This is a genomic window from Flavobacterium sp. 9R (assembly GCF_902506345.1).
Classification (GTDB): Bacteria; Bacteroidota; Bacteroidia; order Flavobacteriales; family Flavobacteriaceae; genus Flavobacterium.
The window spans coordinates 1,861,545-1,976,238 of sequence record NZ_LR733413.1 but is presented as its reverse complement, the minus strand read 5'-3'; the positions used below and the strand labels follow the sequence as shown (position 1 = coordinate 1,976,238).

Sequence of the window (114,694 nt, the reverse complement as noted above, 5' to 3'; positions counted from 1 at the left end):
ATGAAATGCTTAAGGCTTCTCAAACAATGGGCTTTGGTAAGGATTGGAAAAAAGCTTTAGAAAAAGTTAAGCAATCTTATGTGGCGCCAGGACAATGGCAAGAAGATGTTAATCATTTGGCGAATGAAGCCGTTCAGTTTATCGAAGATAGAAATTTAATCACAGTTCCGCCATTAGCCAAAGAAACTTGGCGTATGACGATGCTCTCAGCCGAAGCACAAAAAATTAGTCCTTTCTTTTTAGGTGGCGAAGTGATTCAAATTGCTTATCCAACTGCGGGTATGGAATATGATGATAAAATGATGAGTATGCGAGGTAATAATCCTTATTTTTCTAGAGCTACGGTACAACATGAATTAATTCCTGGGCATCATTTACAGATTTTTATGATGGATCGCTACAAACCCTACAGGACGCTTTTTCAAACTCCTTTTTGGATTGAAGGTTGGGCATTGTATTGGGAATTTAATTTATGGGATAAACAATTTCCTAGAACTCCAGAAGAAAAAATAGGGATGCTTTTCTGGAGAATGCACCGTTGTGCTCGAATCATTTTCTCTTTGAATTATCATTTAGAAAAAATGACACCACAACAATGTATCGATTTTTTGGTTGACAAAGTAGGACACGAAAGAGCCAATGCTGCTGCTGAGGTACGTCGTTCCTTTATGGGAGGGTATGGGCCACTTTACCAAATTGCTTATATGACCGGAGGTCTACAATTTTACAGTTTAAGAAAACAATTAGTGGATTCTGGTAAAATGTCTGAAAAAGAATTTCATGATACGATTTTACAGAACAATGCAATGCCAGTAGAAATTGTTAAAGCCATTTTAACGGGTGAAGAGTTAAAAAAAGAAGCGTCTCCTAAATGGAAATTTTTAGACTAAATTAATTGATAAAAAATAAGCCGTCTCAAATGAGACGGCTTATTCACTGGGATCAAAAAAATTATTTTTTAGGAGCTGGTTTGTCAGTTTTGGCATCCATCATCTCCATTAGTTTCATACCTAGTAAGCCGCTGATTCCACCTTCAGAACCATTTGTTCCTGAAATTAAGACATCAGGAATTACTTTGATATTTCCTTTTCCAATTTCTTCGGTAATTTTATATTTAGTAAAGTTATCACCGCCCATAGCTGATACCTGTAATTGATACGCTTCAGCTGTAGATTGACCAATAGCCTTGATTTTTTCAGCTTCTGCTAAACCAGTTTTAGAAATTTTTTCAGCCTCTGCGCTAGCATTTAATCGAGTCGCTTCTGCTTGTGCACCAGCTCTTGCTTTAGTAGCTTCTGCTTCTGCGTTGGCACGCATTTTAGTAGCCTCAGCTTCTGCATTTACATTAAGTTTCAAACTTGTAGCGTCTCCCTCTGCTTTTTTAACTGTCGCATCAGCAGTTCTTTGAGCAATTTCAACACTTTGAGAGGCTTTTACGATTTCTTTTTGCATATCAGCAATAGCTGTTTCCTTTTCAACACCTTGACGTTGTTCTTGCGCCATTCTTTGGGTTTGATAGGTTTTTTGTTCCTCTTCCGCAATTTTTCTATCAGTCAACGTTTTCATTAAAGAATCTGGAGGAACGATATCACCAATTAAGGTGTCGACAGCATTTACGTTGTATTCATCCAATACTGCTTTGATATGATTTTTAGCTGATTCTTGACGCTCTTTACGAGTACTTAAGAATGAAATTACATCGCTATCTTGCGCTGAGTTTCTAAAATAGTTACCGATAGTTGGTTCCAAAACTTGCGACACTAAGTTGGTCATACTACCAAAACGTGCAATAACTTTTGGTGCTTCGTTCGCGGGAACGTGAATAATTTGTGCTACATCCAAATTAAAAGGGAAACCATCTTTTGAACGAACGGTAATTGTTGATAGATTCTTATCAAGGTCGTGTGATTCACTTCTTGCATTTGCCCAGTTTAGTACTAGGTTTGTTGTTGGAACAGGCTCAAGTTTTGTAGTGTATTTATTCAAAGCATATTTACCTGGACCAAACGGTTCCATCCAAACACCACGTTGCCCTTTTGATACAATATTACCGTGTTTAAAGGTGTCTCCCGTAACATCTTTTCCGTCTTCACCGATATATGAAATGACAACTCCAACATAACCAATTGGCACATCTGTCATAGGGTTTTGTTCTATTTGTATTGCCCAAGTATTGATGTAGTAGGAACCTGCCAGCATTACTTGAGGTTGCAAACCACGATTTCCACCTTGTTCTAAGAAATAGTCAAAATCTTGAAAATTATTATGACCATCTACATATTTACCTGCAATTTGTCCTTGTGGAATTGGATCACCATCTAATGCGGTTACAATTCCAACCATATTTTCAAAAATCTTTATTTGTTCGGCGATTACAATTTCGAACAAAAAGGTATTGATACGATAAGATCCAGTGGTTATAAAAGCGGATTGTCTTCCTTTTTGTCCACCATTAGTTAAGAAAGCAGTAGCGTCTTGAAAGTTGTCGCTATCTACTTTTCTTGCAAGGATGCGTCCCGTTGGAATTTCTTTACCATCTTTACTCAACACTAATCCAATTTTTCCTTCAGGGATAATAGTAAATGGGGTCATATCTACTGAAAATTGCCAAATCCACATTCCCCAATACAAACCTGGAGCTAGTGTTTGAGCTTGAAAACCTGCTTCACCTTTAGTGGCTATAATTCTTCCGTCAGGCAATGATTTATCCGCACCAAAGAGTACGAATTTTTTTGTTACTAATCCAATTTTGTCCTCGGGAACGATAACCATTCCAAAGAAAACTCTTAAAACAAATTTGTAAAGAACGATGGATAAAACAAGTAAAAATACCCACCAAAAATCTAGAATTGCAGTCATTATGAAATATTTTTTTGATTATTACTATGTTTGATTTTTATAGATAATGACTATAGAAAAATACTGTAATTTCCTTTTTTAGTTTCTGAATTCAAATTGTATTATATAATTGAAATCCCTTTTTGAAGTTACAACAGCCCTGTGTTATTTTAGAATATCGTTATGGTATAAAATCTCTAATTATACGGAAACACTTATTAATTGTTACAAAAAAATAAGAAATATTTTAGAAAATAAAAAACCGAAGCATTGCTACCTCGGTTTTTTATATGAATACTGAAATTGACTAAATCAACCCCGCTCTTTTCAAAAGCGCATCCGCCTTTGGTTCTTGACCTCTAAAGCGTTTGTAGAGTTCCATTGGCAATTCGGTGCCGCCTTTCTAAAGGACGTTGTCTTTGAATTTTGTTGCCACTTCTTTATTGAAAATGCCTTTTTTCGGTTTTTCTAATATGAATCTTTCTCCATATTAGACGATGTTTTTTAATTTTTTTCAACTATTTTTTTTATGAATTGATTTCTTTCTGTTATGAATTTGGTTAAATGTTTTTTCAAAATTAAACTATCAAATATTTTTCCCAATATAGTTAATGGTACTTCGTATTGTATTTCATCTTTCATTGTTGTGCAGCCATTTACTTCTTCAAAAAAATGATTGTGTTGAAAAGATTTGAATCTTCCCTCAACCATTTCATCCCTAAAGTTCGAATACAAGTTCATTTCGGTAATTCTACTTTTATGTGTGAGATACAAACCGAAATGTTGGCCTCTCCAAGTTACCGTTTCATTTAAATTGATTAAACCTGATGTAACTCCAGCAATTGCCAATTCTTTAGTTTTGCTTGTTGATTGTTGATGTAAATCTATATTTCTGAAGGCATCAAAAACAAGCTCTTTCGGAGCGTTTATAATCGTGATTAAGGTGATAGTGGTCATTTTATGAAAGGTTTTTCAATGCTTTTTCTAAAGTACTGAATTCAAATTGAAAGCCATATTGTTGTAATCGTTTCGGAATCACATTACGACTTTTTAAAACTAGTTCACTTTCCGTTTTTATGATTATTGAGCCTATTTTTAATAGTAGCTCACTTATGGGGACAACAAATGGTACGCCTACAGATTTACTTAAAAGTGCCATAAAGTCTCTATTTGTAATGGGCTTTGGCGACACAATATTTACCACTCCAGTAATTTCGTTTTCGATGATAAAGTTTATTGCTCTTGCAAAATCGTCTTCGTGAATCCAGCTGATGAATTGGTTTCCTTTTCCTTGTTTTCCACCTAAACCAAACTTAGCTAAAGTCTTTAAAGGAACAAAAGCGCCTCCGTTTTTACCCAGAACTATTGATGTTCGCAAAGCCGTTTTTAAAGTATTAGGCGTTTCGGTTTTGAAGAATGCTTTTTCCCAAGACTGCGCCACATTCATTGAGAAGTCATTTCCAATTTCACCATTCATTTCATCCATTTCTTTGTCGAGTGAAAAACGATAGATGGTAGCAGTAGAAGAATTTAGCCAATGTTTAGGTGGATTTGCACATCGTGTAACAGCTTTGTTTAGAATCTTTGTACTTTCAATTCTAGACAACAAAATTTCTTTTTTATTTTTTTTAGTATAGCGACAATCTACCGATTTACCTGTAAGGTTTATTAAAACAGTTGCGTTTTCTAATTCCTTCTCCCAACCAGAAAATGTTTTTTTGGCATCCCAATTTACATATTTTATAGTATCCTTAATTTTTGATTCTCCTCTTGTCAAGATAATGATTTCTTCAAATTTATCTCTAAAATGGTTCGTCAAAACCTGTCCTAAAAATCCTGTTCCTGCTGCTATGATTAGTTTATTTGATTTCATTGGTATGAATTAAGATTGATAAATAGATGCATAAAAAGGGAGGTAAACACCAAATCCAAAATGTAGAGTAGAGGTATAACAGTAAAAAGAATAGAGTAACACCTAAAAAGTAAATTTTAATTAAAACATTTTTTGGATGTTCTTGCCAATACTTTATAGCTAGTAGTATTTGAATTGCTCCTGTTATCATAGTCGATAACAATGCCAATAGAAAGAGTCCATTTTCGAATAGTGCAAATAAAGAGATAAACAAGGGGATTCCTAATGCAATGATGTTTAAGTTTTTTATTGCTTTCATATTTTTATCAGTTAGAATGACTTTTACTATTGTAGTGCTTCTTTTGCTTTTCTTTTCCCTCTAAAGAAAAAATACAAATTCAAAAACAACATTAATCCCAAATAGATTGAAAACCCTCCAATTTTATAACTTAAGGCTTCAATTAAAGTTTGATAATCATTTTTATACTCACTAATAGTTAATATCATCAAAGCGAATCCAAGATTAAGTAGGTAAAAACCTGTCTCAAAAAGTTTGTTTGTTGCATTTGCAATTTCCTCTCTACCTCTGAAAATATCTAGCATATAGATTTTTCCATTTTTAAAAAGTGTTTTTGAAACGTAGTAAGTCAAGAATATTGCAACAGGTAAATAGATGCTGTAACCGATAAGGATTTTTGTCGTTTCCATAATGTTTGAATTTAATTGTTATTTGATTAATTTTTTAATGTATTTGGTAATTACCATAATGTTTGTGTAATGCAGTGCTGAAAGAATAAAAGCAATTATTGCAGTTTTTAAAGCTATAACTTCAATGAGTTGGTTTGTTGAAAGTATTCTTTCCCACGAAATTAAAGTCATTGCACAGTAACCAATATTCAAAAGATAATAGGCTAATAGTAGTATTTGATTTGTCTTTTGAGATAAAGTCCTATGTTTTGGGAGTAATTCAGCAACATAAATATTTCCGTTTTTATAGCAGATTTTGCCAACAATCAGAATTTTAAAAGCAGTTATAATGAGGTAAATAAAATACCCAATGATGTTGAGGTTCATAATTTTATTTTGTTTTAAACTTTCAGAAAAAAATGAAAGTTTGTGTTAAATTTTTTTTAGCTTTATTTCATAAACTTAACTACCAATTTGGTTAGCCAATTGTCTTTGTATTCAGTGATTTTATCCAAAACATTATCGGCTTTCAAAACAAAATCGTAGAGTTTTGTGGTTTGCTCAATAAATTGTATTTCTTCTGCTGTGTTATTGGATTGAATGGATGATACTTCTTTTAAAATTTTAAGTGCTGGTTTAATTTCACGCTTGCTTCTTTCTCTAGCAATTTTGACTGCTAACTCGTCTAAATCTTTTTCGGCTGTAAAAAATTCTCTTCTTTCACCAGCCTTGTATTCTTTATATACAATTCCCCAATCCATCAAAGCTCGTAAATTCATACTGGCATTGCCTCGTGAAATTTGTAATTCTTCCATTACTTCTTCCATCGAAACAGCCTCGCTTGAAACCATCAACAAAGCGTGAATTTGTGCCATTGTTTTGTTAATGCCCCATTGCGAGCCTAATGCCCCCCAAGTTTGTACGAACTTATTTTTTGCTTCTTTGAATTCCATAGTTCAAATGTATGTAAAAGTTTTTAAACTTTCAAAAATAAATGAAAGTTTATTTGAAATAAAAAATTCCGAAGTAGCAATACTTCGGAATTTTCTTTGAATTCTAAATTCTAATATCTGCAATCTTTTACAGCAACCCTGCTCTTTTCAAAAGCGCATCTGCTTTTGGTTCTTGTCCTCTAAAGCGTTTGTAGAGTTCCATTGGCAATTCGGTGCCGCCTTTCGAAAGTACGTTGTCTTTGAATTTTGTCGCCACTTCTTTATTGAAAATGCCTTTTTCTTGAAAATAAGCAAACGCATCGGCATCGAGCACTTCTGCCCATTTGTAGCTGTAATAACCAGAAGAATATCCTCCTGCAAAAATATGGGAGAAAGAAACCGACATACAATTCTCAGCTACATCAGGATATAAGGAGGTGCCTTCAAAAGCCGTTTTTTCAAACGCTTTGATGTTAGTAATCGCGCTTGGATTGTTACTATGAAAGGCCATATCTAAAATACCAAAACTCAATTGGCGAAGCGTAGCCATTCCTTCTTGGAAACTAGCGCTTTCTTTTATTTTATCTACATATTCTTGTGGAATAATTTCGCCCGTTTCATAATGTTTCGCAAATAATGCCAATGCTTCTGGTTCGTAGCACCAGTTTTCCATCACCTGACTTGGTAGTTCCACAAAATCCCAGTACACTGAGGTTCCTGATAAACTTGGATAAATAGTATTGGCCAACATACCGTGTAATCCGTGACCAAATTCGTGGAATAAAGTCGTTACTTCATTAAAAGTTAGTAATGAAGGTTTGGTGGCGGTTGGCTTGGTGAAATTGCAAACATTCGAAATGTGTGGTCTTTCGTTTATGCCGTCTTTGATGTATTGCGATTTGAAAGAAGTCATCCAAGCGCCGTTTCGTTTGCCTTTTCTTGGGAAAAAATCAGCGTAGAAAATAGCAACGAGTTCGCCAAATTCATCTTTCACTTCATACGTGGTTACTTCTTCGTGGTATTTATCGATGTCGAAAATTTCCGTGAAGGTCAATCCAAATAATTTATTGGCAATAGTAAAAGCACCGTTCAAAACATTTTCTAATTGAAAATAAGGTTTCAGCTTTTCGTCATCCAAATTGAATAATTTTTGCTTCAATTTTTCAGCATAATAAGCGCCATCCCATTTTTCTAATTGTTCAATGCCATCTAATTCTTTGGCGAAAGCAGATAATTCAGCAAACTCTTTTTCAGCGGCTGGTTTGGCTTTGGTCAACAAATCATTCAAAAACGATTTGACTTTGTCAGGATGTTGCGCCATTCTTTCTTCCAAGACAAAATGAGAATGCGTTTCATATCCCAATAAATTAGCTCTTTCGAAGCGTAACTTAGCAATTTTTAAGGCAATGGCTTGATTGTCGAATTCGTTATTTTGAAAGGCTTTTTTACCAGCAGCGATGGCGATTTCTTTTCGCAATTCACGATTGTCAGCATAGGTCACAAACGGAATATAACTTGGAAAATCCAAAGTAAAAATCCAACCCTCCAAATCCTTGCTTTTGGCCAATGCACTAGCTGCTTCAATAGCATCTTCTGGTAAACCTTTTAAATCGGCTTCATTAGTCAAATGCAATTGGTAGTTGTTGGTTTCGGCTAAAACATTTTCACTGAAAGTCAGTTTGAGTTTAGCCAATTCCGTATCGATTTCGCGTAATTTTAGTTTGTCTTCCTCCGAAAGTAAGGCACCATTTCGAGAAAAACTTTTGAATTTCTTGTCTAATAATGTTGCTTGTTCGGGGGATAAATTTAAGGTATCTTTTTGCTCGTAAACCGATTTTATTCTTTGGAATAAGGCTTCGTTTAAGGTAATATCGTTGCTGAATTCGGTCAACAAAGGCGAAACTTCTTGGGCTATTTTTTGCATCTCATCGCAAGTTTCGGCCGAATTCAAATTAAAAAAAATAGAAGATAAACGGTCCAAAGCGTTTCCTGAAAAATCCAAGGCCTCGATAGTATTTTCGAAAGTCGGAGCTGCTGGATTGTTGATGATGGCATCAATTTCTGCTTTTGCTGCAGCGATATTCTCGATAAATGCAGGTTGGTAATCCTCCAATTTTATCTGAGAAAAGGGTGCAGTATTGTATTTCGTTTTGAAGGTAGAGGTTAAAATTTCCATATTTTACCGAAGGGACAGGTCGCGACCTGTCCGTACTTTATATTTTATTATTATGATTTAAGATAGCGACCTGTCCGTACTTTTATTGATTATTAATTTAAAATAGCCGATTTGTTCGTCAGGTATCTATTTTTTCAATCCTTCAGCCGCTTTGTTTACGGCATCTTTCAATCCTTCTTTATAAAGGACGATTTTATCTAAAACGCATTTATCAGCACTACCGATGATTTGGGCTGCCAAAATTCCAGCGTTTTTAGCACCGTTTAAGGCAACAGTGGCAACTGGAACACCACCTGGCATTTGTAAAATTGACAATACAGAATCCCAACCGTCAATAGAATTACTTGATTTTACTGGAACTCCGATTACTGGAAGTGGCGACATAGAAGCTACCATTCCTGGTAAATGTGCAGCGCCTCCCGCTCCAGCAATAATCACTGAAATACCTCGTTTGTGAGCGTTTTGGCTAAAATCAAATAATTTTTCTGGTGTTCTGTGCGCCGAAACAATATCGACTTCTACTGCAATATCAAATCCGTTAAGGATATCGATGGCGTCTTGCATTACAGGCATATCTGATATACTGCCCATTATTACGGCTACTTTGCTCATTGTTTTATATTTAAAGATGAAATGATTGAAAAATTTAAAAAGGAATACTCCAATCTTTAAATCTTTCAATCTTTAAAATTTTTAATTATTGTGCAATCACTTTAATTGTATTTTTAACTTCCTCCGCAATTCTTCTTGCTTCAGCCATATTTTCATTCGCAATGGTCACGTGTCCCATTTTTCTGAAAGGACGAGTTTGCTTTTTACCATAAATGTGTGGTGTAACGCCATTCCAACCTAAAATCGTTTCGATGTTTTCGTAAACCACGTCTCCTGAATGACCTTCGGCACCTACCAAATTGACCATAATTCCAGCCACTTTACTATCGGTATTGCCTAAAGGTAAATCCAAAATGGCACGCAAATGATTTTCAAATTGTGAGGTATAACTCGCTTCAATGCTGTAATGACCTGAATTGTGCGGACGAGGCGCAACTTCATTCACTAGGATGTCATCGTCTTCGGTTTGAAACATTTCCACCGCCAAAAGGCCAACGTGGTTAAATTGTTGCGAAACATTTAGCGCAATTGCTCTGGCTTTTCCGGCTACTTTTTCATCGATTCTAGCAGGACAGATTACATATTCTACCTGATTGGCTTCGGGATGAAATTCCATTTCAACTACAGGATAGGTTTTGATTTCACCCGATGGATTGCGACAAACAATAACGGCCAATTCGTTTTTGAACGGAATCATCGTTTCGGCAATACATTCTACATTGGGTAACAAATCCAAATCCGAAGCTTTTCGCACCACTTTTACGCCGTTTCCGTCGTAACCAAATTCAGTACATTTCCACACAAAAGGCATCTCGACTTCACTTGATGCAACAGCTAATTGTAATGCTTCAAGATTTTCAAATCGAGTATAGGGAGCGGTGGGAATATTGTGTTGTGTATAAAAATCTTTTTGAACGCCTTTGTTTTGAATCAAACGCAAGGTTTTAGGCGAAGGATATACTTTTTTGCCTTCGTTTTCTAGTTTTTCTATGGCTTCTAGATTCACCAATTCTATTTCGAAAGTCAGCACATCGACTTGTTTTCCAAAATTATAAACGGTTTCAAAATCCATCAAATCGCCTTTGAAGAATCGGTTACAAGCTATTTTGCAAGGTGCTTCGTCGCTAGGATCGAGTACGTAAGTTTGTATGTCGAATTTTCGAGTGTCAAACAAAAGCATCTTACCTAATTGTCCGCCACCTAATATGCCTAATTTAAAATCAGAAGAAAAATAATTCATGGTTGTGTGTTTGTAAACGGCAAAGATACTTATAATGATTGAAACCGAAAATGCTATTTTATTTTCCTCAAAATGGCTCTCGAAACTGCCTTGTAGGCTGCGGATTGAGCAGGATAATCTTTTTCGATTATAATTTGTAACTCCTGATAAATCCAATCATTCGATTTTCCTTGTACAAATAGCGTGCGAATGCAATAGCATTTGGCGGCTACTTTAGTGTCAGAAATCAGCCAATCAAAGCAGCATTCTGTTATTTGCTCTAGTTGTTTTGGGCTTAGTTTTATGGTGTTCTTTTTAAAATGATTTTCAACCAATAACTGTATTACTTTGGCGACTGGACGAATCGCACTTTCATTGTTGAGTTGATTTAAATGCGAACAAAAAAAATCCAAATGCGGTTGCAGCCATTCTAGTTGACTATAAGTCACTTGTTCCAAAACCCAACAGGCTTTGTATGACTTTTCATCTTCAATAGCAAAGCAAAGGTGTAGTAATTCTTCAAAATGAGCGGGATGGTTCAAAACAAATTGTGCCGCCAGCACTCTTTTGTCTCGATAACCACTTACATAATCTAGATGGGACAACAGTTCAGCGCTCATATTGGATGGTTTTAATTTAAAAATACAAATTTAAAATCAATTGTTAAATGTCAAATCCGAATTCTGTATCTTTGCGCATTATTTTAAACCTAAAAATAATGATACAACTTCACGATAAACAATTTGTTCCGTTTATTTCTGCTAACGAAATTGATTTTGCTATTACCAAATTAGCGGCTCAAATTCAAGACGATTTTGCCGATGAAACTCCTGTTTTTGTTGGAGTTTTGAATGGGTCATTTATGGTGGTTTCAGATTTGATGAAAAAATACAAAAAACCTTGTGAAATCACCTTTATTAAGATGGCTTCTTATGAAGGAACTTCTTCAACAGAGAATGTAAAACAATTAATAGGTTTGAATCAAGACCTTTCAGGGAGGTCAGTTGTGATTCTTGAAGATATTGTAGACACCGGAAATACTTTGGTAGAGCTAAAAGAATTGTTCAAAAGTCAAAATGTAAAGCATTTCAAAATTGCCACGCTTTTCTTTAAGCCCGAAGCCTACAAGCAAGATATTAAAATTGATTATATCGGCATCCGAATTCCAAACAAATTCATCGTTGGCTACGGTCTAGATTATGATGGATTGGGAAGAAACCTATCCGAAGTATATCAGCTAAGCGAATAACTAAAATTTACTATAACTAATTAAAAGGTAATCTTTAACCATAAGGTTGCCACTTTTAAAATTACAAAAATGATTAACATTGTTTTATTTGGGAAACCAGGTGCAGGAAAAGGAACTCAAGCAGAATTCCTAAAAGAAAAATACCAATTAGTTCACATTTCTACAGGAGATGTATTTCGTTATAACCTGAAAAATGATACCGAGTTAGGAAAACAAGCTCGTGTTTTTATGGACGCAGGAGATTTAGTACCAGATGAATTAACTACCAAAATGCTAATTGACGAAGTAAACAAAAATTTGGATGCCAATGGAATTTTGTTCGATGGATACCCAAGAACTATCTCTCAAGCCGAAGCATTAGATGCCTTTTTGCCAACTATCGGTAGCCAAGTAACCGCTACTGTTGCACTAGAAGCTGATGACGAAGTACTAGTGGCACGTTTGCTTGAAAGAGGAAAAACGAGTGGTAGAGTAGACGACCAAGACGAAGAAAAAATCAGAAACCGTTACCAAGAATACAATGAAAAAACTGCTCCTTTGATGGATTATTATAAGGCGCAAAACAAATTTCACGCTGTAGATGGTATAGGAAGTATTCAAGAAATTACCGAAAGACTTACACAAGTTATCGATAATTTATAGAAGCATTTCCAGCTGTACGTTACAAGTCCTCCTCTTGTGGTTTGTTTTTGTAAAGCATCGCCCAAGCTTCTTTTAGTCGCTTAGCGCTACTTACAAAAACTAAACCACAATAGTCCGGGCTTTTCTCTTCCATCTGGGCTAAAAAGAAGTTTAACTAACAAACATAAAATTGGAAATACTGATTATCTTTTTTCTAATACTCTTAAATGGCGTTTTCTCTATGTCAGAAATCGCATTGATTTCAGCAAGGAAAAATAGATTAGAAACAGCAGCAAAAAAAGGAAATAAAAGTGCAAAAACAGCATTAGATTTAGCCAATTCTCCCAATAAGTTTTTGTCAACCGTACAAATAGGAATCACCCTAATTGGTATTTTGACAGGTATTTATTCTGGAGATAAAATCACCAAAGATGTAGAGCTTTTTATACAAAGCTATCAAGTTTTTCAACCCTATGCCCACTCCATTGCAGTAGGGATTGTGGTGGTCGTTCTTACCTTTTTCTCTTTAGTATTAGGCGAATTGTTGCCCAAAAGAATTGGTCTCAACCACCCAGAGTCTATTGCAAAGACTGTAGCGATGCCAATGAAATTTATTTCGATAATCACGGCTCCATTTATATGGTTACTTACATCTTCTACAGATGCTATTTTAGACCTTTTGCAAATCAAACCTACGGCAGACGGTAAAGTAACCGAGGAAGAAATCAAAGCCATTATCAAAGAAGGAACTGAAGGAGGCGAAGTACAAGAAATTGAACAAGATATTGTAGAGCGCGTTTTTCATATTGGTGACCGAAAAGTCAACTCCTTAATGACGCACCGTAAGTCTGTAGTTTTCTTGCCATTTAATGCCAACAAAGAACAAGTAAGGCAGTTAATGTTGAAAGAACTGCATTCCATTTATCCAGTTTATGGCGAGAATTTTGACGACATAGTAGGCGTGGTCAACTTAAAAAACATATTCTCTAATTTTGAAAATGATAGTTTCAATTTGGCGGATATTATGACCGAGGCACCTTTTATTATGGAACAAACTACCGCTTACACGGCTTTAGAGAATTTCAAAAAAACAGGTATCCATTACGCCTTTGTTTCTGATGAGTATGGTGATTTTCAAGGGGTGATTACCTTAAATGATATTTTAGAAGCTTTAGTAGGTGATGCTTCTGAGTTTTATAAAGATGATTTTCAATTAATAGAAAGAGAAGATGGCTCTTGGTTAGTTGATGGACATTATTCATTACACGATTTCTTAACCTTTTTTGAGTTAGATGAATTAATTAATGATTATGAAGTAACCACGGTGAGTGGTTTGATAATGACCGAATTGTCTCGTATTCCAAAACAAGGAGAAAAATTGATTTGGCAAAAGTTTGAGCTAGAAGTTATTGATATGGATGGGGTTAAGATAGATAAAGTAATGGTGAAAGCCTTAAATGGTTAATTTGGTTTAGGGTTTAAATGTTTAATGTTGTTGGTTCTCAGAACAAATTTAAACCTTTAGACTTTTAGACTTTTATACAAGAAAAAATGACAGAAGGAAATTTTGTAGATTACGTAAAAATATTTGTTTCATCGGGTAAAGGTGGAAAAGGTTCTACGCATTTGCACAGAGAGAAATTTATACAATACGGTGGGCCAGATGGTGGAGATGGAGGTCGAGGAGGACACATTTATCTAGTAGGTAATAAAGGACTTTGGACATTATTTCATCTAAAATTTGCACGTCACATCAAAGCGGGTCACGGTGGAGATGGTGGTGGCGATAGAAGTACGGGTGCTGATGGAGAAGATAAATATATTGAAGTTCCTTTGGGAACAGTGGTAAAAGATAAAGAAACTGGTGAAACACTCTTTGAAATTACCGAAGATGGTGAGAAACAAATTCTTTCTCGAGGAGGTAAAGGTGGATTAGGTAACTGGCATTTCCGTAGTTCGACCAACCAAACCCCAAGGTATGCGCAACCAGGTTTACCTGGTGTTGAAATGGATGTGATTCTTGAGCTGAAAGTTTTGGCGGACGTTGGTTTAGTAGGATTTCCAAATGCAGGAAAATCGACTTTATTGTCTGTGTTAACTTCTGCAAAACCAAAAATTGCGGATTATCCGTTTACGACTTTAAAACCCAATTTAGGAATTGTAGCCTATCGCGATTATCAGTCGTTTGTAATTGCTGATATTCCTGGTATTATAGAAGGTGCTGCTGAAGGAAAAGGGTTAGGGCATTATTTCTTGCGTCACATCGAGAGAAATTCTACGCTGTTGTTCTTGGTTCCAGTAGATACGCCAGATATCAAAGCGGAATACGATATTTTGGTTAACGAATTGACCAAATACAATCCAGAGATGTTAGACAAAGAACGTTTGTTGGTTATTTCTAAAATCGATATGCTCGATGACGAATTAAAAGCAGAACTAAAAGCAGAATTAGATGTTAAGTTCAAAGACGTTCCTTATATGTTCATTTCATCAGTCGCCCAACAAGGTTTGACCGAATTGAAAGATAAATTATGGAAAATGTTGAACGAATAATCTCTTTTCATTCAAATATAAAAGGTGTTCTTGAAAAAGAGCACCTTTTTTTGTTTTATAAAATTCATAAAATTAAGTTAATTAAGAGAATGTAAAATGTGATTTGGAATATCAAAAGTCGTTTAAAATGCGAAAATGACTTATATTCGCAATGCTAAAATAAATATTTACCTATATGAAAAAGATTGTCTTATTCTTGACCTTATGCCTTATGGCTTTTCCTGTAAAAGCAGATGAAGGAATGTGGTTCTTGATGTTCATCGAAAGATTAAACCATAGAGATATGGAAAAAATGGGCTTGCAATTGACAGCCGAAGAAATTTACAGTATCAACCACCACAGTTTGAAAGATGCAATTGTGCAATTCAATGGCGGATGTACTGCTGAAATTGTTTCAAAACAAGGTCTAGTTTTAACCAATCACCACTGCGGGTATGATGCGATTGCAGAATTGTCAACAGAACAAAATAACTATTTGAAAAACGGATTTTGGGCCAAAGACAAAAGTCAAGAGCTAAAACCAAAGTCGTTGTTCGTTCGTTTCTTTGTGCGTATGGATGATGTTTCTAAACGTATTTTATCAAAAGTAAATGATAAAATGACTGAAACTGAGCGTAACAAAGCGATTCAACAAGAAATGGCTTTGATTGAAAAAGAAAACAGTGAAGGCGGAAAATATACCGTTTCTGTTCGTCCTTTTTTTCAAGGAAATGAGTACTACTATTTTGTGTACCAAGACTACAAAGATGTTCGTTTGGTAGGAACTCCAACGGAGAGTTTAGGTAAATTTGGTGGAGACACTGACAACTGGGAATGGCCACGTCACACAGCCGATTTTTCTATGTTTAGAGTGTATGCGGATAAAGACGGTAATCCAGCAGAGTATTCTAAAGATAATGTGCCGTTGCAACCTAAGCATTATTTACCAATAAGCTTAAAAGGAGTGCAAGAAAACGATTATGCTATGATTTTAGGTTATCCTGGTCGTACTAACAGATGGATGCCAGCTAATGGAATTGATCAAAACGTGAAGTATGCTTATCCTGCTTGGGTAGAAGGCGCCAAAACAGGAATGGACAACATGAAAAAGTTTATGACTAAAGATGCTACTGTAAACTTACAATATGCTTCTAAATATGCGTCTACTGCTAACTATTGGAAAAACCGTCAAGGGATGATTGATGCTTTGACTAAAGCTAAAACGGCTCAAACCAAAACGAAAGAAGAAGCTAAATTTAACGCTTGGGCTAACAAAGCTGAAAACAAAGCGAAATACGGAGACGTTATTGCTACAATCAATAACTACTATGCGCAAACCAACTTAAAATCTCGTCACGATAACTATTTGACACAATTATTGCGTACTGCGACTTACGGAACTTTGCCTGCTAGTTTAGGAAATGGTTTAATCGCTTATGCTAAAGAAAACGAAGCAAAGAGAGCCGAAATGTTGCCAAGATTAACTTCAGCAATTGATGGCGCTTACGGAAGTTTGTACGCACCTCTTGAAAAAGAAGTATTGACAGCACAATTGAATTTGTATGCTGCAAAAGCTGCAGAATATGGTTTGGCACCAAAAGTGGCTGAAATGAAAGCGGCGAATAATGGTGATTTTACCAATGATGTACACAAGGCGGTAACTTCTAGTATTTTTACTTCGAAAGATGCAGTGCTAGCGTTTTTGAAAGAGCCTAAAGTTGAAACTATTACTAACGACCCTTTGTATGTTATTTCTAATGATTTGATGACCAAAATCAGAGCGAAATCGCCAGAACAAGCCAAAGCTGATGATGATTTTGCTATCGCTTTCCGTAAATTGGTGGAAGGTTTGAGAGAATCAAAATTGAATACGATTCAGTATCCAGATGCGAATTCTACTTTGCGTTTGACTTACGGAAAAGTTCGTGCTTTGCCTGCTGACAAACGTAACGATGCCAAAATTAACAATTACACCACTATGACAGGAATGGTAAACAAATACAAAGCGGGTGACGCTGAGTTTGATTTGCCTTCTCGTTTATTAGAGTTGAACAAAGCCAAAGATTTTGGTCAGTATGCTGACAAAGCAGGGTATATGCCAGTAAATTTCTTGACAGATACTGATATTACAGGAGGAAACTCAGGTTCTCCAGTATTGAACGGAAAGGGAGAGTTGATTGGTGTTGCTTTTGATGGTAACATTGAAGCAATGGCAGGTGATGTTATTTTTGATAAAAAATTGCAAAGAACCATCAACTTAGATATTCGTTTTGTGCTTTGGATTATTGACAAATATGCTGGAGCTCAAAATATTATTGATGAAATGACTATCGTAAAATAGTTCAAAATAAAATTGAAGGCAAGAAAGAATGTTGTGGCTCTCTAGCCCCGATAGCAGTGAAAATCCTCTAGACTCGTGACCAAACGAGTCTAGAGATTGTAGCGGATAGCGGGACGATGACAACCAGAGTGCCTATTTTTTCTGCTCCTAAAAACTTTAATAGATAAGACCGTCTTGATTAATTTCGAGGCGGTTTTGTTTTTGGGGATAGGTGTCAAACAAGAAGTCTAAAGTGTGTGGAATGACATTGGCCTCGATTTTGGGGTAATTCATAGGCAAGGTGAGCCAATTTTCTATAATCAAATCGAAATCTTGACCGACTTCGTAAATAACAGGAATGCCCATTTTTTTTAAAGCGGCAGCGTTGCATTCTTGCTCGTAATGTTTACGAATGGGGATGGAAAGGATTTTTTTGCGTAGGTACAACGCCTCCGAAGGTGTTTCAAATCCGCCACCAGTGATGATACCTTGGCATTTGATTACACTTTTGTTGAACAGCGCTTGGTCTACAGGATAATAAGTGATGTTTTTGACTCTATGCTTTGTTTTGACATCGCTCAAAAACCAATGAAAGTGCTCGTTGGGTAATTTATGGAAGGCTTTTTCTAAACACTCTTTTTGAAAAGAAGGAAGATAAACGGTAATGTGTCCGCCATTTTTAGGCTCAGCGTGTAAGATTTCATCTTTGATGATGGGTGGCAAAATGAAATCATCGTAACGCTCAAAATGTAGTCCTATGTTTTGAGGAGCAGGCGCATAATGTTTGAAAATTAATTCACCAATGGCATCTTTTCTTTCGGGTCGCGGGGTTAGTTTTGAGGTGAAACTGGCTTGATGACCAAAAGATACCGAGTGTTTTTTTTGTAATTTACAAGCCAATGAAGTGATGGAATCAAAATCATTGATGATGACATCGTATTGGTCTAATGGTAGCGAGCGAGCGTCTTTGTAGATTTGGTTAGGTTTTACTTTTTTGGCAATATTCCAATAATCTAGTCCGCCACATTGACTGTAATGAAGACTTAATCCATTGCTTCTGTATTTAATTGGAATGCTTGGATTTAAAGAAGCGTAAGTGCCGCTTAAGAGAAAGTCAACTTCGCCATATTTTTGCAGATAAGGGTAGAGTTGAATGGCTCTGCTAATGTGTCCGTTTCCTGTGGCTTGGATGGCGTAGAATATTTTCATTTTACAGATTAGGATAGGATTTTGACAACGATGTCGTTGTTTGTTTTTTCTTCGGAAGTGTCGGCATCTTTGTAATGTTCTTTAAGGTATTGGTAGATACTCCATTTTCCTTTTTTGTACTCTAAAGCGGTTAGATTTTCGACCCAATCACCACTGTTGAGATAAGTCACTTGTCCGTGTTCGTTTTCCATTATTTTCATTTGGGGTTTATGAATGTGCCCACAAACGACGTAACTGTAACCTTTTTCTATAGCGATTTCAGCAGCTGTAGTTTCAAAATTACTGATAAATGCTACCGCTTTTTTTACACTGTCTTTGATGGTTTTGGAGTAGCTTCTTTTTTCTTTACCGAACAATTCGCGAAACCAATTGATGCAACTATTGATTAGAATCAACAAATCATAACCTTTGCCACCCAATTTAGCGAGAATTTTGGCGTAGCCTCTGGTGGAGGAATCAAACACATCACCGTGAAAGAACCACGTTTTTTTGCCATCGATTTCTAAAATCAATTTGTCGACCAACTCAAAATTTCCTAAAACAAAATCCGAATATTTACGAAGGGCTTCATCGTGATTTCCTGTGATGTAGATGACTCTTGTGCCTAAATTGGAGAGTTTTATGATTTGTCTCAAAACATTCATATGCGCCACAGGAAAGTAACTTTTGCTGAAATTCCACATATCGATAATATCGCCATTGAGAATTAAGATTTGCGGTTGAATGGATTTGAGGTATTGTAGTAATTCTTTGGCTTGGCAACCATACGTGCCCAAGTGCACATCACTAATTACGACTAGAGGAATTTTTCGTTTACTTTTCATATGTGTGAATTATATTTTTAATGGACACATATGGTATGCTTCGCCAATTCGCTTCACTCGGGTCGATTTGTTTCTCTTTGGTGTTTGCTTAGGCAAACTTTTGGTTGTTATCGATTTCATATAAAGTTTTTACGAAAATAGGGTAGTAGTGTTAGGGGAATGTGATTTTAATTTTTTCTTTGTATTATTTATTTCGTCATAGTTTATCTTGAATGTAAATTATGCGTCTGTTTACTCTAAAATTTATTTATTTTTGAAGAATGAAAAAATCAGTACTGTTTTTTATTCTATTTCCTTTTTTTATGGTTTCACAATCTAATTTCGAGACAGCCGAAAAGTTATTTGAAGCCGGAAAGTACGCACAAGCAGTTCCTTTGTTTGAGTCGGTATTGAAAACAAATCCAAATGATTTGAAAGCTCTCGAATATCTTGGCGATATTGCAGGAAAACAAAAGCAATGGGATAAAGCGCTAGGCTATTACAATAAGTTGAAAAAAGTAAAACCAAATGAAGCCGACTATCATTACAAATGTGGTGGCGTTATGGGGATGAAAGCTAAAGAGGTGAATAAATTCAAGGCTTTGGGGATGATTGGTGATATCCGTTCCTCTTTTGAAAAGGCCATAACTCTCGAGCCTAAACACATTGATGCGAGATGGGCACTTATTGAACTCAATTTGCAATTGCCCGGAATTGTTGGTGGTAGTCAGTCGAAAGCAATACAGTATTCTAATGAGTTATTGAAAATTTCTCCTGTTGATGGTTATTTGTCACGTGGGCATATTGAGGAGTATTTTGACCGCTATTCGGCTGCTGAAATTCAATATAAAAAAGCGCACGAAATTGGCAATTCAAAAGTTACTTTTCAAAAATTATATCAATTATATTTGAAAAAATTAAACAACCCTAAGAAAGCGCAAGAACTAAAAGGGCAATTTGAAAAAAATTAATCAAATTTCAATTGGAATTTGGAACTTATAAATCTAGAATTTACTATGAAAACTCATTTTATAGCTATTGGCGGAAGTGCAATGCACAATTTGGCCTTGGCTCTTCACAACAAAGGATATCAAGTAACGGGTAGCGACGATGCTATTTTCGAACCTTCAAAATCTCGTTTGGATAAAAAAGGAATTTTGCCTGCTGAACTAGGTTGGTTTCCTGAAAAAATCACTGCTGATATTGAAGCCGTGATTCTAGGAATGCACGCTAAAGCTGATAATCCAGAATTATTAAAAGCTCAAGAATTAGGATTGAAAATTTATTCTTACCCTGAGTTTTTATACGAACAATCCAAAAACAAAACCCGTGTTGTAATAGGAGGGTCGCACGGAAAAACTACAATTACCTCAATGATTTTGCACGTGATGCACTATCATAACATAGAAGTTGATTATATGGTGGGCGCCCAATTGGAAGGCTTTGATACTATGGTGCATCTTACAGAAGAAAATGATTTTATGGTTTTGGAAGGGGATGAGTATTTGTCTTCACCAATTGATAGAAGACCAAAATTTCATTTGTACCAACCGAACATTGCTTTGATTTCTGGAATTGCTTGGGACCATATCAATGTTTTTCCGACCTATGAAAATTACGTGAATCAATTCGAGATTTTTATTGACAAAATCACCAATGGCGGGATTTTAGTGTATAATGCAGAAGATTCAGAAGTGAAAAGAGTGGCCGAAGCAGCTACGAATCCTATTCGAAAAATGGCATATACCACTCCAAATTATGAAGTAAAAGATGGTGTTACACTTTTAGAAACGCCAGAAGGCCCTATGCCAATTGAAGTCTTTGGAGCACATAATTTGAACAATCTCGCTGGAGCCAAATGGATTTGTCAAAATATGGGTGTAGATGAAGCTGATTTTTATGAAGCGATTGCTAGTTTTAAAGGAGCTTCGAAACGCTTAGAGAAAATAGCCGAAGGTAAAGGGAAAGTGGCTTATAAAGATTTTGCTCATTCGCCGAGTAAAGTAGCGGCAACTACAAAAGCGGTAAAAGAGCAATATCCTGATCGTACGTTGGTAGCTTGTTTGGAATTACACACTTACAGCAGTTTGAATGCTGAATTTTTAAAAGAATACGAAGGAGCGCTTGAATATGCTGATGTTGCCGTGGTTTTCTATTCTCCTGATGCCGTAAAAATTAAGCAACTCGAAGAAGTGACGTATGAACAAATAGCCAAAGCTTTCAATAGAGAAGACTTAATTATTTATACTAATCCAGCCGAATTCAAGACTTTTTTGTTTAATCAAAATTTAGAAAACTCAGCATTGCTATTAATGAGCTCTGGAAATTACGGAGGGTTGAATTTTGATGAGGTTAAAAATTTGATGTTGTAATATCGAGTCGATAAAATAATGATAAGGTGTCAGTTTTTGGCACCTTTTTTTATTTCTCGTATTGAAAGTGCCCCACTATTTTGTATTTGAATAAGCAATCTTCTAGGACTTGTCCGTACCCAACATTATGAACAAGTAAGGGGCGCAAGCCATCACTTGTTTTCTTATGAGTTACAATTCCTATGTGAGGAAGTTTTCCGTTAATCATCCAAGTGACAATGTCTCCGGTTTTGTAATCCTTAGCGTTATCGGATACTAATAGTTTTTTACCTTTTCTTTCAAAGAAAACTTCCAAATTTGGAACCCTTCTGTGGTCAATGTTGGTATCGGTTTTCTTCATTCCCCATTTTTTGAGATTAGGATATTTTGGAAAATTTGCTTTCATATCCTCGTGTACTTCTTTTTGTAAATCAATATTGAGTTTTCTGTAGGCTCTTATTACTACATCGGTACAAACGCCTTTGTTTTTGGGAACATCCCCATTTGGATATTTTATGGAACAATAAGTGGGGTCATATTTGATATTTGGATTTATAATTGCTAGCGCAGCTTCCGAAAGTTGTATTGAAAAGGGTCTTGTATTTGATGTAAAAGCTGGATTTGTAGTAGTAGCCGAAAAATAATTTAGTAGGAAAATTAAATAAATTGCTTTCATTTTTTTACTTTTATTATAAAACGATGTTTTTTTTAAACTAGTATAGTGTTCAATTTTAATTATTTAGCATTTGGAAGCAACTAATTTCCCTATTACCCATTGGTCTGAAGATGACAAGCCTCGCGAAAAAATGATGCTCAAAGGTAAAAGTGCTTTAAGCGATGCCGAATTAGTCGCCATTTTGATAGGTTCAGGAAGTAGAAATGAATCGGCAGTGGCACTCAGTAAACGTATTTTAGCTAGCGTCAATAATAATTTATCTTCTTTAGGAAAACAATCTTTAACTCAATTAATGGAATTTAAAGGGATTGGTGAAGCCAAAGCCATTACGATTGCAGCCGCTTTAGAATTAGGCCGACGAAGAAAAGAAGAAAACCCTCTCGAATTGGTAAAAGTAACTTCCAGTAAAGTGATGTATCAAGAAATGTATCCAATTATAGGGGAGTTAGCTCACGAAGAGTTTTGGGTAGTATATCTTAATAATGCGAATAAGATTATTTTTAAAGCACAACTCAGCAAAGGCGGAATTACAGGGACGATTGTTGATGTGCGATTAGTATTTAAAATAGCATTAGAGCAAAATGCGGTTGCAATTGTTTTGGCGCATAATCACCCGTCAGGAAAACTCCAAGCCAGCGAAGCCGATATTCAGGTAACTAAAAGAATTAAAAATGCTGGACTACAGTTGGATATTCCTGTTTTAGACCATATAATTGTCACTGAGCATAGTTATTTTAGCTTTGCTGATGAAGGAATTTTATAATTAACGTATTTAATATGGACATTTGTCTTATATTTGCAGACAAATGTCTTTTTTATGGAAGCAATTAAACTAAATTCACACACAGCTATTAATGCGATGGTTCGTTCTTTTGTTTCAAAGTTAGAACAAACTAGTGGCTACAAAGTTTTAAATAAAAAATTGACGTATGCCGATTTCTTAAAGAATAAAATGCTAATTGTTCACGCCATTCGCGAAGGGATTCCCTATGAATTTTTTAAATTGATTCAAGAACAAACTCCATTTAATGAAGAAGATTGGGCGCTTTTCTTAGGAATATCCACAAAATCTTTACAACGCAGTCGTGCCAAGGATAGTTTTGTTTTTAAACCTTTACAATCCGAAAAAATATTAGAACTTGCTGAAGTTACAACGGTTGGAAGAGCAATTTTCGATTCAGAAGAACAGTTTTACAGCTGGCTAACGCTTCCGTCTTATGCTTTAGGGAATCTAAAACCAATTGAGTTGTTGCGAGATTCTTACGGCAAAGAAATGGTTTTGCAAGAAATGATAAAAATCGACCAAGGTATTTTTGTGTAATGGAAGTTTTTCGACTAGCTAGAAAGAAATATCCAATAGAATTATCTGGAAAAGGCGCTTCAATGTGTGGTGCGAGATGGAATTCTAAAGGCACAGAAATCATTTATACAGCAGAAAGTAGAGCACTTGCTATGGCGGAAGTGGTAGTACATTTGTCATTAGCTACTTTACCAAATGATTTTGTAATGCTAACCATTGCTATTCCTGACACTATCGAAATCAGCGAAGTCAAAATTGCTGATTTACAATCGGATTGGAATGTGTTTCCTTCCTCTTTTCATACGGCTGTAATTGGAGACCGTTTTATTCAACAAAATGATTTTGCTATACTGAAAGTACCTTCGGCTGTAGTCAAAGGAGATTTTAATTTCTTAATTAATCCGTTTCATCAGGATTTTAAGCAAATTCAAATCATAGACCAAATTGATTTCCCTTTCGATAAACGAATATTCAAATAAGTTTTATGCTGTTAAAAAATATAACCGATGTCTTTTTTGATTTAGATCACACTCTTTGGGATTTTGACAAAAATTCTGAAATGGCTTTTGATGCTATTTTCAAAAAAAATCATCCTGATGTAGATACGACTTTATTTATAGAAAAATATATCCCAATTAATCAAGCTTGTTGGAAATTATATCAAAATGACCAAATTTCGCATAATCAATTGCGTTATGACCGTTTGAAATTGTCATTTGATGCTTTAGGATATGCCATTTCTGACGCAGCAATTCATCAAATGGCAATTGACTATATTGATTTGTTGCCTGAAAATAACTTTCTATTCGAAGGAACTATTGATATTTTAGAATACTTGCATAAGAAATATACTTTGCATATCATTACAAACGGTTTTGCTGCTGTTCAAGATAAAAAAGTTAGAAATTCTAATTTAGAAATTTATTTTAAAACCATCACCAATTCAGAAATGGCAAGAGTTAAGAAGCCGAACCCTATTATTTTTGAGCACGCACTCGAAGTGGCCAATACCAAAAAAGAGCAGAGTGTAATGATTGGTGATTGTCTCGATGCAGATGTAAATGGGGCTATAAATGCTGGTTTAACAGCTATATTTTTCAATCCAAATCAAGTTCCCGTAGACCCCAAAATCAAACAAGTGAAACATTTACTAGAGTTACAAAATTTCTTGTAACTTTAAACCAATTAGAAAGAGGCTTTTTCCTCTGTTTTTTTACTTTAAAAATAATGATAATGAAAGTACGTTTTTTATTCTTTTTCGCCCTTTTGACTAGTTTTTCATTTGCTCAATCGCTAAATGATTTTAGAGCGGTTATTGTTCCTTTGAAATTTGATTTTCAAAAAAAACAAAATGAATACCGTGTATCTACACTAACGAAGTATAATTTGAGTAAAGCTGGTTTTGAAGCGTTTTATGCAGAAGAGCCTAATTCCTACGACAAATGCAGTTTGTTGTATATTGACGTTATTAATGTAAAAGCTTTTTTGGCTACCAAGATGTATTTTGTGTTGAAAGATTGTAATGGAAAGGAAATTTTTAAATCAACTACAGGTTATACCAAAGAAAAAGACTATCAATTGGCGTATACAGAAGCGATAAACGAAGCTTTTAATTCGTTGTATGCAATGAATTATAAGTACACTCCAGGAGCAACACCTGTAGTTTCAACAAATGCAAATGTAGTTCCAACACCAAAGCCTGTTGCCGTTCCAGTCCCAGTTGTATCCAATGTTAGTGCGCCTGTTAGCACTGTAGTAGCAACTAATGTCGCAGCCAATACTACGGTCTATTACGCGCAGCCTACAGCCAATGGCTATCAATTAGTAGATACGACTCCAAAAGTTGTTATGAAATTATACAAAACCTCAAAAAGCGATTACTTTACGGCTGTTAGAGACGGCGTTCAAGGTGCTTTACTTTTAAAAGAGAACGATTGGTATTTTGAGTATTATCAAAATGACCAATTGATGTCTGAAAAAATTGCGATTAAGTTTTAGTTAATTTAGCGCGCTAATCCAACAAATAAATAAAAACGAGAATGCTTTGATTTATCATAGCATTCTCATTTTTTGTTTTATATACCTCTAACCTCTAACTTCATTAGTATCCATACTTATCTTTCCATCTATTTTTCAAAAACTCTCGAATACTGTTTTCTCTTGAGTTATTCCCGGGAACATAAATAGGCGTGTTGCTCAGCGCGTCAGGAAGGAATTCTTGCTCGGCAAAATTGTTAGCGTAATCGTGCGAATATTTGTATTCTTCGCCATAGCCCAACTCCTTCATTAATTTCGTTGGAGCGTTTCTTAAGTGCAAGGGTACCGGCAAATCTCCCGTTTGTTTTACGATTTGTTGTGCTGTGCCTATGGCCATATAAGAGGCATTACTTTTTGGGGAAGTTGCCAAATAAACCGCACACTGACTCAAAATGATACGGCTCTCAGGATAACCAATGGTAGCCACAGCCTGAAACGTATTATTAGCCATAATAAAGGCCGTGGGGTTAGCATTGCCAATGTCTTCACTTGCCAAAATTAACATACGTCTTGCTATGAATTTTACATCTTCGCCACCTTCAATCATTCGGGCCAACCAATATACAGCTCCATTGGGATCGCTCCCTCGAATCGATTTTATAAAAGCAGAAACAATGTCATAATGCTGTTCTCCTGTCTTGTCATACAACACCGTATTTTGTTGCACCAATTCCAAAACCCGCTCATTGGTAATAATAATCGGTTCCGAGGCCGACGCATTGACGACCAATTCAAATATGTTTAGCAGTTTTCTACCATCGCCTCCAGATAATCGCAGCAAAGCTTCGGTTTCTTTTAGCTCAATTTTTTTGCTAGCCAAAATGGCGTCCGCTTGCATCGCTCTTTCCAGCAGAGATTCTAAATCTTGTTTGGTAAAAGCATTCAAAATATACACTTGACAACGCGATAACAAAGCGGGAATCACCTCAAAACTTGGATTTTCAGTCGTAGCACCAATCAAAGTAATCCATCCTTTTTCCACCGCCGCCAAAAGTGAATCTTGTTGCGATTTACTAAACCGATGAATCTCATCAATAAACAAAATCGGATTTTTGGCTGTAAATAATCCGCCACTTTGTTTGGCTTTTTCAATCACATCCCGAATGTCTTTCACCCCAGAATTGATAGCACTCAATTCATAAAAAGGTCTTTTCGATTCCTGCGCAATAATCTGCGCCAACGTAGTTTTGCCAGTACCCGGAGGTCCCCACAATAGCAGCGAGGGAATGATTCCGTTCTTAATTTGTTGTGTCAACGAGCCGTTAGGGCCCACCAAATGCGTTTGACTAATATAATCCGTCAAGGCTTGTGGCCGAATGCGTTCTGCTAAAGGTGCTTCCATACCACAAAAATAAACATTTTTTATAGTTTTCAGGAGCCAATCCAGCTGTACATTACAAGTCCTCGCGCCGCGCTCTGTTTTTCTAGGCATAAAAGGAGCTTCCTTTGGTCGCTCTTTTCTACCAAGAAAAAACTAGAGCGCGGCACTCCGGGCTTTCCATTCCCATCTGGGCTAACCCTACCGCAACACATTAGGTATGACAATTTAGCATTTTCGCTATTTTGGATGTATTTTTGAGAGACCAATAGCATAGCATTTATCCTATGGAAGAAACCCATTTTCAATTTCGTAATCGCGTAGTCCTATTACCGCTACTTTTTTTATTGACGATATGGTTGGTCTACTGGCTTGAAGTTCGTTTCCATTTCGATTTTGACAAAAATGGGATTTATCCACGTACTTTCTCGGGTTTACAAGGTGTCCTTTTCAGTCCTTTCATCCATTCCGATTTATTGCATCTGTATAATAATTCCCTGCCATTACTCGTTTTGTTGACTGCGCTGTCTTATTTTTATCCTAAACAAACGCTAGCTGTTCTTTGCTTCGGAATAGTTTTGTCTGGTGTTATCACTTGGGTTATTGGTCGCCCTAATTATCATATTGGTGCTAGTGGACTCATTTATGTTTTGGTGAGTTTTATCTTCTTCAAAGGAATTCAAACCCAATATTATCGTTTGGTAGCACTTTCTTTAACTGTAGTTTTAGTTTATGGTGGTTTGATTTGGTATGTCTTTCCCGAAGTAGACAATACCATTTCTTGGGAAGGTCATTTGGCGGGTTTTATCACTGGATTTTTATTGTCCATCTTTTTCAAAGCCGAAGAGTATCAAAAAATCTATAAATACGAATGGGAACGCCCAGATTATGACCCATCGCAAGATAAATTTATGCAACGCTTTGACGAAAACGGCAATTTTGTAAATCTGCCAAAACCAGAGGTAGAGGAGGAGGTTGATTCCATAATGGCGTATTTTACTTCCAATTTACCCATTCATTACGATTGTGTTCCCACACAAAAAAAGGAACCAAAACAAGAGTCTTGATTCCTTTAATATTAAGTAATTCGTGATTATTTTGTCACAAATTGTATTCTATATCTAACTTCTCTGTCTTACTGCTTCATACAAAAATGCACCACAAGCAACTGAAACGTTTAATGAACCAATGGTCCCAAACATAGGCAATTTAGCTTTCTCGTCAATGATTTTTAAAACCGATGGATTAATGCCTCGGTCTTCAGCTCCCATTACAATAGCAGTTGGTCCAGAAAGCGTTACATCATACAAACTTTGTTCTGTTTTTTCAGTAGCTGCTACTGTGGTAATGCCGCTAGCTTGCAGTAAGAAAATAGCATCTTTTATATGATCTACTTTACAAATCGGGATATTAAAAACAGCTCCTGCCGAAGTTTTTACGGTATCTCCATTTACAGGCGCCGATCCTGATTTTTGAACGATTATTCCATTCACGCCAGTACATTCAGCAGTTCTAATGATGGCTCCAAAATTTCTAGCATCAGAAATTCCATCCAATACTAAGAATAATGGGTTTTTACCGTTTTCAAGAACTGTCTCGATCAAAGATTCTAAATCAAAAAATGAAATAGGAGAGATGGTTGCCACGGCACCTTGGTGATTATTTGGAGTAAGTCGGTTGAGTTTCTCAACAGGAACGTAAGAGAAATTAATGTTTTCTCTTTTCATTACCTTCATTAAATCTTTCATTAATTCGCCACTAGCTTCCTTTTGTATGTAAACTTTGTCTACTGTTGCCCCTGCTTGAATAGCTTCAATGATGGCTCTTATCCCAAATATTTGATGTTCTTTTTCCATTGCGCAAAGATATAAAAAAAAACCACCCCTAAAAAGGAGTGGTTTTATGGTTTGAATAATAATAAATATTAGTTAACCGGTGTTTTAGTCACAATTGATGGTACTGGATTTGGTGTGTTTGGATTAGCGTTTATCTCTACTTGAGGATATAAGAAACGTTGTGGAGTTCCTGCTTTTCCAGCTTTTAATTGAATTTGTGCTGCATTGTTAGTTCTTCTGAAGTCTGTAAAACTTTCATAGGTGCCCATCAAGTATACATATTTTTCTTGAAGAATTTCTCTTAATAATGCATTTTGATCAGTCAAAGCTGCTCCAGAATTGTTTTCCATTCCACCAGCTGCAAAATCTGCTGCGTCATATGGTTCGTATTTGAAAGTTTCACTTTCATAACCTGAATTGTCTATACCAATAGAATATCCAGTATTTAGTAAGTTTCTGTATGTGTTGTAAGATGTTAATCCAGTGGCAAAACCACTTCTAGCGTCTACTTCAGCAATGATTAACAACATTTCTCCATAAGAAACCATTGGCATATCAGAATCACTTCCAAATTTACCGTTTGTTCCACCGTAATCTCCACCATAAATATTTAAAGAGTATGGTGAAAAGTATTCTTGATTATAGCAGAATGCAAAACGTGCATGTTCGTCAGTTTTTGAATTCCCTCTATACAAAGCATTAGATGGATCAATTAAACGCGCACCATAACTATCGCCTGACATATAATCATCTCTATCGTAAACTAGAAAAGAATAAAAAGGATTAAAGTCTTGGTAGCTTGAGTTTCCAAATTGTGCTACTAAATCATCTGATGCGCTTGACATACCTAATAATGCATTTGCTTTTGCGCTAGTGTAATTTTTCACATGTAAGTAGTATCTTGCTTTTAATGAATAAGCTAATTTTATCCATTTTGAAGCACTTCCTGCATAGTAAATGTCTTTATCTGCAGGGATACCTTTACCAGTTGTAGCTTTTAAATTTACAATTGCTTTGTCTAAAAGGACTTGTAGGCTATTGTAAATGTCTACTTGTTTGTCATATTTTGGTGTTAAGTTATTCCCTGTGATATCCAATTCGCTATAAGGAGCATCTCCCCATAATGATGTGATAGTACCCATACAATGAGCTTCAATAACTTGAGCAGCTCCAACCAATCTAGGATTAAGCTCTTTTTCTGCTTTTAAAATTGTTATTTTAGCATTTGTAATACAATTTACGTACCCGTTATTCCAGCTGTCATCAAATGTTGAGGCTGTTGAAAGGTTCCAATCATTTAAAGCAACATATTGTCTGTTCTCTCCATTTGCTTGGTTTAACCAAATCATTACATCTCTAGTATTTGGAGTCGTATGAAAGAATTGGTCTGCCAGAAGAATTCCTTGAAATAAGTTTCTTGCGTCAGAATCTGTTAATAAATCTGGATCCACGTTAGAATCTGAAACATAATCCGTACAACTAAAAATTGTTGTAGCTATGAAACATAGACTTATTGATTTTATAAATAGTTTTTTCATTTTTTAAAATTTTAAGTTAACGCTAAATATTAATGATTTAGTGTTTGGAGCATTGAAGTATTGTAATCCACGTCCATTAGATCCACCAGTAAGGTTAGTTTCAGGGTCTTGACCTAAATCGTCCGCTTCAGTCCATAACCATAAGTTTCTTCCTGTACCAGTAAAAGTGATGGTATCAACACCTAAATTTTTCTTAGCTAAATTTAGACTGTAAGATAAAGAAAGTTCTCTCCATTTGATCCAAGATGCTGATTTAACAAACTGTTCTCCAACTGGTCCGAATCCACCTCCAAGCGAAGTGTACCAAGCTTGATCTAATAAAACTGGTCCTGCACCAAAGTCTCTTAGATTTCCTCTAACTGTTCCTGGAGCAATAGTTTGTCCATTATAATTTACTGTTGCTGTGGTTAAAGTAACTTCGTTTGCAGTTTCTAAAGTTTTACCGAAGTTATTTAAAGCTCCACTTGTTCCATCCCATAGTTGACCACCAATAGAGGCATCAAATAAAGTGCTTATTTTAAATCCTTTGTAGCTAAAAGAAGTTCCTAGTGCTCCTCTCCAATCTGGGTTAGGATCACCAATGATACCTTCTGATTCAGCTGCTGTTGGGAAGCCATTAGCATCTAGTATTAATGTACCATCAGCATCTCTGTCGAACTTACCGCCCCAAAGTACACCTAATGGTTGTCCTAAAACTGCACGAGAAGAAGATCCTGTAAATCCGTTAAGGAATAATGAACTAGTTCCGTCAAGTTTAGTCACTTTATTGCGGTTTGTACTCCAGTTTCCAAAAATATTCCATTTTAATTCTGAACTTGAAGGTAATAAGTTAGCATCAAACTCTACTTCAAAACCTTTGTTTTCAATAGTTGCAAAGTTTCCATAAAGAGTACTGTAAGTAGAACTTCCATTTAAAGGAACATTAACTAATAAATCTTTGGTTTCATTAGAGTAATAAGTAGCATTGATTGTAAGAGCTTTAAAGAATTGCAAATCAAGACCAACTTCCATTTCTGTTTTAATCTCTGGTTTTAAATTTTTATTTCCACCAGTTCCTGCTTGTTGGAATGATCCATTATAAGCTCCGGAATCATAAGCTGGCCCCCAACCTTCAGCTCCTGTTGCTGAAACGAAGTAAGTTGTTCCTGCATATGGTTGAGGTATAGACGCTATTTGACCATAAGTTGCTCTTAGCTTTCCATCTGTTAAAATGTTGTTTTCAAAACCATTAGTGAATTTATAGCCAAATTCAGCTGTTGGATAAAAATACACTTTCAAATTAGGATCATAGGTTGAGGAGGTTTCAAAACGACCGCCTAAAGTTAAGAATAAATAATTTTTGTAATCAAATGCAGTTGAAAAGTAAGCTCCACTTAATTTTGAATACGTTCTGTCTAAGAAAGTTGTTTTGTCTATCAATAAGGCATTATCGTAAGAAAACCCGTTTGAGTCGATAATGAAATTTTTATAAGAACCTCCTCTTTGATCATAATTGGTTTCAGAGAAGTTAATCCCTGTTAAATATGACAACCCAATATTCTCAGTGATTTTAGTATCACCTAATGCAATCAAGTCAGCATTGAATGATTGATAGTCTGTTACACTTTCAGAAGCGCTACCATTTCCTCCGTTTTCAGATGAATTCATTGGGAACATAGTGATTCTTTTATCGCTGTACCCATCTAAACCAAGTCTTGCTAGTACAGATATCCAAGAGCTAATGTTGTGTTTTAATTCAAATCCACCAATGTATCTGTTAACTGTATTTGGATTTTTTTGTACATCTGTTGTCCAAAGTGGGTTGTTGTAGCTTGGATTCAAATCTGTAGCAAACGTTCCAACATCTTGTCTGTAAGCTCTATGGCTATTTAGATGTGCAGTTCCATTTGCTTGGATGTTTGTTCCAATAAAATCTCTACTATCAAAATCAGCAGGTGAACGATAGAGTCCTAAATATAAACCTGATAAGTTAGATCCAGTTTGAATACGATTAGAGTTTACTGAAGAATATCCAAATTTGGTTTTGAAAGAGGTTTTGTCGCCAATTTTTGATTCAGAAGTAAAGTCGATGCTTGTTCTTTCATAATCAGAATTTCTGATAATACCTTGTTGGTTTGTGTTACCTAGTCCCAAATAGAAGTTTGTGTTTTCACCACCCCCACTTACACTAATGTGATTATCAAGAAGTAAACCGTCTCCGATTACTGCATCCATATTTGATTTTTGAAAATTTGCAGTGCTTCTTTTACCACCAGCAGCTATTGGATAGATTTTTCGTCCGTCATTAGTCAAGAAGTATTGTCCTGTTGTGTTAAAAACATCTGAACCTCCAGGTCTAGAAGATATTTTATCTCCATATGAATTAGCATTGTTTCTAGACCAAACTCCATTACTTCCTTGTCCAAATTTATCTTGAAGCTTCATTTCTACATTTACCTTGTCAAAAGAAACGGTAGAATTAATATCAATAGAGATTTTGCCTTTTTTACCTTTTTTAGTAGTAATCAATACAACTCCATTGGCTGCTCTATATCCCCATAAAGCTGCTGCAGATGCTCCTTTTAATACTTGAACATTTTCAATGTCATTAGGGTTAATATCATTTAAACGGCTTTGTTGTCCTACACCATCAACACCGCTTCCAATTTCATCATTAGATACAGGTGTTCCATCTATTACGAATAATGGTTGAGTTGAACCAGTAATTGAGTTTTGTCCTCTAATTTGGATGTATGCTCCAGATCCTGGGTCACCAGAGTTAGAAACGATTGCCACACCAGAAGCTTTAGCAGAAAGTCCTTTGATAACTGAAGTTTCTCCAGAATTTGCAATTACATCTCCTTTTACTTTTGAAAAAGAAGATGCTTTTTCACTTCTTTTTACTTCTATACCTAATGTGTTAATGACAACACTTTCGAGCTCCATAGCAGAGCTTACCATTTTCACATTAATGGTTGTTGATTTTGCAACAACTTCTTGAGTGTTCATGCCAACATAGCTAAATACTAATGTTTGACTTGGGTCTACTTTGATGATGAATTTACCATCAAAATCAGTTTGCGTTCCAGATTTTGTTCCTTTAACTAATACACTCACGCCTGGTATTGGCAATCCTGCATTGTCAGAAACTGTACCTGAAACAGATCTTTCTTGCGCAAATGTTAGTTGCGTCATTAGTGCTACTAAAAGCACTAAGAGTCCGTTGAACTTTAGTTTCATTATTTATATGTTTTGAATTAGTGGTCCAAAACTCATAATAATTTGTTAACATTCCTAATGATTTTTAGTTTTTTTTTAACATTGGTTTAAAATTTAACATTATAACATAAGTTAACTATACTGTTAAAAAAATTTATATCGTTATCGTGTTTAGACCCATTTGTTATAGAAAACTTTAAAATTCCGTTATTTGTTAGTATTCCTAAGCCAAAACCTAAAGTTTTTATACTGTTAATTTTTTGAACACTTGTTAAGGTACTTTGATCTTGATAAATTGCGTAATCAATTACTGAATGTAGGTATAAGTTTTTATTTATGAGAAATCTATATTCAGTAATGATGATTGATGCGAAATTTGCTTGTAAGCTGTTTTCTGTAAACCCACGGATGGAGTATAAACCGCCAAAACGAAACAATTCATTTGTTAAGTATGTGTTGCTTTTTAAATAATAGTTTTGGTTTTTTATAAAGATGCTGTTTTTTTTATTAATGTAGAAATGATGTGTAAGTTCGAGTTGTGTGAAAAATTGTTTTTCTTTTGTTTTGTTGTTGTTTGGGGCGGTGTTGTCTCTGTGACCGATACCAACTCTTAAATTCACTTTTGTTTTATCAGGGAAGAAAGTACTGTTTATGTCTGTTTTTAGGTAATCCATTCCTAAAGCCACGAATTGATTTTTGAAATCGCTTACTTTGTTATTACTGTTTTGTATATCACTTGATACTGTTGATTCTATTCCTGTGTAAATTTTTGTTTTAATATTGATGGGGTAAGTTATGTCAACGAGGGTTTTTGAGTTTTGAAAAGTACTATCTTGTTTGAAAATATTTAAATTGGCATTAAGTCCAATTGGTGTTCTAAATAAATAATCAAGTTTTAAACCTGTATTAAAAGTTTTTTGATCGTTACCGTCGCTTTTCCAGTAGATATAAAACTCTTCACCTTTCTTTAATAGGTTGTTTAATTGGATGTCTAAGTATCCGTTGAGTCTTGTTTTGTCTTGATTGTTGTTTCCGATGCCAATGTATCCGTCAAATGAATTTGCTGCTTTTTTTTCTATGTATACGTATGCAATTGTCGAGTCATTGCTAAAAAGTACTTCAGGGTCTTTGATTTGTCTTATAAAAGGATAGTTATTGAATTGATCTTTTAATGATTCAATGGTTTTTTGAATTAGTATTTTGTTTTTAAATTTTTTATTGATTTGTGATAAATGATTTTGTGGGAAGTAATTTTGTTTTTTTTCTGAATCATTATTTTTTATTACTATCTGATTGATTTTTCTCTGACTATTGGTTTTTATGCTTAGGTCTGCAATTAATATGTTGTTTTTTCTTTTTATGTCTACTAATTGCACTTTTGCTAACGGATAACCATTTGATTCTAGTTTTTTAATAAATTCTTCCAATAAAGTGTTGCTTTCGGAATATTTAATTCTTAAAGTATCTTTATTTGCGTCTTGATCGAATAATTGTTTTAGGTGTTGGTTTTTACCTATATATATATATATATATATATTATTTGTGCTTTTAATTCTATTTCTGTGTGAAATGTACTGTCATTTTTTTTCTCAACTACGCTTGGGTTATTTTCTATGTAGCCAATTTTTTCTAGTTTATGTGAAGTTAATTGGATTTCTTTTTTAATTGATGTTATGTTGTTGTGAACTCTGTTGTAGTTTAAAGAATCTATTATTTTTGTTTCCTTTTCGGTTTTTCCGGCTATTTTCAAAGTGAGCTTTTGACCAAAGCAAACTTGGAATGTGGTGGTAAAAAAGATGAGTAGAAGTAAATATCTCAATGTTATTAGTTTGAATTTAAAGTAACGCAAATATCTGCCGAATGTTATGGAATTCATAATCTAAAATGAGGATATTGAAAATTAATGAATTATGGTTTGTATAGTGAAAAATATTTTATACATTTGCAACCCCGTAAAAAGCGGGAATTTAATATAATAAGAAATTTTTAGTATTAATTATGCCAACAATTCAACAATTAGTAAGAACAGGAAGAACTCAGATAACTAAGAAGAGTAAATCGGTTGCTTTAGATTCTTGTCCTCAAAGAAGAGGGGTTTGTACGCGTGTTTACACTACTACACCAAAAAAACCAAACTCTGCAATGCGTAAAGTTGCGCGTGTACGTTTGACAAATGGTAATGAAGTGAATGCTTACATCCCTGGAGAAGGACACAATTTACAAGAGCACTCGATAGTATTAGTTAGGGGTGGAAGGGTAAAAGATTTACCAGGAGTTAGATATCACATCGTTCGTGGTGCGCTTGATACGTCAGGTGTTGCTGGAAGAACGCAAAGAAGATCTAAGTATGGTGCTAAACGCCCAAAAGAAGCAAAAAAGTAATTTAAAAAGTTAGAAGCTTGATTTTGGATACGGAGTTATAATAATTCTGTGTTTTTTATTGTGCTAATAATAAAAAAATTAAAAAAAAGACATGAGAAAAAGAGCGGCAAAGAAAAGACCACTTTTACCAGATCCAAGGTTTAATGATCAATTGGTAACGCGTTTTGTGAACAACTTAATGTGGGATGGTAAAAAATCTACAGCGTTTAAAGTATTTTATGATGCAATTGACATTATAGAGTCTAAAAAACAAAACGATGAAAAAACTTCATTAGAAATCTGGAAAGATGCTTTAACTAACGTTATGCCACACGTAGAAGTGCGTAGTCGTAGAGTTGGAGGAGCTACATTCCAAATTCCAATGCAAATTCGTCCAGACAGAAAAATATCTATGGCTATGAAATGGTTGATTCTTTATTCAAGAAGAAGAAACGAAAAATCAATGGCGCAAAGATTGGCTTCAGAATGTTTAGCTGCGGCTAAAGAAGAAGGAGCTGCTGTTAAGAAAAGAATGGATACTCACAAAATGGCAGAAGCTAACAAAGCTTTCTCTCACTTTAGATTTTAATTCATAAGAAATGGCTAGAGATCTTAAATTTACAAGAAATATTGGAATTGCTGCTCATATTGATGCTGGTAAAACAACAACAACTGAGCGTATATTATTCTATACTGGAAAATCACACAAAATTGGTGAAGTACACGATGGTGCTGCAACAATGGACTGGATGGCGCAAGAGCAAGAAAGAGGTATTACTATTACTTCTGCTGCTACAACTTGTGAATGGAATTTTCCAACTGAGCAAGGTAAAATTTTACCAGAATCTAAACCTTATCACTTCAACATTATCGATACTCCTGGTCACGTTGACTTTACAGTAGAGGTAAATCGTTCGTTGCGTGTACTAGATGGATTAGTTTTCTTGTTTAGTGCAGTTGATGGTGTTGAGCCACAATCTGAGACTAACTGGAGATTAGCAGATCAGTACCGTGTACCTCGTATGGGGTTTGTTAATAAAATGGACCGTCAAGGATCTAATTTCTTAGCAGTTTGTCAGCAAGTACGTGATATGTTGAAATCTAACGCGGTAGCGATTACTTTGCCAATTGGTGAAGAAAATGATTTCAAAGGAGTGGTTGATTTGGTTAAAAATCAAGCTATTGTTTGGCATGATGCTACTCAAGGTGCTACTTTTGATATTATCGATATCCCTGCGGATATGGTTGATGAAGTAAAAGAGTACAGAGATATTCTTATTGAAGCGGTTGCTGATTACGATGAAAACTTGCTTGATAAATACATGGAAGATCCTGATTCTATTACAGAAGAAGAGATTAACAATGCGTTAAGAGCTGCGACTATGGATATGGCTATCATTCCTATGATTGCTGGTTCATCTTTCAAAAATAAAGGAGTTCAATTTATGTTGGATGCAGTATGTAAATACTTGCCATCTCCAATGGATAAAGAAGGAATCTCTGGTATTCATCCAGATGATGCAGAATTGCTTGAAGAGGATCAAACTCAAATCTTGCGTAAGCCAGATGTAAAAGAGCCTTTCGCTGCGTTAGCGTTTAAAATTGCAACTGACCCATTCGTAGGTCGTTTAGCGTTCTTCCGTGCATACTCTGGAAGATTAGATGCTGGTTCTTATGTTTTGAATACACGTTCTGGTAACAAAGAGAGAATTTCTCGTATCTACCAAATGCATGCTAACAAGCAAAACCCAATCGAATATATCGAGGCAGGTGATATTGGGGCAGCTGTTGGATTTAAAGATATCAAAACTGGAGATACATTGTGTGATGAAAAACACCCAATTATTCTTGAGTCAATGAAATTCCCAGCACCAGTAATTGGTATTGCTATTGAGCCAAAAACTAAAGCTGACGTAGATAAAATGGGTATGGCTTTGGCTAAATTAGCTGAAGAAGATCCAACGTTTACTGTTAGAACTGATGAGGCTTCAGGGCAAACTATTATCTCAGGTATGGGTGAGTTGCACTTGGATATCCTTGTAGATCGTATGAAACGTGAATTCAAAGTTGAGGTAAATCAAGGTGAGCCTCAGGTTGAATATAAAGAAGCGTTTACTAAATCTGCACAACATAGAGAAACTTACAAAAAACAATCTGGTGGTCGTGGTAAATTCGGTGATATCGTATTTAGAGTTGAGCCTGCAGATGAAGTTGATGGAAAAGTTCCTGTTGGATTGCAGTTTGTTAATGAGGTAAAAGGAGGAAACGTTCCAAAAGAATATATTCCTTCTGTAGAAAAAGGTTTCCGTGAAGCTATGAAAACTGGTCCTTTAGCAGGTTATCAGGTGGATAGTTTGAAAGTGACTTTATTAGATGGATCTTTCCACCCTGTAGATTCTGATGCTCTTTCTTTTGAATTGGCAGCTAGAATGGGTTATAGAGAAGTTGCTAAAGCTGCTGGTGCTATCATTCTTGAGCCTATTATGAAAATGGAAGTTATTACGCCAGAAGAAAACATGGGAGATATCGTTGGTGATATTAACCGTCGTAGAGGTCAGGTAAATGACATGGGTGATAGAAATGGTGCAAAAACTATTAAGGCAGATGTTCCATTATCAGAAATGTTTGGATATGTTACAACTTTAAGAACTTTATCTTCAGGTCGTGCAACATCTACAATGGAATTTTCACACTACGCTGAAACACCTTCTAATATTTCAGAAGCAGTTATCAAAAAAGCAAAAGGAAACGCATAATCTTTAAGAAAATGAGTCAAAAAATCAGAATAAAATTGAAATCTTACGATCATATGTTGGTGGATAAATCTGCTGAAAAGATTGTGAAAACAGTAAAAACTACTGGTGCTGTGGTAACTGGTCCAATTCCATTGCCAACACACAAAAAATTATTTACAGTATTGCGTTCTCCGCACGTAAATAAGAAAGCAAGAGAGCAGTTTGAAGTAATGTCATATAAGAGATTAATTGATATTTATTCTTCTTCATCTAAAACAATTGATGCTTTAATGAAATTAGAATTGCCTAGTGGAGTTGAAGTTGAAATCAAAGTTTAAGTAGTTCTAGAGTATTTAAGAACGCTGTTTTTAGGCAAAAAAATATTTTTTGGATTGTGTGTAAATAAGTTATACCTTTGCACCCACAAAAAAAATAGAATTTGCTTAAAAGCTGCGTTCTATATTTATATTTAATAATTAATAATTAATATTTATGTCTGGGTTAATTGGTAGAAAAATCGGCATGACTAGTATTTTCGATGAAAACGGGAAAAATATTCCTTGTACGGTAATCGAAGCTGGACCATGCGTTGTTACCCAAGTCAGAACCAAAGAGGTTGACGGGTATGAAGCGTTGCAACTTGGTTTCGATGACAAAAACGAGAAACATTCCACGAAAGCGGCTTTAGGTCACTTTAAAAAAGCGGGAACTGTTGCTAAGAAAAAAGTCGTTGAATTTCAAGATTTTGCAACTGAACAAAAATTAGGAGATCTTATCGATGTTTCTATTTTTGAAGAAGGAGAATTTGTGGATGTACAAGGTGTGTCTAAAGGTAAAGGTTTTCAAGGGGTTGTGAAACGTCACGGTTTTGGTGGTGTTGGTCAAGCAACTCATGGTCAACATAACCGTTTAAGAGCGCCAGGTTCTGTAGGAGCTTCTTCTTATCCATCTAGAGTATTCAAAGGAATGCGTATGGCTGGAAGAATGGGAGGAGAAAATGTAAAAGTTCAAAACCTTAGAGTTTTAAAAGTAGTTTCTGATAAGAACTTACTAGTTATTAAAGGATGTGTTCCTGGGCATAACAACTCTTATGTAATCATTCAGAAGTAATGGAAGTAAAAGTATTAGATTTCAACGGAAAAGATACTGGAAGAAAAGTTCAACTTTCTGATTCAGTATTCGCAATTGAACCAAATAATCACGCAGTATACCTTGATGTTAAGCAATATCTTGCTAATCAAAGACAAGGAACGCACAAAGCTAAAGAAAGAGCTGAAGTAGCAGGAAGTACTCGTAAGATTAAAAAACAAAAAGGAACTGGTACTGCTCGTGCGGGTAGTGCAAAAAATCCATTGTTTAAAGGTGGTGGAACTGTTTTCGGGCCAAGACCAAGAAGTTATTCATTTAAATTGAATAAAAACTTAAAAAGATTGGCTAGAAAATCTGCTTTCTCTATTAAAGCTAAAGAATCAAACATCATTGTTTTGGAAGACTTTAATTTTGAAACGCCAAGCACTAAAAATTTCATTAATGTTTTGAAAGCTTTAGAGTTAGAAAATAAAAAATCACTATTTATATTGGGTGATACCAATAAAAATGTATATTTGTCGTCACGTAATTTAAAGGCGTCTAATGTTGTAAGTAGTTCAGAATTAAGTACTTACGCTATTTTAAATGCTAATAATTTAGTGCTTTTGGAGAGTTCTTTGGAAGTAATTGAAGATAATTTAAGTAAATAATAGGATATGAGCATCATAATTAAACCTATAGTAACGGAAAAAGTAACCAAAGAAAGTGAAGTTTTGAACCGTTTTGGATTCGAAGTTAACAGAAAAGCAAACAAAGTTGAAATTAAGAAAGCTGTAGAGGCTGCTTACGGAGTAAACGTTGTTAGTGTTAACACTATGAATGTAAGACCAGACAGAACTACAAAATACACTAAAAGTGGTTTAATCAGTGGAAAGACAAATGCAATTAAAAAAGCAATTGTACAAGTACAAGAAGGAGAAACAATTGATTTTTACAACAATATCTAAGATAAAATGTCAGTAAGAAAATTAAAACCTATTACCCCAGGTCAGCGATTTAGAGTTGTGAATGGTTATGACGCTATTACAACTGATAAGCCGGAACGCTCTTTGATAGCGCCGATAAAAAACTCTGGAGGTAGAAATAGTCAAGGAAAGATGACCATGCGTTATACGGGTGGTGGTCACAAGCAGAGATATCGTATTATCGATTTTAAACGTACAAAAGAAGGAATTCCTGCTACGGTAAAATCTATAGAATATGATCCAAATCGTACTGCTTTTATCGCTTTATTAGCTTATGCTGATGGTGAGAAAACTTATGTTATCGCTCAAAATGGTTTGAAAGTTGGTCAGAAAGTAGTTTCTGGTGCAGATTCTCAACCTGAAATTGGTAACACTTTACCTTTAAGTAGAGTTCCACTTGGAACTGTAATTTCTTGTATTGAATTGAGACCAGGTCAAGGAGCTGTAATCGCTCGTTCTGCTGGAACATTTGCTCAATTAATGGCAAGAGATGGAAAATATGCAACTATAAAAATGCCATCAGGTGAAACAAGATTGATTTTGTTAACGTGTTCGGCTACTATAGGTGCAGTTTCTAATTCAGATCATCAATTAGTTGTATCAGGAAAAGCTGGTAGAACAAGATGGTTAGGAAGAAGACCTAGAACAAGACCTGTTGCAATGAACCCTGTTGATCACCCAATGGGTGGTGGAGAAGGACGTTCTTCTGGTGGACATCCACGTTCAAGAAATGGAATACCAGCTAAAGGTTATAGAACACGTTCTAAGAAAAACCCGAGTAACAAGTATATCGTAGAACGTAGAAAGAAATAATAAGATATGGCACGTTCATTAAAAAAAGGACCTTTCGTTCATTATAAGTTAGAAAAGAAAGTTGAAGAAAACATCGCAGGTGGAAACAAAGGAGTAGTTAAGACTTGGTCTAGAGCTTCTATGATTACTCCAGACTTTGTTGGACAAACTATCGCAGTTCATAACGGTCGTCAATTTGTACCTGTTTACGTTACTGAAAACATGGTAGGACATAAATTAGGAGAATTTTCACCAACTAGATCTTTTAGAGGTCATGCTGGAGCAAAAAATAAAGGTAAAAAATAAGAAGCAATGGGAGTTCGTAAAAGAGAAACAGCAGATGCGAGAAAAGAGGCTAATAAGTCTATTGCTTTCGCGAAGTTAAATAACTGCCCTACTTCACCTAGAAAAATGCGCTTAGTAGCAGATCTAGTAAGAGGTCAGAAGGTAGAAAGAGCACTTAACATATTAAGATTTAGTTCTAAAGAAGCTTCAAGAAAATTAGAAAAACTATTATTATCTGCAATCAACAACTGGGAGCAAAAAAATAGTGAAGCTAGTTTAGAAGAAGCTGGTTTATTTGTTAAGGAAATCCGTGTAGATGGTGGAATGATGTTGAAAAGACTTCGTCCAGCTCCACAAGGAAGAGCACACAGAATAAGAAAACGTTCAAATCACGTGACAATCGTGTTGGGAGCTATCAATAACACACAAAGCAATTCTTAAGCAGCATGGGACAAAAGACAAATCCAATTGGAAATAGACTTGGTATCATCAGAGGATGGGACTCAAACTGGTATGGTGGAAATGATTACGGTGATAAATTAGCCGAAGATCACAAAATCAGAAAGTATGTTCATGCTCGTTTATCAAAAGCTAGTGTATCAAAAGTAATCATCGAGAGAACTTTGAAACTTGTAACCGTTACTATCACTACTGCTAGACCTGGTATTATTATCGGTAAAGGTGGACAAGAGGTAGATAAGTTAAAAGAAGAACTTAAGAAAATTACTGACAAAGAGGTTCAAATTAACATCTTTGAAATTAAAAGACCTGAACTTGACGCGTATCTAGTTGCTACAAGCATCTGTCGTCAAATTGAAAGCAGAATTTCTTACAGACGTGCTATTAAAATGGCTATCGCAGCCTCTATGCGTATGAATGCTGAAGGAATTAAAGTTTTAATCTCTGGTCGTTTGAATGGTGCTGAGATGGCACGTTCAGAAGGTTTCAAAGAAGGTAGAATTCCTCTATCAACTTTCAGAGCTGATATTGATTATGCACTTGCAGAAGCTCATACTACATATGGTAGAATGGGAATTAAAGTGTGGATCATGAAAGGTGAAGTTTACGGAAAGAGAGATCTTTCTCCGCTTGCTGGTATGGATAAAAAACAAGCTGGTGGTAAAGGAGGAGATTCATCTAGAGGAGACAGAAAACCTTTCAACAAAGGTGGAAAACCAGACGCTCGTAAAAGAAAGTAAATTTTTAAACTAAAGAAAAATGTTACAGCCTAAAAGAACAAAGTATCGTAAGGTACAAAAGGGTAAAATGAAAGGGAATTCTCAAAGAGGACATGAACTTTCAAATGGAATGTTTGGTATTAAATCTGTACATGAAGATGGAATGTTCTTAACCTCTCGTCAAATCGAAGCTGCACGTATCGCTGCAACTCGTTATATGAAAAGAGAAGGACAATTATGGATTAAAATATTTCCAGACAAACCAATCACTAAGAAGCCTCTTGAGGTACGTATGGGTAAAGGTAAAGGTGCCGTTGAATATTGGGCAGCTGTAGTTAAACCTGGAAGAATTATGTTCGAAGTTGGAGGAGTTCCTTTGTCAGTTGCTAAAGAGGCGTTACGTCTAGCAGCTCAAAAGCTTCCAGTTAAAACTAAATTCGTTGTTGCAAGAGATTTCGAAGCATAATCTATATTATATTATGAAACAATCAGAAATAAAAGATCTTTCTGCAGCGGAGTTGCAAGAAAAACTAAGTCAAACTAAAAAGGTTTATGCCGATTTAAAAATGGCTCACGCTATTTCTCCGATCGAAAATCCACTTCAAATAAGAAGTGTACGTAGAGCGGTTGCTAGATTAGCTACAGAACTTACTAAAAGAGAGTTACAATAATTGTAATCTGCTGAAAGATGGAAAAAAGAAATTTAAGAAAAGAAAGAATTGGTGTGGTTACTTCAAACAAAATGGATAAGTCTATTGTTGTTGCTCAAGTAACTAAAGTAAAGCACCCATTATACGGTAAGTTCGTGTTGAAAACAAAGAAATTTGTTGCACACGACGAAACAAACGACTGTAACATTGGAGATACTGTAAGAATTAGCGAAACGCGTCCTTTGAGTAAATCAAAATGTTGGAGATTAGTTGAAATCATTGAAAGAGCTAAATAATTATGGTACAACAAGAATCAAGACTAAAAGTAGCAGATAACACAGGAGCTAAAGAAGTTTTAACTATCCGTGTTTTAGGAGGTACCAAAAGAAGGTATGCCTCTGTTGGTGACAAGATTGTAGTTTCTATCAAAGATGCAACTCCAAACGGAAACGTAAAAAAAGGAGCTGTTTCAACTGCAGTTGTTGTACGTACCAAAAAAGAAGTAAGAAGAGCAGATGGTTCATACATCAGATTCGATGACAATGCATGTGTATTGTTAAACGCAGCTGGTGAAATGAGAGGAACTCGTGTTTTTGGTCCGGTAGCAAGAGAACTTCGTGAAAAACAATTCATGAAAATTGTATCATTAGCACCAGAAGTGCTTTAATTCGTTATAAGATGATAAAGCTAAAAATAAAATCAGGAGATATCGTAAGAGTAATTGCTGGAGACCATAAAGGTGCTGAAGGTAAAGTATTACGTGTTTACCGTGAGAAAAACAAAGCGATTGTTGAAGGTGTAAACATGGTTTCTAAACACACGAAGCCAAGTGCTAAAAACCCTCAAGGTGGTATTGTAAAAAAGGAAGCTTCTATACAAATTTCTAACATTGCTCTTATAGATCCTAAAACTAAGGAAACTACAAGAGTAGGTATTAGAGTAGAAGGAGATAAGAAAGTAAGATTTTCAAAAAAATCTAATCAAGTACTATAGTAATGGCATATATACCTAGACTAAAAGAAGAATATAAGAGCAGAGTTATTGCTGCTCTTAAAGAAGAGTTCGGTTACTCAAATATAATGGAAGTTCCAAAATTGGAAAAAATTGTTTTGAGTAAAGGAGTTGGTGCAGCAGTATCTGATAAAAAACTAATTGACTATGCAGTTGAGGAGTTGACTAAGATTACTGGACAAAAAGCAGTAGCTACTATTTCTAAGAAAGACGTTGCGTCTTTTAAACTTAGAAAAGGGATGCCTATTGGTGCAAAAGTGACTTTACGTGGAGAAAGAATGTATGAGTTTTTAGATAGACTTATTACTTCATCTTTACCTCGTGTAAGAGACTTCAGTGGTATTAAATCTACAGGTTTTGACGGAAGAGGAAATTATAACTTAGGAGTTTTAGAGCAAATCATTTTCCCAGAAATTGATATTGATAAAGTAAACAAAATATCTGGTATGGATATTTCCTTTGTTACTTCTGCAAAAACAGATAAAGAAGCAAAGTCATTGTTGGCTGAATTAGGTTTACCTTTTAAAAAGAATTAAGATATGGCTAAAGAATCAATGAAAGCCCGTGAGGTGAAAAGAGAAAAAACGGTAGCTAAGTATGCTGAGAAAAGAAAAGCTTTGTTAGAAGCTGGAGATTTCGTAGGTTTGCAAAAATTACCGAAAAATGCTTCACCAGTTCGTTTGCACAATCGTTGTAAATTAACAGGTAGACCAAGAGGGTATATGCGTCAATTCGGTATTTCACGTGTTACATTCCGTGAAATGGCTAACAATGGATTGATACCAGGTGTTAAAAAAGCATCTTGGTAGAAAAATAATATTCAGACGTGAGTAATCACGTCTGTTTTTTCACATTTATAAACTGGTTTCAGGTTCGAATAGTTCGAAAACCGTTACCGCAAATTAATACATATGTATACAGATCCAATTGCAGATTATTTGACGAGAGTTAGAAACGCTGTGGCTGCAAACCACAAAGTTGTTGAAATTCCGGCTTCTAATCTAAAAAAAGAAATAACTAAGATCTTATTCGATCAAGGTTACATCTTAAGTTACAAATTTGAGAACAACACCGTTCAGGGTTCTATCAAAATTGCTTTGAAGTACGATAAAGTTACTAAAGAGCCTGTAATTAAAGATATCCAAAGAATTAGTAAACCAGGTTTACGTAAATACGCAGGTGCTTCTAAATTGCCTAGAATCCTTAATGGATTAGGAATTGCTATTGTTTCTACATCAAAAGGTTTGATGACTGGAAAACAAGCTAAGCAATTGAATGTTGGAGGAGAAGTAATTTGTTACGTATACTAATTTTTAAAGACTAGATAAGATGTCAAGAATAGGTAAAAGTCCAATTGTAATCCCTGCCGGAGTAACTGTTGAAGTTAAAGATGGTATTATTACTGTAAAAGGAAAAAATGGTCAACTAACACAGGAATTCTCAGATGTTACTGTAAAAGTTGAAGACGGTCAAGTTACAATTGAAAGATCGTCTGATCACAAAGACCAAAGAGCAAAACACGGTTTATACCGTTCTTTAATCAATAATATGATTGTTGGTGTAAGTGAAGGTTTTACTAAATCTTTAGAATTGGTTGGAGTTGGTTATAGAGCTTCAAATCAAGGACAAAAACTAGATTTAGCCTTAGGTTTTTCTCATAATATTATTTTAGAAATCGCTCCAGAGGTAACTTTGGAAACTATTTCTGAAAAAGGAAAGAACCCAATTGTTAAGTTAACTTCTTTTGACAAACAACTTTTAGGACAAGTTGCTGCCAAAATTAGAGGTTTCCGTAAACCAGAGCCTTACAAAGGTAAAGGGGTTAAATTTGTAGGTGAAGTATTAAGAAGAAAAGCAGGTAAATCAGCTTAAAAAATAAGATTATGTCATTAACAAAACCTGAAAGAAGACAGAGAATTAGATTCAGAATTAGAAAAACGATTAGTGGTTCAGCTACTAAACCGAGACTATCTGTTTTTAGAAGTAACAAAGAAATTTATGCTCAATTAATTGATGATGTAAATGGTGTTACTTTGTTAGCTGCCTCTTCAAGAGAAAAAGAAATAGGAAAAGGTACGAATATTGAAGTAGCAACTGCAGTTGGTAAATTAGTTGCAGAGAAAGCTTTGAAAGCTGGTATTGAAACAGTAACTTTCGACAGAGGAGGTTATTTATATCATGGTCGTATTAAATCATTAGCAGAAGGCGCAAGAGCGGCTGGGCTTAAATTCTAATATAGTATGTCTAATAAGTACAAGAATATAGAGTTAGTAAAACCAAGTGGTCTTGAATTAAAAGATCGTTTGGTAAGTGTAAATCGTGTTACTAAGGTTACAAAAGGTGGTAGAGCTTTTGGTTTTTCTGCTATTGTAGTTGTAGGTGATGAAAACGGTGTAGTTGGACACGGATTAGGTAAATCTAAAGATGTTTCTGAAGCTATTGCAAAAGCAGTAGAAGATGCTAAGAAAAATTTAGTTAGAATTCCTTTGAATGGTCAATCTGTTCCTCACGAACAAAAAGGTAAATTTGGTGGTGCACGTGTATTTTTAATTCCTGCCTCTCATGGTACTGGAGTTATTGCTGGTGGAGCTGTTCGTTCAGTTCTTGAATCAGTAGGAATTCATGATGTATTATCAAAATCTCAAGGGTCATCAAATCCTCATAATGTTGTAAAAGCTACTTTTGATGCTTTATTACAAATGAGAAGCGCTCATACAGTTGCAAGACAAAGAGGGGTTTCTTTAGAGAAAGTTTTTAAAGGTTAATTTAAGAAATTATGGCTAAATTATTAGTAAAACAAGTACGTAGCAAAATCAACTGTCCTCTTACTCAAAAAAGAGGATTAGAAGCTTTGGGTTTACGTAAAATGGGACAAGTTGTAGAGCATGATTCTAATCCTGCTATCCTTGGGATGATAAATAAAGTTAAACACTTAGTTTCTGTAGAAGAAATTAAATAACAAATACTGGTATGAATTTAAGTAATTTACAACCTGCTGAGGGTTCTACACACAATCAAAATAAGAGATTAGGTAGAGGTGAAGGTTCTGGTAAAGGTGGTACTTCTGCAAGAGGTCACAAAGGAGCTAAATCTCGTTCTGGTTATTCTAAAAAGATTGGTTTTGAAGGTGGTCAAATGCCGCTGCAAAGACGTGTTCCTAAGTTTGGTTTCACAAACATCAATCGTAAAGAATACGAAGGTGTTAATTTAGATACACTTCAATTATTGGTTGATAATGGTGTTGTAACTGATACTGTTGATATGACAGTTTATGTTGCGAATCGTTTGGCTACCAAAAATGAAATCGTTAAGATTTTAGGAAGAGGTGAATTGAAAGCGAAATTAAAGGTATCTGCTCACAAATTTACTGCTACTGCAAAAGCTGCTATTGAAGCTGCTGGAGGTGAAGCTGTAACATTATAATTTTTCAATAAAGATGAAGAAATTTTTTGAATCATTAAGTAATGTTTGGAAGATTGAGGAACTAAAAAATAGAATCCTAGTAACTCTAGGACTTCTTTTAGTTTATCGATTTGGTGCCCATGTAACACTTCCTGGAATTGATGCTACTCAATTGACTGGTTTGGCTGGTCAAACAAAAGAAGGTATCGGTTCTATCTTGGATATGTTTACAGGTGGTGCTTTTTCTAAAGCGTCTGTTTTCGCATTAGGAATTATGCCGTATATTTCTGCTTCTATTGTAGTACAGTTAATGGGAATTGCTATTCCTTATTTGCAAAAGCTACAAAGTGATGGAGAAAGCGGTAGAAAAAAAATCAATCAGATTACCCGTTGGTTAACTATTGGTATCACCTTAGTACAAGGGCCAACTTACATCTACAATCTTTACAGAACATTACCAAGTAATGCCTTTTTGTTAGGGTTTAATTCTTTTGAATTCTTATTTTCTTCTGTAGTTATCTTAGTTACAGGTACAATTTTTGCAATGTGGTTAGGTGAAAAAATTACTGATAAAGGTATCGGTAATGGTATTTCTCTACTTATTATGGTAGGGATTTTAGCTAGATTCCCACAAGCATTTATTCAAGAGTTTACAACAAGAGTAACCAATAATAATGGTGGTTTAATGCTTTTAGTTATTGAAGTTATCATTTGGATGTTGGTTATTATTTCTTGTGTGTTACTTGTAATGGCGGTAAGAAAAATTCCTGTTCAGTATGCAAGACGTACTACATCAGGTGATTTTGAACAAGATATGCTTGGTGGTAACAGACAATGGATTCCATTGAAGTTGAATGCTTCAGGTGTAATGCCAATTATCTTTGCTCAAGCTATTATGTTTATTCCAGCAGCTGTTGCTGGTTTATCCAAATCAGAAACTTCGCAAACAATTGTTAGTGCTTTTAGTGACATCTTTGGTTTTTGGTATAATTTTGTATTTGCTAGCTTAATAGTTATCTTTACATTTTTTTACACCGCAATCACAGTACCAACTAATAAGATGTCTGATGATTTGAAAAGAAGCGGAGGTTTCATTCCAGGAGTAAGACCTGGTGCAGAAACATCTGATTATCTTGATAAAGTGATGTCTTTAATTACTTTCCCAGGGTCTTTATTTCTTGCTTTAATCGCTGTGTTCCCAGCAATTGTCGTAAGTCTTATGGATGTACAACAATCTTGGGCAATGTTTTTTGGAGGTACTTCATTAATCATTATGGTTGGTGTTGCTATTGACACAATGCAGCAAATTAACTCATACTTGTTGAATAAACACTATGATGGTTTGATGAAGAGTGGTAAAAATAGAAAAGCAGTAGCTTAATTTTATGGCAAAACAATCAGCAATAGAACAAGACGGATCAATTATTGAAGCATTATCTAATGCAATGTTCCGTGTAGAGTTAGAAAATGGACATATAGTAATTGCTCATATATCTGGAAAAATGCGTATGCATTATATCAAATTATTACCTGGTGATAAAGTGAAATTAGAAATGAGCCCTTACGATTTGTCAAAAGCAAGAATTACTTATAGATATTAAAGATATTCAAAATGAAAGTAAGAGCATCAGTTAAAAAAAGAAGCGCCGAGTGCATTATTGTGCGTAGAAAAGGCAGATTATACGTAATCAACAAAAAGAATCCTAGATTTAAACAAAGACAAGGATAATTATGGCAAGAATAGCAGGGGTAGATATCCCAAAAAACAAGAGAGGTGTTATAGCACTTACCTACATCTTCGGATTAGGAAAAAGTAGAGCAATTGAGATTTTAGAGAAAGCTCAAGTAAGCCAAGATAAAAAAGTTCAAGATTGGAATGACGATGAGATTGGAGCAATCCGTGAAGCTGTATCTGCTTTCAAAATTGAAGGTGAATTGCGTTCAGAGGTTTCTTTAAACATTAAACGTTTGATGGATATTGGATGCTACAGAGGTATACGTCATAGATCTGGTCTTCCATTAAGAGGACAAAGAACTAAAAACAACTCTAGAACAAGAAAAGGTAAAAGAAAAACTGTTGCTAACAAGAAAAAAGCAACTAAATAATAAGTAATATGGCTAAAGCAACTGCAAAAAAACGTAAAGTTATCGTTGAATCAACGGGAGAGGCTCATATTTCTGCTACCTTCAATAACATCATCATTTCGTTAACAAACAAAAAAGGTGAAGTTATTTCTTGGTCTTCAGCTGGTAAAATGGGTTTTAGAGGTTCTAAAAAGAATACTCCATATGCAGCCCAAATGGCAGCAGAAGATTGTAGCAAAGTAGCTATTGAGGCTGGTCTTAAAAAAGTTAAAGTATATGTTAAAGGACCAGGTAACGGACGTGAGTCTGCTATCCGTTCTATACATAATGGTGGAATTGAAGTTACAGAAATTATTGATGTTACTCCAATGCCTCACAATGGATGTCGTCCTCCTAAAAGACGTAGAGTTTAATACTCAAATTTATTTATAGTATAACCTAGATAGATTATAGATTATCGAAGGATTTGACCTGAATTCATAATTTTCTATCTTAAACAATTTAAAATGGCAAGATATACTGGTCCAAGCACAAGAATCGCCCGTAAATTTGGCGAAGCAATTTTCGGAGACGATAAAGCTTTCGAAAAAAGAAATTACCCTCCTGGACAACACGGGATGGCTAAAAAAAGAGGAAAAAAATCTGAGTACGCTGTCCAATTGATGGAAAAGCAAAAAGCTAAATATTCTTATGGAATTTTAGAAAAACAATTCAGAAATTTATTTGAAAAAGCATCAGCTACTAAAGGTGTTACTGGTGAGGTTTTATTACAATTATGTGAATCAAGATTAGATAACGTAGTTTTTAGAATGGGAATTGCTCCATCTAGAAGAGGTGCTCGTCAAATTGTTTCTCACAGACACATTACTGTTAATGGTGAAGTTGTAAATATCCCTTCTTACCACCTAAAGCCTGGTGATAAAGTTGCTGTTCGTGAAAAGTCTAAATCATTAGAAGCTATCGAACGTTCTTTGTCTAATTCAAGTCATGTTTATGAATGGATTACTTGGAATAATGATCTTAAAGAAGGAACTTTTGTTTCTGTACCTGCAAGACTTCAAATTCCTGAAAATATTAAAGAACAATTAATCGTAGAGTTGTACAACAAATAATAATTGACTTAGTCGAAATTTATGGCAATATTTAATTTTCAGAAGCCCGATAAAGTTATCATGATCGATTCCACCGATTTTGAAGGTAAATTTGAATTTAGACCTTTAGAACCAGGTTACGGATTGACCGTAGGTAATGCACTTAGAAGAGTTTTGCTTTCAGCATTAGAAGGATATGCAATAACATCTGTTCGTATCGAAGGTGTAGATCATGAGTTTTCCACTATATCAGGAGTTGTTGAAGATGTTACCGAAATTATCTTAAATCTTAAACAAGTGCGTTTTAAACGTCAAATTGAGGATATTGATAATGAATCAGTTACTATTTCTGTTTCCGGTAAAGATCAATTAACAGCTGGTGATTTTCAAAAGTTTATTTCAGGATTTCAAGTTTTGAACCCAGAACTTGTTATTTGTAACTTAGACAGTAAAATCAAATTAAGTTTTGATTTGACTATTGAAAAAGGTAGAGGTTATGTTCCTGCAGAAGAGAACAAAAAACAGAATGCAGCAATTGGTACTATTTTTACAGATTCTATTTTTACTCCAGTAAAAAATGTAAAATATGCTATTGAAAACTTCCGTGTAGAGCAAAAAACAGATTATGAAAAATTAGTTTTTGAAATCAAAACTGATGGATCTATTAATCCTAAAGATGCACTTACTGAAGCTGCTAAAGTTTTAATTCACCATTTCATGTTATTTTCTGATGAAAGAATTACACTTGAGGCTGATGAAATAGCACAAACAGAATCTTATGATGAAGAATCATTGCATATGAGACAATTGCTTAAAACTAAGCTTGTTGATATGGACTTATCTGTTAGAGCTTTAAATTGTTTGAAAGCGGCTGAAGTTGATACACTTGGTGATTTAGTATCTTTTAATAAAAATGACTTAATGAAGTTCCGTAATTTCGGTAAAAAATCTTTAACTGAACTAGATGAACTAGTAGCAGTAAAGAACCTTACTTTCGGTATGGATTTGACAAAATACAAACTAGATAAAGAATAATCTAATCCGCCTTTAGGCGTGATTAAATTCATAAAGCAATGAGACACGGAAAAAAAAATAATCACTTAAGCAGACAGACTGCACATAGAAAATCTATGTTAGCTAATATGGCTTGTTCTCTTATTGAGCACAAACGTATTAATACTACTGTTGCTAAAGCTAAAGCGCTAAAACAATTTGTTGAGCCGCTTATAACAAAATCTAAAGCTGATACTACTCACAATCGTCGTATCGTTTTCTCTTATTTACGTAGTAAATATGCTGTAACTGATTTATTCAGAGATGTTGCTGCAAAAGTTGGAGACCGTCCAGGTGGATATACTCGTATTATTAAAGTTGGAAATCGTTTGGGAGATAATGCTGATATGGCAATGATCGAACTAGTTGATTTTAACGAACTTTACAACGGAGGTAAAAAAGAAGTTAAAAAAGCAAAAAGCCGTCGTGGTGGAAAAGCTAAAAAAGTTGAAGAAGCTACTGAAGCTCCTGAGGTTAGTGCTGAGCCAACTGCTGAAGCTGCTGAATAAATATGAGAATAATTATTCAATAAAAATTAAGGATAAGCTATTTATAGTTTATCCTTTTTTTTTGAAATTAAAATTATCTTTTATTTATTATCCTCTTTAATTGTTTCGCCTCCTTTTATAATTTAAATTTGCAAAATTTTTAACTACAAATGAAATATACAACTAGACAACAAGCTTTATTATTACTTAGTGATGGAACTATTTTTTATGGAAAATCAATTGGTTTAAGTGGAATCGCTTATGGTGAAGTTTGTTTTAATACAGGAATGACGGGATATCAAGAGATTTTCACTGATCCTTCTTATTTTGGACAATTAATGGTAGCTACAAATGCTCATATTGGTAACTATGGTGTTAGTGATAAAGAAGTAGAATCAGACAATATTAAAATATCTGGTCTTATTTGTAAAAATTTTAGTTTTAACTATTCACGTCCAGATGCAACTGAGAGTCTTGAAAATTATTTTGAAAAGCAAAACCTCATTTGTATTTCTGATGTTGACACTAGAGCTCTTGTAAGTTATATCCGCGAAAATGGTGCAATGAATGCAGTTATTTGTACGGATGGGACACCAATCGAAGATTTAAAAGTGGCATTGGCTAAAGTTCCTGATATGAAAGGTTTGGAATTGGCTTCAAGAGTTTCAACAAAAACGCCTTATTTTTATGGTGAGGAAAATGCAAAATATAAAGTAGCAGCTTTAGATTTAGGTATTAAAACTAATATCCTTCGAAACCTTGCCAAAAGAGATTGTTATATAAAGGTATTTCCTTTTGATGCTAGCTTTGAAGATTTAGCGTCATTTAATCCTGATGGCTACTTTTTATCAAATGGACCTGGTGATCCTGACCCACTTGAAAGTGCTATTAATGTTGCAAAACAAATTATTGAAAAAGATAAACCTTTGTTTGGAATTTGTTTAGGGCATCAAGTAATTGCATTAGCAAACGGAGTTTCGACTTATAAAATGTTTAATGGACACAGAGGGATCAATCATCCAGTTACTAATTTGGAAACGGGTAAAGGTGAAATTACTTCTCAAAACCACGGATTCGCTGTAAATAAAGAAGAATTAGAAAAGCATCCTGATTTGGTAATAACCCATTTGCATTTAAATGATTCTACTGTTGCTGGGATGAGAATGAAAAATAAAAATTGTTTTTCTGTTCAATACCACCCTGAAGCAAGTCCTGGGCCACACGATTCATCTTATCTATTTGATCAGTTTATTGCTAATATAGAGAAAGCAAAAAGCTAAAACGTTATCGTTAATAAATTATAAAATATAGTCTATTCTTTATTTATGATTATCATTTTATTTCCGTAATTTTGAGTAAAATACAAATTAATAACATAAAATATAAGAATAATGAGTATTATTGTTAAAATTTTCGCAAGACAAATTTTCGATTCAAGAGGTAATCCAACTATTGAAGTAGATGTAATTACAGAAAACGGAATTATAGGAAGAGCTGCAGTTCCATCAGGAGCTTCAACAGGTGAACACGAGGCGGTAGAGTTGAGAGATGGTGGTAAAGCTTTTTTAGGAAAAGGAGTTTTGACTGCTGTAAATAATGTAAACACAATTATAGCTGAAGAATTAGTAGGTACTTCTGTATTTGAACAAAATAAAATTGATCAATTAATGATTGATTTAGATGGTACTCCAAATAAATCAAAATTGGGTGCAAATGCTATTTTAGGTGTTTCTCTTGCTGCTGCTAAAGCTGCTGCAAATGAATTAGGACTTCCTTTGTATAGATATGTAGGAGGTGTTTCAGCTAACACTTTACCATTGCCAATGATGAATATCATTAATGGTGGTTCGCATTCAGATGCTCCGATTGCTTTTCAAGAGTTTATGATTATGCCTGTTAAAGCAACATCATTTACACATGCTTTGCAAATGGGAACTGAAATTTTCCATAATCTTAAAAAAGTATTACACGATAGAGGTCTTTCTACTGCTGTTGGTGATGAAGGAGGTTTTGCTCCGAATTTAGCAGGTGGTACTGAAGATGCATTAGATACTATCAAAAAAGCTGTGGAAGCGGCAGGTTATACTTTTGGAGATGAAGTAATGATTGCTTTAGATTGTGCTTCTTCTGAGTTCTATGTAGATGGTAAATACGATTATTCTAAATTTGAAGGGCCAACTGGAAAAGTTAGAACATCAGCAGAGCAAGTTGAGTATTTAGCAGAATTAACAGCTAAGTATCCAATTATTTCTATAGAAGATGGTATGCAAGAAAATGACTGGGATGGTTGGAAATTATTAACTGAGAAAATTGGTGATAAAGTGCAATTGGTTGGTGATGATTTGTTTGTTACTAATGTTGAGCGTTTATCTACTGGTATCGAAAAAGGAATTGCAAATTCAATCCTTGTAAAAGTAAATCAGATTGGTACGTTAACTGAAACGATTGCAGCAGTAAATATGGCTAAAAATGCTGGTTATACATCTGTAATGTCTCACCGTTCTGGAGAAACTGAAGATTACACTATTGCAGATTTAGCAGTTGCTTTGAACTGTGGTCAAATTAAAACAGGTTCTGCATCTCGTTCTGATCGTATGGCAAAATACAATCAATTATTGAGAATAGAAGAAGAACTTGAAGCTACTGCCTATTTTCCTGGCAAAAATGCTTTCAATGTAAAATAACATCAGTGTTTTTTATACTAAAAGCCATCTGTTTATTCAGATGGCTTTTTTTGTAAACATTTAACAAGTTGGAGATTGAATTCGTTTTTAAATTAGTTCTAAATTCATTAGATTTGGGAAATATTTAATTAAAAGTATATCCATATAATATTATGTCAAAAATAGCAACGTTAGAAATTGATGGCAATAAATTTGAGCTCCCATTTATAGTAGGTAGCGAAAATGAAGGAGCTGTTGATATTAGTAAATTAAGAGATTTATCAGGGGTGATTACTATTGATCCTGGATACAAAAATTCAGGTTCTTGTAAAAGTGAAGTTACTTTTTTAGATGGAGAGTTGGGTATTCTTCGTTACAGAGGGTATTCGATAGAAGATTTAGCTGAAAAAGGCCACTTTTTAGAAGTTTCATATCTTGTGATTTTTGGTGAATTACCAACTGCTGAAGAATTAACTCAGTTTGAAAATGATATTCGTAAGCATACTTTGGTAAACGAAGAAATGAAGAATATTATTGACGGATTTCCAAAAACTGCCCATCCAATGGGGGTTTTGTCTGCTTTAACAAGTGCTTTGACAGCTTTTAATCCTAAATCCGTTAATGTAGAGAACGAAAAGGAAATGTACGAGGCAGTTTGTAAGACTATGGGTAAATTTTTAGTTATTGCTACTTGGACGTACAGGAAAAGTATGGGATTCCCATTGAATTATTATGATAATACAAAGGGGTATGTAGAGAATTTCATGCGATTAATGTTTGAGTTACCTACTGGGCCTTACAAAGCAGATCCTGTTGTAGTGAGTGCTTTGGATAAATTGTTTATTCTGCATGCTGATCACGAGCAAAACTGTTCTACTTCTACTGTTCGTATGGTAGGTTCTTCTCATGCGGGTTTATTTGCTTCTATTTCTGCTGGAGTTTCAGCACTTTGGGGACCTCTTCATGGTGGAGCAAATCAAGCGGTTTTAGAAATGCTTGAAGAAATTCATAAAGATGGTGGCGATACTGAAAAGTATTTATCAAAAGCAAAAGATAAAAACGATCCTTTCCGTTTGATGGGATTTGGTCATAGAGTATACAAAAATTTCGATCCTAGAGCTAGAATTATTAAAAAAGCAGCTGATGAAGTATTAGCTACTTTAGGTGTTGAAGATCCAATTTTAGAAATTGCCAAAAAGTTAGAAATTGCTGCTTTAGAAGATGAGTACTTCAAATCAAGAAGTTTGTATCCTAATGTTGATTTCTATTCTGGAATTATATACAGAGCCTTAGGAATTCCTACAGATATGTTTACTGTAATGTTTGCTATTGGTCGTTTGCCAGGTTGGATTGCGCAATGGAAAGAAATGAGAGAAAACAAAGAACCAATTGGTCGTCCAAGACAAGTTTATGTTGGCTACCCATTACGGGAATTTAAAGGTGTAGATAAAAGATAATATATAATGACTAAAAAGCTTCACGAATCTGTGGAGCTTTTTTGGTTCTAAATAATTTCAAGTTATAATGTTAAAGTTAAATGTAAAAAATGAAACGGCGCGCTTAAGAAAGGTTATTTTAGGATTAGCAAATAGTAATGGACCCACTCCAAGTGTCGATGAAGCCTATGATCCAAAATCGTTAGAGCACATAATAGCAGGTACTTATCCTGTAGAAAAAGACATGATTGTTGAGATGGATGCTTTTAATGCTGTTTTTCAAAAGTATGATGTTGCAGTTTTAAGGCCTGAACTTATTCCAAATTATAATCAAATATTCGCAAGAGATATCGGATTTGTTATTGATGATGTTTTCGTAAAATCGAATATTTTACCAGATAGAGAAAGAGAATTGGATGCTATTCAGTATGTGATTGATCAAATTAATCCTTCTAAAGTAGTTCGCCCGTCAGAAGAAGTGCATATAGAGGGTGGTGATGTAATGCTTTGGAATGATTACATTTTTATCGGAACTTACAAAGGAAGTGATTATAAAGATTATATAACTGCAAGGACGAATTGGCAAGGTGTTGATTTTATTAGACAACTTTTTCCAAACAAGATAGTGAAAGAGTTTGATTTGGTTAAATCAAAGCTGGAAGCTAGAGATAATGCTTTACATTTGGATTGTTGTTTTCAGCCAGTAGGTAATGATAAAGGGATAATATATAAGAATGGATTTAGAGAAGAGGCAGATTATCTGTTCTTGGTAAATCTTTTTGGTAAGGAGAATCTTTTTCATATTACTAGAGACGAAATGTATGATATGAATTCAAATGTTTTTTCTATTGCGCCTGATGTGGTGGTTTCTGAAAGGAATTTCACGAGGTTAAACAACTGGTTAAGAAGTCAAGGTTTTGTGGTAGAAGAAATACCTTATGCGGAGATTGCGAAGCAAGAAGGGTTATTACGTTGTTCTACACTTCCGTTAGTTAGAGATTAAAAAATATTTTAGGTTCAAAGTATTGATTTGAATCAATTTAATTAGAAAAAAAATGAAACAGACTACCAATTCAATTTTGATGATACGTCCAGTTGCTTTTAGAATGAATGAGCAAACTGCCGTAAATAATTATTACCAAAAAGTATTAGATGGGTTGTTGCCGGCTACTGTTAATGCTAAGGCACAGGAAGAGTTTGATGCTTTTGTGAAAAAATTACGCTCTGTTGGTGTGAATGTGATTGTTGTTGATGATACATTATCTCCAGATACTCCAGACAGTATTTTTCCAAACAATTGGATTTCCTTTCATGAAAATGGAGATGTCGTTTTGTATCCAATGTTTGCAGAAAATCGTCGTTTAGAAAGAAGAGAAGAAATTTTAGATATTCTCGAAGATGAAGGCTTTGTAATCAATGAGATTATGGATTATACTGAAGCTGAAATGGATAGTATATTCTTGGAAGGAACCGGAAGTTTGTTGCTAGATCGTGCTAATGGGAAAGCTTATTGTGCTTTATCACCTAGAGCAGATGAAGAGTTGTTTATCGAGTTTTGTGAAGATTTTGATTTTGCGCCAGTAATTTTTGAAGCGTTTCAAACCGTAAATGGAGAACGTAAGTTGATTTATCACACTAATGTGATGATGTGTTTGGGTGAAACTTTTGCTGTTTTATGTGCAGATGCAATTGACGATAAAAAAGAACGTAAGATGGTTATTGATAGTCTGAAAAATGATGATAAACAAGTGATTTTAATTACTGAAGATCAAGTGAATAATTTCGCAGGTAACATGCTTGAGGTAAAAGGTGCTGACGACAGAAGGTATTTGATAATGAGTTCGGCAGCTCATCAGTCCTTGACTAAAAAGCAAATTACAGAATTAGAAGAGCACGTTACGATTTTAAGTTCTAGTTTGGATACTATTGAGGCTTGTGGTGGTGGAAGTGCCCGCTGTATGATGGCGGAGATTTTTTTGCCAAGAGCTTAATTACAAAAACATTTTAAAATTCAGCCTGTCAGAAATAAGTTTTGACAGGCATTTTTTTATCTAAAAATTAGCTTTGATTATATTTACTAAAGCGCCTACTATATATTGTATACCAATAGCAATTACAATAAATCCCACTATACGAGAAATCGCAACAATACCAGATGCTCCTAGGGCTTTTGCCAAATAGTGTGCGCTCCTCAAAATAACAAATATTGTTGCCGATATGGCCAAAATTGCAGCCATTGAAATCAAAATTTCATTCGTTGATTTGTGTTGATTGTAAAATGCAATAAGTAAAGACATCGATCCTGGACCAGCAAGCATTGGTATTGCTAATGGAGTAAGCGCAATATCATTTCTTTTTTGGGCATCGTTTTCAATCTTTTTATTGATTCCCCTTTTCTTATTGAATTTTCCTGACAAAAGTGAAAATCCAGAACTTACAATTACAATTCCACCAGCTATTCTTAATGAGTCAATGCTAATTCCGAAGAAAGTTAGCACATATTGTCCGACTAAAAAAGACACTACTAAAATGATAAAGACATTTATAGCGGTCCAAAGGGAGAGTCTGTTACGTTCGGGTTGGCTGTCGTTTTGGGTTAGCCCAACAAAAATTGGTACTGTTCCTATAGGATTTAAAACAGAAAATAAAGCGGCAAATAGGTAAATAAATAATTCCATATCTGGTGTTTTGTTACAAAGCTACACTTTTCAGAGTGATAAATCTTACTTGTTTGTTAATTTATTGTTTTCTGAGTACTACGGTTTTCATTGGTTAAAAGGTAGAGGCTGTCCTTGTTTTTTGACTACTTTTGTAGCATATATTTAGAAAAATGGCAAAAAATAAAAAAACAGTAGTTTTAGGAGCGACATCTAAACCAGAAAAATATGCCTTTAAAGCTATTTCCTTATTGGTCGAGAAAGGGCATTCTGTAATTGCAATAGGTCAAAATGCAGGAGAGGTAGCTGGTGTGAAAATTAAAACAAAGGCAATTCCTTTGAAAAATATAGATACCATAACCTTGTATTTGAATCCAGCAAGACAAAGGGATTATTATAATTACATTGTGGAAGCAAAGCCTAAACGTGTAGTCTTTAACCCAGGCACTGAGAATCCAGAGTTGTATCAATTGCTTGAATTGAATGGGATTCAAGTGGAAGTAGCTTGCACTTTAGTTTTACTTACTCTCAATCAATATTAAAGTATTTGTTATATTTTGGGACGCTAAAGTTATTACTAATTTGGATTTATTTTTAGCGCAACAATTAAGTAGGTAGTGTTGGTATCTCAATTTTTAAGAAACCATTTTGTTTTGATAAAAGTTTTAAAAAAATAATCTTTTAGTATTTAAAGGCAGTTTTATTTATGAATCTAGATAGAATCTTTCTTTCTGAATCTCATCCTTGTGGTAAAGAGTTGCACTATGTACAACAAGCATTAGAAGCTAAAGCGATAACCTCTGGCGGAAATGTTGTGCGTGATTTTGAGGAAGATTTAGAGTGTTATTTAGGAAATAATGTCATTGTAAATGCTACTAATTCTGGTACTTCGGCTATTCATTTGGGGTTGTTGTTATTGGGTGTGCAGGCTGGAGATGAAGTTATTTGTCAGTCCATGACTTTTTCAGCTTCGGTGAATCCAATTCTTTATATAGGAGCAAGTCCAATTTTTGTTGATAGTGAGTTGGATACTTGGAATATGTGTCCAATAGCATTAGAAGAAGCAATACAAGATAGAATTAGTAAAGGCAAAAAACCAAAGTGCATTATTGTTGTGGACTTGTATGGTATGCCTTATTATGCAGATAGGATTAATGAAGTAGCAAATAAATATGGAATTGCAGTTTTAGAAGACAGTGCTGAGGCTTTGGGAAGTCGCTATAAAGGTGTCCCTTGTGGAACTCTCGGGGATATTGGTGTTTTTTCATTTAACGGAAACAAAATTATTACAACATCGAGTGGTGGTGCATTATTACTTTCGGATGCTTCACAAAAAGAGCGCGCTGCTTTTTTGGCAACGCAAGCTCGTGATGCAGCGCCTTATTATCAACACAGTGAAGTTGGATATAATTATGCCATGAGCTCCATTGCAGCAGCTGTAGGGAGAGGACAATTAGAGGTGCTCAATTCGCGTATTCAGTCACGTAGAAATAATCATTCGTTTTATGAGGAACTATTTTTAGGGGTAAAAGGAATCTCAGTTTTTAAGGAGCTAAATACTGATTTTTTTTCCAATTATTGGTTGACCACCATTTTAATTGATAGTGAAATAACAAATGGATTAACACCCGAAATTTTTCGTTTATTTTTAGAAGAATTTAATATTGAAGCGCGACCATTATGGAAACCGATGCATTTGCAACCTGTTTTTGAAAAATACCCTTACTACGGAGGAGTAAATGCGGCAACTTTGTTTGAAAAGGGTTTATGTCTTCCTTCAAGTTCGACTTTAGATGAAGAAAAAAAAGCAAGAATAAAGGAAAAGTGTATGATTTTGTTGGATAAGTACAATTGTTTGTAAAAATTACTAACAACATCTTATAAAAGCGCTAGTTTGCTATAAAAATAGTGTTTTTTCAATTTTAAACGTATTTTTGTAGCTATGGAATTTTCTTCAAAGTTATTAGAAAAAGCGGTTAGTGAAATGGCTCAATTACCAGGAATTGGTAAAAGAACCGCTTTACGATTGGTTTTGCATCTACTCAAACAACCTTCAGATCAAACACGTTTTTTGTCGGAATCCTTGCTAAATATGAGGAACGATATTCGCTTTTGTACTAGTTGTCATAATATTTCAGATACTGAGTTGTGTCAAATTTGTGCTAATACAGCTAGAAATCATCAGTTGATTTGTGTAGTTGAAGATATCCGTGATGTTATGGCTATTGAAAACACAGGTCAATATAAAGGGATTTATCATGTATTGGGAGGAAAAATATCTCCAATAGATGGCGTGGGTCCTAGTCAATTGAATATTAATTCTTTAATTGAAAAAGTAAATTCAGGTCAAGTTAAAGAATTGATTTTTGCATTGAGCTCAACAATGGAGGGCGATACAACGAATTTTTATATCTACAAACAAATCACTTCTACTGATTTGGTTCTTTCAACCATTGCAAGAGGTATTGCAGTTGGTGATGAGTTGGAATACGCAGACGAGGTTACTTTGGGACGAAGTATTTTGCAACGCGTGCCTTTTGAGTCTTCATTTAAGACTACGGGTTCTAATTAATACATTGTGTTTTCTCTTAATTGTGAATGATAAACTATATTTGTAATAAAATAATAAGGATGAACAAAACGATTTTCTTTTTGGTACTAATGAGTGGTTTACTTTTGAGTTCTTGTATACCAACCAAAGATTTAACTTATTTGCAACAAAAAGAGTCGGAGTCTCCTGAAAAGGCAATTATGGCTATAGGGGCAAAACCCTATCGACTGCAAACAAATGATATTTTAAGTATCAATTTGAAAGCCATAGATCCAAAATTGGTGGCTATTTTTAATGCTAACGCAACTACCAATGAGAATTTAAATCAAAATTCTGAAAGTGGTTTGTATTTTAACGGATATAGAGTAGACGATCACGGTAATATCCGTATTCCTATTTTAGGCGAAATGAATGTTTTGGGCTATACTTTAGAAGAGGTTCGTCTGAAAATTGAAAAACAACTTTTAGAAGAATACTTTAAAAACGAAGCGAATCTTTTTGTTAATGTAAAGTTGTCTGGTTTCCGTTATACTATCAATGGTGAGGTAGGAAGTACGGGTACTAAAACACTTTTTCAAGAGAATGTAACTATACTAGAAGCAATTGCCAATGCAGGAGACATCACTATGGTTGGAAATAGAAAAGAAGTGACCATTATGCGAAAAACACCAACTGGAGTTGAAATGCATGATTTGGATTTAACCGATAGAAATGTTATCTACTCGCCTTATTATTATTTGCAACCCAATGATTATGTGTATGTGAAACCCATGAAACAAAAATCTTGGGGAACAGGGAAAACAGGTATCGAATCTTTAGGTACTATCATTACATTGCTTTCATTGGTGACAACTACCTATCTATTATTAAAAAACTAAATCCCATTTCTAACAATGCTTGACCTAAAAGATTTTTCCATTTTTGAAAATCAATCCACTTTTGATTTCAAAGGCTTTTTGCTAAAAATAGCGGGCTACTGGAAGTGGTTTTTGATAAGCTTAGCAATTTGTTTTTTTATTGCCTATCAAGTTAATATTAGGAAAGAAAAAATTTATGGATTAGAAACATTGATTTCTGTAAAAGAAGAAAGCAATCCATTATTCACTTCAAATACTAGTTTAACATTCAATTGGGGAGGCGTTTCTGATGAAGTGCAAACCATTACTACCACCTTGCAATCGCGTTCCCATAACGAATTAGTTGTTGAAAAATTACAGTATTATATTGACTATTTAGTCCAAGGCGAATACAACTTAATCGACGCTTATGGTGCAGTACCATTTGAACTTGAGTTGGATAAGAAGAAAGGGCAATTAACAGGAGCGCTAATTAGTATAACTTTCGTGTCAGAGTCTGTTTACGAGTTGAAAATTACTTTTGAAAACAGTTCCGTTCCTTTGATTCACTATGCTGATGCTACTAGTTCAACTACAAATGTAGCTGTTGGTGAATTCAAAAAAAGATATAAAGTAGGACAACAAGTGGCACTTCCTTTTTTGAATTGGCGTTTAAATATTAAGGATAATCCTGGTTTTTATAAAGGAAATGAATACTTCGTTCGCTTTAATGATTTTGATGGTACTGTATCAAATTATAAAGGTATAGCAGTTAGGGCGGATGATAAAGGGGGATCTGTTTTGACCTTAAGCATGCAGGGTACCAATAAAGCACGTTTGGTAGATTATTTGAATGCTACGGTAAAGATGTTGATAAAAAGACAATTGGATAGTAAAAATCAATTTGCTACCAATACAATTGCTTTTATTGATAGCACGCTAGTGTCAATGGAATCGCAATTAAAAGAAACAGGTGATGAATTGAAGACCTTTCGAAAAGATAAAAATATCATTGATGTTGAAGATGGAGGCGTAAAATTTTCAGACAGAATTTTAAAGTACGATGTTGAGAAAGACGAGATTACTAGAAAGATTGCGTATTACAATTCGTTACGATCTTATCTGAAAAGTAGTGTCGATTATTCTAAATTACCAGCGCCATCAGTAGCAGGAATTGAAGACCCCAATATTGTGGTAAATGTTTCTAAATTAATAGCATTGTCTACCCAACGTTCAGAAATGGCCTATGCCGTAAAGAGCGAGAAAATATTTAGAGATTTTGACAATCAAATGTTGGCAGTAAAAAATGTTTTATTAGAAAACATCGTCACGGCCAAACAAGCTTTGCAATATGATTTAGCTACAGTCAATAGCAAAATCGGAGCTTCTGAGAGTGTAATCAGACAGTTGCCCGAAGATCAGCAAGAGTTGATCAAAATAAAGCGTAAGTATGATTTGAGTGACAATATTTATACTACTTTTTTACAAAAACGAAGCGAGGCTGATATTGTGAAAGCAGCCAATCTATCCGACATTCACTTTATTGATCCCGCCAAAGATGTAGGTGGAGGGTTAATTGGTCCCAAAACTTCTGTTAACTACGTACTCGCCTTGTTTTTAGGGATTTTGATACCCTTAATTGTAGTTTTGATTATTTTCTTTGTAAACAATTCTATTCAAAATACAGATGAGTTGTCTAATCTTACCAAAATTCCTTTGATAGGAGTGATTGGTGTTAATAGAGATAAAACGGAGTTAGCGGTATACAACAAACCTAAATCGGCTTTGTCTGAATCGTTTCGAGCCATTCGATCGTCTTTACAGTTTTTGTATAAAAAGCAAAATGTAGAAGGGGCGAAAACATTAATGATTACCTCTTCTGTAAGTGGTGAAGGGAAAACATTTTGTTCTATTAATATTGCAACGGTTTTTGCATTAAGCGAAAAAAAGACAGTAATCGTTGGATTGGATTTGCGTAAACCAAAGTTGTTTGAAGAGTTTAATTTAAATAATGACAAAGGAGTTGTCAATTATTTGATCAATGAGAGTTCTGTAGATGACATTACAAATGCTACAGAAATTCCTTTTCTAGATGTTATTTTATCAGGTCCAATTCCGCCTAATCCTGCAGAGTTAATTATAAGTGAGGGCTTGGGAGATTTGATAAGCGAATTAAAACAAAAGTACGATTATATCATTTTGGATACTCCACCAGTTGGATTGGTGTCAGATGCTTTGGAGTTGGATCAATATTGTGATGTAACGTTGTATATTGTTCGTCAAAACTTTTCAAAAAAGGACATGATAACGCTTTTAAATAATAGAGTCAAAAGAGGCGAATTGAAGAACACTAGTATCGTTTTGAATGGTTTTGAAAACAAGGCAAAATACGGTACAGGTTATGGCTATGGCTATGGTTACGGTTATGGCAATAACAGTTATGCTGATGGTTATCATGAAAAAGAACCAGTGCTAGGGACTATTACTAAATTGGTAAATTGGTTAAAAAAGGAACGAAAATTATAATGGAAAAAACGATACTTATTACGGGTGGCGCTGGTTTTATTGGTTCTAATCTCGCAGAATATTTTTTAGCAAAAGGATATAAAGTAGTGGTCTTAGATAATTTTGCAACAGGCCATCGTCATAATCTTGCAGCAGTGGCCGCTCATCCTCATTTTAAATTAATTGAAGGCGATATCAGAAACAGCAGTGATTGTGCCTCGGCGGTTGAAGGAGTCGATTATGTGTTGCATCAAGCGGCTTTGGGTTCTGTTCCTCGCTCAATTGGAGATCCTGTTACTACCAATGACGTAAACGTTTCGGGTTTTTTGAACATGTTGGTGGCTGCAAGAGACGCCAAAGTAAAGCGTTTTGTCTACGCAGCGAGTTCCTCTACTTATGGAGATTCTCAGGGGTTGCCAAAAGTTGAAGAGGTTATCGGTAAGCCATTATCTCCTTATGCGATTACAAAATATGTTAATGAATTGTATGCAGAGATTTTTGGAAAGACCTATGGTTTAGAAACCATCGGATTGCGTTATTTTAATGTTTTCGGACGCAAGCAAGACCCTAAAGGTGCTTACGCAGCAGTTATTCCAAAATTTGTGATGCAGCTGATGCAACACCAAAGCCCAGTAATTAACGGAGATGGGAATTATTCTAGAGATTTTACCTATATCGACAATGTTATTCAGATGAATGAATTGGCAATGACTACTACTAAACCAGAAGCCATTAATACTGTTTTTAATACAGCCTTTGGAGACCGTAATACATTGAATGACCTTGTGGGGTATTTGAAAGCCTATTTAGGGGAATTGGATGAAAACATCAAAAACATTCCTATTGAATATGGTCCCAATCGCGCAGGTGATATACCTCATTCGCTAGCTAGTATTGATAAGGCTCAGCGACTATTAGGATATGCTCCTCAGTTTTCACTACAACAGGGCTTAAAAGAAGCGGTGGGTTGGTATTGGGAGCATTTGAAATAATCCTTCAACCACTTTTGTTTCTTAGCGATGCTTCTCAGTCGCAAAAAAAGTTTAATCTAAAGTAATAAAATACATAATGTCAATTACAAAAATATGTTGCATAGGCGCCGGATATGTCGGAGGGCCTACGATGGCGGTTATTGCGCAAAAATGTCCACAGATTCAAGTGACTGTTGTGGATTTGAATCAAGAAAGAATCGCGGCATGGAATGATGCCGATGTTAATAAAATTCCAATATATGAGCCAGGATTGGCTGAAGTCGTGGCAGAAGCTCGAGGGCGTAATTTGTTTTTCTCAACTGATGTTGAAAAAGCCATCGACGAAGCGGAAATGATTTTTATTTCAGTGAATACGCCAACCAAAACGTATGGAAAAGGGAAAGGAATGGCTGCCGACTTGAAATACATTGAGTTGTGCGCCCGTCAAATCGCTAAAGTAGCAAAAGACAATAAAATTGTGGTGGAAAAATCGACTTTGCCAGTTCGTACAGCTGAAGCGCTTAAAAGTATTTTAGACCATACAGGTAATGGAGTACAATTTCAAATTTTATCCAACCCTGAGTTTTTAGCAGAGGGAACTGCTGTTTCTGATTTGTTGGCTCCAGACCGCATTTTGATTGGTGGGGATACCACTCCAGAAGGACAGCAAGCCATACAATCTTTAGTAGCTGTGTATGCGAATTGGGTACCGCAAGAAAAGATTTTAACTACAAATGTGTGGTCTTCTGAATTGTCTAAGTTAACCGCCAATGCTTTTTTAGCGCAGCGAATTTCTTCTATCAATGCAATGTCCGAATTGTGTGAACAAACGGGTGCCGATGTGAATGAAGTAGCCAGAGCTATAGGAATGGATAGCAGAATAGGACCTAAGTTTTTGAAAGCCTCTGTTGGTTTTGGAGGTTCTTGTTTTCAAAAGGACATTTTGAATTTGGTGTATATTGCCAAATCTTATGGTTTGCATGCAGTAGCCGATTATTGGGAACAAGTGATTATCATGAATGATCACCAAAAAAGACGTTTCTCCAACAAAATTGTACAAACCTTGTACAATACAGTAGCCGATAAAAAAATTGCTCTTTTGGGGTGGGCGTTTAAGAAAGACACGAATGATACCAGAGAATCTGCGGCGATTTATGTAGCTGATGATTTGATCAATGAGGAAGCCCAACTTACGGTTTATGATCCAAAAGTGTCGTTTGGAAAAATACTGACCGATTTGGAGTATTTAGGATCAAGAACTCCAGCCAAAAATGAAGAGCACATTGCAGCGGCAACTACTGCCTATGAAGCTTGCGAAAATGCCCACGCTATTGCTATCCTAACAGAGTGGGATGAATTTAGAAGTTATGATTGGCAAAAAATCTACGATAGTATGCAAAAACCAGCCTTTGTTTTTGATGGTCGTAACATTTTGAATCCAGATGAAATGAAAGCCATTGGTTTTGTGTACTTAGGGATAGGGGCGTAGGGTCAGTTATCAGTTGTCAGTTATCAATTGTCAGTTATCAGTTATCAGTTATCAGTTATCAGTTATCGGTTCACGTTGAACTGTTTAATTGGTTAACTGATTTATAGTTTAATCGTTTAGCTTTACAGCTAATTACCTCTAACCGATTAATGATTAACTGGTTAATTAGTTCATCGTCTAATTTTATACTAATTAGCTCTAACTGATTAACTTTTAACCGATTAATCTTTAAATGATTAACCTTTAATTGCTAACACTTAATCCATTAACGATGCATTTAGGCAAAATTGGTGTTGTTTTTTGTAGCAAAACATTTAATTTTATACCATATAATAGCGTTTATGGAAGAAGATATCCGTTGGAAACAACGATTGGTAAATTATCAAAAGGCACTTGGACAATTGCAGAAGTTTATTGCTAAAGGGGAACTGAATGAATTGGAGGAACAAGGACTAATTCAAGCATTTGAATTCACCCATGAATTGGCATGGAACGTGATGAAGGATTATTTTGAATACCAGGGGACCACTTCGATCACGGGCTCTCGCGATGCTACTAGGGAAGCTTTTCAAAGAGGATTGGTTCAAGATGGGGCACAATGGATGGAAATGATAAAAAGCAGGAATCAATCGTCTCATACCTATAATGAAAGTACAGCTAAAGAGATAAAAGATAAGGTGCTACTAGCGTATTATGATTTGTTTGTTGTGTTTAATGAGAAAATGAAAACCCTTCTATGATGCAATTTGGCTTACTAGCAGAGGATATTGCTAAAATTAATCGTGTTTTTTCGGATTTTGATGCCATTGAAAGTGTATATGTTTATGGCTCAAGAGCAAAAGGAAATTTTAAGAACAGTTCAGACATCGATTTGACCCTAGTGGAGCAAACGATGACTTTTTCTGACTTTCTAGCGTTAGAGAATCAATTAGACGATTTGTTGCTCCCTTATAAAATAGACCTCTCACAAAAAAGAAAAATAGCGAATGTGGATTTACTGGCTCATATCGATAGGGTAGGGCAGTTGTTTTATACAAAAGAAAAACTTTAATCTGTTATTCGTTGTGGGTTGTTGCCGGGGGGAGGAGTATAATGGTTTAAGGTGTTAACTGTTTAATCGGTTAATTGATTTATATGTTTATGGTTTGTTGTTTATAGTTTATAGTTTATAGTTTATAGTTTGTTGTTGGCTGAAAATTTAACCGCAGGGTTCGCCAAGGGTCACGCAAGGTTCGCTAGGGTATAGTGTTGTGAGGTTTCTGATTAATCGTTTAAGTGTTTAATCTATTAATTGTTTAATCTTTAGTAATGAACTTTAATTAATTGCCTTCTCAACGATTAACCTTTAAGCCTTGAGCTATTACCCTTTTAGTTGGTAAGAAGCGAGATTGTTTTATGTGCTTTGAAGCTTTGTGTTGCATTGCATAATCCTTTGCGAACCCTGCGGTTATCTTTTTTATTTTGTCAAGTAGGTTTCGACATTACGGATTGTTTCTTCCTACCCTGAAGATTTTAAAAAACTGCAACAAACAATAATTGAACTCAGTTTAGCAAGGAAAAAGAAGCGTCTTAAGCTATTCCATATACGATTTGTTTGCGATTGTACTCCCCTCTACAGAGGGGCTGGGGGTGTGTTTTTGAATTGTTGTGTTTTTTATCAAGAATTCGCAAAACTTTTTCCATCCATTAGATACGGAGCAACTAGTCGTGACGCTTCGAGTTCTTTTTACCCCACAATCTCTTCCTCACAACGGAACAACAAACCCTAAACCATAAACATCAAAACTAAGCTATAAACAACAAACCTTATACCATAAACAGCCAACAATCATCCACAAACAACCCAACTCACAACTGATAACCGACAACCGCTAACCATCACTAAAACTAGTGATTTTTTATTTTTATTTTTGAACGTAGTGCAGTGTTTAGTGCTTCAAAAACAGTAGGTTGTATTTCAATTGTTTGGGATGCCACCTATTGTTTTTTATACTACTTTTAATTGCGAAGCATAGCTGTTTAGTTTTTGTTATATTTGCAATCCGAACAAGGATGAGTAGATACTTGTTGGTTTAAAAATAAGTAGTGCATTGGATACAAAAATAAAAATTGCCGTAATCGGTCTAGGATATGTGGGATTGCCATTGGCTAGACTATTTGCTACTCAATATCCCGTGGTTGGATTTGATATCAATGAGAACCGAATTTCCGAATTGCGACAAGGTACTGATAGCACTTTAGAAGTAGCCGACGCGGTTCTTCAAGCTGTTTTAGTTTCAGACTTCGACTCCGCTAACAAAGGCTTGTTGTGTTCTAGTGATATAGCAGCCATTCAAGATTGTAACTACTACATCGTTACTGTACCCACTCCTGTAGACAAAAACAATCGACCTGATTTAACACCTTTATACAAATCCAGCACTACTGTTGGAAAAGTCTTGAAAAAAGGAGATATCGTTATCTATGAATCAACTGTTTATCCAGGAGTTACTGAAGAAGAATGTGTACCGGTTTTAGAAAAAATATCAGGTTTGCAATTTAATGAAGATTTTTTTGCAGGCTATTCTCCTGAACGCATTAATCCTGGTGATAAAGAACATACTGTAGAAAAAATTTTAAAAATCACCTCTGGATCTACCCCAGCAATTGGTCAAAAAGTGGATGCCTTGTATCGATCAGTTATTTTGGCTGGGACGCATTTGGCACCTTCTATCAAAGTGGCCGAAGCCGCTAAAGTCATTGAAAATTCGCAGCGTGATATCAATATTGCTTTTGTAAACGAATTGGCTAAAATCTTCAATTTATTGGATATAGATACTGCTGAGGTCTTAAAAGCAGCGGGTACCAAATGGAATTTCTTGCCCTTCAAACCTGGTTTGGTGGGTGGTCATTGTATTGGGGTTGACCCTTATTATTTGGCACAAAAAGCGCAAGAGAAAGGCTATCATCCAGAAATTATTTTGGCTGGTCGTCGTTTGAATGACAGTATGGGAGAGTATGTGGCAGCACAAGTGGTGAAATTGATGATTAAAAAAGGGGTGACGATCAATGGTGCCAACTTGTTATTGTTAGGAATCACTTTCAAAGAAAATTGCCCAGATGTGCGCAACACCAAAATCGTAGATGTGGTTCGCGCTTTTGTGGATTATGGCATTCAGGTTACAATTTATGATCCTTGGGCGAATCCCGAAGAAGTAAGGCATGAATACGGATTAACTACCATAAACAAAGTACCTGAAAGTACTTTTGATGCTATCGTTTTAGGGGTAGCACATAAAGCTTTCTTAGATATGGACTTTGCAGCTTTGAGAAATGAAAAAAGTGTGTTGTACGATGTAAAAGGGGTACTGCAAATACCTGTGGATGGGAAGTTGTAGTTGTCGTTTAATCGTTTAATTGTTTAATCGGTTAGAGGTAGTTAGGGGTAAAGTTAGACGGTTAAGGAGTTTAATCGGTTAATCGTTTAATTGGTTAGAGGTAGTTAGGGGTAAAGATAGACGCTTAAGAAGTTTAATCGGTTAATCGTTTAATCGGTTAGAGGTATTTAGGGGTAAAGTTAGACGGTTAAGGAGTTTAATCGGTTAATCGTTTAATCGGTTAGAGGTAGTTAGTGGTAAAGTTAGACGCTTATGGAGTTTAATCGGTTAATCGTTTAATCGGTTAGAGGTATTTAGGGGTAAAGTTAGACGGTTAAGGAGTTTAATCGGTTAATCGTTTAATCGGTTAGAGGTAGTTAGGGGTAAAGTTAGACGGTTAGTGAGTTTAATCGGTTAATCGTTTAATCGGTTAGAGGTAGTTAGGGGTAAAGATAGACGGTTAGTGAGTTTAATCGTTTAATCGGTTAGAGGTAATTAGTGGTAAAGATAGACGGTTAGTGAGTTTAATCGGTTAATCGTTTAATCGGTTAGAGGTAGTTAGTGGTAAAGTTAGACGCTTAAGGAGTTTAATCGGTTAATCGTTTAATCGGTTAGAGGTAGTTAGTTGTAAAGTTAGACGCTTATGGAGTTTAATCGGTTAATCGGTTAGAGGTAGATAGTGGTAAAGTTAGACGCTTAAGGAGTTTAATCGGTTAGAGGTAGATAGTGTTGAAGTTAGACGCTTATGGAGTTTAATCGTTTAATCGGTTAGAGGTAATTAGCGATAAAGTTAGACGCTTATGGTGTTTAATTGGTTAATCGTTTAATCGGTTAGAGGTAATTAGCGATAAAGTTAGACGCTTAAGGAGTTTAATCGGTTAGAGGTAATTAGTGTTAAGTTTAGAAGATTAAACAGTTAACCAGTTAACCAAATAACCAGTTAAACGATTAAACAAAATACAAAAATATAATAAAAATGAAAAAAATATTGATTACAGGAGGAGCAGGATTTATTGGATCACATGTGGTCCGTCGATTTGTAACGACTTATCCAGAGTATCATATCTTTAATTTGGATGCGTTGACTTATGCAGGTAATTTAGAGAATATCAAGGATATTGAAAAAGCACCGAATTATACTTTTGTTAAAGGGGATATCACAGATGAGGTGTTTATAAACGAATTGTTTGCTACACATCAATTTGAGGGCGTATTGCATTTGGCCGCTGAATCGCATGTCGATCGTTCCATTACGGATCCTTTGGCGTTTGTAAAAACGAATGTTTTTGGTACGATGATTTTGCTTAATGCAGCTAAAAATCAGTGGAAAGACAATTTTGAAGGGAAACGTTTTTACCATATTAGCACCGATGAGGTATATGGTACTTTGGGGGCTGAAGGGCTGTTTACAGAGACCACTCCTTATGATCCTAATTCTCCTTATTCGGCTTCTAAAGCGAGTTCAGATCACTTCGTGCGTGCTTACGGCGAAACCTACGGATTACCTTATGTGCTGACAAATTGTTCGAACAATTACGGACCCTATCATTTTCCAGAAAAGTTGATTCCACTTTTCATCAATAATATCATTCAGAACAAACCTTTGCCAGTGTATGGTGATGGAAATTATACTAGAGACTGGTTGTTTGTTAAAGATCACGCGGTAGCCATTGATTTGGTTTTTCATAAAGGAAAGAATCACGAAACCTACAATATCGGAGGTTTTAATGAATGGAAGAATATTGATTTGGTCAAAGTCTTGTGTCGTATTATGGACGAAAAATTAGGACGTGCAGAAGGAACTTCTCAAGAGTTGATTACTTATGTAAAAGATCGTCCAGGGCATGATTTGCGATATGCTATTGATGCTAATAAAATTAATAAAGAATTAGGATGGAAGCCTTCGGTTACTTTTGAAGAAGGACTAGAGCAAACCATCGATTGGTATTTGAGTAATCAAGAATGGTTGAATAGCGTGACGTCAGGGGCGTATGCATCGTATTATGAGCAACAGTATTTGTAGACTACTTGTATTTGGAATGCAAAAAATACACACCCCCAACCCCTCTCAAGAGGGGAGTAACGATTGCTATTATTTTTATATTGGATTGTAAAGGCAATCATTTTTTATAAAATTTTTTTTGAAAGAAAAAAGTTTAATGATTAGTGTTGTTAACTCGTCTCTTTTAAAGATAACAAGGAGAGTTAATAGTGCTCTGTAGATTTTAAATAGACGTTATTTTTAAAATGTGTTTTGAAAAGATAATGTGTAATAAGTAACGGGGGCTAACTCCCCTCTAGAGAGGGGTTGGGGGTGTGTTTAGTGAGAGTATTTTGTTGAGTAATTCGAATTCATATAAGGAATAATAAGGTAAAAATGAACTGGTACGTACTCTATACAAAGCCCAAATGGGAGAAGAAGGTGGCTGATAAGTTGAAGGAGATGGGTATTAAAGCCTATTGTCCTACGACGATTCAAGTACGGCAATGGAGTGATCGCAAGAAAAAAGTAGAAATGCCTTTGTTTTCGTCTTATGTTTTTGTTCAAGTAGAAGAGAGGGAACGAAATGCCGTTTTTGCAGTGTCAGGAGTGATTCGCTATTTGTTTTGGTTAGGTAAGCCAGCCATCGTAAAGGATCAAGAGATTGTTGCTATTCAACAATGGCTTTCGGAACCTGATTCTTTTGAGGTTGAAGTTAGAACTTGGCAAGCTGGAGATAGAGTGGTACTAGAGCAAGGGGTTTTTAAAGATCAGCTGGCAGTAGTGCAAGAGGTTAAAAGTAGTGGTTATGTACTGGTTTTAGAAGCCTTGGGTTGTGTGTTGAAAGTGGAGAAGAAGAAGAGGTAATGAGTTTAATCGGTTAGAGGTAGTTAGAGGTAAAGATAGACGCTTAATGAGTTTAATCGGTTAGAGGTAGTTATAGGTAAAGATAGACGCTTAATGAGTTTAATCGGTTAATCGTTTAATCGGTTAGAGGTAGTTAGAGGTAAAGATAGACGATTAACCAGTTAACCATTAAAAACAACACTAGTATGAAGTATCAAATTTATTCGTTTGAGAAATTAGAAGTATATCAATTGGCTAGGCAGTTTAAAGTTGAAATAAAATTGTTGAGTCAAACATTTCCTAAGGAAGAGCGATTTGAATTGGTTAGTCAAATTAATAGATCATCTGCTAGTATTGCAGCAAATTTGGCAGAAGGTTCAGGTAGGTCTTCCAATTTAGATCAAGCACATTTTACCAATATGTCATTTTCAACAGGCTTAGAAACTATTGATCACTTGAATACAGCTTTAGATTTGCACTATATTGACGAGCAAAAATATACTGATATGAGAATTAAATTAGATGCTATTTTAAATAAACTTAACGCGCTTTATAAGTATCAAGCTAATAATAAAGAAACTTTGAAGAAGAAGGTTTAATCGTTTAATCGGTTAGAGGTAATTGGCGGTAAAGTTAGACGGTTAATGAGTTTAATCGGTTAATCGTTTAATCGGTTAGTGGTAGTTAGTGGTAAATTTAGACGTTTATACAATTAAACGATTAACCAGTTAACCTTTAGTTGCTTAGAGGTAGTTATCAGTAAAGTTAGACGATTAACCAGTTAAACGATTAACCAGTTAACCTTTGATCGGTTAGAGGTATTTAGTGGTAAAGTTAGACGGTTAATGAGTTTAATCGTTTAATCGGTTAGTGGTAGTTAGTGGTAAATTTAGACGTTTATACAATTAAACGATTAACCAGTTAACCTTTGATCGGTTAGAGGTATTTAGTGGTAAAGTTAGACGGTTAATGAGTTTAATCGGTTAATCGTTTAATCGGTTAGTGGTAGTTAGTGGTAAATTTAGACGTTTATACAATTAAACGATTAACCAGTTAACCGCTAAGCCAGTAAAAAAAGCCAAAATTTAAGTTTTAAATAAGACTACTATTCTTGTTTAATTGTCTTAAATTCGCAAAAATTTTGAATAGGGAGTCTTGTATGGGACTCACAGTGGCGAAGCCGTGGAAAAAATATACTTTTTGTTATGAAAAAAATACTATTTGTTGTTGTTTTTGTTCTTGGGGTGTTCAATACTTCCTCATTGTTGGCACAGGATTTATTAAAAAGTCAGGATTTGAGTACTTTGAAGGTAGATTATTTGTCGGATGCTGATATAGCAAAGATTAAGGGCCAATTGCAAACCAACAATATAACTATTGAACAAGCTGAACCTATGGCTTTAGCTAAAGGAATGTCTGCAACAGAGTTTGCCAAGTTAAAAACGCGATTAGCGGCTAATAGCCCTGCAGGTGCTGCACTTAAAAAAGAGGGAACAGAAAAAAAAGTTGCCTTACGTGAGCAGGAAATCTACACTAACAACAAAGTAAAAGATACTTTAAACACCTTGGTTTTTGGGTCTGAGTTATTTGATAATCCGACCTTGAATTTTGAGCCTGATTTAAAGTTAGCTACTCCAGTCAATTATGTGTTAGGTCCTGGCGATGAATTGCAAGTGAGTGTCTATGGTATTCAAGAATTCAATGCCAGTATTCCGGTATCAGTAGAAGGTAAAGTGAGCATACAATATGTAGGACAAATTGCGGTTTCGGGTTTGACTATAGAAGCGGCTACACAAAAAATACGTGGAGCCATAGCAAGAGTGTATAGCACGGTTGCTTCAGGTCAATCACAAGTAGGAGTGAGCTTGAGCCGTATTCGTACCATCAAAGTAACGTTGATTGGCAGCAAGCAACCTGGTAATTATTCCGTTTCTTCCTTGGCCACGGTTTACAATGCCTTGTATTTAGGAGGTGGACCATCTAAAAACGGTAGTTATCGTAACATAGAGTTAATTAGAAACAATAAAGTATATCGCAATATAGACATCTACCGCTTTTTAGTGAATGGGAACCAATCCGACAATGTTGGGTTAAAAGACAATGATGTCATTCGTATTCCAGCTTATACCAAACGGGTGACTATTGAAGGCGAGGTGAAACGTCCTGGTATTTTTGAATTGAAAGCAGGAGAATCTTTTAGTGATTTGTTGCGTTTTTCTTCTGGTTTTACGGATGTCGCCTATACAGCTTCGGTAAATGTTTTGCAAAAAACCAGTAAAGAGTTCAAGGTTAAAGATGTGAAGTCAAATGAGTTCTCTACTTATAAGCCTTTGGCAGGTGATGTGTTTAAAGTAACCAAAATTTTGAACCGCTTTGAGAATCGTATTAAAATTGAAGGAGCTGTTTTTAGACCGGATACCTATTCTTATTATAGTGGGATGCGCATATCAGACTTAGTGGCTCAGGCCGACGGACTCAAAGAAGATGCCTACAAAAACCGAGCTAGAATTGTTCGTTTAAAATCAGATTTGACTACCGAAATTGTGAATGTGGATTTGGGTAAAGCCCTAGCGGGTGATGCTATGGCGAACCTATCGCTTCAAAAGGAAGATATAGTTACGGTCTATTCTATTTTAGATTTTAAGGAAGACTATACGATTTCTATTGATGGGGAAGTAAAGAAACCTGGAACCTATGACTATTTTGACAAATTATCGCTAAATGATGTAATTGTGCAAGCAGGTGGACTTACTGGCGCTGCCTCAAAACGAGTGGAGATTGCTAGAATGATGAAATCGGAGTTGGAAGATGTCAATTATCCGAATCGTGTGGAATTATTTGATTTTGAAATTAGTACGGATTCGAATGAGCAATTGAAAAATTTTCAATTGCAGCCTTTTGATGTCATTAACATCCGAAGAGTAGCGGTATACGAAAAGCCGCAACAAGTAAGTGTTAAAGGGGCCGTAAATTTTACCGGAAAGTATGCTTTAGTACAGAAGAAAGAAAAGATATACGACATCATTCAGAGAGCGGGAGGCTTGTCTTCTTTAGCAGATCCTAATGGTGTGAAAATCAAACGCCCTATCCAAGCCAAACAGATAGAAGATTTAGAAAACATCAATTTGAATTTGGGTAAAAAAGACAGCATTCAAAACAAATTAGAAAATAAACTAAAGGAAGAAGTGCATTTTGCTACTATTCCAGTAGATTGGAAGTCGATTCTTAAAAAGCCAGCAAGTACTTCTAATGTTACTTTGCTACCAGGGGATGAAATTGATGTTTCCTTTTTAAGCGAAAGTGTGAAAGTAACTGGAAATGTATTGCTGACTTCGGAAATCCCTTATGAAAGAGGGCGTGGCTTTGCTTATTATTTGGATGCTGTAGGAGGTACCGATGCTAAGGCTTGGAGAAAAAAAGCCTATGTGATTTATCCGAACGGGAAAGCTGCTGTTACTGGTCATTTCTTGTTTTGGCGCTCTTATCCTAAAGTATTACCTGGTTCCCAAATTATAGTACCTGAAAAACCTGAAACTAAGAAAATGTCTACTGGAGAATGGGTGAGTATTGGTAGTGTGATTAGCAGTTTGGCGTTGTTGATTGTGACGGCGTTTAAGTAGAAAGGAGGTGAATCGGTTAACCGTTTAATCGGTTAATTGTGTAAGCGTTTAAAAGTTTAAAAGTTTAAAATTGTAGCTATCTACCAATTCATTTCTTACATCAATTAAGCGATTAACCATTTAACCGACAGCGGATAACCCATAACCGATTAACCAGTTAACCCTTTTTAACCAATTAAGCGATTAATCATTTAACCTATAGCCGAAATTTTAAACATGGAGGAACAAAATATACATAACAACAACGACGAAATATCCTTAAAAGAATTACTCGAAAAAGGCAAAGAGTGGTATCTCTATTTGCTCTCACAATGGAAAATCATTGTATTGGCAGGGATTATTGGGGGCCTACTGGGGATTACTTATTCTTTTATTAAAAAACCTGTTTATACGGCGACTTTATCTTTTGCTTTAGAAGATGAGAAAAGTGGAGGTTTAGGCGGTGCGCTTGGATTGGCGAGTTCCCTTGGATTAGATCTTGGTGGCGGTGGAGGCAGTATGTTTACCGGCTCCAATTTAACCGAATTGTTCAAGTCTCGTGCGATGGTCGAAAAGACCTTGTTGAGTACCGTACCTGATGCCGATGGGAAACCGATTACTTTAGCGGAATTGTATATCAAAAACAATGAATGGCGGGATAAATGGGAAGGTAAACCCAAATTGGAAAAGATTCAGTTTTTACCTAACGTGAAACGGACCTATTTCACCCGTGTACATGATAGTATTTTGGGAGTGATGTATGATAAGCTCTCTAAAAAGAGTTTATCCGTAGCCCAAAAAGACAAGAAAATTGCCATTGTCAATATTGATGTGAATGATAAAAATGAACTATTTGCCAAACAATTCTGTGAAAACCTTGCCAAAACGGTTTCCGATTTTTATGTTACTACCAAAAGTAAAAAAGCCAAAATGAACATGGATATTTTAATTCGCCAAACGGATTCTATTCGTGGGGAATTGAATGGGGCGATTACTGGAGTGGCAGTAGCCAACGACAATACCTTCAATTTAAATCCAGCGTTGAATGTACGAAGAGCACCTTCTGCTCGCCGCCAAGTGGATGTGCAAGCGAATACGGCTATACTAACTGAACTCGTTAAACAAACCGAATTGGCCAAAGTAACTTTGCGAAAAGAAACTCCATTAATACAAGTGATTGATAGACCTATTTTGCCATTGCCTAAAGAGCGTTTTGGCAAAGCCAAAGGGTTAAGTATGGGAGGATTTTTATTTAGTTTTTTAACGGTATTGTATTTGATTGTTAAGCGTTTGCTAAAGGATTTGCAAGTTTAATGTTGTTTTAAAGATTTAATTTTTTTTAAGTCCAGTAATTACTAATCATAAGAAGCGACAATTTAAAATAGACAATGGATAGTAAATAAAAAATGAAAACAGTAAGAGCATTTAGTTCTTATAATTTATTTTATGCAGGAAATGTAAAAATGCTTGAAGAAGCAAAACGCATTGTGATTATTTGCTTGTAGTATAAATTGGCTACTTTCGTTCGTCTCGATAAAAGGCTACCTGTACAAACATTGAAGGAGTGTTACATGCATTTGAAAGACTGTTAATATGTAAATTTAAATGTCTGTAAAAATGTTAAATTACCGTCACTTATATTTTTTTTTATGAAATATTTATTTTATTTTTTTATCTTATTTGTTGTTTTTTCTTGTGATGGAAGTGGAAATGCTGAATCTGATAGTTTAATAGAAAGTTTCCCAGAAACTATATCAAGCGGGTGGTACCAAAAGGGAAAAGACTCTATTAGAATAATTGCTCATGGCGGGGCATCTGCTTATGAACCATTTAATTCGATTCCTGCTTTTAAGAAAGCTTTTGAGCTGAATTCTGATGGAATTGAACTTGATTTAATGAACTCAAAAGATGATTCATTAATGGTTTTTCATGATTTGAATACTGAAAGATTTACTGGAGCTAATTATAATATAGTTGATACAAAATTTGAAAAACTTAGGACTTTAGATATTGGTAAAGGCGAGAAAATGCCATTTTTGAATGAAGTTTTCAAAATTTTGCCACCAGGAAAAAAAATTTATTTAGAGATTAAATGGTGGCAAGATCCTACTGCAAGAAAAAATGCTCGTCTAATAGAAAAGTTAATTGATCAAATTGAAAAAAGCGGCAGAATTAATGATTGCGTTGTTGTTTGTCTTGACATTAATTATCTAATAAAAATAAAATTAAGGAAACCAGAATTAAATTTGTTTTGGATTAATTATGATGTTGAGAATTGCAAAAAGACAGGAGATCTTTTGTCGAAATATAATTTACAGGGATGTAATATTCTATACTCGATAATTAATTTGGAACTTTCCAATAGTTTAGTCGCCAGAAATAAATTTCTTTTTGCTTGGACAATTAATGATGGTGCTTTAGCTTTGGATTTATGTAAAAAATATAAAATAAACGGAATTTTTACTGATAAGCCAGACGTTATAAGAAATTCTTTATCTAAGCTAATGAAGTGATCTACTATCACGTGTTGGTTTTTAAAGTTTAAATTAATTCTATGGATTCATATAATAATGTATTTAATGACTTGTAAAATATTAGAATTTCCAAAAATTCACGACCCAAGAGGAAATTTATCTTTTTTTGAATATCCAAACCAATTGCCATTTGAAATAGCAAGGACCTATTGGATTTATGATGTTCCAGGTGGAGAAATACGTGGTAGTCATGCCTTTAAAGAACAACAAGAGATTATTGTTGCAATATCCGGAAGTTTTGATGTTGTGCTTCATGATGGGGAAAAAGAGGTGAAGTTTTCTTTGAATCGGTCGTATTATGGACTCTATATTCCAAAAATGGTTTGGAGAAGAATGGAAAATTTTTCGACTAACTCTTTGGCTTTAATCGTTTCTGATAAAAAATATGAAGAAAAGGATTATTTGAGAAATTTTGAGAAATTTAAAAGTCTAAAAAATGTTTAGTGTAGAAGAATGTAAAATAATAGAATTGCCTAAAATACATAATGAAGCTGGTAATATAACTGTTGTTGAAAATAAAGAAACTATTCCGTTTGATGTTAAAAGGGTTTATTATTTATACGATGTTCCGATGGGATCAGAAAGAGGTGGCCATGGGCATTATATATTGCAACAGTATATTGTTGCTTTGAGTGGGTCTTTTACTTTTGTATTGGATGATGGAGTGAATACAAAAGAAGTTTTCTTGAACGATCCGTCAAAAGCATTGTACATAAAGCCGGGTATATGGAGAGAAATTAAAGATTTTTCAAGCGGAAGTATATGCTTGGTTTTGGGTTCTGATGTTTATTCTGAAGAGGATTATGTAAGGGATTATGATGAATTTTTAAAGTATAGAAAAGGATGATACACCCACTTTCTGATGTGCAAACCCAAGATATTGGAAGCGGTACTTATATTTGGCAATACACTATCATTTTAAAAAATGCTAAAATAGGGAATGAATGTAATATTAATTGTCATGTTTTTATTGAAAATGATGTTGTTATAGGGGATAATGTGACGATTAAGCCTGGAGTTTATGTTTGGGATGGAATTACAATCGAGAGTAATGTAATGATTGGTCCTAATGTTACTTTTACCAATGACAAATTACCAAGATCCAAAAACCAGAATTATAAAATGGAATTGACCACAGTTAAAAGTGGTGCTTCTATAGGTGCAGGTGCTACAATTTTATGCGGGATAGAAATAGGGGAATACGCATTAATTGGGGCAGGGGCATTAATTACGAAAAATGTTCCAGCTAGGGCTTTAGTAGTAGGTTCACCAGGTAAAGTAATTGGATGGGTAAATGATGATGGTAGTAAGATGGAAAATGATAATGGACATTATATTGATAATCTTGGGGAAAGGTGGATGGAGATGAATAATGAATTAATAAAATTAAATACAGCTTAAAATTCAAATGATATTAGGATTATAAAAATTATAATATGGTTAAATTTCTTGATTTACAAAAAATAAATGCTCAATATGAAGTTGAGTTAAAAAAAGTTGCGGCGGAGGTAATTGATAGTGGCTGGTATTTGTTGGGGGAACGTGTCAATCAATTTGAGCAGGATTTGGTTTCTTATCAAGAGGGTGGAAATGCTGTTGCTGTAGCGAATGGACTGGATGCATTACGCCTCATTCTGAAAGCTTATATTGAAATGGGGTATATGCAGGGAGGTGACGAAGTAATTGTCCCAGCAAATACGTATATAGCTTCGTTATTGGCTATTAGTGACAATAATTTAGTCCCTGTTTTAGTTGAGCCCGATTTAGAAACTCATAATTTAGATTTGAATCTTATAGAAAGCAAGATTACTGCAAAGACTAAAGCTATAATGGTTGTTCATTTGTATGGGAAAGTTTGTTGGAGTAATGAGTTGGAATCATTGGCCAAAAAATACAATTTGAAACTGATAGAAGACAATGCTCAGGCAATAGGCGCGAGATGGAATGGAATTCGTACCGGCAATTTAGGAGATGCAGCAGGATTCAGTTTTTATCCTGGTAAAAATTTAGGTGCTTTGGGTGATTCGGGTGCAGTAACTACAAAAAATACTGATTTGGCTAAAGTGATACGTGCATTGGCTAATTACGGATCGGCTCAAAAGTATGTGAATCAATACCAAGGTTTGAATAGCCGTATGGATGAAATTCAGGCTGCTTTTCTAAGTGTAAAATTGCGCTATATCGATCAAGAGAATAGTCGTCGTAAGGAAATTGCATCCTATTATTTAGAAAATATTAGAAATAGTAAGATTGTTTTGCCTCAATTTGGGATAAGAGAAGGTCATGTTTGGCATCTTTTTGTCATTAGGGTAAAAAATAGAGCAGATGTACAAACTTATTTACAGGGTAATGGGGTGCAAACTTTAATTCATTATCCTATTCCTCCACATATGCAAGAAGCTTATATTTCATTAAACTATAAAATGGGGGATTATCCTATTACTGAGGAATTCTCAAATACTTGCCTTAGTTTGCCTTTATGGCCAGGGATGGTTGAAGAAAATTTAGAAACCATAGTTCAATTGCTTAATAAGATATGAGTTCATTGAAATCAATAATTAAAGCATATGCACCTACAAAGGTTTGGGAAAAATTTGGGAAAGTAAAAGGTTTATCTAATAGATTATATGAATTTTATTTGATTAAGACCGCTCCTGCTAGGCATCGAAAGGCTCTTATAAGAATTCGTAAAAAGGAAAAGATAAAAGTCGCTTTCTTTTTGATTCATGATTCTGTATGGAAGTATGATATATTGTACAATTTAATGGTAGAACATACCAAATTTGAACCTGTTATTTTTGTTTGTCCTGTTGTTAATTTTGGATTTGATAATATGGTGTTTCAAATGGAGAAATCCTTTGATTTATTTCAGAGTAAGAATTATAATGTTATTAAAACTTTTAATAAGGAGAACGGAACTTATTTGGATGTAAAAATGGATTTTTCTCCTGATATTGTATTTTACACTAATCCTTATGAAAGTTTGCAAGATGACAGGTATTTTATAAAACAGTTTAAAAATACCTTGACTTGTTATGTACCCTATGCAGTAATGACTACTAAGTATGATTTTTTTTATACTTCAGCTTTTCACGATCTTGTTTGGAAAATTTTTAGCGAAACAACTCTTCATAAAGATATTAGTTCAAAAAAACAAAAAAATAAGGGAAGTAATATTATTGTGACTGGTTATCCAGGGTTCGATGAGTTCTTGGTGAATCAAACGCCTAATAATGATGTATGGAAAAATAAAAATCCTAATTTGAAAAAGATAATATGGGCACCACATCACTTAATGAATGAGTTGAATCGAATGTCAAATTTTCTTGAATACTGCGACTTTTTTTTAGATTTGGCTATAAAGTATCATGATAAAATACAAATAGCATTTAAACCTCATCCTTTATTGAGGGTTAAATTAGAAAACGACCCTAATTGGGGGAAGGATAAAACAGACAAATATTATGAGTATTGGGAGAATTTGCCTAACGGACAATTTGAAAGTGCTGAATATGGAGATCTTTTTTTGACATCAGATGCATTGATTCACGATTGCGGCTCATTTATTTCAGAATATCTTTTTACTATGAAACCAACGCTATTTATGGTAAGAAATGAAAATGTAATGAAAATGTGGAGTGAATATGGAGAAAAGGCTCTCTCAGTACATTATCAATCAAGAACCAATCAAGAATTGGAAGATTTTATAGAATCAGTTGTTTTAAATGGTAGCGATAGAATGGAAAAAGAACGTAGAGAATTTGTTAATAATATATTAATGACGGAAAACAAGTTGACCGCTTCAGAAAACATAATGGGTTATCTAGAGAATGAAATTTTTACAAAAAAAAACATATAACGAAAATAATATAGTATAACATTTCCAAATAACAAATTTGTTAAAAAAAAATATATTTTATGGATGCAATTATTTTAGCTGCTGGTAGTGGTTTACGAATGAATTCAAATATTCCGAAACAATTTTTAAGAATAAAGGGTAAGCCTCTTTTTATCTATTCATTAGAACTATTTGATAAATGTAGTTTTATCGATAAAATTTATATCACTTGTAATAAAGAATATATGCACCTTTATAATGAATTTATATCTATGTATGATATTAAGAATGTTGAGTGCATTGAAGGAGGCAGTACAAGACAAGAGTCAGTTTACAGGGCTCTTTCTTTTATAAATACACCAAAAGTAATGATTCATGAAGCGGCACGTCCTTTAATCGATTTAGAATTTATGAATAGTATTTTTTCATCAGATTTGGATGCTGATGGTGTTGTTCCTACAATTCCAGTGAAATTTACTGTCGCAATTGGAAATGATTTCATGGAGTCCGAATTAGATAGATCAAAATTACATAATGTACAGCTACCTCAAATTTTCAATAAAGAAATCTTATTTAGTGCTCATGAAAAGGCCCTGAATGATAATTATGAAGCAACAGAAGATGGAATGTTAGTTTTTCATTATGGAGGACGTGTTAAGTTTGTTGATGGAAGAGAATCAAATATAAAAGTGACAACTCAACTCGATATTGAATTGATTGAGAATTTACTAAAATTATAAATTAAAATATGATATATAATAAAATTCTTCTGATTACAGGAGCAAGTTCAGGAATAGGATTGAGTACAGCTATAGAAGCTCAGAATAAAGGTTTCACTGTGATTTTTACAAGTCGAAATATTGAATCAAATCAATCTTTAAATGAGAAACTTACAAATGGAAGTGTTTTAAAAAATTTGGATGTTAGTGATGAGAAAAGTGTAAAGAACCTTTTTGAATTTATCAAAGTTAAATTTGGTAAACTTGATGCCTTAATTAATTGTGCGGGTTTTGTTGATCCCGAAACAATGCTTGCAACAACTTTAGAAAATTGGAATGCCACAATTTCAATAAATTTGACAGGGACTTTTTTGTGTTGTAAGTATGCTACAGGTTTTATGAAAAAGAGCGGAGGTACAATTGTGAATGTAGCCTCTACTGCAGGATTAACCCCAAGGCCAGGGTGGGGAGCGTACGCTGCATCAAAAAGCGGGGTGATTGGTTTCTCTGCTTCCATATCTGAAGAGTTGTCCGAATATAATATAAGAGTATTTGTTATTTGTCCGGGAAGAACAGCAACACCACTTCGTAAAATTTTGGCACCTACAGAAGATCCACTTACAATTATGCAACCAGAAACTGTGTCGACTACAATTTTATTTTGTTTGACAGAGGAGGCTTCTCCATTAGAAGGGCAACCAATTTTAGTTCGTGAAAGATTTTAATATTATTTAAAAAAGCGTACTAATTTTGTCAAATTCACTCAAATCAACTGCAACTAAAGGGATAATTTGGTCGGCTGTTGATAAATTTGCTGTTCAAATGGGGCAGTTTGTAGTGAGTATAGTGCTTGCTCGAATATTATTGCCCGAAGATTTTGGTTTGTTGGGTATGCTAGCCATTTTTATAGCGCTGTCTCAAACTTTCATTGAGAGCGGGATGGGCTTAGGTTTAATTCAACGTCAAGATAGAACAGATATCGATTTTTCAACCGTTTTTGTTTTCAATTTAGCAGTTAGTAGTTTGTTTTATTTGTTGCTGTTCTTTTCAGCGCCTTTTATTGCATCATATTTTAATCAACCTAAGCTAATTGATTTAACCCGTGTATTGGGATTGAATCTATTCGTAAGTTCGTTAGCAATTGTTCAACGCACCAAGTTAACAATTGCCATGAATTTCAAAGCAATCGCAAAAACGAATGTAATTGGAGTTATTATAGGGGGAATAACTGGTATAATTGCAGCAATGAATGGTTTTGGGGTTTGGTCTTTGGTTATTCAAACTTTGCTAGGTGCTTTCGCTACTGCAGTGTCGTTATGGTTTTTTAGCCATTGGACACCCTCTATTGCATTTTCCAGAAATTCGTTTAGGAATTTATTTGGTTTTGGTTCAAAATTATTGTTTTCGGGCTTATATGCGCAATTACTAACCAATGTCTACAATATTTGTATAGGGAAGTATTACCCTATATCATCTTTGGGATATTATACACGAGCTAAAGGATTTGCAGATATATCGGCTGGCACTATTACAAGTATTTTGCAACAGGCCACATTTCCAATTTTGGCCGCTGTGCAAAACGATAAAGAAAAATTAATCTCCGTTTATAGTAGAATGATTCGAATGTCATCCTTTTTTATTATCCCGATGATGACACTTATCGCTTTGCTGGCAAAACCAATTGTGATACTTTTATTGACAGAAAAATGGGTAGCTGTAATACCGCTTTTGCAATGGATGGTATTTGCCCGCATTTTTCTTCCAATGTCTGCAATTAATATGAATCTTTTAAATGCTATAGGTCGCTCTGATTTGTTTTTAAAGGTTGATTTGTCAAAATTACCATTAACAGTTTTAACAATGATTATAACAATACCTTTAGGGGTGAAAGCGATGATAATTGGACATGTCGTTACATCAGGAGTAGCCTTTTTTATTAATGCTTATCTACCAGGGAAGTATTATGGATATGGTGCTTTAGCCCAAATAAAGGATATGATACCTATGTTTCTTTCTACTTTTTTAATGTCAATTTTTGTATATTTTGTTACTAGTTTAATTGATGATTTGTTGCTCCAACTATTATTGGGAGGAATGGCCGGTTTATTCGGATATATTATATCAAGCTACTTTTTGAAAGTAAATGAGCTCAAAGTCTTAATAGATTATTTTTCTTTTTAATTTTTTAATGTTGTTATATGTACACTACTAAAAAACCTTTAATCTCGGTTGTTATACCTTGTTATAACCACGAAAAATACGTTGCACTTTGCATTGAAAATGTATTGAATCAAACCTACTCCAATTTTGAAGTTATTGTTATAGATGATGGATCTAGAGACAAAAGTCCTGAAATATTAAAAGAATTAAAAAAGATATATGATTTTACTCTTATTCTTCAAGAAAACATAGGTTTGCCAGCGACTTTAAATAAGGCTCTTAAAGAGTTTGTTAAAGGGGAGTTTTTCTCAATATGTGCTTCGGATGATTTTTGGTGCTTAAATAAATTGGAGTTGCAGTTTAACTTTATGAAAAAAAATACCAATATACCGATGTGTTATGGAAAAACTCATTATATTGATGAAAATTCTATAGTAATTAAATCATTTGATAAAAAAAATAACATTTTAAAAGGGGGGGGGTTATTTAATGATATTTTTACATTTAAAATACATCCGCCAGTCAATTATTTTTTCAAAACTTCAATTTTTAATGAAATAGGATATTTTGATGAAAATATTTTTGCTGAGGATTATTATATGAATTTAAAAATTGCTAGTAAATATGAAATTGGATTTATTGATGAATATTTAAGTTATTACAGAGTTGATACTAGTTTTGATAAAATTAACCGGGTTGCTAAAGTTTCAGCCTCGCACTTAATGAGCATTGAATTATATAAGGATCATCCATTGTATGGAAAAGCTAAAGCTATGGTTTATTTAAGTAATTTTAGAGTATTTTCAGGTTTCACCAGACATAAAAATCTTGCAATCAAAAATGCGGTAAATGTTATCGGTTCTTTTTATAATAAAAATTTTGTTATATCATGTTTTAAAATGATTGTAATTTGGAGATAATGTAACATTTAATTTTTTTCATAATGGTTTTGGTTTATCTAAAATTTTCAATATAAATATTATAAATAAAAGGTACCAGAATAATTAATTTTTATTTGTAAATCTATTAAAGTATATATGCCTAATAATTTTAAAAACAAAAGAATTTTATTTATAGGGCCAATTTTTCATAATTATCACACATTAATTAAAGAAAAAATGGAATTTTTAGGAGCTAGTGTTGATTTTTACCCTGAACGTGACTATGGGTTGAAATTTAAGGTTATAAATAATTTTTTTAAAAAACACGTTTATAAGCTGCAAAATAATCATTATGAATCAATTTTACAGAATTCTAAAAATGAGGATTATGATTATTTATTTGTGATAAGGGGTTATATGTTACCAGATAATTTTATCAATAAATTTCTGCAATCAAATTCAAAAGCAAAGACAATTATGTATCAATGGGATTCTAATCAAACCAATCCCTTTTCAACTGTTGCTGGTTTATTTGATCAGGTTTATTCTTTTGATTTTAAAGATTGTCAGGATATACCTTTTTTAAAATATTTGCCATTGTTTTATACAGATGATCTTATTCCTTATATGGAAAAGAAATCAGTGGTGGTGCATGATTTTTTTTTTATGGGATGGTGTTTCCCTGAAAGGTACAAAGCGGTTGTATCTTTTAGAGAATTTGCTATTACTAATAATTATAAATTAAAGGCTTTTTTATACATGCCTTTTTCATCATATTTGAAGGAAATTTTAAAAGGAAATTTTCTCGATAGATCTATTGTTTCTTTTACTCCAATGAATAGAACTGAATATTTAAGTATTTTATCAAAATCAAAAGTTATGGTTGATGTTAGTAATCCTAGGCAAACAGGTTTAGCAATGAGAGTTATTGAGTCATTAGCAATTGATGTAAAAGTGCTTACAAATAATCTAAATTTGAAACAGGATGAATTAATTAAAAATTCAGAAAGTATTTGTTTTTTTAGCGAAAATAATGTTTATATCGATAATAAATTTATTAGAGATATGCCTTCTAAAAGCACTAGTCGACTCATGTTATCCATGGAAGACTGGTTGAAGCAAATTTTCTTTGATCAGCATGATGAAGCATAAAATATTATATCTCCCTTGTTTTGTGTATGCAGTTTCATTTGCATCAATATTATTATTGTATCAAGTTGGTTGGTCGGATTTGTTCCCAAAGTTAGATGGTTATTTACTATATTTTTTATTTTCAACAATTGTACTATCATTAATTTTATCTTTTATACAGTTTAAAACTTTAAATATAAAAACTAATGAAGTAAATCTTAAGTCTTCGTTTGTCAAACGAGCATTGATTTTCATTATTATCGGTTACTCTTTAGAATTTTTATATGAAAGAAGTATTCCTATCGTTTCTACTATTTTAAATTCATATTATTCTTATCAAGATTTTGATGGAATTCCAACTTTTCATGTAATACTGAGTACATTCAATATTTTTTTTTCAATTTTAATGTTCAATTTTTATTTGTCAAAAAAAAAATTAAAGAACTTATTTTGCTTTATTTTAACATTATTTCCATATATACTCACTTTGAATCGTGGTGCCTTTATGATAGTCTTTTCTGCCATGATATTTATTTTTTTAATGCGATTACAGACAATAAGTTTAAAAACTTTTATTAGGCCAATTACTGTGTTGGTAATAGTATTATATTTTTTTGGTGTTGTTGGGAATTTTAGGCAAGAACAAACTAAGGATGATAAGGAATTTCTACTCAGAAAAGGTGGGGCGACAGACACTTTTATTAATAATGGAGTACCGGGGGAGTTTTATTGGAGTTATATCTATCTTATTTCTCCTATGGGGAATCTTCAAAATATAGTAAATGAAAAGGAAGATATATTTGACGAAAATAATATTGGAATATTTGCAGCAACGCAATTGTTTCCTGATTTTATTAGTAAACGACTAGTTTCTCTGTTTGGTTATGGAGATAAAATAGAAAATAGTAATGGTGTTTATTACTTAGTAACTCCACTTTTAAATGCTCCAACTATATATTTTGCTTCTTATTTTTTTTTAGGTTTCATAGGTCTGTTTATAATGTATATTATTATGATGATTAGTGCTTTAATGTATCCATTTTTAGTTAAAAAAAACAGTGTATATTATTGTACAGCATTAGCATCACTAAATTCATTAATTCTATTGTGTACATTTAATAATATGTGGTACGCAACAGGAACAATTCTGTTTTGGCCAATTATTATGGATGTTATAGATAGAGTCAAATTTAAATAAAATTAAATGAATAAAAAGAATTGTCAAATTAGTATTATAGTTCCTTTTTATAATGTTGAATTGTATTTTCGCCAATTTCTGGATAGTTTATTACCCATTGGGGATAATTGTGAAGTAATTCTTGTTGATGATGGGTCACAAGATTTTTCTACAGATATTGCCATTGAGTTTACAGAACGATTTAGTAATGTTAAATTGTTGCAGAAACAAAATGGAGGATTGAGTTCTGCAAGAAATTATGGATTGAAATTTGCTAAAGGTGATTATGTGATTTTTTTTGATAGTGATGATTATATTGAAGATAAAACTGTAATTTACAAGATGTTTGAAGAAGCTGTAGTAAAAAAAGCCGACATTTTGATAGCACAGTATTATGAGTTCATAGAACTAGATAATAAGAAATTTAGGCCTGATAAAATAAATTTTATTCAAGATCTTATATCTCTTGAGGATAAAATGGATAAACTATTTCAAAATTGTGTATCGTTTGCTGTTTGGGACAAAATCTATAAGATCGATTTTTTGAAAAGTAATAATTTACAGTTTAAGGAAGGAGTTTGGTTTGAGGATATGGATTTTATATATAAAGCATTTTTTTATGCTAGTAAAATTTCAAAAGTGGAAGATGTTTTAATAGGATATAGGCAGAGGCCAGGATCTATAATGAAAACAATTTCTCCTAAAATTTTAGATAAGATATCTGTTTTGGAAGGACTTTATGATTTTTTTGAGGAAAAAAATACATTAAGCAAGGTTTATGAAAAATTCAAAGTACTTTATATTAGAATTATTTTTTCGATTATTTATAGTGTTTTAATCTTTGGAAGTAACAATAAGGTTGAGAATGAAATTCTTGACAAAGTTTTTAATTTACCTTTTTTTAAAGTAGCTATTCAAGAAAAATTAGTTCATAAAAATTATCTTTCTAAGCTTGAAAAGTTTTTGTTTTATTTAATAAAGTTTAAAATTATCAATCGGAATAATATTAATCTTATCAGGTATTTTACTGTATTGAGAAGATTATAAGATATAGTAGTATATAGTTTAGAGAACAAAATGAAGAACAAATTAGATTTATAATAAATGAAAAATATATTAATTACAGGGGGAGCTGGATTTATTGGAAGCAATCTTGCGCTTAAGCTTATCGAAAAGGGGTATAAAATTACAGTTTTAGATAATCTTTCAAAACAAATACATGGTGACAATCCAGAAATTACCTCTCCATTATTTAAAAGTATAAAGGAGAAGGTCACATTTATAAATGGAACCGTTACTTCAAGAGAGGATTGGGAAAAAGCAATTGAAAATCAAAATGTCATAGTGCATTTAGCTGCTGAAACGGGAACGGGTCAATCAATGTATTGTATTGAAAAATATACAGAAGTAAATATTCAAGGTACAGCTATTATGCTCGATATTTTAGCAAATTGTAAAAATTCAATTGAAAAAGTAATTATTGCTTCTTCTCGTTCTATTTATGGCGAAGGAAAATATAAACATCCAAGACTTGGTGTTGTGTATCCCTCTCATAGAAAAGAAGAAGATATGTTAGCAGGAAATTTTGAGCTTAACTATTTAGACAAACAAGAACTTGAGTTGTTAGCAACAGATGAAGAGTCTAAAATTCATCCCTCATCTGTTTATGGTATTACAAAACAAAACCAGGAACAAATGATTATGACAGTATGTCCTACTATTGGTGTTGCTGCGGTAGCGTTTAGATACCAAAACGTTTATGGACCAGGCCAATCATTAAAAAATCCTTATACGGGTATTTTATCTATTTTTTCTACACAGATAAGAAATAGTAATGGTATTCAGATTTTCGAGGATGGTAAAGAGACGAGAGATTTTGTTTTTATCGACGATGTGGTTGAGGCGACAATTCTTGGAATAGAAAAAGAAGAGGCTAACGGACAGGTTTTCAATGTGGGTACTGGTGTTGCTACAGACGTCCTTGAAGTTGCAAATTCACTAATTGAAGCTTATAAAATTAATGTTACAGTTACCATAACAGGAAATTTCAGATTAGGAGATATTCGTCATAATTATGCTGATTTAACTAAGATTAAAACTCGTTTAGGATTTGAACCTAAAGTTTTTTTTAAAGAAGGTATCGAAAAATTTTCAGCCTGGGTTCTTGAGCAAGAAATTCAAGAGGATAAATTAAGTATATCACTTGAAGAAATGAGAAAAAAAGGTTTGTTGAAATAAAAAATAATATATATAAACAAAGATTAATTTTTTTACTACAAATATTTAATAATGAAGATATCGATTATCACTGTTGTGTATAACAACGAAAAGACAATTCAGGATGCAATGCAATCGGTTCTTGGACAGACTTATAAAAACATTGAATATGTTATTATAGATGGTAACTCAAAAGACAGCACTGTTAATTTAATAAATGAATACAAAGACCAGCTTGGGTATTTCATTTCAGAAAAGGACAAAGGGCTTTATGATGCTATGAATAAAGGAATAAATGCTTGTACTGGAGATGTGATAGGGATATTAAATTCGGATGATTTGTATCAAGATTCAGAGATTATTACAGCTGTTATGGAACATTTCAATAATGATCCTGCGTTAGATATAGTGTATGGGGATTTGGTGTATGTAAAAAGTGAGGATACCAATAAAGTAGTGCGTAATTGGAAGTCAAAAGAGTATTATAATCTTTTTTTTGAAAATGCCAATGTTCCACCACATCCTTCATTATTTGTTAGAAGAAAAGTATATAAAGAAATTGGTTTATTTGATTTGCAATTTAAATTGGCTGCGGATTATGAATTGATGTTACGTATGTTTAAAAAACACAATTTCAAGTCAAAATACATTAATCGATTAATCATTAAGATGAGGTTGGGTGGTGCCACCAACCAAAATTATACGAATATAATTAACCAAAATAAGGAGATATTGAAAGCATGGAAAGTGAATGGCTTACAAGCTCCTTTTTATTTGATGCCATTAAGAATAATCAAACGTTTATCTCAATTTATTTAACCTTTTGAAATGCAAGTATTGCTAACAGGCGCAAGTGGCTTTCTTGGGAAATCTATCCAAGTAGCATTGTCCAAAGGAAATTCAATTTTTAGACTATCAAGGACATCTGGTGATTATAAGGTTACTTTAGAAAATGAAATTCCCAATTTCAATCAAACTTTTGATTTGGTTATTCATGCCGCAGGAAAAGCACATAGTGTTCCCAAAACAGAAGCTGAGAAAAAGCAATTTTATGATGTCAATATAGTAGGAACTCAAAATTTATTACAAGGATTGGTGGCATATGGAGTTCCTAAACAGTTTGTATATATTAGTTCAGTTTCCGTGTATGGTCAAGAAGAGGGTTTCAATATAGCTGAGGATTTTCCTTTAGCTGCTAAGGATGCTTATGGTTTAAGTAAAATTGAAGCTGAGGTACTAGTTCAAGAATGGTGTAAGCAACACAATGTCGTTTGCACCATTTTGCGTTTACCATTGTTAGTTGGAAAGAATCCTCCTGGTAATTTAGGTGCTATGCTAAGAGCTATAGACAAAGGGTATTATTTTAACATTGGAGGTGGTAAAGCTAGAAAAAGTATGGTGTTGGCACAAGATGTTGCTAACTTCATTTTTAAGGTGGCTGCCGTAGGCGGAATTTATAATCTGACTGATGGGTTTCATCCAAACTTTAGCGAATTGAGTACCGCTATTTCAAAACAGAAAAAGAAGAAAATACCTTTGAATTTACCTTTGTTTATTGCAAAGTTAATGGGGTATGGTGGAGATATATTTGGAGACAACGTTCCAATTAATTCTTCCAAAATTAGAAAAATAACTTCTGATTTGACTTTTGATGATTCAAAAGCGAGAGAATTGGTAGGTTGGCAACCAAAATCAGTTTTAGAATATTTAAAAAGTAATAGTTTGTAATTAAGGGGTATACTAATTTTATAGGATAGTTAATAAAAAATAAGAATGAAATATATTATGAAAACAGCCCTTATCACAGGAATTACAGGACAAGACGGGTCGTACTTAGCGGAGCTTTTATTAGAAAAAGGATATATGGTACATGGAGTAAAAAGAAGAGCCTCTTCTTTTAATACCCAACGTATAGATCATATCTATCAAGACCAACATGAAGCGCATGTGAATTTTAAATTGCATTACGGGGATTTGACGGATTCTACCAATATCATCCGAATTATCCAAGAGGTGCAACCGGATGAAATTTATAATTTAGGAGCCATGAGTCATGTGAAAGTGTCTTTTGATTCTCCTGAATATGTGGCTAATGTAGATGGTATTGGTACACTACGTATTCTAGAAGCCGTTCGAATTTTAGGTTTGGAAAAGAAAACGCGTATCTATCAAGCATCTACCTCAGAATTGTACGGTGGTTTGGCTGAAAATAAAAACGCTAAAGGGTTCTATGATGAACAATCGCCTTTTTATCCGCGTTCCCCTTATGGTGCGGCTAAAATATATGGTTTTTGGATTACTAAAAATTATAGAGAGGCCTATGGAATGTTTGCTTGTAATGGGATTTTATTTAATCACGAATCACCAAGAAGAGGAGAAACATTTGTAACTCGTAAAATTACGATGGCCACGGCTGCTATTGCTTTGGGACAACAAGACTGTTTGTATTTAGGGAATTTGGATGCACAACGCGACTGGGGACATGCCAAGGATTATGTAGAAGCGATGTGGCGTATTTTGCAGCAAGAAGTACCTGAGGATTATGTAATTGCTATGGGAGAAACTACTTATGTTCGTGATTTTGTGCGTATGGCATTTGCCGAAGTAGGTGTTGAAATTGAGTTCAAAGGCGAAGGAGTAGCAGAAAAAGGATATGTGAAGTCTTGTGCGAATCCTAACTATCAATTGGAAATTGGAAAACAAGTGATTGCAGTCGATCCTCAGTATTTTCGTCCTACAGAGGTGGATTTGTTGATTGGAGATCCAACGAAGTCCAAAACCAAACTAGGATGGGTGCCTCAATATAATTTGGCCGGATTAGTGAAAGAGATGATGGAAGGGGATTTGGCGTATTATCAGAAGAAAAAAATGTTGAGAGAAGCTGGGTTTTCAGTGGAGAACTAGTTATCAGTTTTCTGTTGTCGGTTATCTGTTACTTTCGTCACTTCGAGTGATTTTTGTAATAATGCGACAGCTTTATTTTAAAAATAGTATCGAGAAGTCAGTTACCAGTTTTCGGGTTTCTGTTGCTATTCTCAGTTCGAGTATTTTCCAGAAAATGCGATAGCTTTTTCTGAAAAATGTATCGAGAATATTTGGGAACACAGAAGGGTTCTCGATATGAATTGAAAAGCTATTGCATTTCAATTCTACTCGAACTGACGTAAACGATTCGTCAGTTCGAGTGGTTTTCTAAAAAATGCCTTAGCTTTTTTTGAAAATTGTATCGAGAACGTTTGGTTGCAGTGAAGGTTCTGGATACATTTTTTAAAGTCAATTGCTGTCGCATTGTCTTTAAAAAAACACTCGAACAGACATGTCAGTTATCTAGCTGCAGGCTTTGGTTATTTCAAGACGATTTGGGAAGCACTTATGTCAGTTCGTCCCGATAGCTATCGGGATACAGAAAATACGTTAGCTTTTTTTGAAAATTGTATCGAGAATATAGCGAGCACTTTTGTGCCCTGTACATTTTTAAAGGCGATTGCAATCGCATGAATATTAAAAAACACACACTCAAATTGATGATATCAATTAAAAGTAGAAAAAATGAACAAACAAGATAAAATATATATAGCAGGTCACCGCGGAATGGTGGGGTCGGCTATTTTACGAAATTTAGAAGCGGCTGGCTACACTAAATTTGTATTGCGTACTTCAAGTGAATTAGATTTGCGTAATCAACAAGCAGTAGCTGATTTTTTTGCAACTGAAAAACCAGATTATGTTTTTTTAGCTGCTGCTAAAGTAGGCGGAATTATCGCTAATAATACCTATAGAGCCGATTTTATTTATGAGAACATGATGATTCAGAGTAATGTGATTCATCAGGCCTATGTGCATCAAGTGAAAAAACTGCTATTTTTAGGGTCTTCTTGTATTTATCCTAAAATGGCACCACAACCCTTGAAAGAAGACTATTTGCTAACAGGACTTTTGGAACCGACTAACGAGCCTTATGCAATTGCAAAGATTGCAGGGATCAAAATGTGTGATGCGTATCGTTCGCAATACGGTTGTAATTTTATTTCGGTCATGCCTACGAATTTGTACGGGCCAAACGATAATTATGATTTGAACAATTCACATGTGTTACCTGCCTTATTACGTAAATTCATAACCGCCAAAAATTCGGGAGCTCGTTCGGTAGACATGTGGGGAACGGGCAGTCCTAAGCGTGAATTTTTGCATGCTGATGATTTGGCAGCTGCTTGTGTCTATTTAATGAATACTTATGATGCCGAAGGGCTCGTGAATATTGGGGTAGGAGAAGATGTTTCTATTTTGGAATTAGCACAGTTGGTTCAGAAAATTGTAGGGTACAATGGTACCATTGCAACCGATCCAAGCAAGCCAGATGGGACACCCAGAAAATTGATGGATGTTTCTAAATTGACTGCATTAGGTTGGAAAGCTCAAATTTCTTTGGAAGAAGGAATTCAACGGGTGTATGAAGAAATTAAGGATAAGGATTGGAGGTAAGTTTCGGTTATCAGTTATCGATTTTCGGTTGTGCAAGGTTCTCGATAAACATTAAATAGCTATCGCAATTTAATGCACTCGAACGGATGCTTCGGTTATCTCAGTTTATATTCAAGGAAACTCGAGAACGTTTGGGAACACTGTCCTTCTTGATAAATAGTATAAAATTTGTGACCCTTGCAGTTTTTCGAATTCTGAAAGGGTTATTTATGAACGGAACTAAAGTTTTTAATAAAGAAAAAATAATGCAACAAAACAACACCTACGTCCTGATTATGGCGGGCGGTGTGGGGAGTCGATTTTGGCCAAAGAGCAGGAATCACTTTCCAAAACAATTTATTGATATTTTGGGGACGGGGCAGTCGTTATTGCAAATGACCTATGCCCGTTTTTTACAAATATGTCCAAAAGAAAATATTTATATCCTAAGTAATCAAGATTATAAAGGCTTGGTGATGGCTCAATTGGATGGGATTGCAGCAAGTAATATTCTTTTAGAGCCTAGCCGAAATAATACGGCACCTTGTATAGCTTATGCTACCTATAAAATTTTGCAACAAAACCCTGAAGCGAATATCGTAGTAGCGCCATCAGATCACTTGATTTTGAAAGAAACTGCGTTTCTGGATAAAATCACCCAAGCCTTAGAGTATACTTCCAAAAATGAAGCTTTGCTTACTTTAGGGATTAGCCCAACACGTCCTGATACGGGCTATGGGTACATTCATTTTGAACAGGAAGCAGTAGCGGGTGTACATGAAGTGAATCGTTTTATGGAAAAGCCGGTACTTAAAAAAGCTAAGGAATATTTGGCTAGTGGAGATTATTTGTGGAATGCCGGAATCTTTATTTGGAGTGCTAAAAGCATCCAAAAAGCGTTTCAAACGCATGCGCCTGAAATAGCGAAATTATTTGAACAAGGTAACTCGGTTTATAACACATCAGAGGAGTTAGGCTTTATTCAAGAAAATTATCCCAACAGTCCGAATATCTCTATCGACTATGCTATTTTGGAAAAAGCAACAAATGTATTTACAATTCCAGCGGATATTGGTTGGAGCGATTTGGGGACTTGGGCTTCGTTGCACGAGGTATTGCCTAAAGATGCGAGTAACAATTCGAAGAGTACTGATCATTTGCATTTAGAAGCAACTTCTAATTGTATCATTCATTTGCCTAGTGGAAAAGCCGCAGTTATTAAAGGCTTGGACGATTTTATCATTGTAGATGATGAAAAAGTACTGTTGATTTATCCTAAAAGTAGTGAACAAGAAATCAAGAGTGTTGCAGGAGCTATGGTGGCAACCTACGGAAAAGAATATTTATAAAAAGGATTAGAAGAAAATCAATCGTACTTTTAAAAGTACTAGGGTATAATATATGAAAGCATTTTTTTTTAATAAAGTTAAAGAGGAAGTGAGCTCGCATTTTACCATTGCCAGTTTTGACGATAGCCGTCCCTGGGGAGGTTTTTTAGTAATTGATGAAAGTCAATCGCAAGCCTTCGCTACAATGTATTTTGATGGTTTGGATGTTTCGTCATTAAAAATAGCAGGAAAATTAAGTCCAAAAATACTAATGGTGGCTCCTGGTCATCGTTTGTCTTGGCAGTACCACCATAGAAGAGCGGAAATATGGAAAGTGATAGAAGGAGAAGCTGGTGTGATTACCAGTCCTAACGATACCGAGGGCGAGTTACAAGTATTATCTAGAGGTGCTGTGATTACTTTGGCTCAAGGTGAGCGTCACCGTTTGATTGGTTTAGAAGACTGGGCTGTAATAGCAGAAATTTGGCAACATACGGATGCGAGTGCTCCGTCAGATGAGGAGGATATCGTTCGTGTTCAGGATGATTTTGGGAGGTAGTTGTTGGTTCTCGAGTAGAATTGAAAAGCTATCGCGTTTCAATTCTACTCGAACTGACGCTAGGGGGACTCAAGAAGTTCTCGAAATACGAATCGTCAGACCGAGTGGTTTTTAGAAAATGCGTTAGCTTTTTCTGAAAATTGTATCGAGGGCGTTTGGGTGCAGAGAGGCGTNGTAACGCAATAGTGGTTAGTGCCAATGCCATCCCAACAGTTACACCAATCATTGGAGCAGCTACGGTTTGTGTGAGTTCCACCACAACCTTATCCAACGCTAGCCCAGGCGGAGTTTGGACTAGTAGCAACAGCGGTATAGCAAGTATCGATGGTTCGGGCACGGTAACCGGAGTAAGCGCAGGTAGTGTAACCATTACCTATAGCGTGACCAATAGCAGTGGATGTATAACGAGCGTTAGCAAACCCCTTACCATCATCGCTCAACCTACCAAACCTACTATCACTGCATCGAGCAGCACAAGTTTCTGTTCCCCAGGCTCTGTGGTGTTAAGCAGTAGTGCCACTACGGGTAACCAATGGTATAAAGATGGTGTTGCCCTACCAGGTGCAGTTTCTAATAGTTATACGGCAACTAGCACAGGAATATATACCGTAGTTGCTACACAAAATGGATGTTTGAGCCAAGAGAGTAATCAAGTATCGGTAACGGCTAACGCCACCGAAAGTGCTCCAACGTTGATTGCTACAGGTAACACAATTATTTGTGAGGGAGGAAGTGTCCGTCTACATACTTCTTCATTAACTAGCAATAAGTGGTTTAAAAATGGTATGGAAATACCTGGTGTAACAGGAAGTGATTATACCGCTACAGAGACGGGTTCATATACAGTAGAAACTCTCAATCCTTTAGGTTGTGTTAGTGGTTTTAGTAATGCAGTGTTAGTTACCATTAACCCTAACCGAATAGTTGACTCTATAACAGGATTCAATAGTGTTTGTGCCAATTCAAGTATCACCTTATCCAATACGACCTCTGGCGGAGTATGGACTAGCAGCAATACAGGTATCGCTACTATTGACGTTTTAGGTGTGGTAAGAGGTGTAAGCGCAGGCACGGTAACCATTAGTTATAGTGCGACCAATACTAGTGGTTGCGTAACTAGTGTGACTAAAACAGTAACTGTAACGGCGCAACCGATACAGCCTACTATTAGCGTTTCAGGTACGACAAGTGTTTGTGTACCAGATTCTTTGATTCTAAATAGTAGTGCTAGTACAGGAAATCAATGGTTCAAGGATGGTGCTGCTATTTCAGGAGCAACTTCTAGTGTATATAACGCTACGGGATCAGGTTCTTATACCCTAGTAGTGACAAGAAATGGTTGTTCAAGTATAGTGAGTAATGCTATTAATGTAAGTGTAAATGCGGTTCCAATAGTAAATCCTATAGTTGGAGCCGACACGGTTTGTGCTAATTCAACACTTATTTTATCTAGCACTACCTCTGGAGGTGTTTGGAATAGTAGTAATACCGGTATTGCAAGTATTGATAGTTCAGGATTGTTAACAGGTGTAAGTGCAGGTACGGCAACTATTACTTACAGCGTGACCAATAGCAGTGGTTGTATAACAACAGTGACTAAAGCTATAAACGTAACCGCCCAACCAATTCAACCCACTATTAACGCTTCCAGTACTACGAGTTTCTGTTCACCAGGATCTGTGGTGTTGAATAGTAGCGCTACAATAGGTAATCAATGGTATAAAGATGGCATTATGATATCTGGAGCAACTTCCAGCAGTTATACGGCAACTGATACTGGAATATATACAGTGATTGCTACTCAAAATGGGTGCTCAGGTCTTAGTAGTATTGGAGTAGTTGTAACTGCCAATCCTTTGCCAATTGTTGATGTAATTGTTGGTCCTGATTTGTTAAATAATGGTGCTACCGCTCAGTTAAGTAGTACTACAATGGGGGGAATTTGGAGTAGTAATGCAACTTCTATTGCTACTATTTCAAACTCTGGTTCAGTTACTGCTCTTTCTTCTGGTGTTGTTGTTTTGAGTTATACGGTTACTAATGGAAGTGGATGTACTACAACTGTTACCAAGTCAATTACAGTTGTTGATTATGTCCTTGATGCTGTAGATGACGATTATTCGTCAACACCGTTTGATGCTTCAAAAAATCAGGTTCTAGGAGTATTGACTAACGATAAAGAAAATAATGGACCAGTAAATCTTAGCGATGTTGTAGTTTCTATTATTGATGATGGAGGATTACAAGGAGTAACTTTAGATAGTCAAGGAAGGGTGGTTGTGCCTGCTGGTTCCCCTATTGGTACATACAATTTGATTTATTCAATTTGCGATAGAAGTAATCCAAATAATTGTGCAACAGCTACAATTACTATTGTTTTAAAAGATCCTTGTGATTTTGATGATAGTGCTGTGGGCTGTGATATTATCATTAGAAATGCAATTTCACCTAATAATGATGGATTAAATGATGTATTCATTATTGACCGAATAGATAATTATTCAGATAATACAGTTGAAATTTATAACCGATGGGGACAGCTGGTTTACAGTACAAAAGGTTACGATAATAATTCTAACGTATTTAGAGGGATTTCTGAAGGTAAAGGAACTATAGATAAGAATGCTTATCTTCCTTCAGGCACTTATTATTATGTTATAAAGTATAAAAAACCAATAAGCGGAGTGACCAAACAAAAAGTAGGTTTCTTGTACCTTTCGATTTAAATAGTAGGTTTACTAATATTTCTTTCCAATAGAAAACCCTTTCTGAGTAATGAATTCAGAAAGGGTTTTTATTTAATGAAAGCTATAATTTTTTTAAAGTAATAGTTGATTGTCTTTTAAAAATGGGCTTATTATAATCTCTTATTTATTCTACTTTTGGAGTGTTAAAATCAATTTTAGTCTTTCTCAATTCAAAATTTTGTCCTAAGTATACTCTTCTAACCATTTCATCTTCTACTAGTTCTTCAGGCGTTCCAGCCTTTAAGATTCCTCCTTCAAACATCAAATAGGTTTTGTCGGTAATGGCTAAAGTTTCCTGTACGTTATGGTCGGTAATTAAAATACCAATATTTTTATTTTTTAATTGTGCCACGATGCGTTGAATATCTTCTACCGCTACTGGGTCTACTCCTGCAAAAGGTTCGTCCAACAAGATGAATTTTGGGTCGGTGGCTAAACAACGAGCAATTTCAGTTCTTCTTCTTTCACCTCCCGAAAGCAAGTCACCTCTATTGGTTCGAATGTGTTCCAAACTAAACTCGGCAATTAAGTTTTCCATTTTGGCAATTTGCTCTTCTTTGGTATGATTGGTCAATTGCAAAACACTAAGAATATTATCCTCGATACTTAATTTTCTAAACACAGAAGCTTCTTGTGCCAAATAGCCCACTCCCTGTTGAGCACGTTTGTACATCGGATATTCGGTAATATCCAAATCATCCAAATAAATATGACCCGAGTTGGGTTTTACCAATCCTACAATCATATAAAAAGAGGTGGTTTTACCAGCACCGTTTGGTCCCAAAAGACCAACAATCTGTCCTTGGTTTACTTCCAAAGAAATACCCTTTACAACACTACGGCCTTTATACGTTTTTATGAGGTTTTCTGCTCTTAATTTCATGGTGTTTGAATTGCTAAAATCCTTAGATTTTACTGATTAATAAGTGGAAAAGGTTACGTCATAGAAAAGCTTAGTTGCTAAGCAACTTAGAAACTCAATAACTTCAAGTCTATTCTTGCTCTTCCAAAGCTTCCCAAAATTCGTAGGCTCTTCGTAAATGAGGGACTACTATTGTTCCTCCTACCAAAGTAGCGATTCCCATAGCTTCCATCATTTCTTCACGTGTAACGCCTTCTTTATAGCTAGTTTCTAAATGATATTTGATACAGTCGTCGCATCGTAATACGGCCGAAGCAACCAATCCTAATAGCTCTTTTGTTTTTACATCCAAAGCGCCAGCAGCATAGGCATTTGTGTCTAAATTGAAAATGCGTTTTACAATTTTATTATTATCTGCTAATAATTTTTCGTTCATTTTAGAACGGTAGTCGTTGAATTCTTGAATTAAATCAGCCATTTTGTTTCTTTTGGTTGCGAACAACAAGTTTTGAAATTAATATACTTACTTCATAAATCAATAGCATCGGTACAGCCACGATAGTTTGACTCACTACATCCGGAGGGGTCACTATTGCTGCAACAATTAAGATGATAATTACCGCATATTTCCAATATTTTCTTAAAAATTCGGGAGTAACCAAGCCTAGTTTGGTAAGAAAATAGATAACTATTGGGAGTTCAAAAAAGAGGCCTCCAGCCAATACAGAGGTTTTTACTAAACCAATGTAGGACTCTAAAGTAAATTGGTTTTTTACTACATCTGATACTGTAAAAGTGGCTACGAAATTTACCGACATTGGTATAATAACAAAGTAGCCAAAAAGTACCCCTAGAAAGAAAAGAATAGAAGAAACTCCAATGAAAAATTTAGCTCCTTTTTTCTCTTTTTCATAGAGTGCAGGACTTATGAATTTCCATATTTCAAATAAAATATAGGGAAAACTCAAAATGAAACCAGCTAATAAACACATCCAAACAAACATATTTACCTGTCCTTCCATTTGGGTATTTTGAATGATAAAAGGAAGTTCTGTAATGCAAATACTGTCAACAAAACCCAACTGATGTGAGAGCTCACAAAAAAAACGGTAAGTGAAAAAGCTGGGGCGTGTTGGTCCAAAAATAATATCGTTGAACAAGAAATCGCTAATGAAGTAAGTTACAAAGGCCATAATCAAAATAGCAGTTGTACTTCTTACTAAAACCCATCTTAATTCTTCAAGATGGTCTAAAAAAGACATTTCGTTAAGGTTTTTCTTTGCCATTATACAATTCCTTCTTTTAAAATGTCGTGTATGTGTAAAATCCCTTTGTATTCTCCGTTGTCAATGACAATTAATTGGGTAATTGAGAAATCTTCCATAAGGTTAAAAGCATCAATAGCCATAGCTTCTGAATGGATTTGTTTAGGGTTTTTAGTCATAATATCTTTAGCGGTTAAACCAGCGATACTATCGCGGTCGTTGAGCATTCTTCGAATATCTCCATCGGTAATAATACCAACTACATTTTTCTCATCTACAACAGCGGTTACTCCTAATCTTTTTTCTGAAATCTCAAAAATCGCTTTTTTTATTGAGGTATCGGAGGTAACAATTGGTTTTAACGAATGTTCAATCAAGTCTTTTACTTTTAATAAAAGTTTTTTTCCAAGTGCTCCACCTGGATGGTATTTGGCGAAATCTTCTGCTTGAAAGCCTCTCATTTCCATCAAACATACTGTAAGCGCATCACCCATTACTAATTGGGCAGTTGTACTATTGGTAGGTGCCAAATTCATAGGGCAAGATTCAGCATCAACAGTGGTGTTTAGGACAAAATGAGAGCCTTTTGCTAAAAAAGAAGTCATATTGCCTGTCATACCTATTAAGGTGTTTCCAAAACGTTTTAACAATGGAACCAATACTTTAATTTCAGGACTGTTTCCACTTTTAGAAATACAAATAATTACATCTTCATCTTGTATCATACCAAGGTCACCGTGAATAGCTTCGGAGGCATGTAAGAATAAAGCAGGTGTTCCGGTAGAATTTAATGAGGCTACAATTTTTTGAGCAATTATGGCACTTTTTCCAATTCCGGTAATGACAACGCGGCCTTTAGAATGAAATATTTTGTGGGTGGTTGATAGGAACTGATCATCCAAAAAAGTGGTTAATTTGGCAATAGATTCACTTTCTGAGAGTATTGTTTTTTTGGCTAATGCCAATAGGTTTTCGTTGCTTATCAAAACAGAATGTTTAAATTTGTATGTATAAAAGATTTTTGTACCTTTAGTGTTGCAAATTTATACAAAATACCACATAATAAAGAATGAATTCAAACGAAATTGATATACACAAGGAATTAAAAAAGTATTTTGGCTTCAGTCAATTCAAAGGATTGCAGGAAAAAGTCATTAGAAGCCTCTTGAATAAAGAGAATACTTTTGTAATTATGCCGACTGGCGGAGGGAAATCACTTTGTTACCAATTACCCGCTTTAATTCTTGACGGAACTGCAATTGTCGTCTCTCCTCTAATTGCTTTAATGAAAAATCAAGTTGATGCCATACGAAGTTTGTCGTCTGATAATGGAGTGGCGCATGTCTTAAATTCATCATTGACAAAAACTGAAATCGCTCAAGTAAAAAAAGACATTACTTCAGGCGTTACGAAGTTATTGTATGTAGCTCCAGAATCTTTAACAAAAGAGGAATATGTACAGTTTTTGCAGCAAGTCCCTCTTTCATTTGTGGCTATTGATGAGGCACACTGTATCTCTGAATGGGGACATGATTTTAGACCAGAATATCGAAACTTAAGACATATTATAAAACAATTAGGCCAGGTGCCTGTAATTGGTCTTACTGCCACTGCAACTCCAAAAGTTCAGGAGGATATTCTAAAAAACTTAGACATGTCCGATGCAGTTGCTTATAAAGCATCGTTTAATAGACCTAATCTTTTTTATGAAGTACGTACCAAGACTAAAAACATAGAGTCGGATATTATCCGATTCATTCGTCAACATAAAGGGAAATCAGGCATTATATACTGTTTGAGTCGTAAAAAAGTAGAATCAATTGCTGAAGTTTTACAAGTAAACGGAATTAGTGCTGTACCTTATCACGCTGGATTGGATGCCAAGACTAGAGCCAAACATCAAGACATGTTTTTGATGGAGGATGTTGATGTTGTGGTAGCTACGATTGCTTTTGGTATGGGAATAGACAAACCAGATGTACGTTATGTAATCCACCATGATATTCCAAAATCTTTAGAAAGTTATTACCAAGAAACAGGTCGTGCCGGTAGAGATGGAGGAGAAGGACATTGTTTGGCTTATTACTCTTATAAAGATGTTGAAAAATTAGAAAAATTCTTGTCTGGTAAACCTGTTGCTGAACAAGAAATTGGTTTTGCACTTTTGCAAGAGGTGGTTGCTTATGCAGAAACATCCATGTCGAGACGTAAATTCTTACTCCATTATTTCGGAGAAGAGTACGATAACGAAACTGGAGAGGGTGGAAACATGGATGACAATGTTAGAAATCCAAAGACCAAAGTTGAAGCAATGAATGAAGTAGTCAAGCTGCTTCAGGTTGTTAAAGAAACAAAACATATCTACAAGTCCAAAGAAATAGTTTTTACCCTAATCGGTAGAGTAAATGCCGTTATTAAAGCTCACAAAACAGACACTCAATCTTTCTTCGGGAGTGGTGCTGACCATGATGAGAAATTTTGGATGGCTTTATTGCGTCAGGTTTTAGTAGATGGTTTGCTAGCAAAGGACATCGAAACCTACGGAGTTGTAAAGATTACCAAAAAAGGCTTAGCGTTTATAAAGAACCCAGAGTCTTTCATGATGTCTGAAGATCATGAATACAGTGAATCTGAGGATGATGCAATTGTTACAGCCGCTAAATCTTCAGGCACCGCCGATGAGACGTTAATGGCGATGCTAAAAGAATTACGTAAAAAGGAAGCCAAAAAATTGGGCGTTCCACCTTTTGTAGTATTTCAAGACCCTTCTCTAGAGGATATGGCATTGAAATATCCAATTTCTCTAGAAGAATTGATAAACATTCACGGTGTTGGTGAAGGTAAAGCTAGAAAATACGGAAAAGCTTTCGTGACATTGATACAACGCTATGTAGAAGACAATGATATCATTCGACCTGATGATTTAGTGGTCAAATCAACAGGGGTGAATTCAGCAAATAAATTATATATCATTCAAAATATTGATAGAAAATTAGCTTTAACAGATATTGCTTCTGCTAAAGGTCTTTCTATGGGAGCCCTAATCAAGGAAATGGAGCAGATTGTGTATTCTGGAACAAAACTGAACATTACCTACTGGATTGATGAAATGTTGGATGAAGACCAGCAAGAAGAAATTCACGATTATTTTATGGAATCCCATTCAGACAATATTGAAGAAGCTTTAAAAGAATTTGATGGCGAATATGATATTGATGAATTGCGATTAATGCGTATCAAATTTATTAGTGAAGTAGCGAATTAAATTTTCAAGTTCCAAAAAATTAAATTCCAAATTCCAATGATCGTTAGTTATTGGAATTTGGAATTTTCGTTTTTGGAATTTAGTTTTCATAAACTTCTCCACGGTGGGGTTTCAAAGCATCGCGTACTGTAATCATATCTTGCTCTTCCACCACCATAAAGGCGACGGCGTGCATTTCTCCGAACGTTTTAAATCCTGTAATCTCGAGCGGTAGTTGCTCAATTTTTATATACTCTTTTAGATGAATTTCGTGATGTTCGGCGGTTTTAGCAGAGGCAGGACCTCGAAAATCCCAAATGAGTTTGATTTTTCTAGACATAGTATTTGATTTAACTAGTTTGCAAAACTACAAAGACTTATAATGAAAATCTTTGTTTATTGCTGATAAAAAGTCAAAAGCTACAGATTAAAAGATTACAAAGGATATTATCACATAACTTCTATGCTGTTAAATTCCTTATATGGTCTAAACACACACTTCGTTTTATTAAAACTTTTATGACTTATCTGTTTTCTATTTTTTTGGCGCCCCTTGCGTAATCCTTTGCGCACATTGCGGTTTACATTTTGACACAGATTTTTTGACAACAACTTATATTGTCTTTTATTTTTTACTTTACTATAACACACCACAATTTACATGACCTTAAAATGCCTTACATGTTTTTATTTTTTGGAGAACCTCCTGTCGTTTTTCAATCTAATTCTAAAAATTGAATTCAAAATAGTACTTTTGTAGCCTGAGTAAACGAAGATGGTTTACTCTAAAAATTGAAGTATTCAGATACCATGCCACAAGAACTCCTATTACAAGTTGCTCCCGAAATTGCTGCTAACGAAACGTTACTCTATGATTATTTGTCTCGACAATTAAAAATTTCGGTCAAAGAAATTCAGCGTGCTACTATTGTAAAACGTTCTATTGATGCGCGTCAAAAAGCGGTCAAAATCAATTTAAAAGTGATGGTTTACTTAAAAGGAGAGCCTTTTTTAGAACAAAAAATAGCTTTGCCAGACTATCAAAACGTAGCGAATGCACAAGAAGTGATTGTAGTAGGTGCTGGACCAGCTGGACTTTTTGCAGCGCTTCAACTGATCGAACTGGGTTTGAAGCCTATAGTTATTGAACGCGGAAAAGATGTTCGTGGTCGACGTAGGGATTTGAAAGCCATCAATAGAGATTATATTGTAAACGAGGATTCGAATTATTGTTTTGGTGAAGGTGGAGCTGGAACCTATTCGGATGGAAAATTATATACACGTTCCAAAAAAAGAGGTGACGTAAATAGAATACTAGAATTATTGGTAGCTTTTGGAGCAACACCTGATATTTTGGTCGACGCTCATCCACATATTGGAACCAATAAACTACCGCAAATCATTCAAGATATTAGAGAGAAAATCATCGAATGCGGTGGTCAAGTGCTTTTTGAAACCAGAGTTACGGACATCATAATAAAAAACAATGAAGTTCAGGGTGTAACAACTCAAAATGGTGCAGTCATATCGGCCAATAAATTAATTTTAGCTACTGGACATTCTGCAAGGGATATTTTCGAATTGTTAGATAAAAAGAAAGTGTTAATAGAAGCCAAACCTTTTGCACTTGGCGTTCGAGCGGAACACCCACAATCTTTAATTGATACCATACAATATAGCTGTGATTACCGTGGAGAACATTTACCACCAGCACCTTATTCAATAGTGAAACAGGTTAATGGTCGTGGGATGTATTCGTTTTGTATGTGTCCTGGCGGAGTGATTGCGCCTTGTGCGACAAGTCCAGGTGAAGTGGTTACCAATGGTTGGTCGCCTTCTAAAAGAGATCAGCATACTGCTAATTCTGGGATTGTAGTAGAATTGAAGTTAGAGGATTTTAAACCCTTTGCCAAGTTTGGTGCTTTGGCCGGAATGGAGTTTCAAAAGAGTATTGAACAAAAAGCATGGCAATTGGCGGGTCAGACGCAAAAAGTGCCTGCACAACGTTTAGTCGATTTCACCCAAAGTAAAACATCCTCTGATATTCCCAAAACGTCCTATGTTCCAGGGACAACATCAGTGGAATTGGGACAGGTTTTTCCTGGATTTTTAACCCAAATCATGCGTCAAGGATTTTCAGAATTCGGGAAATCAATGAAAGGCTATGCTACTAATGAGGCGATTTTGCACGCTCCCGAATCTAGAACCTCTTCGCCTGTGCGAATTCCAAGAGACAATTACACTTTAGAGCATCTTCAAATCAAAGGATTGTATCCTTGTGGTGAAGGAGCGGGTTATGCAGGAGGCATTATTTCGGCAGCGATTGATGGGGAGAAATGTGCACAGAAGATTGCAGAGGTATTGAAAAATTAAATTATTTTGCGTGAGGGATAGGAGCAATCCGCCAAGGCGGAGCGGATAGCCCGACAGCATAAAAGAAAGAGGCCGACTTACCACTAGCATAAGTTGGCCTCTTTTTTTTATGGTGGCACGCCCTCAATAGGATTAAAATTGATTTATGAAAAATACATTTTAATGGTCATAACTTATCATTCGTGAAACTTTCCATTGATTGCCTATTTTTTTCCAAATGGCAACAAATTTAAAGGTGCCAACTTCTTCTTTTCCGTTCTCCATATGTCGGAATTGATGTTGGGCTACTTCGATGGCTCCAAAATCTTTTATAGGATGTACTTCAAGGCTTCCTTTTACTAGCGTTCGAGTAAGTTTGTTTTCGTTTTTGAACATTTTTTCAAAATTGGCAAAAACAGTGTCATACGACAATAAACCACCATTGTCTTGGTACCATTCTAAGTCTTCGGTAAACATAGGTTTAAACTTGGACATGTCTTTTGCGTTGAAGGCTTCAAAAAGTTGAGTGTCCATAGCCGCAATTTCATTGTACAACTCCTGTGAAGTTGGCGCTACTTTTTTTTCTTGAGCAATCACAGTTGTTGTGAATAAGAAATTGCAAATAATACAAAAAGCGAACAGGTAGGTTTTCATATAAAGTACTTTATTTCTTTTTGGTATTCATTTCCATATAATCTAAGGTCAAATCTGCCATACTCGTCATTCCTAAAACAAAACTTCCTTCGTCTATATAAAAATCAGGGGTATGGTGTGAGGGCATTTCACTGGCTTTTTTTCCTTTGGGCATTCCTCCAATAAAATAAAATAATCCCGGAATTTTAGCTTGATAAAAAGAGAAATCTTCTGCTCCAGTAACGGCCTCAGTTAAATGAACATTCTCTTTTCCTGCTGCTGCTTGTAAAGTAGGGAGCATTTGTTCTGTTAGTGAGGGGTCATTATAGGTTATTAATGTTTTTTTAGAAATGGTAACTTCTGAGCTGGCGCCTGCGCTTTCGGCTATATTGGTAGCGATGGTTTTGATTCTACCATGAATAAAGTCTTGAGTTTGGGAATCCAACGTTCGAATCGTACCACTCAGCGTCAATGACTCAGGGATGATGTTGCTTCGAACCCCTGCATTGATTTGGCCTACGCTCACTACAGCAGCGTTTTCGGTTAAATTTACATTGCGGCTTACAATAGTTTGTAAGCCGAGAACAATTTGTGAGGCGGTAACGATAGGGTCAACGGATTGCCACGGATAGGCGCCATGCGATTGCTTGCCATTGACTTGTATGGTAAACCAATCTGAGGACGCCATGGTTCCTTTTGGTCGGTATTTGATTTGACCCACTTCGGTTTGGGCATTAATATGGAGGCCAAAAATGACATCCACTTTTGGGTTGTTCAAAACACCTTCTTTTACCATTAACTCTGCACCTCCCTCTTCGCCTTCTGGTGGGCCTTCTTCTGCTGGTTGGAAAATGAATTTTACAGTTCCTTTTATTTCATTTTTTATTGAGGCTAAAATTTCGGCAGTTCCCATTAACATGGCTACGTGGGTATCATGGCCGCATGCATGCATTACACCCACAGCTTGTCCATTATATTCTCCTGTTACTTTGGAAGTAAAGGGTAAATTTACTCGTTCTTTTACGGGGAGCGCATCCATATCTGCTCTTAGAGCTACAACTGGTCCAGGTTTTCCTCCTTTTAGAATACCAACAACTCCCGTTTTTGCTACACCTGTTTGAACTTCAATTCCCAAAGAACGTAAGTGTGCAGCAACTTTTTCCGAAGTTTTAAACTCTCGATTGCCTAATTCTGGATTTTGATGCAACTCTCGCCTCCAACTAACTACTTTCGATTCTAAACTGGCTGCTTTTTGAGCCACTTTTGTTTTTAACGTTTGATTTTGAGCAGTACTGCACAATGCAATTAGCAAAAGGCTTGATGTAATTGTTGCTTTTTTCATGAATTTGGTTTTCGGTTACAAACAAATATAGTAAAAAAGGAACTGCTTCAAGTCATAAAAAAAAGCCGAAAAATTCGGCTTTTTAATGTGTATAGATAATGGATTTAATTTAATTTTTTGATTTAAGTCGGTTTTTAAAAACTTTCTCAAATTTCTCTAATTTGGGTTGTATCACGAGTTGGCAATACGGTTGAGATTGGTTTTTTTCATAATAATCTTGATGACTGTCTTTGGCTTTATAAAAAGCAGTAAGAGGTTCTATTGTAGTTACTATTGGACGGTCAAAAGCTTTTGCCTTGGTCAGCGCTTGTATGATTTGTTGACCTGCTTTTTTTTGTGCTTCATCTTTGAAGAATATTGCTGAGCGGTACTGTGTCCCTACATCAGCTCCTTGACGATTCAATGTAGTAGGGTCGTGAACGGTAAAAAACACTTTGAAAATTTCATCCAAATTGGTTTCGTTTTTGTTAAATGTAATTTGAACCACTTCAGCCGCTCCAGTTGTACCTGAAGAAACCGCTTCATAACTTGGATTTTTTACCGTACCTCCAGCAAATCCAGAGACTACTTTTTGTACTCCTTTAAGGTTTTCATAAACAGCTTCAACACACCAATAACAGCCTCCTGCCAAAACGATAGTGTCTGAAGAGGAAGAAGGAGAGGGTGGAACTGTTTTTTTTTGAGAGAAACCAATGGAGGTTGTCAAAAGCATAAAAAGAAGTATCTTTTTCATAATTGAATAATAATTTTAAAATGAATAACAGTTTATAAATGGTGTAACTACTGCTTTTTTTTGATTTAATTATTTTCAGGAACGAAATCTAAAGAAATAGCATTCATACAATAGCGTTTTCCCGTTGGTGCAGGACCATCATCAAACAGATGTCCCAAATGACTATCACAGCGGCCACAATTTGCTTCTATTCGCTGCATACCATAAGAGTTGTCGGGTTTGAAAGTGATACTCTCTTTGTTTTCTTGTTCGAAAAAACTCGGCCAACCACAACTACTTACAAATTTTTGATTGGATTTGAAAAGTAAGTTGCCACAAGCAGCGCAATAATAAGTGCCTTTCGTTTCTGAATTCCACATAGTCCCTGTGAAGGCTCTTTCCGTGTCAGCTTCTCTCGCTACAGCATACAAATCGGGCGAAAGTATTTTTTTCCATTCAGAATTTGGAATCGTTACTTTTTTAGTATCTGTATTAGAATAATAAGGGTTTTCTGGTTTGTGAAGTACTTCTTTCATGTCCTTTGTTTTAAGTGTTTTTGATTGTGATGGATTTTGTTGAGCGCAAGCTTGAAGAAATAAGCTGCTTATTGCTAGTAAAAAAAAGAATTGCTTTTTCATAGTGTTTTTGTTATTAAATGTGATTGTAAAACTACTTTGTACTTACGGCAACATTTGTCAGCTGGTTTACTATAAACTCTACTTTGATGTAAATTTAACTTTTGTTTATCCTAAGCCAGATACGAGATTAACATTTTTTATAAATAGTGTCATTAAAACCATTAAATGTTTCGTGCTTTTGAGTACCATTTTTTGAAAAGAAAATGAATTCAAATTGGTTAAAGTTGTGAAATTCCTATAGTAATATTTGAAAAATATGTATTTTCGACAATTAATTCTATTTTCAAATATACAAAAGTTAGGTCGTCCTTATCGACGAGCAACAGTCAGGTGTTTTTCTAAGTAATGAAGCTTCAACAAAACGAAAGACAACGTTAAAGCCCCCTGTCAATCTAATCCTTTTTGTATTTTTGGCCAGTAAAAATTTTATGGAAGAAGAAAAAGTTATCCTAGTCAATGAATTAGATGAACAGATTGGTCTAATGCCGAAATTAGAGGCACATCAAAAAGCAATTCTGCATCGCGCTTTCTCAGTTTTTATCTTGAATGATAAAAATGAAATTATGTTACAACAAAGAGCTCAGCACAAGTACCATTCACCTTTACTTTGGACAAACACTTGTTGCAGTCACCAAAGAGAGGGTGAAACAAATATTCAAGCAGGCGGTAGACGTTTGTTTGAAGAAATGGGTTTTGAAACTGAGATAAAAGAGTTATTTCATTTCATTTACAAGGCGCCATTTGATAATGGATTAACAGAGCACGAATTAGACCATGTAATGGTAGGCTATTATAATGATGACCCACATATCAATCCTGACGAAGTTCACGACTGGAAATGGATGAAAATAGAAGAAGTAAAAAATGACATGCTTATCCATCCGGAAAGTTATACGGTGTGGTTCAAAATTATTTTTGATGAATTCTATCATTTTTTAGAAGAGCACACTATCTAATTTTTAAAACCAATGTAATATTCAAATAGTATAAATAACAATTATGAGAGTAACCATTTCCCGAAAAGCACATTTTAATGCAGCACATCGTTTGTATAGAAAAGATTGGACTTTCGAACAGAATGATGCGGTTTTTGGAAAATGTAATAATCCCAATTTCCATGGTCATAATTATGAGTTGATTGTAAGTGTGACAGGAGAAATAGATCCAGAAACAGGTTATGTTATGGATGTGAAATTTTTGACAGACATTATAAAGTCAGAAGTAGAGGAGCAAATGGATCACAAAAACTTAAATTTAGACGTCCCCGAATTTGAGAACCTTAATCCAACAGCAGAAAATATCGTGGTAGTTATTTGGAATAAAATACGCGCCAAAATCAAATCAAGTTTAGACTTAGAAGTTGTACTATACGAAACCCCACGTAATTTTGTAACCTATAAAGGAGAATAATTTATTTAAATAATTTTTTAGAAGTTGTAACTCATGCCAATTGAACTAGGAGACGTAATACCACATTTTACCGCACTTGATACTAATGGGAAAAAATTTGATACTAAAGAATATATAGGTAAAAAGCCATTAGTAATTTATTTTTATCCAAAGGACAATACACCAGGTTGCACCGCACAAGCTTGCGGTTTTAGAGATCAATATCAGGATTTTACTGATTTAGGTGCAGAAGTCATTGGAATTAGCAGTGATACAGTTGATTCACACGATACCTTTGCAAAACGATACAAATTACCATTTGTACTTTTGTCAGACTCAGATAAGAAATTAAGAAAGTTATTTGGTGTTCCTTCTGGCTTGATGGGTATGCTACCGGGTCGTGTTACTTATGTTATTGATAAAGAAGGAAAAGTTGTTTTGATTTTTGACAATGGTATCAATGCTACTAAGCATATTCCTGTGGCACTTGAAGCTTTAAAAAAAATAGTATCATAAAATAACAAAATAATAGCAATTCAAACTCCTTGAATTAGCGATATTTGTCAAAAAAAGAAATGCAAACCAAACTATATCCTTTACAATTCGAACCCATACTTAAAGAACGTATTTGGGGTGGCGAAAAGCTAAAAACTTTTTTGAATAAGCCTATTGTTTCTACTATTACAGGGGAGAGTTGGGAGTTGTCTACAGTAAAAGGTGATTGTAGCGTAATTGCTAATGGCGATTTGAAAGGGGTTGATTTGATGAAGTTAATCGAAAATCAGCCAGCTGAAGTTTTAGGAACTACTGTTTATCAAAAATTCGGAAAGCAGTTTCCATTGCTTTTTAAATTTTTAGACGCTCGTGAAGATTTGTCGATACAAGTACACCCCAATGATGCTTTAGCTCAAGAAAGGCATAACTCATTTGGTAAAACCGAAATGTGGTATGTGATGCAAGCCGACCCAAAATCACGACTGATTGTTGGTTTTAAAGAAGATTCTAATGCTTCGGAGTATGTTGAAAAGCTAGAGAAAAAAGAGTTACTTTCAATACTAGATACCAAAGAAGTCCAAAAAGGAGACGTTTTCTTTTTAGAAACCGGAACAGTACATGCTATTGGTGCT

At 34.8% G+C, this 114,694-nt stretch carries 123 protein-coding genes and 1 pseudogene (2 of these 124 only partly in view); 93 read left to right on the top strand and 31 right to left on the bottom strand.

The features are described 5' to 3' along the window. Positions 1–890 carry the 3' portion of a DUF885 family protein gene (locus tag FLAVO9AF_RS08840; RefSeq protein WP_159687201.1) on the top strand. It extends 793 nt beyond the left edge of the window, so only the last 890 of its 1,683 coding nucleotides appear in the window; the start codon falls outside the window, past its left edge; it ends in the stop codon at positions 888–890. 61 nt (positions 891–951) lie between these two features. On the opposite strand, the gene FLAVO9AF_RS08835 is transcribed toward FLAVO9AF_RS08840, so the two are convergent. The 12 genes and pseudogenes from FLAVO9AF_RS08835 to FLAVO9AF_RS08785 all read right to left on the bottom strand — a co-directional run bounded on the left by FLAVO9AF_RS08835 (position 952) and on the right by FLAVO9AF_RS08785 (position 10,936). Next, a complete protein-coding gene (locus FLAVO9AF_RS08835; protein WP_064716216.1) occupies positions 952–2,859 on the bottom strand; it encodes an SPFH domain-containing protein in 1,908 nt (635 codons plus the stop codon). Positions 2,860–3,145: 286 nt separating this feature from the next. Beyond that, positions 3,146–3,298, bottom strand: a pseudogene (locus FLAVO9AF_RS15685) (M3 family metallopeptidase); the annotation flags it as partial. A 44-nt stretch (positions 3,299–3,342) separates the two neighbouring features. Next, positions 3,343–3,795 (bottom strand): SRPBCC family protein, encoded by a 453-nt coding sequence (locus FLAVO9AF_RS08830; protein WP_159687199.1) that lies wholly within the window; start codon positions 3,793–3,795, stop codon positions 3,343–3,345. 1 nt (position 3,796) lies between these two features. Next, entirely contained in the window at positions 3,797–4,711 is a 915-nt protein-coding gene (locus FLAVO9AF_RS08825) for a TIGR01777 family oxidoreductase (RefSeq protein WP_159687196.1), read from the bottom strand. Next, positions 4,698–5,009: a hypothetical protein gene (locus FLAVO9AF_RS08820; RefSeq protein WP_159687194.1), complete on the bottom strand. Its 312-nt coding sequence runs from the start codon at positions 5,007–5,009 to the stop codon at positions 4,698–4,700. The genes FLAVO9AF_RS08825 and FLAVO9AF_RS08820 overlap by 14 nt, the downstream gene beginning before the upstream one ends. A gap of 26 nt (positions 5,010–5,035) precedes the next feature. Next, complete coding sequence (locus FLAVO9AF_RS08815; RefSeq protein WP_159687191.1) at positions 5,036–5,398, bottom strand: hypothetical protein; 363 nt, start codon at positions 5,396–5,398, stop codon at positions 5,036–5,038. Between the two features lie 18 nt (positions 5,399–5,416). Then, the gene (locus FLAVO9AF_RS08810; protein WP_159687189.1) at positions 5,417–5,764 is read right to left on the bottom strand and encodes a hypothetical protein; all 348 of its coding nucleotides are present in this window, start codon (positions 5,762–5,764) and stop codon (positions 5,417–5,419) included. A 62-nt stretch (positions 5,765–5,826) separates the two neighbouring features. Beyond that, positions 5,827–6,330 carry a GbsR/MarR family transcriptional regulator gene (locus FLAVO9AF_RS08805; protein WP_159687186.1) on the bottom strand — a complete coding sequence of 168 codons (504 nt, stop codon included), beginning with the start codon at positions 6,328–6,330 and terminating at the stop codon, positions 5,827–5,829. Positions 6,331–6,457: 127 nt separating this feature from the next. After that, positions 6,458–8,485, bottom strand: coding sequence for a M3 family metallopeptidase (locus FLAVO9AF_RS08800; RefSeq protein WP_159687184.1), 2,028 nt, complete (start codon positions 8,483–8,485; stop codon positions 6,458–6,460). Between the two features lie 126 nt (positions 8,486–8,611). After that, a complete protein-coding gene (gene purE, locus FLAVO9AF_RS08795; protein ID WP_159687181.1) occupies positions 8,612–9,097 on the bottom strand; it encodes a 5-(carboxyamino)imidazole ribonucleotide mutase in 486 nt (161 codons plus the stop codon). Between the two features lie 85 nt (positions 9,098–9,182). Then, a complete protein-coding gene (locus FLAVO9AF_RS08790; protein ID WP_159687179.1) occupies positions 9,183–10,337 on the bottom strand; it encodes a 5-(carboxyamino)imidazole ribonucleotide synthase in 1,155 nt (384 codons plus the stop codon). A 53-nt stretch (positions 10,338–10,390) separates the two neighbouring features. Then, positions 10,391–10,936 carry a hypothetical protein gene (locus tag FLAVO9AF_RS08785; protein ID WP_159687175.1) on the bottom strand — a complete coding sequence of 182 codons (546 nt, stop codon included), beginning with the start codon at positions 10,934–10,936 and terminating at the stop codon, positions 10,391–10,393. 98 nt (positions 10,937–11,034) lie between these two features. Here FLAVO9AF_RS08785 and hpt point away from each other — a divergent pair, with 98 nt between their 5' ends. From hpt to FLAVO9AF_RS08765, 5 genes are all read left to right on the top strand, one after another. Next, complete coding sequence (hpt, locus tag FLAVO9AF_RS15680; protein WP_236552304.1) at positions 11,035–11,565, top strand: hypoxanthine phosphoribosyltransferase; 531 nt, start codon at positions 11,035–11,037, stop codon at positions 11,563–11,565. 69 nt (positions 11,566–11,634) lie between these two features. Next, entirely contained in the window at positions 11,635–12,207 is a 573-nt protein-coding gene (locus tag FLAVO9AF_RS15675) for an adenylate kinase (RefSeq protein WP_236552303.1), read from the top strand. A 220-nt stretch (positions 12,208–12,427) separates the two neighbouring features. Beyond that, a complete protein-coding gene (locus tag FLAVO9AF_RS08775; RefSeq protein WP_236552302.1) occupies positions 12,428–13,651 on the top strand; it encodes a hemolysin family protein in 1,224 nt (407 codons plus the stop codon). An 86-nt stretch (positions 13,652–13,737) separates the two neighbouring features. Then, a complete protein-coding gene (obgE, locus tag FLAVO9AF_RS08770; protein WP_159687168.1) occupies positions 13,738–14,739 on the top strand; it encodes a GTPase ObgE in 1,002 nt (333 codons plus the stop codon). 175 nt (positions 14,740–14,914) lie between these two features. After that, complete coding sequence (locus FLAVO9AF_RS08765) at positions 14,915–17,059, top strand: S46 family peptidase (protein ID WP_159687164.1); 2,145 nt, start codon at positions 14,915–14,917, stop codon at positions 17,057–17,059. A 156-nt stretch (positions 17,060–17,215) separates the two neighbouring features. On the opposite strand, the gene FLAVO9AF_RS08760 is transcribed toward FLAVO9AF_RS08765, so the two are convergent. Beyond that, positions 17,216–18,247 (bottom strand): glycosyltransferase family protein, encoded by a 1,032-nt coding sequence (locus FLAVO9AF_RS08760; protein WP_159687160.1) that lies wholly within the window; start codon positions 18,245–18,247, stop codon positions 17,216–17,218. A gap of 8 nt (positions 18,248–18,255) precedes the next feature. Beyond that, positions 18,256–19,071, bottom strand: coding sequence for a UDP-2,3-diacylglucosamine diphosphatase (locus tag FLAVO9AF_RS08755; protein WP_159687156.1), 816 nt, complete (start codon positions 19,069–19,071; stop codon positions 18,256–18,258). Positions 19,072–19,331: 260 nt separating this feature from the next. On the opposite strand from FLAVO9AF_RS08755, the gene FLAVO9AF_RS08750 reads away from it, so the two are divergent. Together FLAVO9AF_RS08750 and murC are read left to right on the top strand one after the other, a co-directional pair. Next, positions 19,332–20,021 (top strand): lipopolysaccharide assembly protein LapB, encoded by a 690-nt coding sequence (locus FLAVO9AF_RS08750; protein WP_159687153.1) that lies wholly within the window; start codon positions 19,332–19,334, stop codon positions 20,019–20,021. Positions 20,022–20,066: 45 nt separating this feature from the next. After that, a complete protein-coding gene (gene murC, locus FLAVO9AF_RS08745; RefSeq protein WP_159687151.1) occupies positions 20,067–21,422 on the top strand; it encodes a UDP-N-acetylmuramate--L-alanine ligase in 1,356 nt (451 codons plus the stop codon). A gap of 49 nt (positions 21,423–21,471) precedes the next feature. Here murC and FLAVO9AF_RS08740 read toward each other — a convergent pair whose 3' ends face one another. Further along, positions 21,472–22,077, bottom strand: coding sequence for a DUF1287 domain-containing protein (locus FLAVO9AF_RS08740; protein ID WP_159687148.1), 606 nt, complete (start codon positions 22,075–22,077; stop codon positions 21,472–21,474). Between the two features lie 70 nt (positions 22,078–22,147). On the opposite strand from FLAVO9AF_RS08740, the gene radC reads away from it, so the two are divergent. Genes radC through FLAVO9AF_RS08715 form a run of 5 tightly spaced genes read left to right on the top strand, consistent with a single transcriptional unit; the run spans position 22,148 to position 25,375 of the window. Further along, positions 22,148–22,840 (top strand): DNA repair protein RadC, encoded by a 693-nt coding sequence (gene radC / locus FLAVO9AF_RS08735; protein ID WP_159687146.1) that lies wholly within the window; start codon positions 22,148–22,150, stop codon positions 22,838–22,840. Between the two features lie 54 nt (positions 22,841–22,894). Further along, entirely contained in the window at positions 22,895–23,398 is a 504-nt protein-coding gene (locus tag FLAVO9AF_RS08730; RefSeq protein ID WP_159687142.1) for an antitoxin Xre-like helix-turn-helix domain-containing protein, read from the top strand. Further along, positions 23,398–23,856 carry an RES family NAD+ phosphorylase gene (locus tag FLAVO9AF_RS08725; RefSeq protein ID WP_159687139.1) on the top strand — a complete coding sequence of 153 codons (459 nt, stop codon included), beginning with the start codon at positions 23,398–23,400 and terminating at the stop codon, positions 23,854–23,856. Before FLAVO9AF_RS08730 ends, FLAVO9AF_RS08725 begins: the two co-directional genes overlap by 1 nt. A 5-nt stretch (positions 23,857–23,861) precedes the next feature. After that, positions 23,862–24,551 (top strand): YjjG family noncanonical pyrimidine nucleotidase, encoded by a 690-nt coding sequence (locus FLAVO9AF_RS08720; protein WP_201296290.1) that lies wholly within the window; start codon positions 23,862–23,864, stop codon positions 24,549–24,551. 59 nt (positions 24,552–24,610) lie between these two features. Beyond that, on the top strand, positions 24,611–25,375 hold the full coding sequence (locus FLAVO9AF_RS08715) for a hypothetical protein (RefSeq protein WP_159687136.1): 765 nt from the start codon (positions 24,611–24,613) through the stop codon (positions 25,373–25,375). A gap of 103 nt (positions 25,376–25,478) precedes the next feature. Here FLAVO9AF_RS08715 and FLAVO9AF_RS08710 read toward each other — a convergent pair whose 3' ends face one another. After that, positions 25,479–26,756, bottom strand: coding sequence for a replication-associated recombination protein A (locus FLAVO9AF_RS08710; protein WP_159687133.1), 1,278 nt, complete (start codon positions 26,754–26,756; stop codon positions 25,479–25,481). A 263-nt stretch (positions 26,757–27,019) separates the two neighbouring features. On the opposite strand from FLAVO9AF_RS08710, the gene FLAVO9AF_RS08705 reads away from it, so the two are divergent. Next, positions 27,020–27,799: a rhomboid family intramembrane serine protease gene (locus tag FLAVO9AF_RS08705; protein ID WP_159687127.1), complete on the top strand. Its 780-nt coding sequence runs from the start codon at positions 27,020–27,022 to the stop codon at positions 27,797–27,799. A 54-nt stretch (positions 27,800–27,853) separates the two neighbouring features. Here the strand turns inward: FLAVO9AF_RS08705 and rlmB are convergent, their stop codons facing one another. The 5 genes from rlmB to FLAVO9AF_RS08680 all read right to left on the bottom strand — a co-directional run bounded on the left by rlmB (position 27,854) and on the right by FLAVO9AF_RS08680 (position 35,053). Continuing rightward, entirely contained in the window at positions 27,854–28,588 is a 735-nt protein-coding gene (gene rlmB, locus FLAVO9AF_RS08700; RefSeq protein WP_159687123.1) for a 23S rRNA (guanosine(2251)-2'-O)-methyltransferase RlmB, read from the bottom strand. Between the two features lie 68 nt (positions 28,589–28,656). Beyond that, entirely contained in the window at positions 28,657–30,105 is a 1,449-nt protein-coding gene (locus tag FLAVO9AF_RS08695; protein WP_159687121.1) for a SusD/RagB family nutrient-binding outer membrane lipoprotein, read from the bottom strand. A gap of 3 nt (positions 30,106–30,108) precedes the next feature. Next, positions 30,109–33,324, bottom strand: a complete 3,216-nt coding sequence (locus FLAVO9AF_RS08690) for a SusC/RagA family TonB-linked outer membrane protein (RefSeq protein WP_159687118.1) — start codon at positions 33,322–33,324, stop codon at positions 30,109–30,111. A gap of 86 nt (positions 33,325–33,410) precedes the next feature. Continuing rightward, positions 33,411–34,730 (bottom strand): hypothetical protein, encoded by a 1,320-nt coding sequence (locus tag FLAVO9AF_RS08685; RefSeq protein WP_159687116.1) that lies wholly within the window; start codon positions 34,728–34,730, stop codon positions 33,411–33,413. An 86-nt stretch (positions 34,731–34,816) separates the two neighbouring features. Next, positions 34,817–35,053 carry a hypothetical protein gene (locus tag FLAVO9AF_RS08680; RefSeq protein ID WP_236552301.1) on the bottom strand — a complete coding sequence of 79 codons (237 nt, stop codon included), beginning with the start codon at positions 35,051–35,053 and terminating at the stop codon, positions 34,817–34,819. Between the two features lie 248 nt (positions 35,054–35,301). On the opposite strand from FLAVO9AF_RS08680, the gene rpsL reads away from it, so the two are divergent. The 37 genes from rpsL (at position 35,302) to ctlX (ending at position 58,578) form a co-directional block, all read left to right on the top strand. Continuing rightward, entirely contained in the window at positions 35,302–35,685 is a 384-nt protein-coding gene (rpsL, locus tag FLAVO9AF_RS08675) for a 30S ribosomal protein S12 (protein ID WP_007136570.1), read from the top strand. 91 nt (positions 35,686–35,776) lie between these two features. Further along, entirely contained in the window at positions 35,777–36,253 is a 477-nt protein-coding gene (gene rpsG / locus FLAVO9AF_RS08670) for a 30S ribosomal protein S7 (protein ID WP_017495022.1), read from the top strand. A 10-nt stretch (positions 36,254–36,263) separates the two neighbouring features. After that, the gene (gene fusA / locus FLAVO9AF_RS08665) at positions 36,264–38,420 is read left to right on the top strand and encodes an elongation factor G (RefSeq protein WP_159687111.1); all 2,157 of its coding nucleotides are present in this window, start codon (positions 36,264–36,266) and stop codon (positions 38,418–38,420) included. Between the two features lie 11 nt (positions 38,421–38,431). Continuing rightward, positions 38,432–38,737: a 30S ribosomal protein S10 gene (gene rpsJ / locus FLAVO9AF_RS08660; protein ID WP_007803605.1), complete on the top strand. Its 306-nt coding sequence runs from the start codon at positions 38,432–38,434 to the stop codon at positions 38,735–38,737. A 154-nt stretch (positions 38,738–38,891) separates the two neighbouring features. After that, positions 38,892–39,509 (top strand): 50S ribosomal protein L3, encoded by a 618-nt coding sequence (gene rplC, locus FLAVO9AF_RS08655; protein ID WP_024981507.1) that lies wholly within the window; start codon positions 38,892–38,894, stop codon positions 39,507–39,509. Next, the gene (rplD, locus tag FLAVO9AF_RS08650) at positions 39,509–40,138 is read left to right on the top strand and encodes a 50S ribosomal protein L4 (protein WP_159687109.1); all 630 of its coding nucleotides are present in this window, start codon (positions 39,509–39,511) and stop codon (positions 40,136–40,138) included. The genes rplC and rplD overlap by 1 nt, the downstream gene beginning before the upstream one ends. A 6-nt stretch (positions 40,139–40,144) precedes the next feature. Then, positions 40,145–40,435, top strand: a complete 291-nt coding sequence (rplW, locus tag FLAVO9AF_RS08645; RefSeq protein ID WP_064716180.1) for a 50S ribosomal protein L23 — start codon at positions 40,145–40,147, stop codon at positions 40,433–40,435. A 6-nt stretch (positions 40,436–40,441) separates the two neighbouring features. Then, complete coding sequence (gene rplB, locus FLAVO9AF_RS08640; RefSeq protein WP_159687107.1) at positions 40,442–41,266, top strand: 50S ribosomal protein L2; 825 nt, start codon at positions 40,442–40,444, stop codon at positions 41,264–41,266. Between the two features lie 6 nt (positions 41,267–41,272). After that, positions 41,273–41,551: a 30S ribosomal protein S19 gene (gene rpsS, locus FLAVO9AF_RS08635; protein ID WP_024981511.1), complete on the top strand. Its 279-nt coding sequence runs from the start codon at positions 41,273–41,275 to the stop codon at positions 41,549–41,551. Between the two features lie 6 nt (positions 41,552–41,557). Continuing rightward, the gene (gene rplV, locus FLAVO9AF_RS08630) at positions 41,558–41,971 is read left to right on the top strand and encodes a 50S ribosomal protein L22 (protein WP_024981512.1); all 414 of its coding nucleotides are present in this window, start codon (positions 41,558–41,560) and stop codon (positions 41,969–41,971) included. Positions 41,972–41,976: 5 nt separating this feature from the next. Beyond that, positions 41,977–42,729, top strand: coding sequence for a 30S ribosomal protein S3 (rpsC, locus tag FLAVO9AF_RS08625; RefSeq protein WP_024981513.1), 753 nt, complete (start codon positions 41,977–41,979; stop codon positions 42,727–42,729). A 19-nt stretch (positions 42,730–42,748) separates the two neighbouring features. Beyond that, positions 42,749–43,174, top strand: a complete 426-nt coding sequence (gene rplP, locus FLAVO9AF_RS08620; protein WP_017495016.1) for a 50S ribosomal protein L16 — start codon at positions 42,749–42,751, stop codon at positions 43,172–43,174. Positions 43,175–43,187: 13 nt separating this feature from the next. After that, positions 43,188–43,379, top strand: coding sequence for a 50S ribosomal protein L29 (gene rpmC / locus FLAVO9AF_RS08615; protein ID WP_159687104.1), 192 nt, complete (start codon positions 43,188–43,190; stop codon positions 43,377–43,379). 17 nt (positions 43,380–43,396) lie between these two features. Then, complete coding sequence (gene rpsQ, locus FLAVO9AF_RS08610; protein ID WP_159687102.1) at positions 43,397–43,654, top strand: 30S ribosomal protein S17; 258 nt, start codon at positions 43,397–43,399, stop codon at positions 43,652–43,654. Positions 43,655–43,656: 2 nt separating this feature from the next. Continuing rightward, the gene (rplN, locus tag FLAVO9AF_RS08605; protein ID WP_007803649.1) at positions 43,657–44,025 is read left to right on the top strand and encodes a 50S ribosomal protein L14; all 369 of its coding nucleotides are present in this window, start codon (positions 43,657–43,659) and stop codon (positions 44,023–44,025) included. 11 nt (positions 44,026–44,036) lie between these two features. After that, positions 44,037–44,351 (top strand): 50S ribosomal protein L24, encoded by a 315-nt coding sequence (gene rplX, locus FLAVO9AF_RS08600; RefSeq protein WP_026727873.1) that lies wholly within the window; start codon positions 44,037–44,039, stop codon positions 44,349–44,351. A 2-nt stretch (positions 44,352–44,353) separates the two neighbouring features. Then, complete coding sequence (rplE, locus tag FLAVO9AF_RS08595; RefSeq protein ID WP_064716178.1) at positions 44,354–44,905, top strand: 50S ribosomal protein L5; 552 nt, start codon at positions 44,354–44,356, stop codon at positions 44,903–44,905. 3 nt (positions 44,906–44,908) lie between these two features. Next, positions 44,909–45,178 (top strand): 30S ribosomal protein S14, encoded by a 270-nt coding sequence (rpsN, locus tag FLAVO9AF_RS08590; RefSeq protein WP_026707007.1) that lies wholly within the window; start codon positions 44,909–44,911, stop codon positions 45,176–45,178. Positions 45,179–45,280: 102 nt separating this feature from the next. Beyond that, positions 45,281–45,679 carry a 30S ribosomal protein S8 gene (rpsH, locus tag FLAVO9AF_RS08585; protein WP_064716177.1) on the top strand — a complete coding sequence of 133 codons (399 nt, stop codon included), beginning with the start codon at positions 45,281–45,283 and terminating at the stop codon, positions 45,677–45,679. Between the two features lie 19 nt (positions 45,680–45,698). Next, a complete protein-coding gene (rplF, locus tag FLAVO9AF_RS08580) occupies positions 45,699–46,241 on the top strand; it encodes a 50S ribosomal protein L6 (RefSeq protein WP_064716176.1) in 543 nt (180 codons plus the stop codon). An 11-nt stretch (positions 46,242–46,252) separates the two neighbouring features. Then, complete coding sequence (rplR, locus tag FLAVO9AF_RS08575; protein ID WP_064716175.1) at positions 46,253–46,603, top strand: 50S ribosomal protein L18; 351 nt, start codon at positions 46,253–46,255, stop codon at positions 46,601–46,603. 6 nt (positions 46,604–46,609) lie between these two features. Continuing rightward, positions 46,610–47,134, top strand: a complete 525-nt coding sequence (gene rpsE / locus FLAVO9AF_RS08570) for a 30S ribosomal protein S5 (RefSeq protein WP_064716174.1) — start codon at positions 46,610–46,612, stop codon at positions 47,132–47,134. A gap of 11 nt (positions 47,135–47,145) precedes the next feature. Beyond that, the gene (rpmD, locus tag FLAVO9AF_RS08565) at positions 47,146–47,328 is read left to right on the top strand and encodes a 50S ribosomal protein L30 (protein ID WP_024981523.1); all 183 of its coding nucleotides are present in this window, start codon (positions 47,146–47,148) and stop codon (positions 47,326–47,328) included. Between the two features lie 11 nt (positions 47,329–47,339). Next, positions 47,340–47,792: a 50S ribosomal protein L15 gene (rplO, locus tag FLAVO9AF_RS08560; RefSeq protein WP_159687099.1), complete on the top strand. Its 453-nt coding sequence runs from the start codon at positions 47,340–47,342 to the stop codon at positions 47,790–47,792. Positions 47,793–47,805: 13 nt separating this feature from the next. Beyond that, positions 47,806–49,152, top strand: coding sequence for a preprotein translocase subunit SecY (gene secY, locus FLAVO9AF_RS08555; RefSeq protein ID WP_159687096.1), 1,347 nt, complete (start codon positions 47,806–47,808; stop codon positions 49,150–49,152). A gap of 4 nt (positions 49,153–49,156) precedes the next feature. Next, a complete protein-coding gene (infA, locus tag FLAVO9AF_RS08550) occupies positions 49,157–49,372 on the top strand; it encodes a translation initiation factor IF-1 (protein ID WP_007136545.1) in 216 nt (71 codons plus the stop codon). Positions 49,373–49,383: 11 nt separating this feature from the next. After that, positions 49,384–49,500, top strand: a complete 117-nt coding sequence (ykgO, locus tag FLAVO9AF_RS08545) for a type B 50S ribosomal protein L36 (protein WP_002987490.1) — start codon at positions 49,384–49,386, stop codon at positions 49,498–49,500. Between the two features lie 2 nt (positions 49,501–49,502). After that, positions 49,503–49,877 carry a 30S ribosomal protein S13 gene (gene rpsM, locus FLAVO9AF_RS08540; RefSeq protein WP_064716171.1) on the top strand — a complete coding sequence of 125 codons (375 nt, stop codon included), beginning with the start codon at positions 49,503–49,505 and terminating at the stop codon, positions 49,875–49,877. Positions 49,878–49,885: 8 nt separating this feature from the next. Further along, entirely contained in the window at positions 49,886–50,269 is a 384-nt protein-coding gene (gene rpsK / locus FLAVO9AF_RS08535; RefSeq protein ID WP_159687093.1) for a 30S ribosomal protein S11, read from the top strand. Positions 50,270–50,362: 93 nt separating this feature from the next. Continuing rightward, entirely contained in the window at positions 50,363–50,968 is a 606-nt protein-coding gene (gene rpsD, locus FLAVO9AF_RS08530) for a 30S ribosomal protein S4 (protein WP_064716170.1), read from the top strand. 21 nt (positions 50,969–50,989) lie between these two features. Then, positions 50,990–51,982: a DNA-directed RNA polymerase subunit alpha gene (locus FLAVO9AF_RS08525; RefSeq protein WP_064716169.1), complete on the top strand. Its 993-nt coding sequence runs from the start codon at positions 50,990–50,992 to the stop codon at positions 51,980–51,982. Between the two features lie 38 nt (positions 51,983–52,020). Further along, positions 52,021–52,509 carry a 50S ribosomal protein L17 gene (gene rplQ / locus FLAVO9AF_RS08520; RefSeq protein WP_159687090.1) on the top strand — a complete coding sequence of 163 codons (489 nt, stop codon included), beginning with the start codon at positions 52,021–52,023 and terminating at the stop codon, positions 52,507–52,509. Between the two features lie 149 nt (positions 52,510–52,658). Continuing rightward, positions 52,659–53,768, top strand: a complete 1,110-nt coding sequence (gene carA / locus FLAVO9AF_RS08515; RefSeq protein WP_159687088.1) for a glutamine-hydrolyzing carbamoyl-phosphate synthase small subunit — start codon at positions 52,659–52,661, stop codon at positions 53,766–53,768. A 111-nt stretch (positions 53,769–53,879) separates the two neighbouring features. Beyond that, entirely contained in the window at positions 53,880–55,172 is a 1,293-nt protein-coding gene (eno, locus tag FLAVO9AF_RS08510; RefSeq protein ID WP_159687085.1) for a phosphopyruvate hydratase, read from the top strand. Positions 55,173–55,324: 152 nt separating this feature from the next. Beyond that, positions 55,325–56,608, top strand: a complete 1,284-nt coding sequence (locus tag FLAVO9AF_RS08505; RefSeq protein ID WP_159687083.1) for a citrate synthase — start codon at positions 55,325–55,327, stop codon at positions 56,606–56,608. Positions 56,609–56,675: 67 nt separating this feature from the next. Continuing rightward, the gene (locus tag FLAVO9AF_RS08500; protein WP_159687080.1) at positions 56,676–57,590 is read left to right on the top strand and encodes a dimethylarginine dimethylaminohydrolase family protein; all 915 of its coding nucleotides are present in this window, start codon (positions 56,676–56,678) and stop codon (positions 57,588–57,590) included. Between the two features lie 52 nt (positions 57,591–57,642). Further along, positions 57,643–58,578, top strand: coding sequence for a citrulline utilization hydrolase CtlX (ctlX, locus tag FLAVO9AF_RS08495; protein WP_159687077.1), 936 nt, complete (start codon positions 57,643–57,645; stop codon positions 58,576–58,578). Positions 58,579–58,638: 60 nt separating this feature from the next. Here ctlX and FLAVO9AF_RS08490 read toward each other — a convergent pair whose 3' ends face one another. Further along, positions 58,639–59,265 (bottom strand): MarC family protein, encoded by a 627-nt coding sequence (locus FLAVO9AF_RS08490; protein ID WP_159687075.1) that lies wholly within the window; start codon positions 59,263–59,265, stop codon positions 58,639–58,641. Between the two features lie 152 nt (positions 59,266–59,417). Here FLAVO9AF_RS08490 and FLAVO9AF_RS08485 point away from each other — a divergent pair, with 152 nt between their 5' ends. The 36 genes from FLAVO9AF_RS08485 to FLAVO9AF_RS15775 all read left to right on the top strand — a co-directional run bounded on the left by FLAVO9AF_RS08485 (position 59,418) and on the right by FLAVO9AF_RS15775 (position 101,109). Then, positions 59,418–59,786, top strand: a complete 369-nt coding sequence (locus FLAVO9AF_RS08485; protein ID WP_159687072.1) for a CoA-binding protein — start codon at positions 59,418–59,420, stop codon at positions 59,784–59,786. A gap of 164 nt (positions 59,787–59,950) precedes the next feature. Continuing rightward, positions 59,951–61,105, top strand: coding sequence for a DegT/DnrJ/EryC1/StrS aminotransferase family protein (locus FLAVO9AF_RS08480; protein WP_159687070.1), 1,155 nt, complete (start codon positions 59,951–59,953; stop codon positions 61,103–61,105). 81 nt (positions 61,106–61,186) lie between these two features. Continuing rightward, complete coding sequence (gene recR, locus FLAVO9AF_RS08475) at positions 61,187–61,816, top strand: recombination mediator RecR (protein ID WP_159687067.1); 630 nt, start codon at positions 61,187–61,189, stop codon at positions 61,814–61,816. Between the two features lie 59 nt (positions 61,817–61,875). Then, on the top strand, positions 61,876–62,673 hold the full coding sequence (locus FLAVO9AF_RS08470) for a polysaccharide biosynthesis/export family protein (RefSeq protein ID WP_159687065.1): 798 nt from the start codon (positions 61,876–61,878) through the stop codon (positions 62,671–62,673). A 15-nt stretch (positions 62,674–62,688) separates the two neighbouring features. Continuing rightward, positions 62,689–65,157, top strand: coding sequence for a polysaccharide biosynthesis tyrosine autokinase (locus FLAVO9AF_RS08465; protein WP_159687062.1), 2,469 nt, complete (start codon positions 62,689–62,691; stop codon positions 65,155–65,157). Further along, positions 65,157–66,128 carry an SDR family oxidoreductase gene (locus tag FLAVO9AF_RS08460; RefSeq protein ID WP_159687060.1) on the top strand — a complete coding sequence of 324 codons (972 nt, stop codon included), beginning with the start codon at positions 65,157–65,159 and terminating at the stop codon, positions 66,126–66,128. The genes FLAVO9AF_RS08465 and FLAVO9AF_RS08460 overlap by 1 nt, the downstream gene beginning before the upstream one ends. Before the next feature lie 76 nt (positions 66,129–66,204). After that, entirely contained in the window at positions 66,205–67,596 is a 1,392-nt protein-coding gene (locus FLAVO9AF_RS08455; RefSeq protein ID WP_159687057.1) for a UDP-glucose 6-dehydrogenase, read from the top strand. Between the two features lie 341 nt (positions 67,597–67,937). Beyond that, positions 67,938–68,336: a nucleotidyltransferase substrate binding protein gene (locus FLAVO9AF_RS08450; protein WP_159687055.1), complete on the top strand. Its 399-nt coding sequence runs from the start codon at positions 67,938–67,940 to the stop codon at positions 68,334–68,336. Continuing rightward, positions 68,333–68,647 (top strand): nucleotidyltransferase domain-containing protein, encoded by a 315-nt coding sequence (locus FLAVO9AF_RS08445; protein ID WP_159687053.1) that lies wholly within the window; start codon positions 68,333–68,335, stop codon positions 68,645–68,647. Before FLAVO9AF_RS08450 ends, FLAVO9AF_RS08445 begins: the two co-directional genes overlap by 4 nt. Before the next feature lie 1,039 nt (positions 68,648–69,686). Then, positions 69,687–70,973, top strand: coding sequence for a nucleotide sugar dehydrogenase (locus FLAVO9AF_RS08440; RefSeq protein ID WP_201296289.1), 1,287 nt, complete (start codon positions 69,687–69,689; stop codon positions 70,971–70,973). A gap of 955 nt (positions 70,974–71,928) precedes the next feature. Continuing rightward, positions 71,929–72,975, top strand: a complete 1,047-nt coding sequence (gene rfbB / locus FLAVO9AF_RS08435; RefSeq protein WP_159687050.1) for a dTDP-glucose 4,6-dehydratase — start codon at positions 71,929–71,931, stop codon at positions 72,973–72,975. Positions 72,976–73,329: 354 nt separating this feature from the next. Next, entirely contained in the window at positions 73,330–73,800 is a 471-nt protein-coding gene (locus FLAVO9AF_RS08430) for a UpxY family transcription antiterminator (RefSeq protein WP_159687048.1), read from the top strand. Positions 73,801–73,985: 185 nt separating this feature from the next. Then, on the top strand, positions 73,986–74,378 hold the full coding sequence (locus tag FLAVO9AF_RS08425; protein WP_159687044.1) for a four helix bundle protein: 393 nt from the start codon (positions 73,986–73,988) through the stop codon (positions 74,376–74,378). Between the two features lie 606 nt (positions 74,379–74,984). Further along, complete coding sequence (locus tag FLAVO9AF_RS08420) at positions 74,985–77,399, top strand: SLBB domain-containing protein (RefSeq protein ID WP_159687042.1); 2,415 nt, start codon at positions 74,985–74,987, stop codon at positions 77,397–77,399. Between the two features lie 216 nt (positions 77,400–77,615). Then, positions 77,616–78,692, top strand: a complete 1,077-nt coding sequence (locus FLAVO9AF_RS08415; protein ID WP_159687039.1) for a Wzz/FepE/Etk N-terminal domain-containing protein — start codon at positions 77,616–77,618, stop codon at positions 78,690–78,692. 335 nt (positions 78,693–79,027) lie between these two features. Continuing rightward, entirely contained in the window at positions 79,028–79,891 is an 864-nt protein-coding gene (locus FLAVO9AF_RS08410; RefSeq protein ID WP_159687036.1) for a glycerophosphodiester phosphodiesterase family protein, read from the top strand. A gap of 66 nt (positions 79,892–79,957) precedes the next feature. Then, positions 79,958–80,356: an FdtA/QdtA family cupin domain-containing protein gene (locus FLAVO9AF_RS08405; protein ID WP_201296288.1), complete on the top strand. Its 399-nt coding sequence runs from the start codon at positions 79,958–79,960 to the stop codon at positions 80,354–80,356. After that, on the top strand, positions 80,349–80,759 hold the full coding sequence (locus FLAVO9AF_RS08400; RefSeq protein ID WP_159687032.1) for an FdtA/QdtA family cupin domain-containing protein: 411 nt from the start codon (positions 80,349–80,351) through the stop codon (positions 80,757–80,759). The genes FLAVO9AF_RS08405 and FLAVO9AF_RS08400 overlap by 8 nt, the downstream gene beginning before the upstream one ends. Next, the gene (locus FLAVO9AF_RS08395) at positions 80,756–81,313 is read left to right on the top strand and encodes an acyltransferase (protein WP_159687030.1); all 558 of its coding nucleotides are present in this window, start codon (positions 80,756–80,758) and stop codon (positions 81,311–81,313) included. The genes FLAVO9AF_RS08400 and FLAVO9AF_RS08395 overlap by 4 nt, the downstream gene beginning before the upstream one ends. A gap of 35 nt (positions 81,314–81,348) precedes the next feature. Beyond that, positions 81,349–82,452, top strand: coding sequence for a DegT/DnrJ/EryC1/StrS aminotransferase family protein (locus FLAVO9AF_RS08390; protein ID WP_159687028.1), 1,104 nt, complete (start codon positions 81,349–81,351; stop codon positions 82,450–82,452). Continuing rightward, positions 82,449–83,771 carry a CDP-glycerol glycerophosphotransferase family protein gene (locus FLAVO9AF_RS08385; protein ID WP_159687025.1) on the top strand — a complete coding sequence of 441 codons (1,323 nt, stop codon included), beginning with the start codon at positions 82,449–82,451 and terminating at the stop codon, positions 83,769–83,771. The genes FLAVO9AF_RS08390 and FLAVO9AF_RS08385 overlap by 4 nt, the downstream gene beginning before the upstream one ends. A 59-nt stretch (positions 83,772–83,830) precedes the next feature. Continuing rightward, positions 83,831–84,490, top strand: coding sequence for a 2-C-methyl-D-erythritol 4-phosphate cytidylyltransferase (gene ispD, locus FLAVO9AF_RS08380; protein WP_159687023.1), 660 nt, complete (start codon positions 83,831–83,833; stop codon positions 84,488–84,490). An 8-nt stretch (positions 84,491–84,498) separates the two neighbouring features. Further along, positions 84,499–85,194 (top strand): SDR family oxidoreductase, encoded by a 696-nt coding sequence (locus FLAVO9AF_RS08375; protein ID WP_159687019.1) that lies wholly within the window; start codon positions 84,499–84,501, stop codon positions 85,192–85,194. A gap of 25 nt (positions 85,195–85,219) precedes the next feature. After that, a complete protein-coding gene (locus tag FLAVO9AF_RS08370) occupies positions 85,220–86,650 on the top strand; it encodes a lipopolysaccharide biosynthesis protein (RefSeq protein WP_236552300.1) in 1,431 nt (476 codons plus the stop codon). Between the two features lie 17 nt (positions 86,651–86,667). Beyond that, the gene (locus FLAVO9AF_RS08365) at positions 86,668–87,549 is read left to right on the top strand and encodes a glycosyltransferase family A protein (RefSeq protein WP_159687016.1); all 882 of its coding nucleotides are present in this window, start codon (positions 86,668–86,670) and stop codon (positions 87,547–87,549) included. A 117-nt stretch (positions 87,550–87,666) separates the two neighbouring features. Beyond that, on the top strand, positions 87,667–88,662 hold the full coding sequence (locus FLAVO9AF_RS08360) for a hypothetical protein (RefSeq protein ID WP_159687014.1): 996 nt from the start codon (positions 87,667–87,669) through the stop codon (positions 88,660–88,662). After that, entirely contained in the window at positions 88,649–89,839 is a 1,191-nt protein-coding gene (locus FLAVO9AF_RS08355; RefSeq protein ID WP_159687010.1) for an O-antigen polymerase, read from the top strand. Before FLAVO9AF_RS08360 ends, FLAVO9AF_RS08355 begins: the two co-directional genes overlap by 14 nt. A 6-nt stretch (positions 89,840–89,845) precedes the next feature. Further along, positions 89,846–90,865 carry a glycosyltransferase gene (locus tag FLAVO9AF_RS08350; protein WP_159687007.1) on the top strand — a complete coding sequence of 340 codons (1,020 nt, stop codon included), beginning with the start codon at positions 89,846–89,848 and terminating at the stop codon, positions 90,863–90,865. 57 nt (positions 90,866–90,922) lie between these two features. Beyond that, entirely contained in the window at positions 90,923–92,056 is a 1,134-nt protein-coding gene (locus FLAVO9AF_RS08345) for an NAD-dependent epimerase/dehydratase family protein (RefSeq protein WP_159687004.1), read from the top strand. A 51-nt stretch (positions 92,057–92,107) separates the two neighbouring features. Then, a complete protein-coding gene (locus FLAVO9AF_RS08340; RefSeq protein WP_159686999.1) occupies positions 92,108–92,854 on the top strand; it encodes a glycosyltransferase family 2 protein in 747 nt (248 codons plus the stop codon). 9 nt (positions 92,855–92,863) lie between these two features. Continuing rightward, entirely contained in the window at positions 92,864–93,763 is a 900-nt protein-coding gene (locus FLAVO9AF_RS08335; RefSeq protein ID WP_159686994.1) for an NAD-dependent epimerase/dehydratase family protein, read from the top strand. Between the two features lie 57 nt (positions 93,764–93,820). Further along, positions 93,821–94,939: a GDP-mannose 4,6-dehydratase gene (gene gmd / locus FLAVO9AF_RS08330; RefSeq protein WP_159686991.1), complete on the top strand. Its 1,119-nt coding sequence runs from the start codon at positions 93,821–93,823 to the stop codon at positions 94,937–94,939. Between the two features lie 645 nt (positions 94,940–95,584). Then, the gene (locus FLAVO9AF_RS08325; RefSeq protein ID WP_159686988.1) at positions 95,585–96,517 is read left to right on the top strand and encodes a GDP-L-fucose synthase; all 933 of its coding nucleotides are present in this window, start codon (positions 95,585–95,587) and stop codon (positions 96,515–96,517) included. 209 nt (positions 96,518–96,726) lie between these two features. After that, positions 96,727–97,845, top strand: coding sequence for a mannose-1-phosphate guanylyltransferase (locus tag FLAVO9AF_RS08320; RefSeq protein ID WP_236552299.1), 1,119 nt, complete (start codon positions 96,727–96,729; stop codon positions 97,843–97,845). A gap of 52 nt (positions 97,846–97,897) precedes the next feature. Then, on the top strand, positions 97,898–98,383 hold the full coding sequence (locus tag FLAVO9AF_RS08315) for a phosphoheptose isomerase (protein ID WP_159686985.1): 486 nt from the start codon (positions 97,898–97,900) through the stop codon (positions 98,381–98,383). Between the two features lie 185 nt (positions 98,384–98,568). Beyond that, complete coding sequence (locus FLAVO9AF_RS15775; protein WP_370516466.1) at positions 98,569–101,109, top strand: gliding motility-associated C-terminal domain-containing protein; 2,541 nt, start codon at positions 98,569–98,571, stop codon at positions 101,107–101,109. Between the two features lie 145 nt (positions 101,110–101,254). Here the strand turns inward: FLAVO9AF_RS15775 and lptB are convergent, their stop codons facing one another. The 4 genes from lptB to FLAVO9AF_RS08290 form a co-directional block, all read right to left on the bottom strand. Beyond that, positions 101,255–102,013 (bottom strand): LPS export ABC transporter ATP-binding protein, encoded by a 759-nt coding sequence (gene lptB, locus FLAVO9AF_RS08305; protein WP_159686978.1) that lies wholly within the window; start codon positions 102,011–102,013, stop codon positions 101,255–101,257. A 109-nt stretch (positions 102,014–102,122) separates the two neighbouring features. Beyond that, positions 102,123–102,470, bottom strand: a complete 348-nt coding sequence (locus FLAVO9AF_RS08300) for a carboxymuconolactone decarboxylase family protein (protein ID WP_159686975.1) — start codon at positions 102,468–102,470, stop codon at positions 102,123–102,125. Continuing rightward, complete coding sequence (gene tatC / locus FLAVO9AF_RS08295; protein ID WP_159686973.1) at positions 102,463–103,278, bottom strand: twin-arginine translocase subunit TatC; 816 nt, start codon at positions 103,276–103,278, stop codon at positions 102,463–102,465. Before tatC ends, FLAVO9AF_RS08300 begins: the two co-directional genes overlap by 8 nt. Then, the gene (locus FLAVO9AF_RS08290; RefSeq protein ID WP_159686970.1) at positions 103,278–104,243 is read right to left on the bottom strand and encodes an SIS domain-containing protein; all 966 of its coding nucleotides are present in this window, start codon (positions 104,241–104,243) and stop codon (positions 103,278–103,280) included. The genes tatC and FLAVO9AF_RS08290 overlap by 1 nt, the downstream gene beginning before the upstream one ends. A gap of 83 nt (positions 104,244–104,326) precedes the next feature. Between FLAVO9AF_RS08290 and recQ the strand changes: the two genes are divergently transcribed. Beyond that, the gene (gene recQ / locus FLAVO9AF_RS08285; RefSeq protein WP_159686969.1) at positions 104,327–106,522 is read left to right on the top strand and encodes a DNA helicase RecQ; all 2,196 of its coding nucleotides are present in this window, start codon (positions 104,327–104,329) and stop codon (positions 106,520–106,522) included. Between the two features lie 79 nt (positions 106,523–106,601). Here recQ and FLAVO9AF_RS08280 read toward each other — a convergent pair whose 3' ends face one another. Then, positions 106,602–106,841: a hypothetical protein gene (locus FLAVO9AF_RS08280; protein ID WP_159686967.1), complete on the bottom strand. Its 240-nt coding sequence runs from the start codon at positions 106,839–106,841 to the stop codon at positions 106,602–106,604. 470 nt (positions 106,842–107,311) lie between these two features. On the opposite strand from FLAVO9AF_RS08280, the gene FLAVO9AF_RS08275 reads away from it, so the two are divergent. Further along, on the top strand, positions 107,312–108,874 hold the full coding sequence (locus FLAVO9AF_RS08275; RefSeq protein ID WP_159690981.1) for an NAD(P)/FAD-dependent oxidoreductase: 1,563 nt from the start codon (positions 107,312–107,314) through the stop codon (positions 108,872–108,874). Positions 108,875–109,033: 159 nt separating this feature from the next. On the opposite strand, the gene FLAVO9AF_RS08270 is transcribed toward FLAVO9AF_RS08275, so the two are convergent. The 4 genes from FLAVO9AF_RS08270 to msrB all read right to left on the bottom strand — a co-directional run bounded on the left by FLAVO9AF_RS08270 (position 109,034) and on the right by msrB (position 112,076). After that, positions 109,034–109,507 carry a nuclear transport factor 2 family protein gene (locus FLAVO9AF_RS08270; protein WP_159686964.1) on the bottom strand — a complete coding sequence of 158 codons (474 nt, stop codon included), beginning with the start codon at positions 109,505–109,507 and terminating at the stop codon, positions 109,034–109,036. A 10-nt stretch (positions 109,508–109,517) separates the two neighbouring features. Then, a complete protein-coding gene (locus FLAVO9AF_RS08265) occupies positions 109,518–110,828 on the bottom strand; it encodes an amidohydrolase (protein WP_159686961.1) in 1,311 nt (436 codons plus the stop codon). Positions 110,829–110,937: 109 nt separating this feature from the next. Beyond that, on the bottom strand, positions 110,938–111,561 hold the full coding sequence (gene msrA, locus FLAVO9AF_RS08260) for a peptide-methionine (S)-S-oxide reductase MsrA (protein WP_159686958.1): 624 nt from the start codon (positions 111,559–111,561) through the stop codon (positions 110,938–110,940). A gap of 65 nt (positions 111,562–111,626) precedes the next feature. Then, positions 111,627–112,076, bottom strand: coding sequence for a peptide-methionine (R)-S-oxide reductase MsrB (gene msrB / locus FLAVO9AF_RS08255; protein ID WP_159686955.1), 450 nt, complete (start codon positions 112,074–112,076; stop codon positions 111,627–111,629). A 530-nt stretch (positions 112,077–112,606) separates the two neighbouring features. On the opposite strand from msrB, the gene idi reads away from it, so the two are divergent. The 4 genes in view from idi to FLAVO9AF_RS08235 are tightly spaced (at most 59 nt apart) and all read left to right on the top strand, a layout consistent with a single transcriptional unit that may run on beyond the window. Then, complete coding sequence (gene idi / locus FLAVO9AF_RS08250) at positions 112,607–113,134, top strand: isopentenyl-diphosphate Delta-isomerase (RefSeq protein ID WP_159690976.1); 528 nt, start codon at positions 112,607–112,609, stop codon at positions 113,132–113,134. Between the two features lie 43 nt (positions 113,135–113,177). Next, positions 113,178–113,588 (top strand): 6-carboxytetrahydropterin synthase, encoded by a 411-nt coding sequence (locus tag FLAVO9AF_RS08245; RefSeq protein WP_159686952.1) that lies wholly within the window; start codon positions 113,178–113,180, stop codon positions 113,586–113,588. A 33-nt stretch (positions 113,589–113,621) separates the two neighbouring features. Continuing rightward, positions 113,622–114,083, top strand: a complete 462-nt coding sequence (locus tag FLAVO9AF_RS08240; RefSeq protein WP_159686949.1) for a peroxiredoxin — start codon at positions 113,622–113,624, stop codon at positions 114,081–114,083. Between the two features lie 59 nt (positions 114,084–114,142). After that, positions 114,143–114,694, top strand: partial view of a type I phosphomannose isomerase catalytic subunit gene (locus FLAVO9AF_RS08235; RefSeq protein ID WP_159686946.1) — the 5' portion only. 417 nt of this gene lie beyond the right edge of the window; the window shows 552 of its 969 coding nt (coding positions 1–552); it begins with the start codon at positions 114,143–114,145; the stop codon falls past the right edge of the window.

Excerpts from the sequence above, each read along its gene's own strand:
- FLAVO9AF_RS08715 (WP_159687136.1), top strand. The coding sequence starts at position 24,611 with ATGAAAGTACGTTTTTTATTCTTTTTCGCCCTTTTGACTAGTTTTTCA.
- idi (WP_159690976.1), top strand. The coding sequence starts at position 112,607 with ATGGAAGAAGAAAAAGTTATCCTAGTCAATGAATTAGATGAACAGATT.
- rplD (WP_159687109.1), top strand. The coding sequence starts at position 39,509 with ATGGAAGTAAAAGTATTAGATTTCAACGGAAAAGATACTGGAAGAAAA.
- FLAVO9AF_RS08385 (WP_159687025.1), top strand. The coding sequence starts at position 82,449 with ATGAGTTCATTGAAATCAATAATTAAAGCATATGCACCTACAAAGGTT.
- infA (WP_007136545.1), top strand. The coding sequence starts at position 49,157 with ATGGCAAAACAATCAGCAATAGAACAAGACGGATCAATTATTGAAGCA.
- rplO (WP_159687099.1), top strand. The coding sequence starts at position 47,340 with ATGAATTTAAGTAATTTACAACCTGCTGAGGGTTCTACACACAATCAA.
- ctlX (WP_159687077.1), top strand. The coding sequence starts at position 57,643 with ATGAAACAGACTACCAATTCAATTTTGATGATACGTCCAGTTGCTTTT.
- rplC (WP_024981507.1), top strand. The coding sequence starts at position 38,892 with ATGTCTGGGTTAATTGGTAGAAAAATCGGCATGACTAGTATTTTCGAT.
- rlmB (WP_159687123.1), bottom strand. The coding sequence starts at position 28,588 with ATGGAAAAAGAACATCAAATATTTGGGATAAGAGCCATCATTGAAGCT.
- rpsM (WP_064716171.1), top strand. The coding sequence starts at position 49,503 with ATGGCAAGAATAGCAGGGGTAGATATCCCAAAAAACAAGAGAGGTGTT.
- FLAVO9AF_RS08810 (WP_159687189.1), bottom strand. The coding sequence starts at position 5,764 with ATGAACCTCAACATCATTGGGTATTTTATTTACCTCATTATAACTGCT.
- FLAVO9AF_RS08265 (WP_159686961.1), bottom strand. The coding sequence starts at position 110,828 with ATGAAAAAAGCAACAATTACATCAAGCCTTTTGCTAATTGCATTGTGC.
- murC (WP_159687151.1), top strand. The coding sequence starts at position 20,067 with ATGAAAACTCATTTTATAGCTATTGGCGGAAGTGCAATGCACAATTTG.
- rpsQ (WP_159687102.1), top strand. The coding sequence starts at position 43,397 with ATGGAAAAAAGAAATTTAAGAAAAGAAAGAATTGGTGTGGTTACTTCA.
- FLAVO9AF_RS08275 (WP_159690981.1), top strand. The coding sequence starts at position 107,312 with ATGCCACAAGAACTCCTATTACAAGTTGCTCCCGAAATTGCTGCTAAC.
- FLAVO9AF_RS08315 (WP_159686985.1), top strand. The coding sequence starts at position 97,898 with ATGAAAGCATTTTTTTTTAATAAAGTTAAAGAGGAAGTGAGCTCGCAT.
- rpsK (WP_159687093.1), top strand. The coding sequence starts at position 49,886 with ATGGCTAAAGCAACTGCAAAAAAACGTAAAGTTATCGTTGAATCAACG.
- rpsD (WP_064716170.1), top strand. The coding sequence starts at position 50,363 with ATGGCAAGATATACTGGTCCAAGCACAAGAATCGCCCGTAAATTTGGC.
- FLAVO9AF_RS08760 (WP_159687160.1), bottom strand. The coding sequence starts at position 18,247 with ATGAAAATATTCTACGCCATCCAAGCCACAGGAAACGGACACATTAGC.
- FLAVO9AF_RS08390 (WP_159687028.1), top strand. The coding sequence starts at position 81,349 with ATGGTTAAATTTCTTGATTTACAAAAAATAAATGCTCAATATGAAGTT.
- FLAVO9AF_RS08830 (WP_159687199.1), bottom strand. The coding sequence starts at position 3,795 with ATGACCACTATCACCTTAATCACGATTATAAACGCTCCGAAAGAGCTT.
- FLAVO9AF_RS08455 (WP_159687057.1), top strand. The coding sequence starts at position 66,205 with ATGTCAATTACAAAAATATGTTGCATAGGCGCCGGATATGTCGGAGGG.
- FLAVO9AF_RS08365 (WP_159687016.1), top strand. The coding sequence starts at position 86,668 with ATGTACACTACTAAAAAACCTTTAATCTCGGTTGTTATACCTTGTTAT.
- ispD (WP_159687023.1), top strand. The coding sequence starts at position 83,831 with ATGGATGCAATTATTTTAGCTGCTGGTAGTGGTTTACGAATGAATTCA.
- gmd (WP_159686991.1), top strand. The coding sequence starts at position 93,821 with ATGAAAACAGCCCTTATCACAGGAATTACAGGACAAGACGGGTCGTAC.
- rpmC (WP_159687104.1), top strand. The coding sequence starts at position 43,188 with ATGAAACAATCAGAAATAAAAGATCTTTCTGCAGCGGAGTTGCAAGAA.
- FLAVO9AF_RS08805 (WP_159687186.1), bottom strand. The coding sequence starts at position 6,330 with ATGGAATTCAAAGAAGCAAAAAATAAGTTCGTACAAACTTGGGGGGCA.
- hpt (WP_236552304.1), top strand. The coding sequence starts at position 11,035 with ATGATACAACTTCACGATAAACAATTTGTTCCGTTTATTTCTGCTAAC.
- rplN (WP_007803649.1), top strand. The coding sequence starts at position 43,657 with ATGGTACAACAAGAATCAAGACTAAAAGTAGCAGATAACACAGGAGCT.
- FLAVO9AF_RS08300 (WP_159686975.1), bottom strand. The coding sequence starts at position 102,470 with ATGGCTGATTTAATTCAAGAATTCAACGACTACCGTTCTAAAATGAAC.
- FLAVO9AF_RS08750 (WP_159687153.1), top strand. The coding sequence starts at position 19,332 with ATGAAAAAATCAGTACTGTTTTTTATTCTATTTCCTTTTTTTATGGTT.
- rpsC (WP_024981513.1), top strand. The coding sequence starts at position 41,977 with ATGGGACAAAAGACAAATCCAATTGGAAATAGACTTGGTATCATCAGA.
- FLAVO9AF_RS08425 (WP_159687044.1), top strand. The coding sequence starts at position 73,986 with ATGAAGTATCAAATTTATTCGTTTGAGAAATTAGAAGTATATCAATTG.
- FLAVO9AF_RS08485 (WP_159687072.1), top strand. The coding sequence starts at position 59,418 with ATGGCAAAAAATAAAAAAACAGTAGTTTTAGGAGCGACATCTAAACCA.
- rplR (WP_064716175.1), top strand. The coding sequence starts at position 46,253 with ATGTCATTAACAAAACCTGAAAGAAGACAGAGAATTAGATTCAGAATT.
- rpsE (WP_064716174.1), top strand. The coding sequence starts at position 46,610 with ATGTCTAATAAGTACAAGAATATAGAGTTAGTAAAACCAAGTGGTCTT.
- rpmD (WP_024981523.1), top strand. The coding sequence starts at position 47,146 with ATGGCTAAATTATTAGTAAAACAAGTACGTAGCAAAATCAACTGTCCT.
- msrB (WP_159686955.1), bottom strand. The coding sequence starts at position 112,076 with ATGAAAGAAGTACTTCACAAACCAGAAAACCCTTATTATTCTAATACA.
- FLAVO9AF_RS08765 (WP_159687164.1), top strand. The coding sequence starts at position 14,915 with ATGAAAAAGATTGTCTTATTCTTGACCTTATGCCTTATGGCTTTTCCT.
- rplX (WP_026727873.1), top strand. The coding sequence starts at position 44,037 with ATGATAAAGCTAAAAATAAAATCAGGAGATATCGTAAGAGTAATTGCT.
- FLAVO9AF_RS08400 (WP_159687032.1), top strand. The coding sequence starts at position 80,349 with ATGTTTAGTGTAGAAGAATGTAAAATAATAGAATTGCCTAAAATACAT.
- FLAVO9AF_RS08800 (WP_159687184.1), bottom strand. The coding sequence starts at position 8,485 with ATGGAAATTTTAACCTCTACCTTCAAAACGAAATACAATACTGCACCC.
- FLAVO9AF_RS08420 (WP_159687042.1), top strand. The coding sequence starts at position 74,985 with ATGAAAAAAATACTATTTGTTGTTGTTTTTGTTCTTGGGGTGTTCAAT.
- FLAVO9AF_RS08430 (WP_159687048.1), top strand. The coding sequence starts at position 73,330 with ATGAACTGGTACGTACTCTATACAAAGCCCAAATGGGAGAAGAAGGTG.
- ykgO (WP_002987490.1), top strand. The coding sequence starts at position 49,384 with ATGAAAGTAAGAGCATCAGTTAAAAAAAGAAGCGCCGAGTGCATTATT.
- obgE (WP_159687168.1), top strand. The coding sequence starts at position 13,738 with ATGACAGAAGGAAATTTTGTAGATTACGTAAAAATATTTGTTTCATCG.
- FLAVO9AF_RS08725 (WP_159687139.1), top strand. The coding sequence starts at position 23,398 with ATGGAAGTTTTTCGACTAGCTAGAAAGAAATATCCAATAGAATTATCT.
- FLAVO9AF_RS08245 (WP_159686952.1), top strand. The coding sequence starts at position 113,178 with ATGAGAGTAACCATTTCCCGAAAAGCACATTTTAATGCAGCACATCGT.
- FLAVO9AF_RS08320 (WP_236552299.1), top strand. The coding sequence starts at position 96,727 with ATGAACGGAACTAAAGTTTTTAATAAAGAAAAAATAATGCAACAAAAC.
- FLAVO9AF_RS08740 (WP_159687148.1), bottom strand. The coding sequence starts at position 22,077 with ATGAAAGCAATTTATTTAATTTTCCTACTAAATTATTTTTCGGCTACT.
- FLAVO9AF_RS08815 (WP_159687191.1), bottom strand. The coding sequence starts at position 5,398 with ATGGAAACGACAAAAATCCTTATCGGTTACAGCATCTATTTACCTGTT.
- rplP (WP_017495016.1), top strand. The coding sequence starts at position 42,749 with ATGTTACAGCCTAAAAGAACAAAGTATCGTAAGGTACAAAAGGGTAAA.
- rpsL (WP_007136570.1), top strand. The coding sequence starts at position 35,302 with ATGCCAACAATTCAACAATTAGTAAGAACAGGAAGAACTCAGATAACT.
- FLAVO9AF_RS08350 (WP_159687007.1), top strand. The coding sequence starts at position 89,846 with ATGAATAAAAAGAATTGTCAAATTAGTATTATAGTTCCTTTTTATAAT.
- FLAVO9AF_RS08710 (WP_159687133.1), bottom strand. The coding sequence starts at position 26,756 with ATGGAAGCACCTTTAGCAGAACGCATTCGGCCACAAGCCTTGACGGAT.
- FLAVO9AF_RS08500 (WP_159687080.1), top strand. The coding sequence starts at position 56,676 with ATGTTAAAGTTAAATGTAAAAAATGAAACGGCGCGCTTAAGAAAGGTT.
- FLAVO9AF_RS08270 (WP_159686964.1), bottom strand. The coding sequence starts at position 109,507 with ATGAAAACCTACCTGTTCGCTTTTTGTATTATTTGCAATTTCTTATTC.
- rplV (WP_024981512.1), top strand. The coding sequence starts at position 41,558 with ATGGGAGTTCGTAAAAGAGAAACAGCAGATGCGAGAAAAGAGGCTAAT.
- FLAVO9AF_RS08325 (WP_159686988.1), top strand. The coding sequence starts at position 95,585 with ATGAACAAACAAGATAAAATATATATAGCAGGTCACCGCGGAATGGTG.
- FLAVO9AF_RS08340 (WP_159686999.1), top strand. The coding sequence starts at position 92,108 with ATGAAGATATCGATTATCACTGTTGTGTATAACAACGAAAAGACAATT.
- fusA (WP_159687111.1), top strand. The coding sequence starts at position 36,264 with ATGGCTAGAGATCTTAAATTTACAAGAAATATTGGAATTGCTGCTCAT.
- tatC (WP_159686973.1), bottom strand. The coding sequence starts at position 103,278 with ATGGCAAAGAAAAACCTTAACGAAATGTCTTTTTTAGACCATCTTGAA.
- FLAVO9AF_RS08730 (WP_159687142.1), top strand. The coding sequence starts at position 22,895 with ATGGAAGCAATTAAACTAAATTCACACACAGCTATTAATGCGATGGTT.
- rplW (WP_064716180.1), top strand. The coding sequence starts at position 40,145 with ATGAGCATCATAATTAAACCTATAGTAACGGAAAAAGTAACCAAAGAA.
- FLAVO9AF_RS08355 (WP_159687010.1), top strand. The coding sequence starts at position 88,649 with ATGATGAAGCATAAAATATTATATCTCCCTTGTTTTGTGTATGCAGTT.
- FLAVO9AF_RS08755 (WP_159687156.1), bottom strand. The coding sequence starts at position 19,071 with ATGAAAAGTAAACGAAAAATTCCTCTAGTCGTAATTAGTGATGTGCAC.
- FLAVO9AF_RS08405 (WP_201296288.1), top strand. The coding sequence starts at position 79,958 with ATGACTTGTAAAATATTAGAATTTCCAAAAATTCACGACCCAAGAGGA.
- FLAVO9AF_RS08785 (WP_159687175.1), bottom strand. The coding sequence starts at position 10,936 with ATGAGCGCTGAACTGTTGTCCCATCTAGATTATGTAAGTGGTTATCGA.
- FLAVO9AF_RS08470 (WP_159687065.1), top strand. The coding sequence starts at position 61,876 with ATGAACAAAACGATTTTCTTTTTGGTACTAATGAGTGGTTTACTTTTG.
- FLAVO9AF_RS08825 (WP_159687196.1), bottom strand. The coding sequence starts at position 4,711 with ATGAAATCAAATAAACTAATCATAGCAGCAGGAACAGGATTTTTAGGA.
- rplB (WP_159687107.1), top strand. The coding sequence starts at position 40,442 with ATGTCAGTAAGAAAATTAAAACCTATTACCCCAGGTCAGCGATTTAGA.
- rplE (WP_064716178.1), top strand. The coding sequence starts at position 44,354 with ATGGCATATATACCTAGACTAAAAGAAGAATATAAGAGCAGAGTTATT.
- rplF (WP_064716176.1), top strand. The coding sequence starts at position 45,699 with ATGTCAAGAATAGGTAAAAGTCCAATTGTAATCCCTGCCGGAGTAACT.
- FLAVO9AF_RS08505 (WP_159687083.1), top strand. The coding sequence starts at position 55,325 with ATGTCAAAAATAGCAACGTTAGAAATTGATGGCAATAAATTTGAGCTC.
- FLAVO9AF_RS08360 (WP_159687014.1), top strand. The coding sequence starts at position 87,667 with ATGCCTAATAATTTTAAAAACAAAAGAATTTTATTTATAGGGCCAATT.
- lptB (WP_159686978.1), bottom strand. The coding sequence starts at position 102,013 with ATGAAATTAAGAGCAGAAAACCTCATAAAAACGTATAAAGGCCGTAGT.
- FLAVO9AF_RS08410 (WP_159687036.1), top strand. The coding sequence starts at position 79,028 with ATGAAATATTTATTTTATTTTTTTATCTTATTTGTTGTTTTTTCTTGT.
- FLAVO9AF_RS08480 (WP_159687070.1), top strand. The coding sequence starts at position 59,951 with ATGAATCTAGATAGAATCTTTCTTTCTGAATCTCATCCTTGTGGTAAA.
- rpsG (WP_017495022.1), top strand. The coding sequence starts at position 35,777 with ATGAGAAAAAGAGCGGCAAAGAAAAGACCACTTTTACCAGATCCAAGG.
- FLAVO9AF_RS15675 (WP_236552303.1), top strand. The coding sequence starts at position 11,635 with ATGATTAACATTGTTTTATTTGGGAAACCAGGTGCAGGAAAAGGAACT.
- FLAVO9AF_RS08775 (WP_236552302.1), top strand. The coding sequence starts at position 12,428 with ATGTCAGAAATCGCATTGATTTCAGCAAGGAAAAATAGATTAGAAACA.
- FLAVO9AF_RS08450 (WP_159687055.1), top strand. The coding sequence starts at position 67,938 with ATGGAAGAAGATATCCGTTGGAAACAACGATTGGTAAATTATCAAAAG.
- FLAVO9AF_RS08490 (WP_159687075.1), bottom strand. The coding sequence starts at position 59,265 with ATGGAATTATTTATTTACCTATTTGCCGCTTTATTTTCTGTTTTAAAT.
- FLAVO9AF_RS08415 (WP_159687039.1), top strand. The coding sequence starts at position 77,616 with ATGGAGGAACAAAATATACATAACAACAACGACGAAATATCCTTAAAA.
- rpsN (WP_026707007.1), top strand. The coding sequence starts at position 44,909 with ATGGCTAAAGAATCAATGAAAGCCCGTGAGGTGAAAAGAGAAAAAACG.
- FLAVO9AF_RS08720 (WP_201296290.1), top strand. The coding sequence starts at position 23,862 with ATGCTGTTAAAAAATATAACCGATGTCTTTTTTGATTTAGATCACACT.
- rfbB (WP_159687050.1), top strand. The coding sequence starts at position 71,929 with ATGAAAAAAATATTGATTACAGGAGGAGCAGGATTTATTGGATCACAT.
- recR (WP_159687067.1), top strand. The coding sequence starts at position 61,187 with ATGGAATTTTCTTCAAAGTTATTAGAAAAAGCGGTTAGTGAAATGGCT.
- FLAVO9AF_RS08280 (WP_159686967.1), bottom strand. The coding sequence starts at position 106,841 with ATGTCTAGAAAAATCAAACTCATTTGGGATTTTCGAGGTCCTGCCTCT.
- FLAVO9AF_RS08820 (WP_159687194.1), bottom strand. The coding sequence starts at position 5,009 with ATGAAAGCAATAAAAAACTTAAACATCATTGCATTAGGAATCCCCTTG.
- FLAVO9AF_RS08445 (WP_159687053.1), top strand. The coding sequence starts at position 68,333 with ATGATGCAATTTGGCTTACTAGCAGAGGATATTGCTAAAATTAATCGT.
- FLAVO9AF_RS08525 (WP_064716169.1), top strand. The coding sequence starts at position 50,990 with ATGGCAATATTTAATTTTCAGAAGCCCGATAAAGTTATCATGATCGAT.
- FLAVO9AF_RS08690 (WP_159687118.1), bottom strand. The coding sequence starts at position 33,324 with ATGAAACTAAAGTTCAACGGACTCTTAGTGCTTTTAGTAGCACTAATG.
- rplQ (WP_159687090.1), top strand. The coding sequence starts at position 52,021 with ATGAGACACGGAAAAAAAAATAATCACTTAAGCAGACAGACTGCACAT.
- rpsS (WP_024981511.1), top strand. The coding sequence starts at position 41,273 with ATGGCACGTTCATTAAAAAAAGGACCTTTCGTTCATTATAAGTTAGAA.
- FLAVO9AF_RS08335 (WP_159686994.1), top strand. The coding sequence starts at position 92,864 with ATGCAAGTATTGCTAACAGGCGCAAGTGGCTTTCTTGGGAAATCTATC.
- FLAVO9AF_RS08460 (WP_159687060.1), top strand. The coding sequence starts at position 65,157 with ATGGAAAAAACGATACTTATTACGGGTGGCGCTGGTTTTATTGGTTCT.
- eno (WP_159687085.1), top strand. The coding sequence starts at position 53,880 with ATGAGTATTATTGTTAAAATTTTCGCAAGACAAATTTTCGATTCAAGA.
- FLAVO9AF_RS08835 (WP_064716216.1), bottom strand. The coding sequence starts at position 2,859 with ATGACTGCAATTCTAGATTTTTGGTGGGTATTTTTACTTGTTTTATCC.
- recQ (WP_159686969.1), top strand. The coding sequence starts at position 104,327 with ATGAATTCAAACGAAATTGATATACACAAGGAATTAAAAAAGTATTTT.
- rpsH (WP_064716177.1), top strand. The coding sequence starts at position 45,281 with ATGTATACAGATCCAATTGCAGATTATTTGACGAGAGTTAGAAACGCT.
- FLAVO9AF_RS08790 (WP_159687179.1), bottom strand. The coding sequence starts at position 10,337 with ATGAATTATTTTTCTTCTGATTTTAAATTAGGCATATTAGGTGGCGGA.
- FLAVO9AF_RS08375 (WP_159687019.1), top strand. The coding sequence starts at position 84,499 with ATGATATATAATAAAATTCTTCTGATTACAGGAGCAAGTTCAGGAATA.
- FLAVO9AF_RS08695 (WP_159687121.1), bottom strand. The coding sequence starts at position 30,105 with ATGAAAAAACTATTTATAAAATCAATAAGTCTATGTTTCATAGCTACA.
- FLAVO9AF_RS08705 (WP_159687127.1), top strand. The coding sequence starts at position 27,020 with ATGGAAGAAACCCATTTTCAATTTCGTAATCGCGTAGTCCTATTACCG.
- FLAVO9AF_RS08345 (WP_159687004.1), top strand. The coding sequence starts at position 90,923 with ATGAAAAATATATTAATTACAGGGGGAGCTGGATTTATTGGAAGCAAT.
- FLAVO9AF_RS08240 (WP_159686949.1), top strand. The coding sequence starts at position 113,622 with ATGCCAATTGAACTAGGAGACGTAATACCACATTTTACCGCACTTGAT.
- purE (WP_159687181.1), bottom strand. The coding sequence starts at position 9,097 with ATGAGCAAAGTAGCCGTAATAATGGGCAGTATATCAGATATGCCTGTA.
- secY (WP_159687096.1), top strand. The coding sequence starts at position 47,806 with ATGAAGAAATTTTTTGAATCATTAAGTAATGTTTGGAAGATTGAGGAA.
- FLAVO9AF_RS08465 (WP_159687062.1), top strand. The coding sequence starts at position 62,689 with ATGCTTGACCTAAAAGATTTTTCCATTTTTGAAAATCAATCCACTTTT.
- msrA (WP_159686958.1), bottom strand. The coding sequence starts at position 111,561 with ATGAAAAAGATACTTCTTTTTATGCTTTTGACAACCTCCATTGGTTTC.
- FLAVO9AF_RS08395 (WP_159687030.1), top strand. The coding sequence starts at position 80,756 with ATGATACACCCACTTTCTGATGTGCAAACCCAAGATATTGGAAGCGGT.
- carA (WP_159687088.1), top strand. The coding sequence starts at position 52,659 with ATGAAATATACAACTAGACAACAAGCTTTATTATTACTTAGTGATGGA.
- rpsJ (WP_007803605.1), top strand. The coding sequence starts at position 38,432 with ATGAGTCAAAAAATCAGAATAAAATTGAAATCTTACGATCATATGTTG.